This window comes from Pseudooceanicola onchidii, assembly GCF_004959925.1.
In the GTDB taxonomy this organism is placed as follows: domain Bacteria; phylum Pseudomonadota; class Alphaproteobacteria; order Rhodobacterales; family Rhodobacteraceae; genus Pseudooceanicola; species Pseudooceanicola onchidii.
In genome coordinates this window covers 898,272-1,013,614 of the sequence record NZ_SPUW01000002.1, presented here as the reverse complement: position 1 = coordinate 1,013,614, position 115,343 = coordinate 898,272, and the positions used below count along the sequence as shown (strand labels likewise).

General features: G+C 64.9%; 96 protein-coding genes and 1 tRNA gene (2 of these 97 cut by a window edge). 40 read left to right on the top strand and 57 right to left on the bottom strand.

The genetic code is table 11. The features are described 5' to 3' along the window. On the bottom strand, window positions 1–271 hold the 5' end (the start) of the coding sequence (locus E4S58_RS12800) for a M24 family metallopeptidase (RefSeq protein ID WP_136636779.1). It extends 932 nt beyond the left edge of the window; 271 of the gene's 1,203 nt are visible here — the first part of the coding sequence; its start codon is at window positions 269–271; its stop codon lies beyond the left edge, outside the window. A 183-nt stretch (window positions 272–454) separates the two neighbouring features. Continuing rightward, on the bottom strand, window positions 455–1,066 hold the full coding sequence (locus E4S58_RS12795) for a LuxR C-terminal-related transcriptional regulator (RefSeq protein WP_240789545.1): 612 nt from the start codon (window positions 1,064–1,066) through the stop codon (window positions 455–457). Between the two features lie 109 nt (window positions 1,067–1,175). Between E4S58_RS12795 and E4S58_RS12790 the strand changes: the two genes are divergently transcribed. The 10 genes from E4S58_RS12790 (at window position 1,176) to arsB (ending at window position 11,152) form a co-directional block, all read left to right on the top strand. Next, on the top strand, window positions 1,176–2,372 hold the full coding sequence (locus tag E4S58_RS12790; RefSeq protein ID WP_136636777.1) for a substrate-binding domain-containing protein: 1,197 nt from the start codon (window positions 1,176–1,178) through the stop codon (window positions 2,370–2,372). A gap of 169 nt (window positions 2,373–2,541) precedes the next feature. Beyond that, on the top strand, window positions 2,542–3,303 hold the full coding sequence (locus E4S58_RS12785; protein ID WP_136636776.1) for an ABC transporter ATP-binding protein: 762 nt from the start codon (window positions 2,542–2,544) through the stop codon (window positions 3,301–3,303). Beyond that, a complete protein-coding gene (locus E4S58_RS12780; RefSeq protein WP_136636775.1) occupies window positions 3,300–4,004 on the top strand; it encodes an ABC transporter ATP-binding protein in 705 nt (234 codons plus the stop codon). The genes E4S58_RS12785 and E4S58_RS12780 overlap by 4 nt, the downstream gene beginning before the upstream one ends. Before the next feature lie 10 nt (window positions 4,005–4,014). Beyond that, window positions 4,015–5,007 carry a branched-chain amino acid ABC transporter permease gene (locus E4S58_RS12775; RefSeq protein ID WP_136636774.1) on the top strand — a complete coding sequence of 331 codons (993 nt, stop codon included), beginning with the start codon at window positions 4,015–4,017 and terminating at the stop codon, window positions 5,005–5,007. A 7-nt stretch (window positions 5,008–5,014) separates the two neighbouring features. Further along, the gene (locus tag E4S58_RS12770) at window positions 5,015–6,088 is read left to right on the top strand and encodes a branched-chain amino acid ABC transporter permease (RefSeq protein WP_136636773.1); all 1,074 of its coding nucleotides are present in this window, start codon (window positions 5,015–5,017) and stop codon (window positions 6,086–6,088) included. After that, a complete protein-coding gene (locus E4S58_RS12765; protein ID WP_136636772.1) occupies window positions 6,085–6,930 on the top strand; it encodes an alpha/beta fold hydrolase in 846 nt (281 codons plus the stop codon). Before E4S58_RS12770 ends, E4S58_RS12765 begins: the two co-directional genes overlap by 4 nt. Before the next feature lie 67 nt (window positions 6,931–6,997). After that, window positions 6,998–7,828 (top strand): arsenate reductase/protein-tyrosine-phosphatase family protein, encoded by an 831-nt coding sequence (locus E4S58_RS12760; RefSeq protein WP_136636771.1) that lies wholly within the window; start codon window positions 6,998–7,000, stop codon window positions 7,826–7,828. After that, window positions 7,825–8,823: an ArsJ-associated glyceraldehyde-3-phosphate dehydrogenase gene (locus tag E4S58_RS12755; RefSeq protein ID WP_136636770.1), complete on the top strand. Its 999-nt coding sequence runs from the start codon at window positions 7,825–7,827 to the stop codon at window positions 8,821–8,823. Before E4S58_RS12760 ends, E4S58_RS12755 begins: the two co-directional genes overlap by 4 nt. A 59-nt stretch (window positions 8,824–8,882) precedes the next feature. Next, window positions 8,883–10,142: an organoarsenical effux MFS transporter ArsJ gene (gene arsJ, locus E4S58_RS12750; protein ID WP_136636769.1), complete on the top strand. Its 1,260-nt coding sequence runs from the start codon at window positions 8,883–8,885 to the stop codon at window positions 10,140–10,142. Continuing rightward, complete coding sequence (gene arsB / locus E4S58_RS12745; RefSeq protein WP_136636768.1) at window positions 10,139–11,152, top strand: ACR3 family arsenite efflux transporter; 1,014 nt, start codon at window positions 10,139–10,141, stop codon at window positions 11,150–11,152. Before arsJ ends, arsB begins: the two co-directional genes overlap by 4 nt. A 27-nt stretch (window positions 11,153–11,179) precedes the next feature. On the opposite strand, the gene E4S58_RS12740 is transcribed toward arsB, so the two are convergent. Next, on the bottom strand, window positions 11,180–13,027 hold the full coding sequence (locus E4S58_RS12740; RefSeq protein WP_136636767.1) for an FAD-dependent monooxygenase: 1,848 nt from the start codon (window positions 13,025–13,027) through the stop codon (window positions 11,180–11,182). A gap of 120 nt (window positions 13,028–13,147) precedes the next feature. Between E4S58_RS12740 and E4S58_RS12735 the strand changes: the two genes are divergently transcribed. Next, window positions 13,148–13,594 carry a MarR family winged helix-turn-helix transcriptional regulator gene (locus tag E4S58_RS12735; RefSeq protein ID WP_136636766.1) on the top strand — a complete coding sequence of 149 codons (447 nt, stop codon included), beginning with the start codon at window positions 13,148–13,150 and terminating at the stop codon, window positions 13,592–13,594. A 92-nt stretch (window positions 13,595–13,686) separates the two neighbouring features. Here E4S58_RS12735 and E4S58_RS12730 read toward each other — a convergent pair whose 3' ends face one another. After that, on the bottom strand, window positions 13,687–14,838 hold the full coding sequence (locus E4S58_RS12730; protein ID WP_136636765.1) for a WD40/YVTN/BNR-like repeat-containing protein: 1,152 nt from the start codon (window positions 14,836–14,838) through the stop codon (window positions 13,687–13,689). Between the two features lie 111 nt (window positions 14,839–14,949). Next, window positions 14,950–15,756: a methylthioacryloyl-CoA hydratase gene (gene dmdD, locus E4S58_RS12725; protein ID WP_136636764.1), complete on the bottom strand. Its 807-nt coding sequence runs from the start codon at window positions 15,754–15,756 to the stop codon at window positions 14,950–14,952. 141 nt (window positions 15,757–15,897) lie between these two features. Here dmdD and acuI point away from each other — a divergent pair, with 141 nt between their 5' ends. Then, entirely contained in the window at window positions 15,898–16,893 is a 996-nt protein-coding gene (gene acuI / locus E4S58_RS12720) for an acrylyl-CoA reductase (NADPH) (protein ID WP_136636763.1), read from the top strand. A 210-nt stretch (window positions 16,894–17,103) separates the two neighbouring features. Here the strand turns inward: acuI and E4S58_RS12715 are convergent, their stop codons facing one another. The 4 genes from E4S58_RS12715 to E4S58_RS12700 form a co-directional block, all read right to left on the bottom strand. Further along, window positions 17,104–17,526 carry a hypothetical protein gene (locus E4S58_RS12715; protein WP_136636762.1) on the bottom strand — a complete coding sequence of 141 codons (423 nt, stop codon included), beginning with the start codon at window positions 17,524–17,526 and terminating at the stop codon, window positions 17,104–17,106. A gap of 226 nt (window positions 17,527–17,752) precedes the next feature. Next, on the bottom strand, window positions 17,753–18,634 hold the full coding sequence (locus tag E4S58_RS12710; RefSeq protein ID WP_136636761.1) for an amidohydrolase family protein: 882 nt from the start codon (window positions 18,632–18,634) through the stop codon (window positions 17,753–17,755). After that, complete coding sequence (locus tag E4S58_RS12705) at window positions 18,631–19,101, bottom strand: MarR family winged helix-turn-helix transcriptional regulator (RefSeq protein ID WP_136636760.1); 471 nt, start codon at window positions 19,099–19,101, stop codon at window positions 18,631–18,633. Before E4S58_RS12705 ends, E4S58_RS12710 begins: the two co-directional genes overlap by 4 nt. Then, window positions 19,098–19,892 carry a crotonase/enoyl-CoA hydratase family protein gene (locus E4S58_RS12700; protein ID WP_136636759.1) on the bottom strand — a complete coding sequence of 265 codons (795 nt, stop codon included), beginning with the start codon at window positions 19,890–19,892 and terminating at the stop codon, window positions 19,098–19,100. The genes E4S58_RS12705 and E4S58_RS12700 overlap by 4 nt, the downstream gene beginning before the upstream one ends. Before the next feature lie 83 nt (window positions 19,893–19,975). On the opposite strand from E4S58_RS12700, the gene E4S58_RS12695 reads away from it, so the two are divergent. Both E4S58_RS12695 and E4S58_RS12690 read left to right on the top strand, forming a co-directional pair. Beyond that, on the top strand, window positions 19,976–21,811 hold the full coding sequence (locus E4S58_RS12695; protein WP_136636758.1) for a feruloyl-CoA synthase: 1,836 nt from the start codon (window positions 19,976–19,978) through the stop codon (window positions 21,809–21,811). Further along, window positions 21,811–22,569, top strand: a complete 759-nt coding sequence (locus E4S58_RS12690; protein WP_136636757.1) for an SDR family NAD(P)-dependent oxidoreductase — start codon at window positions 21,811–21,813, stop codon at window positions 22,567–22,569. Before E4S58_RS12695 ends, E4S58_RS12690 begins: the two co-directional genes overlap by 1 nt. 156 nt (window positions 22,570–22,725) lie before the next feature. Here the strand turns inward: E4S58_RS12690 and E4S58_RS12685 are convergent, their stop codons facing one another. From E4S58_RS12685 to E4S58_RS12650, 8 genes are all read right to left on the bottom strand, one after another. Then, window positions 22,726–23,871: an iron-containing alcohol dehydrogenase gene (locus E4S58_RS12685; RefSeq protein ID WP_136636756.1), complete on the bottom strand. Its 1,146-nt coding sequence runs from the start codon at window positions 23,869–23,871 to the stop codon at window positions 22,726–22,728. 96 nt (window positions 23,872–23,967) lie between these two features. Beyond that, window positions 23,968–25,353, bottom strand: a complete 1,386-nt coding sequence (locus tag E4S58_RS12680) for an aldehyde dehydrogenase family protein (protein WP_136636755.1) — start codon at window positions 25,351–25,353, stop codon at window positions 23,968–23,970. After that, complete coding sequence (locus E4S58_RS12675; RefSeq protein WP_136636754.1) at window positions 25,346–25,714, bottom strand: VOC family protein; 369 nt, start codon at window positions 25,712–25,714, stop codon at window positions 25,346–25,348. The genes E4S58_RS12680 and E4S58_RS12675 overlap by 8 nt, the downstream gene beginning before the upstream one ends. A 1-nt stretch (window position 25,715) precedes the next feature. Next, window positions 25,716–27,080 carry a glutamine synthetase family protein gene (locus E4S58_RS12670; RefSeq protein ID WP_136636753.1) on the bottom strand — a complete coding sequence of 455 codons (1,365 nt, stop codon included), beginning with the start codon at window positions 27,078–27,080 and terminating at the stop codon, window positions 25,716–25,718. A 73-nt stretch (window positions 27,081–27,153) separates the two neighbouring features. Next, on the bottom strand, window positions 27,154–28,191 hold the full coding sequence (locus E4S58_RS12665; RefSeq protein WP_136636752.1) for a TRAP transporter substrate-binding protein: 1,038 nt from the start codon (window positions 28,189–28,191) through the stop codon (window positions 27,154–27,156). Between the two features lie 55 nt (window positions 28,192–28,246). Then, window positions 28,247–29,575 carry a TRAP transporter large permease gene (locus E4S58_RS12660; protein ID WP_136636751.1) on the bottom strand — a complete coding sequence of 443 codons (1,329 nt, stop codon included), beginning with the start codon at window positions 29,573–29,575 and terminating at the stop codon, window positions 28,247–28,249. Beyond that, the gene (locus E4S58_RS12655; protein ID WP_136636750.1) at window positions 29,565–30,110 is read right to left on the bottom strand and encodes a TRAP transporter small permease subunit; all 546 of its coding nucleotides are present in this window, start codon (window positions 30,108–30,110) and stop codon (window positions 29,565–29,567) included. The genes E4S58_RS12660 and E4S58_RS12655 overlap by 11 nt, the downstream gene beginning before the upstream one ends. Beyond that, the gene (locus tag E4S58_RS12650; protein WP_136636749.1) at window positions 30,107–30,868 is read right to left on the bottom strand and encodes an N-formylglutamate amidohydrolase; all 762 of its coding nucleotides are present in this window, start codon (window positions 30,866–30,868) and stop codon (window positions 30,107–30,109) included. Before E4S58_RS12650 ends, E4S58_RS12655 begins: the two co-directional genes overlap by 4 nt. Window positions 30,869–30,986: 118 nt before the next feature. Between E4S58_RS12650 and E4S58_RS12645 the strand changes: the two genes are divergently transcribed. Both E4S58_RS12645 and E4S58_RS12640 read left to right on the top strand, forming a co-directional pair. Then, the gene (locus E4S58_RS12645) at window positions 30,987–31,850 is read left to right on the top strand and encodes a MurR/RpiR family transcriptional regulator (protein WP_136636748.1); all 864 of its coding nucleotides are present in this window, start codon (window positions 30,987–30,989) and stop codon (window positions 31,848–31,850) included. 127 nt (window positions 31,851–31,977) lie between these two features. Then, window positions 31,978–32,853, top strand: coding sequence for a helix-turn-helix domain-containing protein (locus E4S58_RS12640; RefSeq protein ID WP_169052667.1), 876 nt, complete (start codon window positions 31,978–31,980; stop codon window positions 32,851–32,853). 36 nt (window positions 32,854–32,889) lie between these two features. Here the strand turns inward: E4S58_RS12640 and E4S58_RS12635 are convergent, their stop codons facing one another. Beyond that, on the bottom strand, window positions 32,890–35,031 hold the full coding sequence (locus tag E4S58_RS12635) for a TonB-dependent siderophore receptor (RefSeq protein ID WP_136636746.1): 2,142 nt from the start codon (window positions 35,029–35,031) through the stop codon (window positions 32,890–32,892). A gap of 399 nt (window positions 35,032–35,430) precedes the next feature. Here E4S58_RS12635 and E4S58_RS12630 point away from each other — a divergent pair, with 399 nt between their 5' ends. From E4S58_RS12630 to E4S58_RS12610, 5 genes are read left to right on the top strand one after another with little or no spacing between them, the layout of a single operon-like run. After that, window positions 35,431–36,348: an iron-siderophore ABC transporter substrate-binding protein gene (locus E4S58_RS12630; RefSeq protein ID WP_136636850.1), complete on the top strand. Its 918-nt coding sequence runs from the start codon at window positions 35,431–35,433 to the stop codon at window positions 36,346–36,348. Then, window positions 36,345–37,385, top strand: a complete 1,041-nt coding sequence (locus E4S58_RS12625; protein WP_136636745.1) for a FecCD family ABC transporter permease — start codon at window positions 36,345–36,347, stop codon at window positions 37,383–37,385. Before E4S58_RS12630 ends, E4S58_RS12625 begins: the two co-directional genes overlap by 4 nt. Further along, window positions 37,382–38,428, top strand: coding sequence for a FecCD family ABC transporter permease (locus E4S58_RS12620; protein WP_420821279.1), 1,047 nt, complete (start codon window positions 37,382–37,384; stop codon window positions 38,426–38,428). The genes E4S58_RS12625 and E4S58_RS12620 overlap by 4 nt, the downstream gene beginning before the upstream one ends. Further along, entirely contained in the window at window positions 38,425–39,255 is an 831-nt protein-coding gene (locus tag E4S58_RS12615) for an ABC transporter ATP-binding protein (RefSeq protein ID WP_136636744.1), read from the top strand. The genes E4S58_RS12620 and E4S58_RS12615 overlap by 4 nt, the downstream gene beginning before the upstream one ends. Further along, complete coding sequence (locus E4S58_RS12610) at window positions 39,248–40,309, top strand: siderophore-interacting protein (RefSeq protein WP_136636743.1); 1,062 nt, start codon at window positions 39,248–39,250, stop codon at window positions 40,307–40,309. Before E4S58_RS12615 ends, E4S58_RS12610 begins: the two co-directional genes overlap by 8 nt. A 7-nt stretch (window positions 40,310–40,316) precedes the next feature. Here E4S58_RS12610 and E4S58_RS12605 read toward each other — a convergent pair whose 3' ends face one another. The 3 genes from E4S58_RS12605 to E4S58_RS12595 form a co-directional block, all read right to left on the bottom strand. Further along, window positions 40,317–42,020, bottom strand: a complete 1,704-nt coding sequence (locus E4S58_RS12605) for an ABC transporter ATP-binding protein (RefSeq protein WP_136636742.1) — start codon at window positions 42,018–42,020, stop codon at window positions 40,317–40,319. 147 nt (window positions 42,021–42,167) lie between these two features. After that, window positions 42,168–42,755, bottom strand: coding sequence for a VPLPA-CTERM sorting domain-containing protein (locus tag E4S58_RS12600; protein WP_136636741.1), 588 nt, complete (start codon window positions 42,753–42,755; stop codon window positions 42,168–42,170). A 45-nt stretch (window positions 42,756–42,800) separates the two neighbouring features. Next, window positions 42,801–50,228, bottom strand: a complete 7,428-nt coding sequence (locus E4S58_RS12595; RefSeq protein ID WP_136636740.1) for an ExeM/NucH family extracellular endonuclease — start codon at window positions 50,226–50,228, stop codon at window positions 42,801–42,803. Window positions 50,229–50,982: 754 nt separating this feature from the next. Between E4S58_RS12595 and E4S58_RS12590 the strand changes: the two genes are divergently transcribed. The 7 genes from E4S58_RS12590 to E4S58_RS12560 all read left to right on the top strand — a co-directional run bounded on the left by E4S58_RS12590 (window position 50,983) and on the right by E4S58_RS12560 (window position 58,289). After that, window positions 50,983–51,318 carry a hypothetical protein gene (locus tag E4S58_RS12590; RefSeq protein ID WP_136636739.1) on the top strand — a complete coding sequence of 112 codons (336 nt, stop codon included), beginning with the start codon at window positions 50,983–50,985 and terminating at the stop codon, window positions 51,316–51,318. A gap of 459 nt (window positions 51,319–51,777) precedes the next feature. After that, window positions 51,778–52,758, top strand: coding sequence for a TRAP transporter substrate-binding protein (locus E4S58_RS12585; RefSeq protein WP_136636738.1), 981 nt, complete (start codon window positions 51,778–51,780; stop codon window positions 52,756–52,758). A gap of 55 nt (window positions 52,759–52,813) precedes the next feature. Then, window positions 52,814–53,311, top strand: coding sequence for a TRAP transporter small permease (locus tag E4S58_RS12580; protein ID WP_136636737.1), 498 nt, complete (start codon window positions 52,814–52,816; stop codon window positions 53,309–53,311). After that, window positions 53,308–54,582: a TRAP transporter large permease gene (locus E4S58_RS12575; RefSeq protein ID WP_136636736.1), complete on the top strand. Its 1,275-nt coding sequence runs from the start codon at window positions 53,308–53,310 to the stop codon at window positions 54,580–54,582. The genes E4S58_RS12580 and E4S58_RS12575 overlap by 4 nt, the downstream gene beginning before the upstream one ends. 4 nt (window positions 54,583–54,586) lie before the next feature. After that, complete coding sequence (locus tag E4S58_RS12570) at window positions 54,587–55,459, top strand: isocitrate lyase/PEP mutase family protein (RefSeq protein ID WP_136636735.1); 873 nt, start codon at window positions 54,587–54,589, stop codon at window positions 55,457–55,459. A 38-nt stretch (window positions 55,460–55,497) separates the two neighbouring features. Further along, on the top strand, window positions 55,498–56,448 hold the full coding sequence (locus tag E4S58_RS12565) for a TAXI family TRAP transporter solute-binding subunit (RefSeq protein WP_136636734.1): 951 nt from the start codon (window positions 55,498–55,500) through the stop codon (window positions 56,446–56,448). A gap of 62 nt (window positions 56,449–56,510) precedes the next feature. After that, complete coding sequence (locus E4S58_RS12560) at window positions 56,511–58,289, top strand: TRAP transporter permease (protein ID WP_136636733.1); 1,779 nt, start codon at window positions 56,511–56,513, stop codon at window positions 58,287–58,289. A gap of 20 nt (window positions 58,290–58,309) precedes the next feature. On the opposite strand, the gene E4S58_RS12555 is transcribed toward E4S58_RS12560, so the two are convergent. Beyond that, on the bottom strand, window positions 58,310–58,879 hold the full coding sequence (locus tag E4S58_RS12555) for a glutathione peroxidase (protein ID WP_240789544.1): 570 nt from the start codon (window positions 58,877–58,879) through the stop codon (window positions 58,310–58,312). 321 nt (window positions 58,880–59,200) lie between these two features. Here E4S58_RS12555 and E4S58_RS12550 point away from each other — a divergent pair, with 321 nt between their 5' ends. Both E4S58_RS12550 and E4S58_RS12545 read left to right on the top strand, forming a co-directional pair. Next, on the top strand, window positions 59,201–64,147 hold the full coding sequence (locus tag E4S58_RS12550) for an ExeM/NucH family extracellular endonuclease (RefSeq protein WP_136636732.1): 4,947 nt from the start codon (window positions 59,201–59,203) through the stop codon (window positions 64,145–64,147). Window positions 64,148–64,188: 41 nt separating this feature from the next. Further along, window positions 64,189–64,716: a VPLPA-CTERM sorting domain-containing protein gene (locus E4S58_RS12545; protein ID WP_169052666.1), complete on the top strand. Its 528-nt coding sequence runs from the start codon at window positions 64,189–64,191 to the stop codon at window positions 64,714–64,716. 78 nt (window positions 64,717–64,794) lie between these two features. Here the strand turns inward: E4S58_RS12545 and E4S58_RS12540 are convergent. From E4S58_RS12540 to gmd, 3 genes are all read right to left on the bottom strand, one after another. After that, a tRNA-Ser gene (locus tag E4S58_RS12540) sits at window positions 64,795–64,884 on the bottom strand. A 327-nt stretch (window positions 64,885–65,211) separates the two neighbouring features. After that, complete coding sequence (locus tag E4S58_RS12535) at window positions 65,212–66,156, bottom strand: GDP-L-fucose synthase family protein (protein WP_136636730.1); 945 nt, start codon at window positions 66,154–66,156, stop codon at window positions 65,212–65,214. A gap of 28 nt (window positions 66,157–66,184) precedes the next feature. Continuing rightward, entirely contained in the window at window positions 66,185–67,306 is a 1,122-nt protein-coding gene (gene gmd, locus E4S58_RS12530) for a GDP-mannose 4,6-dehydratase (RefSeq protein ID WP_136636729.1), read from the bottom strand. 216 nt (window positions 67,307–67,522) lie between these two features. On the opposite strand from gmd, the gene E4S58_RS12525 reads away from it, so the two are divergent. Continuing rightward, on the top strand, window positions 67,523–68,251 hold the full coding sequence (locus E4S58_RS12525) for a hypothetical protein (protein ID WP_136636728.1): 729 nt from the start codon (window positions 67,523–67,525) through the stop codon (window positions 68,249–68,251). On the opposite strand, the gene ychF is transcribed toward E4S58_RS12525, so the two are convergent. From ychF to E4S58_RS12490, 7 genes are all read right to left on the bottom strand, one after another. Next, window positions 68,248–69,345 (bottom strand): redox-regulated ATPase YchF, encoded by a 1,098-nt coding sequence (gene ychF, locus E4S58_RS12520; protein ID WP_136636727.1) that lies wholly within the window; start codon window positions 69,343–69,345, stop codon window positions 68,248–68,250. The genes E4S58_RS12525 and ychF overlap by 4 nt on opposite strands. Window positions 69,346–69,416: 71 nt before the next feature. After that, window positions 69,417–69,764, bottom strand: a complete 348-nt coding sequence (locus E4S58_RS12515; protein WP_136636726.1) for an H-type lectin domain-containing protein — start codon at window positions 69,762–69,764, stop codon at window positions 69,417–69,419. 180 nt (window positions 69,765–69,944) lie between these two features. After that, window positions 69,945–70,364, bottom strand: a complete 420-nt coding sequence (locus E4S58_RS12510) for a F0F1 ATP synthase subunit epsilon (RefSeq protein ID WP_136636725.1) — start codon at window positions 70,362–70,364, stop codon at window positions 69,945–69,947. Between the two features lie 11 nt (window positions 70,365–70,375). Beyond that, complete coding sequence (gene atpD, locus E4S58_RS12505) at window positions 70,376–71,800, bottom strand: F0F1 ATP synthase subunit beta (RefSeq protein ID WP_136636724.1); 1,425 nt, start codon at window positions 71,798–71,800, stop codon at window positions 70,376–70,378. Between the two features lie 18 nt (window positions 71,801–71,818). Beyond that, window positions 71,819–72,697 carry a F0F1 ATP synthase subunit gamma gene (locus E4S58_RS12500; protein WP_136636723.1) on the bottom strand — a complete coding sequence of 293 codons (879 nt, stop codon included), beginning with the start codon at window positions 72,695–72,697 and terminating at the stop codon, window positions 71,819–71,821. A 12-nt stretch (window positions 72,698–72,709) separates the two neighbouring features. Next, on the bottom strand, window positions 72,710–74,248 hold the full coding sequence (atpA, locus tag E4S58_RS12495) for a F0F1 ATP synthase subunit alpha (protein WP_136636722.1): 1,539 nt from the start codon (window positions 74,246–74,248) through the stop codon (window positions 72,710–72,712). Then, a complete protein-coding gene (locus E4S58_RS12490; RefSeq protein WP_136636721.1) occupies window positions 74,248–74,808 on the bottom strand; it encodes a F0F1 ATP synthase subunit delta in 561 nt (186 codons plus the stop codon). Before E4S58_RS12490 ends, atpA begins: the two co-directional genes overlap by 1 nt. Window positions 74,809–75,338: 530 nt before the next feature. Between E4S58_RS12490 and E4S58_RS12485 the strand changes: the two genes are divergently transcribed. Then, entirely contained in the window at window positions 75,339–76,862 is a 1,524-nt protein-coding gene (locus E4S58_RS12485; RefSeq protein WP_136636720.1) for a hypothetical protein, read from the top strand. Window positions 76,863–76,864: 2 nt separating this feature from the next. On the opposite strand, the gene E4S58_RS12480 is transcribed toward E4S58_RS12485, so the two are convergent. Next, window positions 76,865–77,629, bottom strand: a complete 765-nt coding sequence (locus E4S58_RS12480) for a class I SAM-dependent methyltransferase (protein ID WP_136636719.1) — start codon at window positions 77,627–77,629, stop codon at window positions 76,865–76,867. 60 nt (window positions 77,630–77,689) lie between these two features. Between E4S58_RS12480 and gloB the strand changes: the two genes are divergently transcribed. The 3 genes from gloB to E4S58_RS12465 all read left to right on the top strand — a co-directional run bounded on the left by gloB (window position 77,690) and on the right by E4S58_RS12465 (window position 82,007). After that, a complete protein-coding gene (gloB, locus tag E4S58_RS12475; protein WP_136636718.1) occupies window positions 77,690–78,451 on the top strand; it encodes a hydroxyacylglutathione hydrolase in 762 nt (253 codons plus the stop codon). Window positions 78,452–78,619: 168 nt separating this feature from the next. Then, window positions 78,620–80,950, top strand: a complete 2,331-nt coding sequence (gene clpA / locus E4S58_RS12470) for an ATP-dependent Clp protease ATP-binding subunit ClpA (RefSeq protein ID WP_136636717.1) — start codon at window positions 78,620–78,622, stop codon at window positions 80,948–80,950. 100 nt (window positions 80,951–81,050) lie between these two features. Then, entirely contained in the window at window positions 81,051–82,007 is a 957-nt protein-coding gene (locus E4S58_RS12465) for a M23 family metallopeptidase (RefSeq protein WP_136636716.1), read from the top strand. Window positions 82,008–82,011: 4 nt separating this feature from the next. Here E4S58_RS12465 and E4S58_RS12460 read toward each other — a convergent pair whose 3' ends face one another. From E4S58_RS12460 to E4S58_RS12450, 3 genes are read right to left on the bottom strand one after another with little or no spacing between them, the layout of a single operon-like run. Next, window positions 82,012–84,201, bottom strand: a complete 2,190-nt coding sequence (locus E4S58_RS12460; RefSeq protein ID WP_136636715.1) for a peptidoglycan -binding protein — start codon at window positions 84,199–84,201, stop codon at window positions 82,012–82,014. Window positions 84,202–84,204: 3 nt separating this feature from the next. Beyond that, entirely contained in the window at window positions 84,205–85,422 is a 1,218-nt protein-coding gene (locus E4S58_RS12455) for a globin family protein (protein ID WP_240789543.1), read from the bottom strand. 52 nt (window positions 85,423–85,474) lie between these two features. After that, window positions 85,475–86,017 (bottom strand): gamma-glutamylcyclotransferase, encoded by a 543-nt coding sequence (locus E4S58_RS12450; protein WP_136636714.1) that lies wholly within the window; start codon window positions 86,015–86,017, stop codon window positions 85,475–85,477. 64 nt (window positions 86,018–86,081) lie between these two features. Here E4S58_RS12450 and E4S58_RS12445 point away from each other — a divergent pair, with 64 nt between their 5' ends. Beyond that, the gene (locus tag E4S58_RS12445) at window positions 86,082–87,074 is read left to right on the top strand and encodes a DUF2125 domain-containing protein (protein ID WP_169052665.1); all 993 of its coding nucleotides are present in this window, start codon (window positions 86,082–86,084) and stop codon (window positions 87,072–87,074) included. On the opposite strand, the gene E4S58_RS12440 is transcribed toward E4S58_RS12445, so the two are convergent. The 4 genes from E4S58_RS12440 to E4S58_RS12425 form a co-directional block, all read right to left on the bottom strand. Beyond that, window positions 87,071–87,847: an extensin-like domain-containing protein gene (locus E4S58_RS12440; protein WP_136636712.1), complete on the bottom strand. Its 777-nt coding sequence runs from the start codon at window positions 87,845–87,847 to the stop codon at window positions 87,071–87,073. The genes E4S58_RS12445 and E4S58_RS12440 overlap by 4 nt on opposite strands. 32 nt (window positions 87,848–87,879) lie before the next feature. Continuing rightward, window positions 87,880–88,800, bottom strand: a complete 921-nt coding sequence (locus E4S58_RS12435) for a prephenate/arogenate dehydrogenase family protein (protein ID WP_136636711.1) — start codon at window positions 88,798–88,800, stop codon at window positions 87,880–87,882. Beyond that, a complete protein-coding gene (gene hisC / locus E4S58_RS12430) occupies window positions 88,797–89,885 on the bottom strand; it encodes a histidinol-phosphate transaminase (RefSeq protein ID WP_136636710.1) in 1,089 nt (362 codons plus the stop codon). Before hisC ends, E4S58_RS12435 begins: the two co-directional genes overlap by 4 nt. A gap of 78 nt (window positions 89,886–89,963) precedes the next feature. After that, complete coding sequence (locus E4S58_RS12425; RefSeq protein ID WP_136636709.1) at window positions 89,964–91,385, bottom strand: homospermidine synthase; 1,422 nt, start codon at window positions 91,383–91,385, stop codon at window positions 89,964–89,966. 198 nt (window positions 91,386–91,583) lie between these two features. On the opposite strand from E4S58_RS12425, the gene E4S58_RS12420 reads away from it, so the two are divergent. Continuing rightward, window positions 91,584–92,813, top strand: a complete 1,230-nt coding sequence (locus E4S58_RS12420; RefSeq protein ID WP_136636708.1) for a putative DNA modification/repair radical SAM protein — start codon at window positions 91,584–91,586, stop codon at window positions 92,811–92,813. Between the two features lie 40 nt (window positions 92,814–92,853). Further along, complete coding sequence (locus E4S58_RS12415) at window positions 92,854–94,284, top strand: UdgX family uracil-DNA binding protein (RefSeq protein ID WP_136636707.1); 1,431 nt, start codon at window positions 92,854–92,856, stop codon at window positions 94,282–94,284. A 184-nt stretch (window positions 94,285–94,468) separates the two neighbouring features. Here the strand turns inward: E4S58_RS12415 and rpsD are convergent, their stop codons facing one another. The 4 genes from rpsD to speB form a co-directional block, all read right to left on the bottom strand. Next, complete coding sequence (rpsD, locus tag E4S58_RS12410) at window positions 94,469–95,089, bottom strand: 30S ribosomal protein S4 (protein ID WP_136636706.1); 621 nt, start codon at window positions 95,087–95,089, stop codon at window positions 94,469–94,471. 364 nt (window positions 95,090–95,453) lie between these two features. Further along, window positions 95,454–96,515, bottom strand: coding sequence for a Hint domain-containing protein (locus tag E4S58_RS12405; protein ID WP_136636705.1), 1,062 nt, complete (start codon window positions 96,513–96,515; stop codon window positions 95,454–95,456). A 133-nt stretch (window positions 96,516–96,648) separates the two neighbouring features. After that, window positions 96,649–97,557, bottom strand: coding sequence for a lipid A-modifier LpxR family protein (locus E4S58_RS12400; protein WP_136636704.1), 909 nt, complete (start codon window positions 97,555–97,557; stop codon window positions 96,649–96,651). A gap of 108 nt (window positions 97,558–97,665) precedes the next feature. Beyond that, window positions 97,666–98,622 carry an agmatinase gene (gene speB / locus E4S58_RS12395; protein WP_136636703.1) on the bottom strand — a complete coding sequence of 319 codons (957 nt, stop codon included), beginning with the start codon at window positions 98,620–98,622 and terminating at the stop codon, window positions 97,666–97,668. A gap of 134 nt (window positions 98,623–98,756) precedes the next feature. Between speB and E4S58_RS12390 the strand changes: the two genes are divergently transcribed. Then, a complete protein-coding gene (locus E4S58_RS12390; protein ID WP_136636702.1) occupies window positions 98,757–99,722 on the top strand; it encodes a DUF808 domain-containing protein in 966 nt (321 codons plus the stop codon). A gap of 206 nt (window positions 99,723–99,928) precedes the next feature. Here E4S58_RS12390 and E4S58_RS12385 read toward each other — a convergent pair whose 3' ends face one another. The 10 genes from E4S58_RS12385 to E4S58_RS12340 form a co-directional block, all read right to left on the bottom strand. Next, window positions 99,929–100,555, bottom strand: a complete 627-nt coding sequence (locus E4S58_RS12385; protein ID WP_136636701.1) for a nucleoside/nucleotide kinase family protein — start codon at window positions 100,553–100,555, stop codon at window positions 99,929–99,931. Then, window positions 100,552–102,003 (bottom strand): xylulokinase, encoded by a 1,452-nt coding sequence (gene xylB, locus E4S58_RS12380; protein ID WP_136636700.1) that lies wholly within the window; start codon window positions 102,001–102,003, stop codon window positions 100,552–100,554. The genes E4S58_RS12385 and xylB overlap by 4 nt, the downstream gene beginning before the upstream one ends. 1 nt (window position 102,004) lies before the next feature. Continuing rightward, the gene (locus E4S58_RS12375; protein ID WP_240789542.1) at window positions 102,005–103,489 is read right to left on the bottom strand and encodes a mannitol dehydrogenase family protein; all 1,485 of its coding nucleotides are present in this window, start codon (window positions 103,487–103,489) and stop codon (window positions 102,005–102,007) included. Window positions 103,490–103,499: 10 nt separating this feature from the next. Continuing rightward, window positions 103,500–104,273 carry an L-iditol 2-dehydrogenase gene (locus E4S58_RS12370; RefSeq protein WP_136636699.1) on the bottom strand — a complete coding sequence of 258 codons (774 nt, stop codon included), beginning with the start codon at window positions 104,271–104,273 and terminating at the stop codon, window positions 103,500–103,502. Further along, window positions 104,270–105,274, bottom strand: coding sequence for an ABC transporter ATP-binding protein (locus tag E4S58_RS12365; protein WP_136636698.1), 1,005 nt, complete (start codon window positions 105,272–105,274; stop codon window positions 104,270–104,272). The genes E4S58_RS12370 and E4S58_RS12365 overlap by 4 nt, the downstream gene beginning before the upstream one ends. A 24-nt stretch (window positions 105,275–105,298) precedes the next feature. Continuing rightward, window positions 105,299–106,129 carry a carbohydrate ABC transporter permease gene (locus E4S58_RS12360; RefSeq protein WP_136636697.1) on the bottom strand — a complete coding sequence of 277 codons (831 nt, stop codon included), beginning with the start codon at window positions 106,127–106,129 and terminating at the stop codon, window positions 105,299–105,301. A 12-nt stretch (window positions 106,130–106,141) separates the two neighbouring features. Then, window positions 106,142–107,008 carry a carbohydrate ABC transporter permease gene (locus tag E4S58_RS12355; protein ID WP_136636696.1) on the bottom strand — a complete coding sequence of 289 codons (867 nt, stop codon included), beginning with the start codon at window positions 107,006–107,008 and terminating at the stop codon, window positions 106,142–106,144. 114 nt (window positions 107,009–107,122) lie between these two features. After that, a complete protein-coding gene (locus E4S58_RS12350; protein ID WP_136636695.1) occupies window positions 107,123–108,427 on the bottom strand; it encodes an ABC transporter substrate-binding protein in 1,305 nt (434 codons plus the stop codon). Window positions 108,428–108,544: 117 nt separating this feature from the next. Then, window positions 108,545–109,576: a LacI family DNA-binding transcriptional regulator gene (locus E4S58_RS12345; RefSeq protein WP_136636694.1), complete on the bottom strand. Its 1,032-nt coding sequence runs from the start codon at window positions 109,574–109,576 to the stop codon at window positions 108,545–108,547. Window positions 109,577–109,732: 156 nt separating this feature from the next. Continuing rightward, on the bottom strand, window positions 109,733–112,003 hold the full coding sequence (locus E4S58_RS12340; protein ID WP_136636693.1) for an adenosylcobalamin-dependent ribonucleoside-diphosphate reductase: 2,271 nt from the start codon (window positions 112,001–112,003) through the stop codon (window positions 109,733–109,735). A 191-nt stretch (window positions 112,004–112,194) separates the two neighbouring features. Here E4S58_RS12340 and E4S58_RS12335 point away from each other — a divergent pair, with 191 nt between their 5' ends. Then, on the top strand, window positions 112,195–112,623 hold the full coding sequence (locus E4S58_RS12335) for a DUF1489 family protein (protein ID WP_136636692.1): 429 nt from the start codon (window positions 112,195–112,197) through the stop codon (window positions 112,621–112,623). A 15-nt stretch (window positions 112,624–112,638) separates the two neighbouring features. Here E4S58_RS12335 and hisG read toward each other — a convergent pair whose 3' ends face one another. The 3 genes in view from hisG to hisS are tightly spaced (each overlapping or abutting the next) and all read right to left on the bottom strand, a layout consistent with a single transcriptional unit that may run on beyond the window. Then, entirely contained in the window at window positions 112,639–113,334 is a 696-nt protein-coding gene (gene hisG / locus E4S58_RS12330; RefSeq protein ID WP_136636691.1) for an ATP phosphoribosyltransferase, read from the bottom strand. Further along, on the bottom strand, window positions 113,331–114,452 hold the full coding sequence (locus tag E4S58_RS12325; RefSeq protein ID WP_136636690.1) for an ATP phosphoribosyltransferase regulatory subunit: 1,122 nt from the start codon (window positions 114,450–114,452) through the stop codon (window positions 113,331–113,333). Before E4S58_RS12325 ends, hisG begins: the two co-directional genes overlap by 4 nt. After that, window positions 114,452–115,343, bottom strand: partial view of a histidine--tRNA ligase gene (gene hisS / locus E4S58_RS12320; RefSeq protein ID WP_136636689.1) — the 3' portion only. The gene runs 593 nt beyond the window's last position; only the last 892 of its 1,485 coding nucleotides appear in the window; its start codon lies beyond the right edge, outside the window; the stop codon is at window positions 114,452–114,454. Before hisS ends, E4S58_RS12325 begins: the two co-directional genes overlap by 1 nt.

Sequence of the window (115,343 nt, the reverse complement as noted above, 5' to 3'; positions counted from 1 at the left end):
GACTGCGCCGCCAGGGCTGCGCCGCATCGATGCCTGCGCTGATCGTCACGCTGTCGGTGTCGGTCACGACAAGCCCGTAGGGCCGCCCGAACGAACAATACAGAAAGCCCGAGTAATAGGCGATATTGTGCATCGAGGTGAAGACGCAGGCGACGACGCCCTTGGCCTGCATGATCGCGCGCAGCCTGGCCAGCCGCGCGTCATATTCCGACGCCTCGAAGGGCAGAACGCGGTCGCCCTGGTGAAAGCGGTAGAAATCGGGACGGTCCATTCGCAAAATCCTCTCTCGGTCGCGGCGGGGCCACGACACGGGTGAATCCCGGCGTTCAGGATGGAAGATGGGGCGCGTCAGCGACGCCGGCGACGCCATCGCCTGCCCTGCCGCCATATGGCCCCGGTGCCTCAGCACAGGCAACGGAAATCTGCACCGATCACCGGTCCGGCAACAGTACCCCTAGCGCGACACGATCCGGCTGTCGTCGTCAAGGCTCGCCATCGACTGAAAGAGCGCCGAGGTATTGGCCACGCCGAACTTCTTCAGCAGCTTGGCGCGATAGACCTCGACCGTGCGGTAGGACAGCTCAAGCTTGATCGCGATCTCCTTGCTGGTCAGCCCGTCGGCCAGCAGCGACACGATTTCGCGCTCGCGCCGGGTCAGTTCGCGATAGGGGCGGATTTCCGACAGGTCGGCAAAGCTCCAGACCGCGCGCATCAGCGGCTCGTCGGGCGTGAACGAATGCCCGCGCACCCGGCACCAGAAGAGGCTCCCGTCCTTGCGCGCCATGATCCGTTCGTCCCAATAGCGGTTCGTCTCGCGCAGCTGGTCGACGCCCCGGTCGCGGATGTTCACGAACTCCTCGTTGCTGGGATAGAGGATCGCGAAATACTGGTCGCGCAGCTCGCCCACCTCGTATCCGAACATCTCCGCGAAGGCCCGGTTGCAGTCGCGGATCAGCCGGTTTTCCGTCAGCACCAGCCCTACAGGCGCGAAATCAAAGGCAATTCCGGCGAAATCCCCGCTGTCGTAGGCCGCATCGACCCGCGCATCCTGCTTACGTGTTTCCACAATATTGTGCCGTTCCATCCGCGGGAGGATACTTCCCTCACCGAAAGGATTAGAGGACCCACCCCGCCCACGCAACGGGTCAGGGACGGTCCGCAAATGGGAGGACATCATGAAAACCATTTTCCGCGCGCTCACCGGCGCGGCCATGGGGCTTGCCATGGCCACGAGCGCCATTGCCCAGGATCCGATCAAGATCGCCCTGATCCACGGCCTGTCGGGCTCTGCCTTCGAAGCCTTTTCCAAACAGGCCCAGACCGGGTTCGAGATGGGGATCGAATACGGCACCGACGGCACCAATGAAATCAACGGCCGCCCGATCGAACTGATCATCAAGGACACGCAGTTCAAACCCGACGTCGCCCGCGCCGTCCTCGCCGAAGCCTATGGCGACGACGAGGTGCTGCTGGCCGTTGGCGCAACGTCGTCGGGCGTCACCGTCGGCATGCTTCCGATCGCCGAGGAATACGAAAAGATCCTGATCGTCGAACCGGCCGTCGCCGACAGCCTTACCGGCCCGGACAGCAACCGCTACGTCTTCAAGACCTCGCGCAACTCCTCGATGGACATGCAGGCCCAGGCGCTGGCGCTGAAACCCGACGAAAACCTCTTCGTCGCCACCCTGGCCGAGGATTACGCCTTCGGTCGTGACGGCATCACCGCCTTCAAATCCGCGCTCGACGGGTCCGGCGCGACCGTGGTGACCGAAGAATACGTGCCGCAGGGCACCACCGACTTCACCGCCTATGCCGAACGCATGTTCAACGCGCTCAAGGACAAGGAAGGCCGCAAGGTCATCCTGATCTACATCGCCGGCGGCGGTGACGCGCCCGGCAAGATCCAGGCGATGGACCCGGCCCGCTTCGACATCGAGATCTCCATGGGCGGCCACATCCTGCCCGTCCTGCCGACCTACAAGCGGTTCCCCGGTCTCGAAGGCGCGGTCTACTATTACTACGAAGGCTTCGACAACGAGATCAACGATTGGCTCGTGAAGGAACACATGGCGCGCTTTGACGGCCCGCCCGACTTCTTCACCGCCGGTGGCATGTCGGCCGCGCTCGCCGTGGTCAAGGCGCTGAAGGAAGCCCCGGATTACGAGACCGACACGCTGATCGAGACGATGGAAGGCATGTCCTGGGAAACGCCCAAGGGCACCATGACCTTCCGTCCCGAAGATCACCAGGCACTGCAGGACATGCTGCACTTCAAGATCAAGGTCGACGATGCGGTCGACTGGGCGATCCCCGAAAAGGTCCGGATCATCCCCGCGGACGAAATGGACATTCCCATCGGTCGCGAGAACTGACCCCTCCGCCCTCCCCTCCGCCCTCCCCTCCCGGGGGGAGGGCACCGCCTCAGCAACAGGCGTCGCACCCGCGCTTTCTTTTTGCCGAAAATATCCCGGGGGCTGCCCGCATGGGCAGCGGGGCAGAGCCCCTCCCCGGCCCGATCTCACATCCCGATCCGAGCATCCCATGACACCTTCCCTGCGCACCGAGGACCTGACGATCCGCTTCGGCGGTCACGTCGCGGTCAATGCGGTCAGCTGTGATTTCCGCCCCGGCGAACTGACCGTGATCGTCGGCCCGAACGGGGCCGGGAAAACCACCTATTTCAACCTGATCTCCGGCCAGTTGCCCGCCACCTCGGGCCGGGTCATCAAGGATGGCACCGACATCACCTCGCTCGCCCCCTCGGCGCGGGCGCGCCACGGGATCGGTCGTGCGTTTCAGCTGACCAACCTCTTTCCGCAGCTCTCGGTGCTGGAAAACATCCGCCTCGCCGTGCAGGCCCAGTCGGGCGACGGCTGGCGCGTCTTCACCGCCGCGCGCACCCTGACCGGGCTGACCGCCAAGGCCGAACGGTACCTTGAGGCCGCCAAGCTGACCCGCGTCGCCCATCAGCCCGCCGCCGCCCTGCCCCATGGCGACCAGCGCAAGCTCGAGGTCGCGCTGCTGATGGCGATGGAGCCCGACATCTACATGTTCGACGAACCGACCGCCGGCATGTCGCTGGACCACACGCCCGACGTGCTGGACCTGATCGCGGACCTGAAAAAGGACCAGAGCAAGACGATCCTGCTGGTCGAACACAAGATGGACGTGGTGCGTGCGCTGGCCGACCGGATAATCGTGCTGCACAACGGCGAACTGCTGGCCGATGGCGCGCCGTCCGAGGTGATGTCGAGCCAGATCGTCCGCGACGTCTACCTCGGCAAGTCGGAGGAACCGGCATGAGCCTTCTGTCGATCACCAGGATGCAGACCAACATCGGCCAGTACGCCGTGCTGCATGACGTCACGCTAGAGGTGCCCGAGGGCGGCGTCTTTGTCCTGCTGGGCCGCAACGGCGCGGGCAAGACCACGACGCTGCGGTCTATCATGGGCATGTGGCGCCCCTCGCCCGGGTCGGTCATCCTCCGCGGGCAGGACATCACCGCCCTGCATACCGCTGATATCGCCCAGCTTGGCATCGCCTTCGTGCCCGAGGACATGGGCATCTTCGGCAGCCTCACGGTCGAGGAAAACCTGATCCTCGCGACCAAGTCCGGCCAGTTCGATCAGACCCGGCTGCAACGGATCTACACGCTGTTCCCCGCGATCGAGAAATTCTGGACCAAGCAGGCCTGGAGCCTGTCGGGCGGGCAGAAACAGATGCTGTCGGTGGCCCGTGCGATCATCGAACCGCGCGACCTGATCCTGATCGACGAACCGACCAAGGGCCTTGCCCCGTCCATCGTCGACGCCATGGCCGACGCCTTTGCCGAAATCGCCGAAACCACCACGATCTTGCTGGTCGAACAGAATTTCCAGTTCGCCAAGCGCCTGGGCCGCGACATGGCCGTCATCGACGACGGCCGCATCGTGCACGCCGGGACCATGGCCGATTTCGTGGCCGACCAAGACCTGCAGGACCGCCTGCTCAGCCTGTCCGCCTGAGGAGACCGTGATGGACCAACTTTCCCAAACCCTCGGGCGCTTCGGCGGGGTCAACCTGCTGCCAGTTGCCGTCGCCCTCATCGCCTTCGTGCTGATCGGCGCGCCCTCGTCCTGGGTCACGCTGACCGTCGCGGGGCTGGCCATGGGCATGATGATCTTTCTCATGGCCTCGGGGCTCAGCCTCGTCTTCGGCCTGATGGATGTGCTGAACTTCGGCCATTCGGCCTTTGTTAGCTTCGGCGCTTTCGTCGCGGCCTCGACCCTCGCCTATTTCGGCGGCTGGCTGGGCAGCGGCAGCGTGGCGCTCGCCTCGCTCGCCCTGATCTTCGCCATCGCCGCCGCCGTGATGTTCGGCATGATCGGCGGCTGGTTCTTCGAGACGGTGATCATCAAACCCGTCTACAAGGACCACCTGCGCCAGATCCTGATCACCATGGGCGCGCTGATCGTGGCCGAACAGATCATTCTCGCCATCTGGGGCGGTACCCCCATGACCGTCCCACGCCCCGCCTTCCTGGAAGGCTCGTGGATCATCGGCGACGTCTCGATCGAGATCTACCGCGTCTTCGCCCTGGTCCTCGGCGTGGCGGTCTATGCCCTGCTGTACCTCGTGCTGAACCGCACCCGCATCGGCCTGCTGATCCGCGCCGGCGTCGAAAACCGCGAGATGGTCGAGGCGCTCGGCTTTCGCATCGACCGGCTGTTCATCGGCGTCTTCATGGGCGGATCCGCCCTTGCCGCCATGGGCGGGGCCACTTGGGCCGGCTATCAGACCCTGATCGACCCGACGCTTGGCGCGGAGATGATGATCATCGTCTTCATCGTCGTCATCATCGGCGGGCTGGGATCGATCGAGGGCACTCTTCTGGGCGCGCTGATGGTGGGGCTGGTGTCGAACTACATCGGCTTCCTTGCCCCCAAGATGGCGCTGGCCTCGAACATGATCCTGATGGTCGCCATCCTGCTCTGGCGTCCCGCCGGTCTGAAACCAGCGATCAAGTGAGGCCCCGATGACCCAAGACAAAACCACAGGCGCCCTGATCGTGAAGGCCATCGTGCTGGTGATCGCTGCCGCGCTTCTCTTCGCCCCCTTCCTTTTCCAGGACGTCCGCTCGGTCGAGGTCGCGGCCCGGATCTGCATCTTCGTGGTGCTGGTCGCCAGCTATGACCTTCTGATCGGCTACACCGGGATCGTCAGCTTCGCCCACACCATGTTCTTCGGCTTCGGCGCTTACGGGGCCGCCATCGCGCTGAAGCAGCTTGGCAATACATGGGCCTCCATCGGCATTGGCGCCGTCGCAGGCATTGCCCTGTCACTGGTCCTTGCCGTGGCCATCGGCCTGCTGTCGCTGCGGGTGAAGGCGATCTTCTTTGCCATGATCACCCTCGCCGCCGCCTCGGTCGCGCTGGTGCTGGCCTCGCAGCTGTCGCAGCTGACGGGGGGCGAGGATGGCATCACCTATCGCACGCCCGACTTCTTCAAGACCGCGACCAAGCTGATGACCGACGAGGACGGCAAGGTGCTGCGCATCGCGGGTGTCCGGATGAACGGCAAGCTCGCAGCCTATTACTTCGTCTTCTTCACCTCGCTCGCGCTTTTCATCGTCATGCTGCGCATCACCGCCTCGCCGCTTGGCACGGTGCTCAAGGCGATCCGCGAGAACGAGGCCCGGGCCGAGGCGATCGGATACCGCGTCGTCAGCTACCGCACCTTCGTCTTCTGCATCACCGCCGTCATCGCGTCGCTGGCGGGCACGATCTATGCCATCTGGCTGAAATACACCGGCCCCGACACCGCGCTGTCCTTCGCCATCATGATCGACATCCTGCTGATGGTGGTGATCGGCGGCATGGGCACGCTCTGGGGGGCGGTCATCGGGGCCGTTCTGCTGGTCATGGCGCAATACTACCTGCGCGACCTGATGGAGGTCGCGTCCGAAGCCACCGCCAACATCCCCGTCCTGCCCCACCTGCTAGAGCCCGACCGCTGGCTTCTCTGGCTCGGCCTGATCTTCATCCTGCTCGTCTATTTCTTCCCCAAGGGGATCGCGGGCACGATCATGGACAAGGGGGCCCGGACATGACCCAGCCCAGCCACGCCTTCATCCCGGTGATGGACCATGAAATCCACGTGACCACATGGGGCGATCCGTCGAACCCCGCGCTGGTCATGTGGCACGGATTGGCCCGCACCGGGCGCGATTTCGACGACCTCGCCGCCGACCTGTCTGAGCAGTACTTCGTCCTCTGCCCCGACACGATCGGGCGCGGGTTATCGTCCTGGTCCGCTGATCCAGAGCGGGAATATTCCCTTGAATACTATTCCGGCATCGCCGCCGATCTGCTGGACGCCTACGGGATCGACAGGACCGGCTGGATCGGCACCTCCATGGGCGGGCTGATCGGGATGCACATGGCCTCCGGCCCCCTTGCCGCGCGGCTGGACTGGCTGGTGATCAACGACATCGGCCCCGAGGTCCCGCAGGACGCCATAGACCGGATCCTCGCCTATGCCGACCAGTCCCCGGAATTTCGCACGCTGACCGAGGTCGAGGCCTGGCTTCGCGCCGCCTATGCCCCCTTCGGGAGCCCGCCCGATCCCTTCTGGACGCGCATGGCCCGCACCTCGGTCCGGCGCAAGGCGAACGGGATGTTCACCACCCATTACGACCCGAAGATCACGGTGCAGTTCACCGCCTCGCCGCAGGAATTCCGAAGCTGGGACCGGTTCACCAAGATCACTCTGCCAATGCACCTGATCGGCGGCGCGGACTCGGACCTGCTCACCCAGCCCATTATCGCCAAGATGCAGGCGCTTCAGCCGCAGATGGGCACCACGATCAAACCCGGCATGGGCCATGCGCCCAGCCTGTCGGAACCCGGTGACACGGACCTGATCCGTGGGATCATCGCCACCCTGACCTGACCTGTCGCAAAAGCGTCACCAAAGCTTCACTTGCGACGGGCGCCTATATTTCATAATTCCATGAACTATGGAAATAGAGATCACGCATCAGCTGACCACCTTGGGTCATCCGCACAGGATCGCGGTCTTTCGCCTGCTGATGCGGCGGTATCCTGACCGCGTGTCGGCCGGCGAACTGGCCGCCGCGCTCGCGATCAAGCCAAGCACCATGTCCACCTACCTCTCGGCCCTTCAGGGCGCGGGGCTGGTGACACAGGACCGCCACGGCACCTCTCTACTCTACGCCATCGACATGACGCGCGTGCGACAGATGTTCGACGATCTGTACGTCGACGTCGCCCGCGCCCGCCCGGACCTCTCCTCTCTCCGTTCACAAGGGATGACCACCATGACGGATCGGAAATACAACGTCCTCTTCATCTGCACCGGCAACTCGGCTCGGTCGATTTTCGCCGAAAGCCTGCTGCGTGCCACGGCGAACGACCGGTTCAACGTCTACTCGGCCGGCACCAAACCGCAGTCCGAGCTCAACCCGTTTGCCCTGCAGGTGCTGCAGGACAAAGGGCACGACACCGACGTGCTGCGCGCCAAGAACGTGTCGGAATTCAGCGGCCCCGACGCGCCCGTCCTCGACTTTGTCTTCACCGTCTGCAACCAGGCCGCGAACGAGGAATGCCCGGCCTGGGAAGGCCAGCCGATCTCGGGCCACTGGGGCATGCCCGACCCGGTCAAGGCGACCGGCACCGACGCCGAAAAAAGCCTCGCCTTTCAACAGGCCTACGGCGCGCTCAAGCACCGGATCGAGGCCTTTGCGGCCCTGCCGATCGACACGCTCGACCGCATCGCCCTGCAATCCGCCGTAGACGAGATCGGCCGAACCAAGGAACCCAGCCAATGACCACCTACGCCATCAACGGCCTTGGCCGCATGGGCAAGCTCGCCCTCCGCCCGCTGCTTGAACGCGGCGCGAAGATCGCCTGGATCAACGATGCGGTCGGCGATCCGGAAATGCACGCCCACCTGCTGGAATTCGACACGGTCCACGGCCGCTGGCCCGCCACCTTCGCGCATGACGCGGACAGCGTGACCATCGACGGCACCCGCCTGCCCTTCATCGGCACCACGGACCTGACCCAGCTGCCGCTTGATGGTGTCGACGTGGTGATCGACTGCACCGGCGTCTTCAAGACCCACGCCAAGCTCGCCCCCTATTTCGACGCCGGCGTGAAAAAGGTTGTCGTCTCGGCCCCGGTCAAGGACGGCCCGACCGCCAACATCGTCATCGGCGTGAACGACGACACCTATGATCCGGCACAGCACAGCATCGTCACCGCCGCCTCCTGCACCACCAATTGCCTCGCCCCGGTGGTCAAGGTCATCCATGAAAATCTGCGCATCAAGCACGGGTCGATGACCACGATCCACGACGTGACCAACACCCAGACCATCGTCGACCGTCCCGCCAAGGACCTGCGTCGCGCGCGCTCTGCGCTCAACTCGCTGATCCCCACCACAACCGGCTCGGCCACCGCGATCACGCTGATCTACCCCGAGCTCAAGGGCCGCCTCAACGGCCACGCCGTGCGCGTTCCGCTTCTAAACGCTTCGCTCACCGATTGCGTGTTCGAGGTCGAAACCCCCACCACCGCAGACGAGGTCAACGCCCTCTTCAAGACCGCCGCCGAAGGCCCGCTCAAGGACATCCTCGGCTACGAAGCCCGCCCCCTCGTCTCGACCGACTACACCAACGACACGCGCTCCTCGATCATCGACGCACCCTCGACCATGGTCGTGAACGGCACGCAGGTGAAGATCTACGCCTGGTACGACAACGAAATGGGCTATGCGCATCGCCTCGTCGATGTCGCGCTGATGGTGGGCGCCTCTCTCTGAGGCCCCGCTTCATCTTGCCATAAATACTCATCCGACCCATCCGCACGCGGGACGCCAGCATGACCGAAAAACCCCAGGGCCTGTCCGCCTATATCGCCGTCACGGCCGCCTACTGGGCCTTCATGCTGACAGACGGCGCGCTCAGGATGCTGATCCTGCTGCACTTCCACACGCTTGGCTTCACTCCGGTGCAGTTGGCCTATCTGTTCGTCCTTTACGAAATCGCGGGCATGATCACCAACCTCGCCGCCGGATGGATCGCCGCGCGCTTTGGCCTGGCTTCGACCCTCTACGCCGGGCTCGGCCTTCAGGTCCTGGCGCTGCTGGCCCTGACGCAGCTTGACCCGGGCTGGACCATCGCGGCCTCGGTCACCTTCGTGATGCTGGTCCAAGGCGCGTCCGGAGTAGCCAAGGACCTGGCCAAGATGTCGTCGAAATCCGCCGTCAAACTGCTGGCCCCCGCGGGACAGGGCGGGCTTTTCAGATGGGTCGCGGTGCTGACCGGATCGAAGAACGCGGTCAAGGGCGTGGGCTTCCTGCTGGGTGCTGCGCTTCTGGCCACGCTCGGGTTCACCGGGTCGGTGCTGTCGATGGCCGCGATCCTCGCCGTGATCCTTGCCGCCGTCGCGACGCTGATGCCCTCGGGCCTGCCGACGGGCCGCAAGGGCGCCAAGTTTTCAGAGGTCTTTTCGAAATCCGCCAACGTCAACTGGCTGTCGGCCGCGCGCGTCTTCCTGTTCGGCGCGCGGGATGTCTGGTTCGTCGTGGGCATCCCGATCTACTTCTACGCGGTCCTGTCGGACGGGACCGAGGCCGGCAACCGCGCCGCCTTCTTCATGATCGGGACGTTCATGGCGCTCTGGATCATCCTCTACGGCGCGGTGCAGGCCGCCGCCCCCCGGATCCTACGCGCCGCCACCCGGCCCGAGGCTGCGCTGATCCGCGCGGCCCGCAGCTGGGCCACCGGCCTGACGCTGATCCCCGCCGTGCTCACCGCCGCGACGCTTGCCAGCTCCGGCCCGGCCCCCTGGCTGACGGCCACTCTGGTCGCGGGCCTTCTGGCTTTCGGCGCAGTCTTTGCGGTGAACTCCTCGCTGCACTCCTACCTGATCCTCGCCTTCACGCGGTCCGAGCGTGTGACCATGGACGTCGGCTTCTACTACATGGCCAACGCCGGCGGACGGCTGATCGGCACGCTTCTGTCCGGGCTGACCTACCAGATCGGCGGCTTGCCGATGGTCCTTGGCACCGCAGCCATCATGGTGGCCTTCGCCGCCCTCACCTCGGGCCGCCTGAGCGCAGAGGGATCCGCCGCATGAGCACGTTTGAACGCCTTCTCACCCTCTGGGTCGCACTTGCGATGATCACCGGACTCGCCATCGGCACGCTCGCCCCGGGCCTTGTCCAGTTGGTCGCCGGGGCCGAGGTCGCCTCGATCAACCTCGTCGTGGCCGTGCTGATCTGGGCCATGGTCTATCCGATGATGGTGAACGTCGATTTCGCCGCCGTCGCCGGGGTCGCGAAAGAACCCCGGGGCCTGCTGGTGACGCTGACCGTCAACTGGCTGATCAAGCCCTTCAGCATGGCCCTTCTGGCCGTGCTCTTCTTCGACCACGTCTTCGCGCCCTGGATCGACCCCGAGGATGCGGCGCAATACACCGCAGGGCTGATCCTGCTGGGCGCTGCGCCCTGTACCGCCATGGTCTTCGTCTGGTCCCAGCTGACGCGGGGCGATGCGACCTACACGCTGGTGCAGGTGTCGGTCAACGACCTGATCATGGTGGTGGCCTTCGCGCCGATCGTGGCCCTTCTGCTGGGGGTCACCGACATCACTGTCCCGTGGGAAACGCTGGTGCTGGCCACGGTTCTCTATGTCGTGCTGCCGCTGGTTGCGGGCCTGCTGACCCGCCGCGCGCTGGCCTCGCCCGCCGCGATCGACGCCTTCACCGCCCGGATCAAGCCCCTGTCGATGATCGGCCTGATCGCCACGGTCGCGATCCTCTTTGGCCTGCAAGGAGAGGTCATCCTGTCGCGCCCCACGGTCATCGCCCTGATTGCCGTGCCGATCCTCATCCAAAGCTACGGGATCTTCGCCCTCGCGTATGGCGCCGCCTATGCGTTGAAGGTCCCGCATCGCATCGCGGCCCCCTGCGCGCTGATCGGCACATCGAACTTCTTCGAACTCGCCGTGGCGGTGGCGATCAGCCTCTTTGGACTGAACTCTGGTGCCGCACTGGCGACAGTGGTGGGCGTTCTGGTCGAAGTGCCTGTCATGCTGTCGCTTGTCGGCTTTGCAAACCGCACGCGGGCGAAGTTTGCAAAGCCCTGAGGCCACGACAGAGCCAGCCCCGCCGCGTCACACCGCCCGGAACACGCCGGCAAAGAACGCCGCCAGGCCCTGCGTATCCTCCAGCGGCAGGATGGTGGCGACATACTGGTCCGGCCGCACCACGACCAGCGCGCCACGCGTACGATCGATCTCACGCAGATCGTAGATATCCGCCCCCTCCCCACGCGCAAAAACCTTTTCATAATCCATCAGGCCGAGGGGGCCCTTCCTGGGCTTCAGCACCTCCGGCATGACCTCGTAAGCCAGGTCCCTGTGGCCTTCGGGCAGGACCGCGCGCAGGTCGATGACCGCATCCGCATCGGCCCCCTCTGGCGTGATGCCGGCGGCGACGCGGGCGACACCCTCGCAGGCCCGTGCCAGCGCGCCCCCCGCCTGCCCGCCGTCGCCCTCGGGCGCAAAGGCAAAGACCGTCCAGCGGGCCGACACCCCAATGACATGCCCCAGCTCCATCGCCTTGGAATCGGCCAGCCGCACGACCGGCGCCGAATGGAACCGCGCGCCGACCGGATACCCCGTGGCCAGCGCCTGATGCGCTCCGTCGCCGGTCAGGGCCGAGGGGGCATAGACCACCGACATCCCAGCCGTGTAGCGCCCGTTCTTGATGAAAGCCTCCTGGAACTTCGGCGTCTCCCCGCCCCCGGCATCCCGCGCCGAGATCACCCGCGACCATTCGCGGTCAAAGTCGATCAGGTCCTGCGCCACGGCCTGCCGTTCCTCGGAATAGCTTGCCAGCAACGCCGGATCGGACCGCCCCGTCAGCACCTGCACCAGCTTCCAGCCCAGATTGAACGCATCGCCCATTGACACGTTCATCCCCTGCCCCGCCTTGGGGCTGTGGGTGTGGCAGGCGTCCCCGGCGATGAAGACATGCGGCAGCGCGCCATCTTCGGCGTCGTCGAACCGGTCGGTCAGCCGCTGCCCGATCTCGTAGACCGACCACCAGACCACGTCGCGCACGTCCAGCGTGTAGGGCCGCAGGATGCGCCCGGCGGCGGCGATCAGATCCTCGACCCGGATGTTGCGCGACCGGACGCGCTCCCCCTCGGCCAGCTTGTCGACCTCGATGTAGAACCGCGCCAGGTAGCCGCCCTCGCGCGGGATGATCAGCACGGTGCCTTCCGCCTCGGACTGGATCAGCGACTTCACCCGCACGTCCGGGAAATCGGTATTCACCAAGACGTCCATCACCCCCCAGGCATGGTTGGCGCTGTCGCCCTTCAGCTCGCGGCCAATGGCACGGCGCACCTCGGACCGGGCGCCGTCACAGCCGACGACATAGCGCGCGCGGACCACTTTCTGCGTGCCGTCCGGCTGTTCCAGCGTGACCGTCACCGGATGATCACCCGTGCCCGTCGCGTCCAGGTCGACCAGCTTCAGCCCATAGTCCGGCACCAGCCGCGAGGGCGATTTGCGCATGACCTCAAGGTACATGTCATGCACCCGCGCCTGGTTGAGGATCATGTGGGGCATTTCCGACAGCCCCTCTTCAACATCGCGGATCCGGCCGTTGCGGGTGATGCGCGACGGATCAGCGGGGTCGGGCTTCCAGAAGGTGACCTCGTTCACCCAATAGCCCTGCCGCATCACCGTGTCGGCAAAGCCGAAGGCCTGGAACATCTCCATCGAGCGGCAGGAAATCCCGTCGGCCTGCCCCTTTTCCAGCGGCCCGTCCTTGCGTTCGACGATGCGCGTTTCGATCCCCGGGAAACCCGCCAGATAGGCCGCCAGCGTCAGCCCGGCCGGCCCGCAGCCGACGATCAGCACGTCGAGCGTTTCGGGCAGCGGGCCCTGCGTCCGAGCGGCGGGATGAAGCTCCGGATCGCCGGGACGAAACCCGGTCAGGTGATATTGCATGGCATCCTCCCGAAATTGATAAGTCAACATATCAATTACAGCGATTCCAGCCGAGCGCAAAGAAAAAAGTATGCCGACATATCTTTTTCCGATAAGCATCTGTCAGGACGAGAGGTTTCCATGCCAGACCAGATCAAGACCCGCAGCGCCGCCCTGCCCGGCCACCTGATCCGCAGGCTGCACCAGCTGTCGACAAAGGTGTTCACCGAGGGCGTGAAGGCCGCGGGCCATGACGTGACGCCGATCCAGTTCGTCGCGCTGGATGCCATCGGCCAGAACGAGGGTGTCGATCAGGCGGGCCTGGCCGAGGCCATCGCCAAGGACCGCGCCACCACCGGCGCCGTGGTCGACCGGCTGGAACAGAAGGGCCTGCTGACCCGCGACGTCAGCCCGCGCGACAAACGCGCCCGCGTGCTGGCGCTGACGCCCCAGGGCCGCGCCCTGCTGGCCGAACTGACCCCCGTGGTCGAAGCGCTGCAGGCCGACATCCTTCCCGGCCTCACCCCGCAGGAATACGCCCAGTTCATCGCGCTGGCCCAGAAGGCCACCGCGACGTCAGGGGACTGACGCCCACGACAGGCGCCGGGATCCCCTCTTCCCTCGGGGGAGAGGGTTAGGGTGAGGGGGCCAGCCCCTCTCCCCCGAAACCGCGACGCCCCTCACCCGCGCTGCAACACCTCGACCGAAAGCACCGTCGGCAGGTGGCGCGCGATTTCCGACCAGCTTTCGCCTTCGTCCACGCTGGCAAAGACCGAACCGGAGTTCGTGCCGAAGTAGACCCCCGCCGGATCCGCGCGATCCCCCGCCATCGCCTGCCGCAACACGGTAAAGAAACACGATACCTGCGGCAGGCCATCCCGTTTGGCCGCCCAGCTGTCGCCGCCGTCGGTGCTTTTCCAGACCGCCGCAGCCGCATCGGGCGGAAAGCGCCCCGCCATGTCGCCGTTCAGCGGCAGGGTCCAGACGACAGCAGGATCCCGCGGATGCACCTGGATCGGAAACCCGAAGGTCGACGGCAGCCCCGCTGTCACGTCATCCCAGTTGCGCCCGCCATCGCGCGACCGCCAGACGCCGTGGTGGTTCTGCTGGTACATCAGGTCACCGCCCCCCGGCGCCCGCACCATGTTGTGCACGCAATGCCCGATCTCTCCACCTTCGGGCCCCGCCGGGTGGTGATGATCGGCACAGGCCCCCGCATTGCCCAGACGGTTGCGCCGCTCCCAGGTCGCGCCGCCGTCTTCTGTGGCAAAGACCCCGGCGGCGGAAATCCCGATCCACATCTTCCCCGGCGCCTGCGGGTCCGACACGATCGTGTGCAGCACCAGCCCCGCCCCGCCGGGGTTCCAGCTGTCGCGCGTGGGATGCTGCGCCAGCCCCTGCAGTTCTTCGAAACGCGCGCCGCCGTCTTCGCTGACAAGCAGGCTTGCGGGCTTCATCCCGGCATAAAGCTTGCCGTCCGCCCGATGCAGCGACCAGACTTGGCTGAACCCCTCGAACGGCAGGGGCGCCTCCGTCCAGCCGATCATCTTGGCGAAGCTTTCGTCGTTGGCCGCCCAGTCATCCATCTGACCCTTGGTCAGCCGGGTCAGGTGCCAGCTGTCGCCATGGTCCTCGGACCGCCAGACGCCCGCACCCGACCAGTCGCCGCCGCCGCCCGCCCAGATCACGCCGGTCTCGGGGTCGCCGATGACGTGGTTGATGCCCCAGCCGTCACAGAACGGGCCGCGCACGGCCCATCCCGACCGCCCCGACCTGCCATCGATCAGGAAGGCCCCCTTGGTGGTGCCGACCAGTACCGTGATCTCGCCCATGCTGATTCCCCCATGCCGCGCGGGGCCAGCCTATGCCAGCCCCACAGCTTGACCTAAGGTTATTTCGCGATCACGTTAAATAGGCGGAGTTGCGCGATTGTCAGCCAGGGATCACGAATTCGGCCGGATCCGCGCCGCGCTCTTGTCGGCAAAGGCGGCCAGCCGTTCGCGGGCGGCGGGCTGGGTGTTCACGATCCCCGCGACGCAGCTTTCCGCATAGGCCGCGTCCAACGCCGACATGTTCTGCATGTGGCTGATCGCGGAACAGATGGCAAAGTTGGTCAGCGGCAGGTTTTCGGCTGCGCGCCGGGCCAGCTCCATCGCCTTGTCAAACGACGACCCCTCGACCCGGTACTGCGCCAGTCCCAGGTCCACCGCCTCCTGCCCCTGGTGCACGCGCCCCAGCAGGATCATGTCCAGCATCCGCGCCTTGCCGATCAGGTCCGACACCCGGATCGTCGCGCCACCGCCGGTAAAGATGCCCCGCTGCCCCTCGGGCAGGGCGAAATAGGTCGTCTCGTCCATCACCCGCACATGGGCCGAGGCCGCAAGTTCAAGCCCGCCGCCGACGACCGCCCCGGTCAGCGCCGCGATGACGGGGACACCGCCGTATTCCATCTTGTTGAAGGCCTCGTGCCAGCGCAGGCAGACATGCATGAAATCCGCCGGGCTGCGGTCGGCGTCATGGTGTTCGATCAGGTCCAGACCGGCACAGAAATGATCGCCCGCGCCGCGCAGCACCACGGCCCGCACCCCGGCACGCGGGGCGGTCGAGAAGAAGTCGACCAGTTCTTCGACCGTGGCCAGATCCAGCGCATTGCGCTTGTGCGGGCGGTTCAGGGTCACCACCCAGACGCCGTCGTCCTGCGGATCGAGCGCGAGGTTGGCAAAACGGGTGATATCAAGATCGAGCGGCATGTCAGGTCCTTTGCTTAACCGGCCCTCCTCCCGGGCCGTCGCGCCAGAATTGGCCGGCCTTGCGCCGGGTGCAACCCCGACCGGACTCGACGGCGCCAGACCGACCCGCTAACCAAAGGGCAAGAGAGAGAGGAGACCCCCATGGCCGAGACATTCGAAGCCTTTGTCATCACGCGCGACGAAGAGACCAAGCAGCAGTCAGGCGGCTGGACCACGGTCAGCACCGACGATCTGCCCGAGGGTGACGTGACCATCCGCGTGCGTCACACCACGATGAATTACAAGGATGCGCTGGCCATCACCGGCAAAAGCCCCGTGGTCCGCCGCTTTCCGATGGTGCCCGGCATCGACATCGCCGGAGAGGTCACGGCCTCGGACAGTCCCGATTTCGCGGTCGGGGACGAGGTCATCATGAACGGCTGGGGCGTGGGCGAAGTGCACTGGGGCGGCTATGCGCAATACGCCCGGATGAAATCCGACTGGCTGCTGAAGAAACCGGCCGGGCTTTCGGGTGCAGACTGCATGGCCATCGGCACCGCCGGCTATACCGCCGCGCTCTGCGTGCAGCGCCTGCTTGACGCGGGCCTGACGCCCGAGGCCGGCCCCGTGCTGGTGACCGGCGCGAACGGCGGCGTCGGATCGTTTTCGGTCGCCCTGCTGGCGGCCATGGGGTTCACCGTCGCGGCCTCGACCGGGCGGCCCGAGGAAGCGGACTATCTGAAATCCCTCGGCGCGACCGAGATCGTTGACCGCAACACCCTGTCCGACAAGGGCCGTCCGCTCGACAAGGAGCTTTATGCCGGCGCCGTCGATTCCGTCGGCTCGACCACGCTGGCCAATGTCCTGTCCAAGATGAAGTACGACGGCACCGTCGCGGCTTGTGGTCTGGCGCAGGGCTTCGACCTGCCCGCCACCGTGATGCCCTTCATCCTGCGCGGCGTGACCCTTGCCGGCGTCGACAGCGTGATGGCCCCGAAGGCACGTCGCGAAGCCGCCTGGGCGCTGCTGGATCAGCACCTTGACCGGGCCAAACTGGCCGAGATCACGCAGGAAGCTGACCTGAAGGACGTGGCCGACATCGCGCCCAAGCTGATCGACGGCAAAATCCGCGGCCGTCTGCTGTTCAAGGTCGACTGATCACCCCGATAGGGCGCACCCCCGCCAGCCCAGTACAACGCAATCCCCTCCTCCCCCCGGGGGGAGGGTCAGGGAGGGGGGCCGCCCCACCCCCCAATCAAGAACTCCTGACATCAGGCCCCAGAGTCGGACCGCACGGTGCCGGAACCTTGTCCGCGACAAGGGCACAGACGCTCCGCCAATTCGGCAAGCCCCGCCGTCACCACGGCGTCAGGCGTAGAAATCCACGATCGGCTTCGTGGTATCCAGCCCGGCTTCCTCTAGCTTCTGAAGAAGCTGGGTTGTGAAATCCTCTTCCGGCGGAATGTCATCGGTGTTCGCCAGCAGCTCCTGCACGATGGTGGCAAGGGTAAGGACCCTTGGGCTGTCCGGCCACCCCGGGCTGTTGCGGGCGATCTTGGGCTTGTCCCGCGCCGCAGCCGCGACTTCTCCCGCTCGGGTCGCTTCGCGAACGGGCTGGACGCCGATGTCATCGATGTCATTCATCAACGCGACGGCTTCGCCCCGCGACAATCCGGTCGTGTCGTACCTGGACAGCATCCTGTCCACGATCTGCTTCTGGGTCGCCGACAGCTGTGTCTCACTGACCCGGGCCACTTCGGCAAATGGCAAACCACCTTGCGATTGCATCATTGTGCTATCCCGAATGCTCACCGGGCCGTTTCCCGGCAACCAAAAATTAAGACACAAGGCCTTTCCAGCACCTTAACGCACGACAAACCCGGGCCAACGCGGAACCCCTGCCGCATTTCTGCCGCAGGGGTTTGAAATTGCACTCAATTTCGAAAGGAAGATTGACGCTTCGTGACCAAGGTCTGAAGTTTATCTTCCCGACTGGTTATCGAGAAGTTTAACGATCTCAGGCCGCGCCCAGCAGCCGCATCGCGTTTTCCTTCAGGATCAGCGGCCGGACCTCGTCCTTGATCGCGATTTCCTCGAAGTCCTTGAGCCAGCGGTCGGGCGTGATCGCGGGCCAGTCCGACCCGAAGAGCATCTTCTTCTTCAGGATCGTGTTGGCATACTTGATGAAGATCTCGGGGAAGTACTTGGGCGACCAGCCGGACATGTCGATATAGACGTTCGGCTTGTGCGTCGCGACCATCAGCCCCTCTTCGGTCCATGGGAAGGAAGGGTGCGCGAGGATGATCTTCATGTCCGGAAAGTCCACGGCCACGTCATCGACATGCACCGGGTTGGAGTACTTCAGCCGCATCCCCATGCCGCCCCGCATTCCCGACCCCACGCCGGTCTGCCCGGTGTGGAACAGCGCGATCGCGCCTTCTTCTTCGATGGCCTGGTACATCTCGTAGGCGATCTTGTGATCGTTCGGCCAGAAACCCTGCATCGTCGGATGGAACTTGAAGCCCCGCACGCCGAAGTCCCGCACCAGCCGCCGCACCTCGCGCACGCCCGCCTTGCCCTTGTGGGGATCGATCGAGGCGAAGGGGATCAGGATGTCGTCATTCTCGGCACAAAGCTGCGCGACCTCTTCGTTCGAGTACCGCTTGAACCCCGTCTCGCGTTCGGCATCCACCGGAAAGATCACCGCGCCGATCTTGCGTTCGCGGAAATATTCGGCCGTCTGCGGCACCGTGGGCAGCATCCCCTCGGCCCCGGCGGGGTTGCGGAAATACTTGGCCATCCCGGCCTGAAATTCGTTGTAGCCGTCGTCGCGCCCGTGGTTGCAGGGCTCTTCGGCGTGGGTGTGAATGTCGATCGCGACGAGATCGTCGAATTTCATGTCTGTCCTCCCAGTCGGGTGAATTTCTGCAGCAGGTGAATCAACTGCTCCGCCTCCTTGCGGGTCAGCCGGTTTGCCTCACTGCGGGCATAGGTGAAAAATTCCTCGGCATGATCGGCCACGAAGCCCTCGCCCTTGGGCGTCAGGCGCAGCTCGATGCCGCGCCGGTCGGATTCGGGGATATGCCGGTCCAGCAACCCGTCCTCTTCGAAGGCGCGCACCAGCTTGGTCATATGCGCGGGCTTGATCCGCAGCGTCTGCGCCACCGACCCCTGACGCACGCCGGGATTCAGATGCACGACCCAGAGGACCGAAAATTCGCCCGGCTTCAGCCCCAGCTTCCCGAGCGCGTCGTAGAACATGCCGAAGACTTCGATCTGCCCCATGCGGAACAGGAACCCGAGCGAATTGCTCAGCGCACCAAGGTCGATGCCGACCTCCGCATCGGGGGCGCCGTCCTTGCTCATGAGCCCGGATGCGCCAGACGCGCGGCGGTCTTGTTGAGGAAGGCGTTCAGCCGTTCTTCGGCCTCGGGCGAGGTCTGGGTCATCGAGGCGACGAAGCTTTCGACGAACAGCCCGTCGCTGCGGGCCATGTCGTTGATCCGGGGCAGCGCGTGCAGGATGGCATAGTTCGACATCTCGGCATTCTTGGCGGCTTTGTGGGCCAGATCAACGGCAAAGGCGCGGGCGGTCCCGGCCTCGACCACGTACTGGCACAGGTTCCAGTCCTCGCCCTTCTCGGCCGAAACGGTGCGCCCGGTCAGCATCATGTCGGTCATCCGCGCCACACCGCACAGCCGCCCCACCCGGACCGAGGCACCGCCGCCCACGAAGATCCCGCGCGTCCCTTCGGGCAGGGCGAAGAACGTCGTCTCATCCGCGATCCGCACATGCGTGGCCGAGGCAAGCTCCAGCCCGCCACCGACGACCGCGCCGTGCAAGGCGCTGAAAAACGGGATGGTTCCGCCTTCGATCGTCTCGAACACCGCGTGCCACAGGCGCGAATGATGCACCCCTTCGATCGGCGTCCGCTTGACGTGTTCAGCCAGGTCCAGCCCGGCGCAGAAATGCTTGCCCTCGCCACAGATCACGGCCGCCTTGGCCTCGGCCTGCGCCCGCTTGACCGCCTCGGCCAGCGCCGCGATCAGACGGTCACTGACGGCATTGCGCTTTTCGGGACGGTTCAGGGTGATGATCGCCACATCGCCATCCAGCTCGTAAAGGACGATTTCGGGGTCAATTGTCTGGTCGGTCATCGGGGCACCTCATTTTCGTCATTGATTGTTTCCCAGAAAATTGTTTCCTTGTAAACGAATTTATCGCCGGAGGAGGAGACCCCATGGCAGATGCACCCGGATATCGGCCCGCCCGGCTGTGGCAGCCCGACCTGCAATGGGACAAACGCGCCGACGGCTCATGGTTGATCTGGCGCGGCGATGACATCGCCCCCTACCCCGACCGGATGACCGACCGGATCGACCATTGGGCCGAACGCACGCCCGACACCATCTGGATGGCCGAACGGGACGGCGATGACTGGCGCACGGTCACCTATGCGCAGCTCGCGGACACCGTGGCGCGGGTGGGTCAGTGGCTGCTGACGCAGGGGCTGTCGACCGACCGGCCCGTCATGATCCTGTCGGAAAACACGCTGGAACACGCGATGATCGCGCTGGCGGCACAATATGTCGGCATACCGTCAGCCGCGATTTCCCCCGCCTATGCGTTGGTCGCGTCTGACTATCAAAAGCTGCGCGGGATCGCCGACCAGATCACCCCCGGGCTGGTCTTTGCCCAGACCGCCGCACCCTTCGAGGACGCAATCCTCAAGGCCCTGCCCGCGGATGTGACCGTCGTGACCTGCGAAGGGACGGTCGCGGGCCGCCAGACGACCCTGTGGGCCGACGCGCAGGCCGAGCCGACCGAGGCCGTGCGCACCGCGCATCTGGCCACCGGCCCTGACACGGTGGTCAAGTTCCTCTGCACCTCCGGCACGACCGGCACCCCCAAGGCGGTGACCCAGACCAACCGCATGCTGGCCTCGAACCAGGAGATCGTGGCGGATTGCTATGCCTTCCTGCGGGACGAGCCGCCCGTGGTCGTCAACTGGCTGCCGTGGAGCCATACGGCCGCCGGCAACAAGGTCTTCAACATGGTGCTCTACAACGGCGGCACCTACTACATCGACCACGGCAAGCCGACGCCCGGCGGCATGGCCGAAACCATCCTCAACCTGCGCGAGATTTCCCCCAACTGGCACCTGACCGTCCCCGCCGGGTTCGAGGCGCTGGCCAAGGCGATGGAAACGGACGATGAACTGCGCGAGAGTTTCTTTCGTAATCTCAAGCACATGATGTATGCCGGCGCGGGCCTGGCGCAGCACACCTGGACCCGGCTTGAGGAACTGGCCGAACAGACCGTCGGCCACAAGGTGCTGATGTCGACCGGCCTTGGATCGACGGAAACCGCACCGTTCAGTCTGTACTGTACCGACCCGCAGACCGGGCCCGGCAATGTCGGCATCCCCAGCCAGGGGGTGGTGATGAAACTGGTGCCCAACGAAGGCAAGCTTGAGGTCCGCATCAAGGGGCCGAACGTCACGCCCGGCTATTGGCGCAATCCTGAAATGACCGAAAAGGCCTTTGACGACGAAGGCTTCTACATGCTGGGCGACGCCCTGCGCTTTGCCGAAGAGGGCAACCCCTGGAAGGGCTTTTTCTTTGATGGCAGAATTGCCGAAAACTTCAAACTTCAGACCGGCACCTGGGTCGCAGTCGGCGCCCTGCGCGCGAAACTGGTCGACCAGATGGGGGGCCTGGCCTCGGACGCGGTAATTGCGGGGGAAAACCGCGACCGTCTGACCGCGCTTCTGGTGCCCGACCGGGCGCGGCTGGCAGCCCTCGCCCCCGATGCGACCGAAGATGCCCTGCTGGACCACCCCGCCGTGCGCGACGCTGTGGCCGCGCGGCTGGCGGCCCATGGGGCGGCGGACGGCGGATCTTCGACCCGGGTGACCGCCGTGATGCTGATGAAATCGCCGCTGGACCTCGACAAGGGGGAAGTTACGGACAAAGGTTCGGTCAACCAGCGCGCCGTGCTGCGGCACCGCGCCGACCTGGTCGACAGATTGTATGCGGATGATCCGGACGTCATCCGCCCGAAGGGAGGAAACTGATGAAAATTCAAGGAAGTGGCGCGCTTGTCACCGGTGGCGGATCGGGCCTGGGCCTGGCGGTTGCCCAGATGCTGGCGGATGCAGGCGCCGAGGTCACCGTGCTGGACCGCAACGCCGAGGCCGCCGAGGCCGCCGCGAAGGCCATCGGCGGACGGGCCGCAGCGGGTGACGTGACCTCGGAAGAGGACGTCCAGAAGGCCATCGATATCGCCGACAGCGGCGCGCCCTTGCGGATCGTCGTGAACTGCGCGGGCATCGGCCCGCCGGAAAAGATGGTCGGCAAGAACGGCCCGATGCCGCTGGCGAACTTCGAGACGGTCATCAAGGTCAACCTGATCGGCACCTTCAACGTCGCCCGTCTGGCCTCCGCGCGGATGCTGGACCGCGACCCGATCGACGACAATGCGCGGGGCGTGATCGTCAACACCGCCTCGGTCGCAGCCTTCGACGGCCAGATCGGCCAGACCGCCTATTCCGCCTCCAAGGGCGGGATCGTCGGCATGACGCTTCCGATGGCGCGCGAACTGGCCCGGTCGGGGATCCGCGTGAACACCATCGCGCCCGGCATCTTCAAGACGCCGCTGCTGGCGTCGCTGCCCGAGGACGTGCAGGAAAGCCTTGGCCACCAGGTCCCCTACCCCTCGCGGCTGGGCGATCCGGCGGATTTTGCCAACACGGTCAAGTTCATGGTGGAAACGCAGTACATGAACGGTGAGGTCGTGCGCCTGGACGGCGCGATCCGGATGGCCCCGAAGTAATCACCTCAAACAGAAGAAACCCCGCGCGGTCATTCCACGCGGGGTTTCCCATTTCTCAGCTCGCTGTCCCGTCCAGTCACAGACGCGACCCGCCTTCTTCTGGTCCAAAATACCTCGGGGGCGCGCCGCAGGCGCGGGGGCAGAGCCCCCACGGCCTCACATCGCCGCTTCGAACAACGCCTTGAGGTTCTCGGCCGTCAGCTTGACCGGGTTGCCACCGCAGGACGGATCTTCCAGCGCCATAGCGACCAGATCGTCGATCCGGTCGGCCTCGACACCTATCTCGCCCAGACCCTTGGGGATGGCAAAGCTGTCGTTGAAGTCATTCACGAAGCTTCTGAAGCCCTTGTAACCACCTGAAATACCAAGGTATCCGGCCGCCTTGTCGAAGCGATCCGTGATTTCAGGCGCATTGAGGTCCAGCACGGCGGGCATACAGACCGCATTGGTCGTGCCGTGGTGCGTGCCATAGACCGCGCCGATCGGGTGGCTCATCGCGTGGATTGCACCCAGCCCCTTCTGGAAGGCGGTCGCGCCCATGGCGGCGGCGGACATCATGTTCGCCCGCGCCTCGATATCCGACCCGTCCTTGTAGGCGCGCGGCAGGTTCTCGATCACCAGACGCATCCCCTCCAGCGCTATGCCCTGCGACATCGGATGGTAGAAAGGCGAGGAAAACGCCTCGACGCAATGCGCAAAGGCATCAAGGCCGGTGCCTGCGGTGATGTGTTTGGGCATGCCCACGGTCAGTTCCGGGTCGCAGATCACCACCGTGGGCAGGACCTTGGGATGGAAGATGATCTTCTTCACATGCGTTTCAGAGTTCGTGATGACCGAGGCGCGGCCGACCTCGGATCCCGTCCCGGCGGTGGTGGGAACGGCGATGATCGGGGCGATGCCTGCGGGGTCCGCGCGGGTCCACCAGTCACCGATATCCTCGAAATCCCAGACCGGCCGCGACTGGCCGGCCATGAAGGCGACCATCTTGCCCAGATCAAGGCCGGAGCCGCCGCCAAAGGCGATCACGCCGTCATGTTCGCCCTCGCGATAGACCTTCAGCCCGGCCTCAAGGTTGACCTCGGACGGGTTGGGATCGACCTCGGCAAAAAGCCCACGACCCAGACCGGCAGCATCGAGGATATCAAGCGCCTTGGTCGTGATCTCCATGCTTTTCAGACCCTTGTCGGTCACGAGAAGCGGGTTCTTCATGCCTGCGGCGATGCAGGCCTCGGGCAGCTCGGCGATGCGGCCGGCCCCGAAACGGATGGCCGTGGGATAGGACCAGTTGGCAGTCGGGCTCATTTCGTCACCTTCTTCGTTCTAGCGTTTGATAAATCTGATGCATCCCCGATGCCCTGCCGCGCTGCGCGCTCTCGGGCCATCGGCGATCCGTGTTGATCAAGCATTTCCCAAACGCTTGAGATGATAGGATTTTGGACGGGTCAGGTTCTGGTAGCCGATCACCGACAGCCCGCCCCCGCGCCCGGTATCCTTGCAGCCGGTCCAGCAGAGGCCCGGATCAAGGTAATCGGCGCGGTTCATGAAAACGGTCCCGGTTTCGATCCGGTCGCCCACGGCCACGGCCCGGTCAAGGTCCTGCGTCCAGAGCGAGGCTGTCAGCCCGTACTTGCTGTCGTTCATCAGCGCCACGGCCTCGTCATCCGACGACACCTTCATGATGCCGACCACGGGGCCAAAACTTTCCTCGCGCATGACCTCCATGTCGTGGGTCACGCCGGTCAGGACCTGCGGCGTCAGGTAGGCGCCTCCGTCATCCGCCGGATCGACCGGAAGGTGCGCCGTAGCCCCCGCCGCGACCGCCGCGTCGATCTGCGCGCGGACCTCACGGGCGAACCGCACGTTGGCCATCGGGCCGATCGTGGTGTCGGGGTCCATCGGGTTGCCCAGCTTCAGCGACTTGGCCCAGGCCACGGCCTTTTCGACAAAGGCGTCATAGAGCGATTCGTGCACGTAGATCCGTTCGATGCCGCAGCAGCACTGACCCGAATTGAACAGCGCGCCGTCCATCAGCGTGTCGACGGCCGCATCCAGATCCGCGTCCTCCATGACATAGCCCGGGTCCTTGCCGCCAAGCTCGGTCGACACCGGCACGAAGGTGCCTGCCGCCGCGCGTTCCATCGCCTGCCCGCCGCCGACGGACCCGGTGAAGTTCACGAAATCGAACGCCCGCGCCTTGAGCAGCGCGTCGGTCGTGTCATGGGACAGGAAGACGTTCTGGAAGACATCCTCGGGCACGCCCGCGGAATGGAAGGCCCGCGCCATGCGTTCGCCCACCAGAAGGGTCTGGGTCGCGTGTTTCAGCACCACCGTATTGCCCGCAATCAGCGCCGGCGCGACCGTGTTGATCGCGGTCATGTAGGGATAGTTCCAGGGCGCGACGACCAGCACGACGCCCCAGGGCAGACGGCGGATATAGCGTTTGAAGCTCGCGTCCTCGCCGACCTCGATATCCTTCAGCGCGTCTTCGGCGATCTCGGCCAAATAGGACGCACGTTCATTGAACCCCTTGAATTCGCCGCCGAACTTGATCGGGCGGCCCATCATCTGCGCCAGTTCCGGCACGATCTCGTCGTTCATCGCGCCCACGGCGGCCACGCCGGCCATCACCAGGTCGATCCGTTGCTGCAGCGGACGGGCGGCCCATGCGGCCTGCGCCTGCCGGGCGCGCGCGGCGGCGGCCCGGGCCTCGTCGAACGACAGGACGGGGCGTTCGGCGAACACCGATCCGTCGATCGGGGAAATACACTTGAGAGTTTCAGTCATAGCGGCTCACTTCGATCAGATTGCCATCGGGGTCATTGAAGTACACCGAGGTGATCGGCCCGAGCGCGCCCGATTTCGCGACCGGTCCTTCCACCACCTCTACATTCTCATCCGCCAGTCGTTTCAGAACGTCCGAAACCGGCCACTGCGTGACAAGGCACAGATCCCCCGACCCGATGCAGGCGTGATTGCGCACCTCCTGCCCCAGGGTCTGGAGGTTGATCTTCTGCGACCCGAAGGCCAGCGCGCGCCGGCCTCCGGCAAAGGCGACAACCTCGACCCCCAGCACGCGGGTGTAGAAGGCGACCGCCGCGTCGATGTCGCGGACGGTCAGCACAACGTGGTCGATGCTGTCGATCATGTCAGGACCTTTCGAACCCACGCTCGATTTCCCAGTCGGTGACCACGCGGTCGTATTCCTCCTGCTCCCACTGGGCGCAGCGGACATAGTGATCGACCACGAAATCGCCGAAGGCTTCGCGCAGCATGGTCGATCCCGCAAGGGTTTCCGTGGCTTCCCGAAGCGAGGTCGGGATCTCTTCGACATCCTTGGCGTCGTAGACATCACCCTTGGTCGGCGCGGCGAGGCTCAGCCCCTCCTCAATGCCCTTGATGCCCGCGGCCAGCAGCGCGGCTTGGGCAAGATAGGGGTTCAGGTCCGACCCGCCGATACGGCATTCCATGCGCACGCCCTTGGTCCCTTCGCCACACAGGCGGAAAGCCGCGGTGCGGTTGTCGACGGACCAGACGGATTTGGTCGGCGCGAAGGTGCCCTTGGCGAACCGCTTGTAACTGTTGATGTAAGGCGCAAGGAAGAAGGTGTAATCGCGGGCGTATTTCAGCAGCCCGGCGGTAAAGCTTTTCATCACGTCGGACATGCCGTGCGTGTCGGTCTTGTCGAAAAACGCGGCCTCGCCATCCTTCCACAGCGACATGTGCACGTGGCTGGAGGACCCCACCTTGTCAGACGCCCACTTCGCAAGGAACGAGGCCGAACGGCCGTTCATCCAGGCGATTTCCTTGGTCGCATGCTTGGCGATCGTATGGTTGTCGGCGCAGTCCATCGCATCGGCATAGCGGATGTTCAGCTCCTGCTGGCCGATCTCGGCCTCGCCCTTGGTGTTCTCGACCGGGATGCCCGCACCGACCAGATGGTTGCGCAGCGGGCGCATGATGCCCTCTTCCTTGGTGGTCTGGAAAAGGTTGTAATCCTCGTTATGGCCGGACAGCGGGACCAGTTCCTGATACCCTTCTTTCTGTAATGTCCGATAATCCTTTTCGAACAGAAAGAATTCCAGCTCGGTCGCCATCATGGCGTCGAAGCCCATGTCTTTCAGACGCTTGACCTGCGCCTTCAGCATCTCGCGCGGGGCGTGCGGCACCGGCGCGTGCGTGTGGTGATCTTCCAGATCGCCAAGGACCAGCGCGGTCCCGTCCAGCCAGGGCACCAGCCGCAGCGTCGAAAGGTCGGGCTTCAGCGTGTAATCGCCATAGCCGGATTCCCACGAGGTCGACTTGTACCCGTCCGGGGTCGACATCACGAGGTCGGTCGCCAGCAGGTAGTTGCAGCAGTGGGTTTCCTCGATCGAGTGATCGATGAAGTTGGACACGTGGAACCGCTTGCCCATGAGGCGGCCCTGCATGTCGACCAGCGCGACGAGGACCGTGTCGATCTCTCCGGTCGCGGCCATTTCCTTGAGCGTCTCAAGCGACAGGTTGCCTGCCATGACGTTTCCTTTCCCGTGTCACGTGACAGGGCGGCCCACGACGGGGCCACCCTGCAAGTCTTTGATAAGGCGATCAGCCGTTGGTGTACGGCGGGCCTGCCTGGTTGATGACGGCGTTGTATTCCTTGAAGATGTTGACGATCTTCTGGTGCACTTCGCCTTCCTGCGCGACTTCGTCCCAGAACACCTTCGCGGCGTTCTCGACCTCGGCCCATTCGTTTGCCGGCACGGTGCGCAGTTCCAGCTTGTCGCCGGTCGCCCGCAGCTTGGCCTCGCCACCCCAGTACCACTGGTTGCGGTAGGTGTGGCCCGCTTCGATCGCCGACATGACCAGCGTCTTCAGGTGGTCCGGCAGATCGGCCCAACGGCCTTCGTTCACGAAGAACGACCCGATCCAGGCGCCCGAGATGTTGTTGGTCAGGAAGTAGTCGGTCACATCCGCCCAGCCGACGGTGTAGTCTTCGGTGATGCCCGACCAGGCCATCCCGTCAAGCTCACCGGTCTGTACGGCAACTTCCGCATCCTCATAGGGGATGTTCATCGGAACGACGCCGAACTGTGCCAGGAAACGGCCCGCGGTCGGGAATGTATAAAGTTTCAGACCATCCAGATCGGCGACGGACGTGATCTCTTTCTTGGTGTTGAAGTTACACGGGTCCTGGCCAGCGGCGGACAGCCACTTGACGCCGACCTTGGCGTATTCCTCTTCCCAGATCTCCTTCAGGCCGTACTGGTTGAACAGCACCGGCACGTCGAGGATGTGCTTGGTCGCAAAGGGGAAATAGCCGCCGAACTGGCGCAGCGGGGTCGGCGACGCCATGGAGTCATCATCCGAATGCACACCATCAATCGTGCCGCGCTGCATGGCCTGGAACAGTTCGCCCGTGGGGACGATCTGGTCGGCATAGAACAGCTCGATCTCAAGCTCGCCGTTGGCGGCGGTGTTGATGTAGTCGATGATCGGTTTCGTCACCTGTTCACCAAGCGCCGAACCCGCGTAGGTCTGGAACCGCCACTTGATGGCATCCTGCGCCTTGACGATGGCGGGGGCCGCCAGCGTCGCGGGGATGGCCGTGGCGGCCCCGCGAATAAAGGAACGTCTTGTTGTCATGTCTTTCTCTCCTGTTGGTTTCGAATTTTGCGAACCGGTTGCCCCGGTCTCTGGTTCATCTTGAATACACAAGCTCCGGCAGCCAGAGCGCGATCTGCGGGAAGACCATCACGATCGCCAGTGCCACCGCCATGACGCCGACGAAGGGCACGATGGACCGGTAGATGTCCTTCAACCCGATCTCCGGCGGCGCCATCGCCCGCATCAGGAACAGGTTATAGCCAAACGGCGGCGTCATATAGGCGATCTGGCAGGTGATCGTGTACAGAACCCCGTACCAGATCAGGTTGAAGCCCAACTCCCCCACCAGCGGCACGTAAAGCGGCGCAACGATCACCAGCATGGCCGTGTCGTCGAGGAAGGTGCCCATGACCAGGAACGACAGCTGCATCAGGATCAGGATCACCCAGGGGCTGAGGCCCAGCTGTTCGGTGAACAGGTTCTCGATCGCCTTGACCGCGCCCAGCCCGTCGAAGACCGCGCCGAAGGCCAGCGCCGCCAGGATGATCCACATGAACATGCACGTGATCCCAAGGGTTTGACGCAGGCAGGTTTCGAACACGGTCCAGGTCATCCGCCCCTTCAACACCGCGGCGAGGAAGGCCGACATCGCGCCGATGGCCGAGCTTTCGACAAGCGAGGTCCAGCCGTTCACGAAGGGCACCATCATGATGAAGAAGATCGCCAGCGGCAGCAGACCCGCGCGCAACAGGCGCAGCTTTTCTCCAAGCGGCACCGCTTCGCGTTCTTCCTTCGGCAGGATCGGGCCAAGCGCCGGGTTCAAGCGGCAGCGCACCGCGATGTAGATCACGAAGAGCGCCGCCATCATCAGCCCCGGCAGCACCCCGGCCAGCCAAAGCTGCCCCACCGGCTGCCGCGCGATCATCGCGTAAAGGACAAGCACGACCGAGGGCGGGACAAGGATGCCAAGCGACGATCCGGCCTGAATGACCCCCGTCACCATGATCTTGTCATAGCCCCGCTTGAGCAGTTCGGGCAGCGCGATGGTCGCCCCGATGGCCATGCCCGCGACGGAAAGTCCGTTCATCGCGGATATCAGAACCATCAGGAAAATCGTACCGATCGCCAGGCCACCGTGCAGCCCGCCCATCCAGACGTGGAACATCTTATAGAGGTCATCCGCGATCCGGCTTTCCGACATCACGTACCCCATGAAGACGAACATCGGCAGCGTCAGCAGCGGATACCAGCGCATCACCTTGATCGCGGCCGAAAATCCGATGTCGTACCCGCCGCGGTCCCCCCAAAGAAGCACCGCCGCGATCACGGCGACAAAGCCGATGGCGCCAAAGACCCGCTGCCCGGTAAAGAGCATCACCATCATGGACGAGAACATGAGGATCGCGATCAGTTCATACGGCATCGGAGGCCTCCTTGTCGGCACGGCCCTGCGGACGCTCTCCGGTCTTGAGAAAGATGATGTCCTTGGCCAGCTCGGACAGGGCCTGCAGCAACATCAGGGTGATGCCGATGCACATGACCACCTTGATCGGCCACATGTAGGGCCGCCAGGCCGAGGCGCTGCGCTCTCCTCCGTACTGGAAGGCGTACTGGGTGGACTCGATTCCGCCCCACAGAAGGATGCCAAGGTAGACGACCAGGAACAGCACGGTGAAGCTGTCGAACCACGCTTTCTTGCGGGGACTGAAATCTCCGTAGAACAGGTCCATCCGCACGTTCGACCCCATCTGGATCGAATAGGGCCCGCCCAGCATGAAGTAGCCGACCATGACGAACTGCGCCATTTCCAGGGTCCAGAGCGACGGCGTGAAGACGGCCTTCGAGACCGTGGACCAGGCCAGAACCGCCATGAGGGCGAAGATGCCGAACATGATCACCCGGCCCAGACCATAGTTCACCGTGTCCACGATCGCGACATATCGACGAAGGGCGTTCATGCTGACTTTTCCTTCGGTTGCGCGATGCTCTTCAGGCTTTGCCTCAACACCTCGGCCAGATGTGTCGCCATTTCGCGAGCAGTATCAGGCGTGTCGATCAGGTCGTTGCGAACCTCGATCATCAGGGTGGGAAGCCCGCGGGCCTCGCCGTGCAGGCGCAGGGTATGCGTCACCCCGTCCGAGGCCGCGTAGGGTTCGTTCAACGCCGCGCGATAGCGACCCGCAGCCTGCTCGGCCTCGAGCGCAGCGCGGGCCAGCGCATCGCCCTGGTCGTGCAGATAGCCGATTTCGACGTCGCGCCGGACACCGTTGTAGACGGGCGTGAAGCTGTGGATCGTCACGAAGGCCGGGGCGTCGTCGCGCGCGTCGAGCACATCGGAAATCGCTGAATGGAACGGCGCGTGGCAGCTGTCGAACCGGGCCTGACGATCCGCGTCAGACAAACCGTGGTTCCCCGGCACGTCGAAGATTTCGCTCTTTTCGGGAATGGCCGTAGGTGACTCGAGCGGGCGGTTCACGTCGTAGACAAGTCGCGACACACGGCTGGCAACAAGCGGCGCATCGAAGGCATCGGACAGCGCCAGCGCCAGATCCCGCGCGCCGATATCCCAGGCGGCATGCGACCGCCGGGCGTCTTCAGACAGGCCAAGGCCATCATAGCCCGCCGGTATCGCGCAAGAGGCGTGGTCGCAGGCGAACACGATCGGCCCTGCCCCGTCTGCGCGGATGATCTCGGCGCTATGTGCGTCGCTGTGCACGGAAAATGGTCCCCTCGGCTGCTGGTGTCATGATCACTACAGGAAACTCTGGCCTGTCAAGAATATACCTGTAATATTTTCTTCAACGACACAAAGTTTGTCTAGAAAGGCTACAGAGTTGGAGAGACGCCCCCTGATCCGCGACCTGCTGAAGGAACGGCAGGCCGAGCTGACCGCATCGGAACGCAAGCTCAGCGCGGTGCTCGAGGCGGACGGGTTGGTCACGGGGCTGCAGTCCATCACCCGGTTGGCCGAAATCGCCGAGGTGTCGACCCCCACGGTCATCCGGCTGGCGCGCAAGCTGGGCTTCGAAGGCTTTCCCGACCTGCAGAATGCCATGCGCGAAGAAGTCGCCGCCCGTATCAAGCAGCCGCTGGCCAAGTTCCAGGCGGCGCGGCAGGACGCCCGCGACCACATCGTGTCCCGCTTTGCCGAGGCGGTTTCGGACAACATCAACCGCACGCTCGACCGGCTGGACCTGGCCGAGTTCGACCGCATCGCCGCGCTTCTGTCGGACCCAAACAGACGACTGCACCTGCTGGGCGGGCGGATCACCCGGTCGAACGCACACTACTTTTTCAACCATCTTCAGATCATCCGGTCGCAGGTCACGCTGCTGGACAGTTCGCCCAGTGCCTGGCCACAGGCCCTGCTGGACATGGACGCGCAGTCGACCCTAGTGATCTTCGACATCCGCCGGTACGAGCGCGAGCTTGAGAAACTGTCGACGTTGGCCGTGCAGCAGGGCGCCAACATCGTGCTGTTCACCGATGCCTGGGGATCGCCGATCGAACGCTGCGCCACCCACACCCTGCGCGCCATGGTCGAGGTCCCCTCGGCCTGGGACAGCACGCTCGCGATCAGCTTCCTGGTCGAGGCACTGGTGGCCGAGGTGCAGACGCGGTGTTCGGCCTCAAGCGCCGAACGGATCGCCACGCTGGAAGAGATGATCGGGGAATCGCGCATCTTCCGCGGCGCCTGACGGCGGGGGCGATCTTGCCTCCCTCCGGGTGCGGGCCTAGACTGCGCGCTCACGCGAGTCCGGACCGGCGCAGGTGCGCCCGATGCTTTCGGCAGCCATCCGAAGATCCCATCTCCCGGAGTCCGCCTTGGGCTACAAGCACGATTTCACCGGCGAAACGCAGAAGGTCCATTGCCTGAGGCCTGTGCAATGGCGGCTGACCGACAACATCCTTGCCGCCTATTGGGAGGCCCGGGGCGATGCCGGCGCCAAGGGGCATTACCTGTCGGCCAATCCGCGCATCAGCCTGTTCTTCGATAATGTCCGGTCGATCCAGGTCGTCGACGCCATGGGCTCGCGCCCACTGGCACAGGCGATCTACGTGCCCGCGGGCGCCCTGATGGATACGACCTTCACGCGGGATCTGAACTTTGCCCATCTCGACATCCACCTTGATCTGGGGTGGGCGGCGCAGGTGCTCTCTCCGCTCCTGCCCCGGCCCGACGCGCTGCGGCTTCTGGCCGATCCGGCGGCGTGCGACATCATCACCGATCTCGAACCGATCGGACGGGTGATTGTCGGCGAAGTGCAAGGAAACCGTCGGCCGGATCTGTTTCTTGAGACATTGGCAGCCAGCCTGCTGGCCGGCGTCCTGGACCTGGCAGAGCCAGCCAGCGATCCGGTCAACGCACGGCTGACCACGGCGCAGATGCGGCGGGTCACTGCCCGGCTCGAGGCTGCGAACGGGCAACGGCTCAGCATTGCGCAGATGGCCGAAGCCGTGAACCTGTCGGAAAGCTGGTTCTCGCAGGTTTTCAAGAACACGACCGGCCAGACCCCGCACCAGTGGCAACTGGCCCGCCGGGTCGAACAATCGCAGGACCTTCTGATCGACACCGACCTGAGCGTCGCCGACATCGCCGACCGCCTTGGCTTTTCCGATCAGGCCCATATGACCCGCATCTTTCGGCAGATCATCGGCGAAACCCCCGCCGCATGGCGACGGGGGCATCGGCCGGTCTAAGCGCGCATGGCGCCGCCCGACAGGGCGGCCCCGGCCTCACCAGCTGTGGCGCAGCGCCGCCGTGATGGTGCGGCCATTGTTGTAGTAATCCGCGGTTCCGCTGCCCACGACGTACTGTTTGTCAAAGAGGTTCGACACATTGACCGTCAATTGCGTGTTCTCGGCGACGTCGTACCCGAAGGACGCATCGATGAAGGTTTGCTCGGGGCTTCTGCCGCTGTTGTTGTAGACGTTGTAGTAGTACGGCCCGATATACCGCGCACCGATCCCGACGGACATCTTGCCCAGGGCGCCCGCCCCCGGCAGGTCGTAGTTCAGCCAGACCGAGGCCATGTGGTTCGGCACGGTGGCAAATTCATTGCCGTCCACGGTCGTGCCACGCACGTTGCCGCGCACATAGGTCGACTTCTGGTAGGTATAGCCGCCGCTCAGGCTCAGCCCATCCGCCAGTTCGGCCTTGGCCTCAAGTTCGAACCCCTGCACGCGGGATTCCCCGACCGTCTGACGCACGATCATGCCGCCCGGCAGAACCACCGGCACCACGACGTTCTTCTTGGTCAGGTCATAGGCCGAGGCGGTGAAGATCGCGTTGTAGGCCTCGGGCTGATACTTCACCCCGACCTCGTACTGATCGCCCCGCTCGGGTTCGATCCCGATGGACGGCGGCGCGACCGATTGCACATAGCTGGTATAGGCCGACACTTCGCTGGTGACCTTGTAGGTCAGTGCCGCGCGGTACGATGTTTCCGAAAAGGTGCCGCTGGTCGTCGCGGGTGTGCCAGAAGAGCTGTCGACGTTTGTGATATCCATCCAGTCGTGGCGCACGCCCACTGTCGCAACCAGCCGGTCGGCGAAAGACAGGTTCTGCTGCACGAAGATCGACTTGGTCGTATAGTCGTTGGCCTGCACGCTATAGGGCGCGGGCGTGGCGGGCGGCCCGGCATAGGTCGGGTTCGCCACGTCGGTCTGGTCGTAGTTGAAGGTGTAGAAGTTCGACGAGCTGTTCGAGGCGTCGCGGAATTCCACCCCCGCCAGCGTACTGCTGTCGACGCCGCCGATGGTCGTGTCGTATTGCAGGATCGCGTTGCCGATCAGCTCTTTCGCGGTGCTGTCACCGCCGAAGATGTCGCGCTGTACCAGCGTGCCCACCCGGCCCGCGCTGTCATTGAGGTACAGGTAGCCGAAGCTGTCCGTCAGATCGCTGTACCGCAGGTTCGCGGTCAGGCGCAGGCCATTTTCAAACTCGTGCTGCAAGGCGGTCGACACGGTCAGCCGGTCCACATCGTGATAGTTGAAGCCCGGCTCTCCGAAGAAAAGGCTGCGATCATACAGCTGATCAAGGGGATAGCCGCCACTGTTCGGTGAACCGTCACGCTTCAGGTAATCGACCGTGAAGGTCAGTTTCGTGTAATCTGTCGGCGCCCAGGCGAGGCTGCCTAGGAAGAACTGTTCGTCATCGCGCGAATTGGCATACTCAAGCCCCGCCTTCTGGACCTTGCCGACAACCCGGTAGGCCAGCGTCTGGTCATCGTTCAGCACGTCACCGAAATCGAACCCCAACTCCTTGTGGTCGTAAGACCCATAGCTGCCATAGACTTCTCCGAAGCGTTCGAACCTGGGCGACTTGGTCACGAAGTTGATCGTGCCGCCCGGATCGGACGTGCCAAAGAGGGTCGAGTTCCCGCCCTTCATCACCTCGAGCCGTTCGAAGGCATAGGGCTCCTCGCGGACGCCGCGCATGGTGCCAAGCGTAAGCCCGTCGCGGTAGGTCGAAGCCTGGTATCCCCGCACGAGGTAATAATCGTTCCGGTCATCGGTGCCGTAGTAGTCGGTGATGACGCCCGGCGTGTATTCCAGCACGTCCTCGACCTTGTCGGCATTGCGCTGTTCAATGTCCTTTTGCGTCACGACCGACACGGTGGCGGGCGTGTCCAGAACGCTGGTGGCGACCTTGCCGCCCGTCCAAAGCTCGGTCGCGACGATGGAATTGGCGTCGTCGTCGGCCTCGAAACTCAGGTCCACCGTGATCGGCGACAGGCGATAGGTGCCGGCCTCGCCGCCCTCCTGCGCCGCGACGGCCAGCGGGCTGGCGACCAGCGCCGTGCATCCCAGAAGAAGTGAGCCAAGCCGCGCGGGCCCGGACAGGAAATGGTGACGAGTGTTGGTCGAGGACCCCATGGCGACGTTCCGCAAATTCGAGTGAGTGGCGATTCTGGCTGGCGGTCCGCGAGGGTCGGGCGCGTGCTGAAATCAACTGGCATGTCCGCAGCCCCCACGATCCGTCACCCCGAAACAGGGAAGACCGCACGCTGCGCCGTGGCTGGTAATACAGTCTGCCGGGAAGGTGTATTGTATAAACCTACTTTTTTTGTCAGAAACCCCGGAAAGATGCATATCGCATGCAATAACCGCCACTCTGGCAGGCCATTCGCCTTGACGGCCATGGGGCAAGATGGAAATCCGACTGAAAGACTTGCCTATTCGGCAACACCCTAACGGAGGCATGAGTCCTTGGCCCATTTCCCCAGATCGCTGCGTCTGATCCTTGCCGCGCTGGTATGTGCCTGCAGTGGCGCGATGGCGCAGGATTTTCCGGTCACACTCGATCATGCCTTCGGCAGCACCACCGTGACGGCCAAACCTGTTCGCATCGCCACCGTCGCCTGGGCCAATCACGAGGTGCCGCTGGCCCTTGGCATCGTGCCCGTCGGCTTTGCCCGTGCGAATTTCGGCGATGATGATGGCGACGGCCTTCTGCCCTGGGTCGCCGACCGGCTTGAGGAGCTGGGCGCCGAGGCCCCGCCGCTGTTCGACGAAGGGGACGGCATCGATTTCGAAGCCGTTGCCGCCAGCCAGCCCGATATCATCCTGGCCGCCTATTCCGGGCTAAGCCGGTCAGACTACGACACGCTCAGCAAGATCGCCCCGGTCATCCCCTTTCGCGACGGCCCCTGGTCCACCGACTGGCGCGAGATGATCCGCCTGAACGCCGCGGGCCTCGGCATGGCCCAAGAGGGCGAGGATCTGATCGCGCGGATCGAAGGTCAGATCACTGATGTCACTGCAGAACATCCCGAAATCGCGGGGAAGTCCGCGATGTTCGTCACCCATCTGGATGTCCGTGACCTCAGCGTGATCCGCTTCTATTCCGCCAATGACACGCGGGTGAAGTTCCTCGCCGATCTTGGCCTGACCTCACCGCGAAGCGTGCAGGAGGCGACGCGCCCCGGCCAATATTCCGGCGAGATGAGCGCCGAGCGCATCGACGCCTTCGCGGACGTCGACATCGTCATCACCTACGGCGGCCGCATGCTGCTGGACACGGTGAAGCAGAACCTGCTGACCTCGCGCATGAAGACGGTGGAAAACGGAGCCGTCGTCCTGCTGGGCAATGATCCCGTGGGCACCGCCGCGAACCCGACGCCGCTGTCGATCCCCTGGGTGCTGGACGACTATGTCACCCTGCTGGCCGAGGCCGCCCGCAAGGCGCAATGACAACCGTTTCCGCGACAGACCTGCCCCTCGCCGCCCTGCGCCGCAGCCGAAGCCTTCGGTTGGGCTGGCTTGTCGCGGTGCTGGCCCTGCTGGTCGGCGCCTGCATCCTGTCGGTCAGCTTCGGCACCCGCGACGTCGCCCTGGCCGACATCCTGGCCGGGGTCCGGGGCCAGTCCGACACCATCGCACAGGCGGTGGTCGCGGTGCGCGTGCCCCGCACGGTGCTGGCGGTTCTGGCCGGCGCGGCACTTGGGCTGGCGGGCGCGGTGCTTCAGGGCGTCACGCGCAATCCGCTGGCCGATCCCGGTATCCTCGGCATCAACTCGGGCGCGGCGATGGCCATCGTGATCGGCATGGCCTGGTTCGGCATCCAAAGCCTGAGCGCCTATCTCTGGACCGCCGTTCTGGGCGCGGGAATCGCGGCGGTGGCCGTCTATGCCATCGCCTCGCTCGGCCGGGGCGGCGCGACACCGCTCAAGCTTGCCCTGGCCGGTGCCGCAACGACCATCGCCGCGACGTCCTTTACCGTGGCGATCATCCTGCCGCGCAACGACATCGCGGGCGGCGTGCGGTCCTGGCAGATCGGCGGCGTGGGCGGCGCGAGCTTTGACGCGATCCTGCCGGTGCTGCCCCTGCTGATCGCCGGGCTGGCGCTGGCGCTTCTGTCGGCGCGCAGCCTGAACCTTCTGGCGCTTGGCGACGACGCCGCCGCGGGCCTTGGGGCGCAGGTGGTCTGGGCGCGGGCCGCAGCAGCGCTTGGCGCGGTGCTTCTGTGCGGGGCGACTACGGCGATCTGTGGCCCGATCGGCTTTGTCGGGCTGGTGGTGCCGCACCTCTGCCGCCTGCTGGTCGGGGTGGATCACCGCTGGCTTCTGCCCTTCTCGGCCCTGACCGGGGCCATCCTGCTGATCGCGGCCGACGTGCTGGGCCGACTGATCGCCCGCCCGTCCGAGATGGACGTGGGCATCGTCACCGCCTTCCTGGGCGCGCCCGTCTTCATCTGGATCGTGCGGAAACGCCGGGTGCGTGACCTGTGAGCCTGCCCGCCGACGCCCCCCTGATCGCCCGGATCGCCGCCACCCGCCGCAGCCGCGGCCGCGCCCGGCTTCGCCTCATCACGATCATCGCGGGCGTGCTGATCGCAGGCATCGCCCTCACGCTCAGCCTGGGTCAGTCGCTGACCCCGCCGATGGATGTGCTGCGGGTTCTCATGGGCGCGGATGTCCCCGGCGTCAGCTTTACCGTGCGCGACCTGCGCCTGCCCCGTGCCGTCCTGTCGGTGCTGGCGGGGATGAGCTTTGGCCTGGGCGGCGTGATCTTCCAGACGCTGCTGCGCAATCCGCTGGCCAGCCCGGACATCATCGGCATCAGTTCCGGCGCCAGCGCGGCGGCGGTCTTCGCCATCGTCATCCTCGGCTGGAGCGGGCCTGCGGTCTCAGTCCTCGCGGTCCTTGCAGGGTTGGGGGTGGCGCTGGCGATCTACCTTCTGGCCTGGCAGGACGGGGTGGCGGGCGCGCGGCTGATCCTGATCGGCATCGGCCTGTCGGCCATGCTGGACAGCGTGATCGCCTTCGTCCTGTCGCGCGCGCCCGCCTGGACCCTGCAGGACGCCCTGCGCTGGCTGACCGGAAGCGTCAACGGCGCGACGCTGGATCAGGCCCTGCCGGTGGCGCTGTCGCTGCTGGTGTTCGGCGGCCTTCTGATGCGGCTGCGTTCGAGCCTCGAGGTCATGCGCCTTGGTGACGACACCGCCGCCGCCCTTGGCGTGGCGCTGGCGCGGGACAAGGCGCTGGTGGTGCTGTCGGCGGTCGGGCTGATCGCAGTGGCCACCGCCGTGGCAGGCCCCATTGCCTTCGTCGCCTTCCTGTCGGGCCCGATCGCCCTGCGCCTGACCGGACCGGGCCGGTCGCCGCTGATCCCGGCGGCATTGGTCGGCGCGGCGCTGGTGCTGCTGGGCGATTACGCGGGCCAGCACCTTCTGGCCGCGCGCTATCCCGTGGGCATCGTCACGGGCGCCCTGGGCGCGCCCTACCTCATCTACCTGATCATCCGGTCCAACCGCGCAGGAGGCACCACATGACAGCCCCCATCCTCAAGGCCGAGGGCATCGAGGCCGGCTATGGCCAACGCGCGATCCTCAGCCAGCTTGACCTCACCATCCCGCCCGGAGAGATCACCGCCATCGTCGGGGCCAACGCCTGTGGCAAGTCCACGCTGCTGCGCTGCCTGTCGCGGCTGCTGCGTCCCGACGCGGGGCAGGTCGTGCTGGATGGCCGGTCCGTCCGGCAGATCCCGGCCCGCGATCTGGCCCGCCAACTGGGGCTTCTGCCCCAATCCCCGATCGCCCCGGATGGCATCACCGTCGCCGACCTGGTCAGCCACGGCCGCCACCCTCACCAAGGCCTGCTGTCGCGGTGGAGCCATGACGACGACCTTGCGGTCGCCCGCGCGCTTGAGGCGACGCAGACCGCCGATCTGGCCGACCGCGACGTCGACGCCCTGTCGGGCGGACAGCGGCAGCGGGTCTGGATCGCCATGGCCCTGGCGCAGGACACCGACATCCTGCTGCTGGACGAACCGACCACATTTCTCGACATTGCGCACCAGGTCGAGGTGCTGGATCTGCTGGTCGATCTGAACCAAAGCCGCGGCACCACGATCGCGATGGTCCTGCATGACCTGAACCTTGCCGCGCGCTATGCCGACCACCTCGTCGCCCTGCGCGACGGACGCGTCCATGCGGCGGGCCGCCCGACCGAGATTCTGACCGAAACCCTGGTGGCCGAGGTCTTCGGCCTGCGCTGCGCCATCATGGAAGACCCGACCTCGGGCAAGCCGATGATGCTGCCCATGGGCCGACACGGAAAGATCACCCCGCAACACCCGCCGGAGATGCGCAATGCCTGACGGAGCCCCCATGCCCACGACCACGACGAAGGCCACCGCCCAAGTCCGCTTTGACGGTGCCATGCCCGACGACCTGTTCCCGCATATCGCCGCCCATGTGCGCGAAGCCGATCTGCTGGCCGAGGAAACGGAAGACCGCCTGATCGTGCGCACCCCCGATGCCCGGGTCGATCTGCACCGCGCGGGCCCGGTCCTGACCATCGGGATAACGGCCCAAGACGCCGTGATCCTGCAGAACATCCGGGAATACCTGATCTATATCCTCGACCAAGCGGCCCCGGGCCTGACCGACAGCGGCACCTGGCAGGGCGACATCGCCCGCGACAATCGCCCGCCGAATTTCGCGCTGGCCCGGTTCTGCCGCAGCTGGCGTGTCGCGCCGAACTTCATCCGGGTGGAATTGGCCTGCGACGACACCCGGCGGCTGGCCGAGGGCAAGGGCATGCACTTTTCGCTTCTCCTGCCGCCCGCGGGGCGCGATCCGGTCTGGCTGACGCTGGATGACCGGGGCCGCACGCTCTGGCCCTCGGGGGCGGATGCGCTGCACCGCGCGCCCTACACCTTCGTCGACCTCGACGTCGCGACGGGCCGCTTCACCTTCGACGTCTTCGAACACGAGGGCGGGCGGGTAACCACCTGGGCCACGACCGCCACCCCCGGCACGGAGGTCGGCATCACCGGCCCCGGCAGCGGCACCTTCCCGACGGGAACCGCGATGCTGATGGCCGGGGACGAAACCGCCCTGCCCGCGATGCGCCGGATCCTTGCGGCCTCTCCGGCGGATCGTCATGGATCGGTCTTCATCGAGGTCGGCAGCGCGGCGGATATCTGCGACCTGCCCCGCCCCGACGGCATGGCGCTGACCTGGGTCCTGCGCAGCACGGGCGACACGCTCTGGGATCACCTGTCGCGCATCGACGCGCCCGAAGGCCCGGACCGTCACGTCTGGATCGCCGCCGAAAAGGATCTTGTCCGCCGTGCCAAGACCCGGTTCCGCGGCGATCTGGGCGTCGGTATCGACGAAAGCTACATGGCCTACTACTGGTCGGCCTGAGCCGCGATCACGCGTCGCTCAGGCTGGCGTAACGCCCGGCAGCGGCGCGCAATTCGGCGTCCGTCCCCATCTCCACGATGCTGCCCTGATCCATGACCGCGATGCGGTCGGCGTCGCGGATCGTGCCAAGCCGGTGCGCGATGACCAGCGTCGTGCGGTCGCGGGACAGGTCGGTCAGCGCCGACTGGATCAAACGTTCGGTTTCGGTATCCAGGGCCGAGGTCGCCTCGTCCAGGATCAGCACCGGCGGGTTTTTTAGAAACGCGCGCGCGATGGCCACCCGCTGTTTCTGCCCGCCCGACAGCATCACGCCGCGTTCGCCGACGATGGTGTCGAGCCCTTCGGGCAGGCCCTCGATCATCTCGCTCAGCTGGGCACGGGCGGCGGCCTGCAGGATGTCCTCCTCGGTCGCATCAAGCCGTCCGTAGGCGATGTTCTCACGCAGCGTCCCGCCAAACAGGAAGACATCCTGGCTGACGATGCCGATCTGACGGCGCAGCGATTTCAGCGTCATGTCCCGGATGTCCATGCCGTCGATCAGGATGCGGCCCTGCGCGGGTTCGTAGAACCGGGGCACCAGAGACAGAAGCGTCGTCTTGCCTGCACCCGAGGGCCCGACAAAGGCCATGGTTTCCCCGGCCCGCACGGTGAGAGAGATGTCGCGCACCACGGGCCGGTCGTCGCCATAGTCGAAATTCACGCCGTCGAAGGTCACCTCGCCCCGGAAGGCGGCCGCAGGCCGGGCATCGGCGCGATCCGACACGTCGGGTTCGGTCTGCATCAGATCCAGATATCGGCGAAAGCCCGCGATGCCGCGGGGATAGACCTCGATCACCGCCGCGATCTTGTCGAGCGGGCGGAAGAACACCCCGACCAGCAGCAGGAAGGCCACGAACCCCCCGGTGGTCAGCGACCCGTTCAGCACAAAGATCGCGCCCGCGACCATCACGATCACCTGGATCAGGCGCATGCCCATGTAGTTGAGAGACGAGGACGCCGCCATGACCTTGTAGGCCTGCAACTTGGTCGTGCGATAGGCGGCGTTGTCCTTTGCAAACAACGCCTTCTCGTGATCCTCGTTGGCAAAGGCCTGGACCACCCGCATCCCGCCGACGTTTTCCTCGAGCCGGACGTTGAACGATGCGACCCGCGCATAGATCTCGCGCCAGGTGCGGGTCATGCGGCCGCCGAAAACGACGACGATGGCCACGCAGGCGGGCACGATCGCGGCGGTGATCAACGCCAGTTCGACATCGATCGTCAGCATCAGCAGAAAGGCCCCCACAAAGGTCATCACCGCGATGAACAGATCTTCGGGCCCGTGGTGCGCGACCTCTCCGATCTCTTCAAGGTCTCGGGTCACCCGCGCCACCAGCTTGCCGGTGCGGACGCGGTCGAAATAGCTGAACGACAGGCGTTGCAGGTGATCGAAGGCGCGGCGGCGCATCTCGGTCTCGATGTTGATGCCCAGCATGTGGCCCCAGTAGATCACCACCGCCATCAGCCCGGCATTCACCAGGTAGATCACCAGCAGCCCCACGGCCGCGAGGATGGTGATCGGCAGATCCCCTGCAGGCAGCAGCCGGTCGATGAAGGCCTGCACGGCCAGCGGGAAGGCAAGCTCCAGCAGGCCCGACAGGACGGCACAGCCGAAATCCAGCCAGAAAAGGGCTTTCCAGGGGCGATAATAGTCGAAGAACTGGCGCAGCATCGGATCCTGTCCGTAAGGTCTGCGCCGCCTTAACACCTTGCTGGTGCAGCCGCGAGGGCGCCAGGCGACAAGGCGGACTTGCGAAGGACGTGTACCGTCGTCCGCACGGGAACGGGGGGGCGACAGCCAGCCGTCGCCCCCGGGATTTCAGGACGTTTTGCGTCGTGCGCGCAGGCCGATCAGCAGGGCAAAACCACCCGCCATCAGCGGCAGACCCGCAGGCAGCGGCACCGGCGCGACGGACGAAACCACGCCATAGACTGCGTAGGTTTCACCATCTTCCAGCATCGCCAGCGGATCGTTCAGATAGGGATCCTCGAAGAACAGTTCAACCAGCGCGAAATCACCGAAGAGCGATGCGGCAGAGCCGGTCAGGTTGCCGAAGACCAGTTCGACGACATACGTGTCGAAGCCGACATTCACCAGGTCGCCATCAAGGAAACCGTCGGCACCGTCCGTGGTGAAAAGCGCGCCGGTCAGCGTACCGTAGGGATCGCTGACGTCGAAGCCCAGCTGGACATCGACACCGACCTCAAGCACCGGGCCGGCCCCAACGACGGAGCCGAGCGCCACGGTGTCGAACCACAGGTCCGCGTATCCGCCAAAGACGGAGGCCGTCGCATCGACGAAAAAGTCGATGGTCGGTTCGGGCTGGGTCGGCAGGTTCAGCGGTGCCGCGACGGCGGCCCAGGCTGAGGTAGCCAGAACGGCAGCCGAGTAAAGAGCTGTTTTCATAAGGTGTTTCATGTCGCTTCCTTTCAGGGACCGGAGGCCGGGCGCTTACGCGCCCGCCATCCAGTAGTCCTCGATGATGGTGATGTTGGAGGCCGTCAGACCTTCGCCGCGGATATGGATCGCGTCGTCGAAGCCCGAAGGATCTTCCAGGTAGATGATGACGTTCGGCCCGGCTTCGCGGATCTCGGCGACGGTGACGCCGGACATCAGCCCGATGGCATCCACGCCAACCTCGAAGTCGGTGATGGTGTCGCGTTCGCGCATCCCGTTCAGCGCCTCGGCGCCGAAGACGAAGACATCCGCGCCACCCAGACCTGTCATCGTCTCGTACCGGCCTTCGCCGGAGACGATGATGTCCGCCCCTTCCGTGCCGACCAGACGGTCCCGGTCGCCCTCGCCCACGATGATCGTGGCCTCGGGGGTGTCGATGACCGTGTCCTCGCGGTAGTTGAGGTTCTGGATCCGCTCGTCGCCCTCGGGCCCGGTGTCCTCCTGGTTGAAGGCCATGGTGTCCTGCCCGAAGAAGTCGTCCAGGTATTCGGCCAGCGCATCCTGTTCCGTGCCGTTGTCGGCAAAGGTCGCATCGCCGGTCCGCACACCGTCTTCGGTCAGAACCACCTTGTTGATCCGGTCCAGCGTCGCCTGGTCCGCCACCTCGCCGACCGTCGGGTCGGTGTTGGTGTTCGGGAAGGGATAGCCATCGCCCGCACCGATGAAGTTGCCCGCATCGTCGAACCGCGGCTGCGACAGGAAGTCGAGCGTCACAACCCGGAATTCCTGAAGCGCATCGCCAAAGACCTCTCCGTCGCGGACAAGCACGGCGATGTCGTTGCCATCGGCATCCGTGATCGCTGCATTGACCACCCGCGCCCCCGACGGCAGGTCGGGATCGAAGGAGAACTGCAGACCCGAGATCTGCGGGAAGCGGCCCGACACACCTGGAAGCGCGCTGACACCATGTTCAAGGATGTCGACCAGTTCCTGCTTGGTCAGGGTCAGGATGGCGAGGCCGTTGTTGAACGCCAGCGCCGTGGCGATGTCGTTCTGGCTGATGCCACCTTCGGCCTTGACCACGTTGCCGTCGCTGTCGCGGACTTCCTGGTTGGCCACCCGTTCGAACCCGGTCCCACCCGGAGGCACGACCGTTTCGCCGATCGACGCCCGGATGCCACCGCCGTTCTTGATCGACACGACGACCGTGTTATCGATGATCTGCGCGGCCGCCAGGTTGGCGTCGGCGGTCAGGTTGCCAAGGTTGGTTTCCTGCGTCCGCACCCCGTCCGGATCCCCGTCCGAGAAGTCGCCCGCCCGGTTTCCGTTCAGGAAGACATCCGAGTACCCGAAGACATTGCCTTCGGTCGCGACGATCTGGTTTTCGATCGCGTCGACGATCGCCTTCACCTCGGTGTCGACCAGCCCTTCGGCACCCAGATCCGCCACGCCCTGCGCGTCGGTGGCATAGGCACCGGACACGGCAGCATCATAGCTGTCGGGGATGATGTTGCCGTCGCTGTCGAAGTCGATGACCAGGCGACCAACGTACTTGTAGCTGCCGTCGGTGTTGACGATAGCGGTGTGGGTGCCGCCCGCGTTGTCGACGATGATCGGATAGGTGCCCTGATCGGTGTCGCCGTCGCGGACCCGGTCGTCTTCGTCGAAGAGCCGGGTGTTCGACCCGCCCGCCACAATCACGTCGACATCGACCAGCCGCGCGGCCAGCTCCTGCTCGATCGAGATCTGCTGCATGTGGGCCAGAAGGATCACCTTGTTCATCGACGGGTTCGCCGCCAGCAGGGCATCGACCTCGGCCTGGATCTGGGCGGCGAGCGCATCAAGCTGCTCGGGCGTCGGATCCGTGTCGAAGGGCGCGGGCGAGATCCCGATGCCGCCGGGGCTCGAGATCGAGCCAAGCGTGGGGGTCGTTGCACCGACGATGCCCAGCAGCTCTCCGCCCTTTTCGATCACGGTCGAGGAGGTCACGACATTGCCCTGCGGCGCCTGCCCCCCGGCCACCTCGAGCGGCGCCATGTTGGCATCGGTCGAGAAATCGAGGTTGGACGACAGGTAGGGCATGTTGGTGCCGGTAAAGTCCTGGCCATCCAGCGCCGTGCCGGAAAGGGCCGAGAAATCACCGGGGGCCGAGCCGTCGATCAGCGCCGCCAGATCAGCGGTGCCCTTGTCGAACTCGTGGTTGCCAAGCGCGATGGCCTCGAAGCCCATCTCGTTCTGCAGCTGGATGTCCGCGATACCGGCCGACCCGAAGACCGCGGCCGAGGCATCGTAGAACAGACCCGGGATCACCGCATCGCCCGACGACAGGCGCAGCGTGTTGTCCGCCACACCGTCATTTCCGATATCCTGCGCCTCAAGCGCGTTCAGCACGGCCGAGGTGTTGATGATGTCGGTGAAGGTGCCCAGCAGGTTCAGCGGCTCCTGGTCGGTGACGTGCAGGATTTCCAGCGTATAGACGACCGGTTCGTCCACCGGCAGGGCACCGGGGGTGCCGACGGCCGCCTGACCTTCGTCGTTCAAGGTGTCGGTCGCATAGGCCCCGAACACACCGGCGTAGGAGAACATGCCAAGGACCGGATCATAGGACTGGCCACCGGTCAGTTCCGCGTCCGGGTAGGCTTCGAAGTCCAGCACCGCGCGCACCTCGGCATCCCCGAAAAGGATCGTCGCGGCATCGCCGCCCTGCCCCAGACCCGCGCCATCGGACCAGCCGATCTGCACGTCATCCCCGATGTGATTGCCCCAGACCGCTTCGAACCCGGCGATCCCGCCTTCGTCGTCGATCACCACCACGACCGATTCACCCGGCGCGATCGAGGTGATGCCGAAGATCATGTCCGCATCCACCGCCGAGGCGCTTTCGTCATCGTAGTATAGGTCGGGGTCGATGCCCGCGACCCAGGCGACGTCCCCGAAGTTCGTTATCTCGATCCAGTCAGAGGTCAGGTTGCCGCCCGGTTCATTGCCTGGCCAGATTTCGGTGATCTGCAGATCGAAGCCATAGTCGGCGGGGTCCAGCGGGTCGGGGTTGGTGCCGCCCTCGCCGAAGTCACCCGGATCGCTCGGTTCTTCGAAGGTCAGCTCGAACACCGAGGTGGTGCCGCTCTCCTCGTAGGACACGGCGATCTCGGTCCGACCGGTCGCGCTTTGCTCGGGCGGGATGACGGTGATCACCTCGGGGCGATAGTCGGCGTTCGCGACGCCGTTGACATAGCTCAGGAAACGCGGATGTGCGGGGTTCGACACCTCGAAGAGGAACAGGCCGCTGTCGCGCTCCATCCCGACGATCGCGACCATCCGGCCTTCGACCTCGGCAATCGCGATCGCTTCGGGTTCAGGACCCTTGGCGTCCGACCGGCCGTCGTCGCCGACCGGGTTGTCCTGCGTCGCGTCATGCGAGTTGAACCGTTCCGGGAAGTTGGCGGCGATGTACTGTTCGAAGAAATCACCGCTGTCGAAGACCACGTTGCCCGCATCGTCGAAGATGGTGAAGCTGCGCGTGCCGTAGCTGTAGAGTTCGTCGTAGTCGCCATCCCCGTCGATGTCGCCGTCGATGCTCGAGACCTCGAGCCGACCAAGGTTCTGTTCCTGCTGCAGCTCGGCCGCATCGGGGAAGGCCGTGGGGTCAAGCGTCAGATCCTCGACCCGTGCATCGGCGTCACGGGCGTCGCCTTCGTTCGCTGTGGCATAATAGGTCTTGCCGTCCACCACGAAGGTCGCGATCGCATCGGGCATCCGAAGGCCCTGCACATTCCAGGTCTGGATGTTGATCCCGCCGTCCTTGTCCGACGCATCAAGCCCGTTGCCTTCAATCGAATGATCGACGGTGCCAAGCGGCCGGATTTCCGTCACGGTTTCGGTCACCGGGTCGATGATCGCGACGGCGTTGGCTTCCTGCAGCGTCACGATCAGCTCTCCGGTCTGCGGATCGATCGCGATGTATTCCGCTTCGAAATCGGTCGAAGGCAGCTTGCCCGGGAAGATCCGGACGCCTGCCTCGCGCAGCGCGTCGACCTGGGCATCAAAAGCATCGAAGCCCACCATGGAAACGGTCGAATTGGCCAGCACATCCGCCAGCGTGACGATCGCCACGCCGCCCTTGGGATCGATGACCTCGCCCGGTTCGCCTTCGATGGCGACATAGACCTGCGCCCCGTCACCCGAGAAGGTGACCATGTCCGGCCCGATACCGATGTCCAGCGCGGTCATGTTGGTCAGGTCGTCCGCCGGGATCAGCGCCAGCTTGCCGGCACCTTCACCGTTGCCCAGCACCACGGCGACAAGACCGTTCTTGACCGCGACCGAGGTGATGCCACCCAGACCGGCCAGGTCGATTTCATCCACCTTGCCCTCGGCCAGCGTGAAGACGTCGATCCGGTTGGCTTCGCCGTTGGTGACATAGAAGCGGCCGTCCTCGAAGGCGACGACCTCGGACCCGGCAGAGCCGACGAGCGAGTCGAACTGCGCCAGCTGGGTCACGTTCAACCCGGCCAGATCCAGCCCCACGACGATGGGGTCGTGATCGGACGACCGGTAGGCGTCGTCAGAGTAGATGTCGCCCGGGCGCCCGAAATCCAGGTTGTAGTCGATGGCGTCCGGCTCGTCCGCATTGATGTTCCACACGGTCGCGCCGGTCACCTTGCCCGCCAGCCCGCTTGAGGCCAGCGCATGATCCAGCGACCCGGTCTGCCCGTCGAAGACGTAGGAATAGGCGCCGGGGGCGTATTTGCCGACGAGGTTGGTGTAATCGTCCGCCGTGCCCGCGATGCCGTCCGCACCCGCTTCGATGGCGCGGATCGGGTCTTCCTTGGCATAGGCGTTCAGGTCGCCAAGGATGATGTAGCCATCGTCACCCGCACCCGTCGGATCGGTTTCCAGCCAGTCGACCAGCGCTTCGGCCGCATCGGTCCGCGTCTGGTTGTTGTTGCCCTGTCCGTCGCCGATCGCATCTTCGCCCGGCAGGACAGACCCCTTGGACTTCAGGTGGTTGACCACGGCGGTGAAGCTTTCGCCGCTGGCGATTTCGGTAAAGCTCTGCGCCAGCGCCGGACGCTGGACGCCTTCGGTCTGGAAGCGCGCATCGACGGTTTCGTCAAGGATGGCAAAGTCGCCGTTCAGCGTGACCGTGGTGTAGTCATAAAGGAAGCCGACCTTGATCGCGTCGCCTTCCAGCGCGCCGCCCATGGCGCCTTCGATCGGACCCGCGTCGACGTAGGCATAGGTGCCGCCCGCCGCGTTCAACGCATTGGTCAGCGCCATCAGCGACACCGACCCAAGCGGGTCATTCTCGATTTCAATCAGGCCGACGACATCCGCGGCCACCGCGTTGATCGCGGCGACGATCTTGGCTTCCTGGCGTTCGAATTCGGTCATGCCCGCATAGCTGAGGTTGTCGGCCCCGCGCGGATCCTGGTTCTGCGCCGGGCCGGTGTTGCCGTCCAGGCCGTCGATCGAGGTGAAATAGTTCAGCACGTTGAAGGCCGTGACCTTCAGCGTTCCGCCCACGTCCGCCGGGGCGGCATCACGGGTGTTGACCTGCGACAGCGTGCCTCCGGTCGGCTGGTGGATGCGGTATTCGCTTTCCTCGGACGAGCTCTGTTCGTCCTTCGAATAGCTCAGCACACCTGTCAGGCCGGAATAGACATCGCCCATCCGGACCACGTCGCCCTGATCCAGCGTCTCGTCGGTGCCAAGGCGGGGCACGGTGATCGGATCGGGGTTCTGCACGTTGGATCCGTCGTCCAGCACCAGCGACCGCGCCGCGACGTCCTTCAGGTGCTGTTGGTACCCTTCGACGCTTGGCAGGTTCGACTGGGTGAACTGCTCAAGCTGACCTTCCGAGCTGAGGCGCAGGGTGCCGAAACGATCCAGCTGGAACATCTCGGTGATGCTCATGTCTTCGGGAACGTTGACCAGCATGCCCTCGTAGGCCTCGAGGTTGGCAACGTAGTCGCCATCCGTGTCGACCAGGACCGTTGCCGTAGGGAATTCGATCGCGGTGGCCGTCGGTAGGGAGCCGGTGCCGTCGACGCTGACCGCGTCGGCGGTGATGCGCGTCTCGCCCTCGATCTCGCCAACGATGCCTTCAACCGTCACAACATCGCCGACCGAAACCGAGGCGTTGGAGGCCACGAAGACCCCTTCGGACGAAAACGCGTCGTCATCCGCGTCGGCGTCTTCCTCCTGGATGTAGAAGCCGCCCAGGCCGGGCATGACCTGGGTCACGACCGCCTGCACGCGGACCGCCGCGCCCAGAAGCGGGCTTTCGTCGGCCGCGCCCGAGGTGCCGACCAGCGTCCCGTCGGCCAGGTTCGTGCTGCCCTGGACGTCGTGGATGAAGTGATCGGCATAGGTGGTGCCGGATGTGAACGTGCCCGCGGTCGGCGTATTGACGGCCGGGTCGTTGTTGTAATCCGAAATGCCCCAGTCCTCGGGCGTGTCGGTGTCCGGGCCGGTCGAGACGCGATAGACGCCAGCGGGCAGATAGCTGCCGTCCGGCCCGACGACCGGCGCGTCCAGCGCAAAGCTGTCGCCTTCGCCGCCGTCGCTGACCCCGACGCTGTCGATGACAACCTCGGTTCCGGCGATGGAGCCGCCGATGATCGAGGCGGTTTCGACCAGCAGCAGGGTATAGCTGGAATTCTCGATTGAATTCTCGGGGATCACGATGTTCGGCGTCACGCCATAGGTCGTCGCGACCGAGGCGTTGCCCAGCAGCAGGAAGCCGTTTTCGCCCAGCACGTCACCCGCACCAAAGTCATACTGGAAATCGATGGTGCCGTTTGCCGCGCCCGCGTCGCTTTCCACGACGATCAGGCTCAGCCCGTCCAGCGATGCCGACGGCGCGCCGCGCAGTTCGATGAACTCGACGTCCGTGCTGGTGGTGCTGCCCACGACCTCGTTGATCAGGATCGGCTGTTCAACGCCGTACTGGGCCGTCGGGAAAGCTGTCGCTGCAGTTGCGTTGGTCGTCTCGCCGTCCAGGGCATCGGGGCCCGAAAACACCCAGTCAGCCGCATCGAACAGCGCCGACGGGCCGGTGCCCGGCTTGCGCGCCGCCCAGCCATCGACGTGGTCCCAGGCCTGCCCGGTGCCGTCGACGTCGATCTGGCCGAACAGGTCGACCACGACGTCGTTCATGAACAGCTCGATCGCGTCATCCCCGTTGATCGACGCCATGCCGCTGACGTAGGTCGGCGCAAAGCCGAAATAGGCCGTGAATCCATCGGTTTCGCTGGCGACGTAAATGTAGGTGCCCGCCGCTGCGGCCACGGCGGGGAAGGTAAATTCCTCTCCGTCGGTGCCCTGACCATTGTTGGCCGACCCCAGCCCATAGATCGACAGGTCCGCGACATCAGCGGCCACGTAGATTTCGATCGCCTTGGGTACACCGCCGGACAGCGGGCCGTCGATCACCCCCGTAATGACGAGATCGGACTTTGAGATGGCAGCAGAGGTCATGGAAATCTCCCGGGAATGTGATCACAAAACGTGACATTGGCGTAACGCCACGAAATGCGGCGAAATTTGGGCCGTCGTAGCAGCGCCGTGTGACAGTTTTCCTTCAAGTCCACGAAGGTTTTCCGACGGTCGCAGGATCGGCGCCTACGGTCTGCATCACCGGGCGATCTGGCATGAGATCGCGGTCGCGCGCTCCTGTTCCACTATTGACTTCAATGACATACAGGTATGGACATGCGCATTGTGTGCTGACGGCGCTTCGGACAAAGTCTTGCCGGATCCCTCGACAGACCTCGCAGGACAAAGGTGCCCACCAACCAGAATGCGTCCGATTTGTGGCGACGGTGACGCGACAGAGTCCCCTGCCGGGCGGCATGAAGTTCCCCGGGTTGTCCACCCACCCGACGCAGGAAAAACCCACCCACACGCCACTGCTTGACGCTAGGTGATTCGAATTCCTGCAAGGCCAAACCTGCAGAAATGTCGGCCGGACACGTCCACGGGTTTTCAACGCCAGACCAAGCTGGCCCCAAAGTTCCGCGCCAGGCGCAGCATTCTTGCCACAGAAATGGAACCGCACGAACAAAGCGAACGAAAAAAATGAAGCCAATTACATTAAGTTAGTCGCCACTTGGTTAATGGGCTTTGCGTCGCGGAACTATGTCGGACCATTTTTGTGTCAGCCCCCTGTCAAGCCCCCATGAATTCGTCTATCTACGCCGAAAGACGTCGATTGTATTTCGGAGCAATGGAAATGAAAGCCGCGATCACTTGCCAAGTTGATCTGATGGTGACGGCGAATTCGGGTCAGGTCGCACAAAGCCGACTGGCTGACGGTCTGAGGAAACTGGCCGCCCAGATCGAGAACGACCAATGCGATATCGGCGCCCAGCCCTGGTCCGACGACCAGAAGCTGTGCCTGGGTCGTTTGAACCTGCGCTACTTGGAACTTGACCGCGAGGATGAGACATCGGCCGAGCATCTCATCCCCTCGGGCACGAACTTGTCGAGCATGAAAAAGGCGCACAGAACGCCTGATCGGAAAATGACCCTTGTCAGCTCTCATCGGCCGATTGCACCGGCGGACTGACAGCGGGCTGTTGGACAGTGACACCCCGGCGACCTGACCACTGATGACGACAATGGCGCGACCTGACCACAGGTGGCGCCATTTTCAATTCGGGCCAAGACCGGTGTCACAACTATGCGTCATGCATTTAATTATTTCACCTCCCTATCCTAGCGAATAAAAAAATTTCAAAACGAAAAGGACTGAAGACACATTCTGACGCAAGGATCAGTCTTCCCGACCGATCTTGTCGCGCTGCCTATGGTCGTCAGAAAGCATAAAGATCCCGCCCCGGACTCCCGCCAAATGCCGGGCGCACAGGTATCGAATAGGCCCTAGACCACTCAGAATTTTCCGCCTGAACGACCGAAAGGGCGCGGCCTGCCCTGCTGACCCCGTCCAGATCATCAAAATTGATGCAGGCTTGCGTCACTTAATCAGCTGGCTAAGGTATCCCGATAAAGTAAGGGAGGAGACTTTATGCTCAAGCAAGTCATTGGGGCCGCGATCGGCCTTGCCGTCATGTCAGGTGCAGCCCAGGCCACCGAAAAGATGCGGATTTCGCTTCAGCTGCCGCTGACCAGCCACCTCGGCCAGAACCTGAGCCTTTTCGAAAAGGAAGTGGAAGAGCGCACCGGCGGCGCCATCGATGTCGAGATCTACGACAGCGCCACGCTTTACAAGGACAAGGAAGTGCCCGCCGCCGTCGGCTCGGGCGCGATCGAGGCCGGCGTGGCCTCGCTGACCCGTTACGTGGGTGACGCGCCGGTGGTGGATGTCTTCTACATGCCGTTCCTGCTGAATTCCGAAGACAAGGTGCGCGCGGCCGTGGCCAAGGGCAGCCCTGTCCGGACCACCATCGAAGACGAGGTCGCCAAGACCGGCGGCCAGATCCTGTACTGGCAGGCCTACGGTGGCGCGGTCATGCTGTCGAACGGCGGCCCGATCAAGACGCCCGAGGATCTGAAGGGCAAGAAGGTCCGGGTCTTCGGCAAGACCCTTGGGGATTTCGTCACCGCCGCGGGTGGCGCGCCGACGCTGATCTCGGGCTCGGAGCAGTATCTCGCCTACCAGCGTGGCACCGTCGATGTCGGCATGACCGGCGTGTCCGGCGTCAAGTCCCGCAAGCTGTGGGAAGTCATGGACACCATCACCGTCACCAACCACGCCGATATCGAGTTTGTCGTCGTCGTGAACACCGACTGGTGGAACGGCCTGTCCGAGGAACTGCAGGGCCAGGTCTCTGAGGCGGCCGAAGTGGCGCAGGCCGATGTCCGCGATCGCATGTCGCAGATCGAGGCCGACGCCTATGCGGCCGCCAAGGAAAACGGCATGACCGTGGTTGAACTGTCCGACGAAGACCTGGCCGCGTGGAAAGCCGTGGCCCAGCCGGTCTACGACGAATACCTCGCCGCTGCCGGTGACGCGGGCCAGACCGTGCTCGACGCCGCAGGCAAGTGACCTGACCCCAACCCGGAACGGGCGGCCCCCGGGGGTCGCCCGACAGGATGCCCCCATGACCTTCGTGACCACCCTATCCCACTTGGCCGGGCTTCTGGGCGCCTGCCTTCTGGCGGCGACCGGGGCGATGCTGACCTACGAGGTCATCGCGCGCTATTTCTTCATCAAGCCGACCATCTGGGCGGCCGAACTGAGCCAGCTGAGCCTGATCTGGGGCTGCCTGCTGGCCATGGCCTGGGTGCTGTCGACCTATCGCCACATCACCGTCAACGCGGTCACCAACATGCTGCCCCGTCCCATCCAACAGGTCTGCGTCGCCTTTTCGCTGATCGCAATCATCGTCTTTTCGGTGATCGTCACCTACTGGGGCTGGGACATCTTCCATGACAGCTATGTCCGGGGCCGCCTGACCGGGTCGATGCTGAACATGCCGATCTGGATCAGCGAACTGTCGGTGCCCGTGGGCTTTGGCCTGCTGACCCTTCAGGCGGTCGTCGAACTGATCGGCCTACGCCGCACCGGCCTCACCACCCTGGGGAGCAGCCACGAATGACCATCATCCTCATCCTGGTCTGTCTCTTCATCCTGCTGCTGGTCGGCGTTCCCGTGGCCTTTTCCCTTGGCGGCATGGGGCTTGGCATGCTGATGCTGGGCGGCTTTTCCCCGCTGATGGCTCCGCAGGCGATCCTGTCGACGCTCGACGGGTTCATCCTGCTCGCCGTGCCGCTGTTCCTGCTGATGTCGAACGTGCTGCTGAAGGGCGGCGTCGGGCGGGATCTGTTTGCCGCCGTGCAAGCCTGGGTCGGGCACTGGCCCGGCGGGCTGGCAGTGGCGACGATCCTCAGCTGCGGGCTCTTCGCGGCGATCTCGGGGTCGTCGGTCGCGACCGCCGCCACCATCGGCACCGTCGCCATTCCCGAAATGGTCAGCCGGGGCTATGACCGCCGGTTCGTCTACGGTCTGCTCGCCGCAGGCGGCACCCTTGGGATCCTGATCCCACCGTCGATCCCGATGATCGTCTTCGGATTTGTCGCCGAGGAATCCGTGATCGCGCTGTTCCTGGCCGGGATCGGGCCGGGCATCGTGCTGGTCTGTCTGTTCATTGCCTTCGCCATGGTCCACGCGCGGTTTTCCGACAGCTATACTCCCATGCCGAAATCAACCTGGGCGGAACGGCGCGCCGCCACGATGCGCGCCCTGCCCTCGCTGGCGCTGGCGCTCTTGATCATCGCGGGGCTCTATTCCGGGGCCTTCACCCCGACCGAAGCCGCCGCCGTCGGCTTTGCCGCCGCGCTCGTTATCACCGCCTTCATCCTGCGCACGCTCAGCTGGGCGGGCCTGTGGGACGCGATCCGTGACAGCGCGGCGACGACCACGGCGATCCTGCTGATCATCGCGGGCGCCAAGATCTTCGGCAAGGCCATCGCGCTCTATCGCATTCCGCAGGACATCTCGGCCTTCATCGCGGCCAATATCGACGGGGCGGTGATGTTCATCCTGCTGGTCTCGGCGGTGCTGCTGCTGATGGGGCTGGTGTTCGAGGCGCTGTCGATGATCCTGATCATGACGCCGGTGCTGCTGCCCGCCGCCATGGCGCTTGGCTTCGATCCGGTGTGGTTCGGGATCTTCATGGTGATCATGGTCGAATGCGCGCTGATCACGCCGCCCGTGGGCTTGAACCTCTATGTCATCCAGTCGGTGGCGCGGGCCTCCATGGGCGATGTGGCACGTGGGGTCCTGCCCTTCCTGGGGCTGCTTTTGTTAACGGCGGCAATCCTTTATGTCTGGCCCGACCTCGCCCTCTACATCCCGTTCAAATGGTGATCCGATGACCCAAACCGCCAAGCTGCGCAGCCTTCTGCAACAGGACAAATGCCATATCATGCCCTGCTGCTTCGACGCGCTATCCGCCCGGCTGATCGCGCAGGAAGGGTATGAGCTGACCTTCATGTCCGGCTTCGCGGCCTCGGCGTCACGCATCGGCGCGCCGGACCTTGGCCTGATGAGCTATGGCGAGGTTGTCGATCAGGCGCGCAACATCACCGAAACCCTGCCGATCCCGCTGATTGGGGACGGCGACACCGGCTATGGCAACGCGATGAACGTGCGCCGAACGGTGACGGGATTTGCCCGCGCGGGCTGTGCCTCGGTGATGATCGAGGATCAGCTGGCCCCGAAACGCTGCGGCCACACGCCGGGCAAGGCGGTGGTCGGGCGGGACGAGGCCTTTGACCGGATCCGCGCCGCCGTCGATGCCCGCGAGGCGCTGCGGGCCGAGGGCGGCGACATCCTGATCCTTGCCCGCACCGACGCCCGGCACGAACATGGTCTGGCCGAGGCCATCAAGCGTGCGGAAACCTTCGCCGAACTGGGTGCCGACATCCTGTTCGTCGAAGCCCCCCGGACCGAGGCCGAGATGCGCGAGGTCTGCAATTCGCTGCCCGGCCCCAAGATGGCGAACATCGTCGAGGGCGGAGAGACCCCCGACCTGTCGAACGCCGCCCTGCACGACATCGGCTTTTCCATCGCCGCCTACCCGCTGACACTGATGGCGGCCGCGATGCAGGCGATGGTCGACACGTTGCGCGGCATGAAGGGGGATACCCGGCCCGGGCTGATGGATTTTGCCGACCTGCGCGACCGCATCGGCTTCAACGATTACTACGCCACGTCCGAACGGTACGATACCTCGCGGCGCTGACAAACGGGCGGTCCCCGCCCCACCACAGGAGAGCATCCATGAAACATTTCACCCTGCTGACCGGCGCCGTCGCGGCGCTTGCCGTCACGGCCACGGCGGCCTTCGCGGAAACCCGCGTGACTTACAAATCGGCCAAGACCGGGTCGTCCTATTATCAGATGGGCGTGCAGATCGCCGAGGCGATGAAGGCGAATTCCGACATCATCGTCACGGTCGAGGAAAGCCAGGGCTCGGTCCAGAACGTGATGGAGGTCCGCGCGCGCGGCGGTGACTATGTCTTCACCACGCCGCCCGCGCTGGTCGGTCTGGCCCAGGGTGGCAAGGCGATGTTCGAAGGCAAGGGCGATCCGTCCTTCGCCGAGATCCGTGCGCTCTTTCCCATCCCGTCGCTGACCATGCACTTCGTGGCCCGCGCCGATGCAGGGATCGAAACCCTGGCCGATCTGGAAGGCAAGCGGCTTCTGCTGGGCAAGGGATCCTTCGGCGCGACCGAGGGCGAGAAGTACCTCAAGCTCTTTGGCCTTGAAGGCAAGGTCGAACTGGCAGAGGTCGAACTGTCGAACGCCGTGCCCGCGCTCAAGAACGGCCAGATCGACGCCTTCGTGACCGCCGGCTCCTACCCCGCGCCGAACGTGATCGAGGCCGCTGCCTCGACCGGCGTGACGGTCTTGTCGCTGGACGACAGCCAGATCGAAGCCTCCAAGCGGTCGCGCCTTGTCATCCCGGCGGGCACCTACGCGGGCCAGGACGCCGACATCGTCACGACCTCTCTGCCGGTGGTGGCCTTCACCACGACCAAGATGGACGACGAAACCGCCTATCAGCTGACCAAGACCTTCTGGGAAGGCAAGGCGGCCATGGCTGGAAGCGCGCCCTGGTGGAACGGCGTGGACGAGGCCCTGATGGCCAACATCAGCGGCAAGATCCACCCGGGCGCCGTGCGCTATTACCAGGAAGCCGGAATGGCCTTGTCCGACGATCAGATGTAAGGCAGGTCACAGACGCGATTGGCCGGGCCCTGCGCCCGGCCTTTTTTGTAAGGACAGACAAGATGTTGCAGGATGACACCCCGATCCGGTTCCGCGGGCTTTGGCTGGGACTGGCGGCGCTGCTTGTCGCCTTCCACATCGGGCTGATCTTCTGGGGCCTCGCCCCCAACCTCGTGTCGCGGCCCCTGCACATGGCGCTGGTTCTGCCGTGGATATTCATTTTCGGCGCCCGCACCCGCCTGCACCTGATCACGGGCATCCCGCTGGCCGCGCTTGGGATCGCCGCATCCATCTGGATCGCCCTGAACCACGAGATGCTGGGCGACCAGTACGGGTTCCTTGAAACCCCCTTCCAGATCGCCATCGCCGTCGCCCTTCTGGTCTGCGTGATCGAGGCCGCGCGCCGTGCCATCGGCTGGCCCCTGCCGCTGGTCGCGGTCCTGTCGCTGGCCTACGCGATGCTGGGACAGCACATCCCCGGCGAATTCGGCCATTCCGGCACCCCGGTCAAAAGCTTCCTCGGCACGATGACCATCGCCGAGGGCGGCATTTGGGGCACGTTGACTGCCGTATCGGTCGGGGTCGTGTCGATCTTCGTCATCTTCGGGGCCGTGCTGAACGCGAGCGAGGCCGGACAGGGCTTCATGAACGTGGCTGCCGCTGCGGCCGGGCGGCTCAAGGGCGGCGCGGCGAAGGTGTCGGTGATCTCTTCGGCGCTGTTCGGGTCGATCTCGGGGTCGGCCTCGGCCAACGTCGCCTCGACCGGCGCGATCACCCTGCCGGCGATGACCGGCCTTGGCTATCCCCGCCGCCTTGCCGGCGCGGTCGAGGCCGTGGCCTCCTCGGGCGGGCAGATCATGCCGCCGCTGATGGGGGCCGGCGCCTTCGTGATGGTCGAACTGACCGGCATCCCCTACACCGGCATCATGGCCGCCGCCGCCCTGCCCGCGCTGCTGTATTTCCTGGCCGTCTGGTTCGGCATCAACGCCTATGCCAGCCACACCGACCTGCGCGGGATCGACGCCGCCGACCAGCCCAGCCTGCGCGATGTGGTCGTGACCTCGGCCTTCTTCCTCGTGCCGTTCACCGTCCTGCTCTGGGGGATGTTCGGCATGGGGGTCACACCGCAATACGCCGCCTGCCTTGCGATCGGTGCGGGGGCGCTGTTGCTGCCGTTCAACCGTCACCTGACGGTGAACTGGGGCGAATTCCGGATCCGTGTCGAACAGGCGCTGCTGACCTCGGCCCGGCAGGTCGCCATGATCGCCGCGATCATCCTGTGCGCCTCTATCGTGATCGGGGTGCTGTCGGTCACCGGCCTTGGCGTCAAGATCACCTCTCTGATCCTGTCGGGGGCCAGCGGCATGCTCTGGTCGGCACTGCTGCTGACGGCGCTCGCCTGCCTGATCCTGGGGATGGAGGTGCCGACGACCGCCGCCTATGTCATCTGCGTCTCGGTCGCCGGGCCTGCGCTGATCGAACTGGGGCTGGAGCCGCTGCAGGCGCATCTGTTCGTCTTCTGGTACGCGCTGCTGTCGACGATCACCCCGCCGGTCTGCGGCGCGGTCTTTATTGCCGCCGGCATGGTCGAGGAAAACTGGCTGCGTGTCGCCAAGACTGCGATGGCACTTGGCGTGGGGCTTTACATCATCCCGCTTGGCATGATCGCGAACCCCGGGCTTCTGGCCCTGACGGACGCGCCGGTCGCCGCCCTGATCGCTTTCCTACGCGTGGCCGTCGGCCTTGGCCTGATCTCCTACGGGCTGATCGCGATGCGCCGACCGCTGGCCAAGATCGGCCTGACGGCGGCGGGTCTTGCGGTGATCTTCGCGCCGATCTGATCAGATCCAGCTTGCGCGGCTCAGGCCGCCGGCGCCGCCAGCGCGGCCTCTATCGCGTCGCGCATCTGGGCCGAGGTCGGTTCGGTCCGGCTGGACATCCAGCTGATCACCTGGCCATCGCGACCGATCAGGTACTTGTTGAAATTCCACCGCACGCGATGCCCGGTTTCCGCGGCCGCCCATTTGAAGAACGGGTCCGCCTCGCGCCCGATGACATGCACAGGCGCCGTCAGCGGAAAATCGACCCCATAGGTGAATTCGCAGAAATCCTTGATCTCGCTGGCTTCGTCGTACTCCTGCCGGAAATCCGTCGACGGCGCGCCGATCACGATCAGGCCCCGGTCCCGATAGTCTTGCCACAGGGACACCAGCCCTTCGTACTGTGGCGTGAATCCGCAGAACGACGCCGTGTTGACCACCAGCAGCACCTTGCCCTGCCATTGCGACAGGGGCATCGGCATCCCGTCAAGAGAGGTGAAGGTGAAATCCCAGGCCCGACGCGCGTTATTCGCCGCGGCCACGGGTCCTGACAGAACGGCCGCAGCGCCAAAGGCCGCCCCACCCAACATCGCGTCTCTCCGGTTCATCATGCGCCCTCTCTTGCGGCTGTCTGTCGGCCTGCGTTTCACGCCCTTGCAGAGACCGGCAGCGGCGTGGACCACGCCTGAGGCCAAGATAGCACGCTTCTTCCACAGGTCCCGTGTCACACAAAAAATGTGATCGCCGCCCGAACCGGCAGCGACTGTCCTCTCCCCCGGTACATTCGATACGTCGGGGCGCCATTACGATCCGCAGCAATGGCGTGATCCCGCCTTCACGTCGATGCGCGCTTCGAAATTGTTGCCAGAATCAAGGTAAAGTGCATTAATTTTATAGATTGTTTGTAATTATTGTTAAATTCGGAGCGTGTGATGAGTGTTCGCATCAACGAGATTTCCGTGTCCACCACCAGCGTGGATGTTGAATTCATAGAATTTTTCGGCGAACCGGGGGAAAGCCTGGATGGGCTGACCCTGATCAGGCTGTCTGGCACGGGGACCGTCATGGCGGCCTTCGACCTGGCGGGTCGCATCGGTGCGAACGGGTATCATCTGATTGCCAATTCGGAAACCGAAGCCGATTTCGGGGTCACCGCAAACCAGTCCATTGCGTTGAACGCGCTTTCCAACAGTTCGGCCAGTTTCCTGCTGGTGAGGGACTTCACGGGCAGCATCGGGGACGATCTGGACCCGAATGACGACGGGGTGATCGATTTCATCCGCTGGTCCGAACTGGCAGATGGCGTCGCGGTGATCGATGACGACGCACCGCGGGTCTACACCCCGAACGTCATCGGCCCCGACGGGTCTTTCCTCGCGCCGGGCGGCTATCGCCCCACCCCGGCGTCGGACAGCTTCGTGATGCACGATTTCGCGGATTTCTCGCAATACACACCCACCGCCGGCACCGAAGTCATGATCAACGAAATCTCGATCTCGACCACCGGAACTGACCGCGAATTCGTCGAATTCCTTGCCCTGCCGGGCACGGACCTGACTTCGTATTCGCTGATCGCGGTGGACGGCAACGGGGAAATCCGGACTGTTCTTGACCTGGAAGGCAGCGCCGGCACCGGCAATGGCAAGTACCTCGTGGCCAACGGTGTCACGCAGGGCAATTTCAATGTGCAGGCCGACCAGACGATCCCCGACAACTTCTTCACGAATGCCTCGCGCAGTTACCTTCTGGTCCAGAATTTCAGCGGCGCCGTGGGCGACGACATCGATGCGAACGACGACGGAACGATCGACGCCATGCCCTGGACCAAGGTCTCCGACAGCGTTGCCGTCGTCAGCGGTGACACGCCGCTTGTCTATTCGCCGAATGTCGTGGGCCCCGACGGGCCGTTTCTGGCGGCTGGCGGATACCGCAACCACGCGGGCGACGGCAGTTTCCAGATGCACGCCTTTTCGGACTTCTCGAATTACACGCCCGAGGCCGGATCACCCGTCTACATCAGCGAAATCTCGGTCTCGACCACCGGCACGGATGCAGAGTTCATCGAATTGCGTGGCGCGGCGGATCTGGACCTGTCGACTGCATCGCTGATCGTGCTTGCCTCGGGCGGCCAGGTCGCACGGCAGATCGACCTTTCGGGGACCATCGGCAGTAACGGCTACTTCTTGCTGGCATCGCCGCAGACCGAAGGTCTGTTTGGTGTCACGGCCGATCAGGGCATGGCGAACAACACGCTGACCAATGCGTCCCGCACCTATCTGCTGGTCGACGGGTTCACGGGCAGCTCCGGTGACGACCTTGATACGACAGACGACGGCATACTGGATGTCGGCGCCTGGTCGCGGCTGTATGACTCCGTCGCGGTGGTCGATGACGATGCGCCCGTGACCTATTCGCCGAACATCGTCGGCCCCGACGGGGCCTTCCTGGCCGCCGGGGGCTATCGGACCCTGAACGGTCTGGGCAGTTTCGAGATGCACGATTTCTCGGATTTCAGCCTGTACACCCCGACCTCTGGACAGGTGACCACGCAGCTGGTCATCAACGAGATCTCGGTATCGACCACCGGGACGGACCGCGAGTTCATCGAATTTGCCGGAGATGCCGGGCTGGACCTGTCGAATTACACGCTGCTCAGGCTGGACGGGACCGGGCTGATCCGCAGCGCGATCGACCTGACCGGACGGGTCGGCGACAACGGCTATTACCTGGTGTCGAGCCCCCAGGCGATCTCGACCCTCGGGGTCATCGGCAACCAGTTGATCCCGGACAATTCCTTCGCGAACTTTTCCGCGACCTACCTGCTTGTCGAAGGGTTCACCGGCGCCGTGGACGACGACGTCGACACGGACGACGACGGCATCATCGACGCGGCGGTCTGGACCGACATCCAGGACAGCGTCGCGGTGATCGACGACGACAGTCCCTTGGTCTACAGCAGCAACGTCGTCGGACCTGACGGAAACTTTCTGGCGGCAGGCGGCTATCGCTCGCCCGATATCGTCGGCGGCTTTGTCATGCATGCCTTCGGCGACTTTTCAGACTACACGCCGACCGCCGGAACCTATGCCGCGCCCGTGGTGATAAACGAGCTCGTGGTGTCGACCACAGGAACGGATGCCGAGTTCATCGAACTGCTGGGCGATGCAAACGTCAATATCTCGGACCTGTCGATCCTGACGATCGATGGCACGGGCGAGATCCGGACAGTCCTCGACCTTGAAGGGCAGACGGGTGACAACGGGTACTACATCCTGGCAAGCCCCGAAGCCGAAGCCCAGTTCGGCGTGACCCCCAATGCCGCCATTGCCAACAACACCTTTTCGAATGGCTCGCGAACCTACCTGCTGGTCGAGGATTTCACCGGCACCGTCGGCGACGATATCGACGTGAACGACGACGGGGTCGCCGACGCCTGTCCCTGGGCCAGCATCTGGGACGGGGTCGCGGTGATCGACGATGATCTTCCCGGCATCTACACCAACAACGTCATCGGGCCGGACGGGACCTTCCTGGCGGCCGGGGGATACCGCAACCCGGAACGTACCGGTGATTTCGTCATGCACCACTTCGGGTCCTTCGTGGCCTACACGCCGGTGTCGGGAACCGGCGATACCATCGGGGACGGTGGTGTCGGCGAAACACCGGCCGAGCTGTTGATTTCCGACGTCCAGGGGGCCGGCACCGCATCGACGCTGGTTGGCGATCTGGTCGCGATCGAAGCCATTGTCGTCGGGGACTTCCAGGACGGCGATGCCGATACCCTGCGCGACCTCGGGGGCTTCTTCCTGCAGGAAGAGGCCGTGGATCACGACGGAAATGCGCTGACTTCGGAAGGGATCTTCGTCTTCGACCGCACGATTTTCGGGCCGGACGTGCAGCTTGGCGACCGGGTTCGCGTGGTCGGGACGGTCGAGGAATTCTTCGGCGAAACGCAGATCCGGGCAAGCACGGTCCAGGTGCTGGACGCGGGCGCCGTGGCCGACGTCAACACCATGGCCGTGTCGCTGTCGCTGGACACCATCGACGGCGTGATCGTCGACGGCGCCGGAAACTACGCCCCGGACATGGAAGCCTGGGAAGGCATGCTGGCCACGTTCAGCGACACGCTGACCGTGAACGAGATGTTCCAGCTGGACCGGTTCAACGAGATCCGCCTGTCGGCCAACGGTCGCCCCGAACACTTCACCCAGTTCGCCGATCCTGATCCCGCCGCCTTCGATGCCTACCAGCGCACCACAGCCTCCGACCAGATCATCTTCGACGACGGCCTTGATGTGCAGAATGCGCCGATCCTGCCCGAAGCCGACCTGAACGGCGACGGGGTTTTCGACACCTCGGACGGGTTCACCATGGGTGACACGATCACCGGCCTGACCGGGGTCGTCACCTATTCATCGGCCGGCAACAGCGCCTCGGCCGAAAGCTGGCGGGTGCGCAGCGTGGATGACGGGAACGTCTTCGAAGACACCGCCCCGCGCCAACCCACGCCCCCGGACATCGGCGGCAGCCTGACGATCGCAAGCTTCAACGTGCTGAATTTCTTCACCACGCTGGACGTGTCGGGAAATCCCGGGTCCGGGCCTTCGTCGCTTGATCCCAGGGGGGCTGACACGGCGGCGGAATTCGACCGCCAGATCGACAAGCTTCTGACCACGCTGGTCGATATGCAGGCCGATGTCTTCGGGCTCGTCGAGCTTGAAAATGAATTCGGCTATGACCAGAACGGTGACGGGTTCGTCGCCCTCAGCTTCCTTGTCGACGAACTCAACGCGCGCCTCGGCAGCGTCACCTACGCCGCCGTGGACCCGGGCCGGGGTTTCGTGGACACCGGCGACGCGATCTCGGTCGGCATGATCTACAACGTCAACACGGTGGCCCTTGTCGCCGACAGCGTGCACATCCTGGATGACAGCGTCGTGGCCACCCTGTCGGGCAGCTATCCCGCATCCCTGTTCGACGGCACCGACACGAACCGCGCGCCCCTGGCCGCGACCTTCGTGGATCTCGCCTCGTCCGAGGACTTCACCGTCTCGGTCGTCCACATGAAATCCAAGGGCGGATCGGGCCTCGGGGACGATGCCGATCAGGGCGACGGCGCCGGAGCGTTCAACGCAACCCGGACCGCCGGGGTCGAGGCGACACAAGAGTGGCTGTCGACTTTCGCCGACGAGGATCTGATCGTCATCGGCGATTTCAACGCCTACGCGCAGGAAGATCCCATCGACGCCATGGCGGCCGGCGGCTTCACCAACCTGGGCGAAACCTATTCGCCCGGGGAAACCAGCTATGTCTTCGACGGCAAGACCGGAACGCTGGACTATGCCTTCGGCTCGGCCGGGGTGCTCGACAACGTCACTGGCGCGGCCACCTGGTCGATCAATGCCTCCGAACCCGATGCGATCGACTACAACCTCGATTTCGGGCGGGACCCGGCGATCTTCGATGGCCTAACTCCTTATCGCACCTCGGACCACGATCCCATTCTGGTCGGGCTTGAGTTCGCCCCGACCTTCAACCTGGTCGCGGGAACCGACCGAGGCGGTCTGACCTACGGCACGGACGGTCGCGACTGGATCGACGTCGGCGGCGGTCTGGGCGATATCATCTTCGGCCTGGCCGGAGACGACGTCTTCGACTTTACCGCCAACATGTCGAACGGGCTGCGAGACACCACCACCATCCGCGATTTCGCCGCCGCCGATGCGATCTTCGGTTTCGAATATGCCGATATCGATCTGGCCACCCTGACCAACGATGGCAGCCTCATCCGCTTTGCCTACGGACCGGACGGCGACGTCCTGAACCTGCTGGGCGAGCTGCCCGCAGACGAAACGGCCCTGTTCTGGCACCTGGCATGATGTCCCGCCCACGATATTTCCCCTCTCTCAAGGAGCCTCAGATGTTTTCCCGATCCATCATGTCACGCATTTTCAGTCTGCTTCTGGCGCTTTGCGCGCTGTCGCATCCCGCAGGCGCAACGCCGGCCTATTCGGTCGCCACCGATCCCCTCATGACGGCAAGCGGCACGTTGACGGCGGATGAGTTGGGACTGTTGGGAATGGACGACCTGACCACGTCGCCCTTGATCACGTTCGACGCCCTTCCAGGCCTAACGGCGGGATCTCTCAACGGATCCGACGGAACGACGACGATCTATTCCAACAATTTGCTTGGCATCGACATCTCCGGCGACAGCCTCTGGGCGCTGTTCGTGACCGATGGCTTGTCCTATTTCGCATTCAATTTCATGGGTCCCTTGGCCGGAATCGATGCCGCCTTGAACGACACGGCGGACGCCATAAATCCGGCCGGAACCCTCAAGATCTACGAGGCGACGCTGAACGCCGTGCCCCTGCCTGCACCAGCGCTGCTGCTGGTCGCCGGGCTCGGCGCCCTGGCCGCGCTGCGCAGACGCAAGAGGTCATGATCAAAGGCTTTCCAATAGGCTGGAAAGACGTTGGCTGAACCTTGATGGATCGGAAAAGTGACATAAGCCACTGAATAATGGCGGAGACGAAGGGATTCGAACCCTCGAGACGGTTACCCGCCTACTCCCTTAGCAGGGGAGCGCCTTCGACCACTCGGCCACGTCTCCGTCGACGGGTATAGCCGCGCAGGTCCAAGGGATACAAGGCGAAATTGGAGGCTTTACGTTCGGGCGGTGCGGCCGTGTCTCACCACCTGATCCGGGCCGCATCGATTGGCTTGGATACACACCGCAACGCGGTGCCGGCAATGGCACCCGGACGTTGCAGGGCCGCGTCTTGCCGCAACCGTTCATCCTTCCGCCGACCAGGCGCCGTGGCACAACCCGTCCGACATCCCGACGGCACCGCTGGCCACATCGACGGTCGCGCCATTCTGACACTACACCGCCCCTTGCCCAGCATCCCTTCCGTCTCTGCAGCGCCCCGCAGGCCCGCTAGCCGGTCGGGCGGGTCAGGAACCAGTCGTAGGTTCGGCGGATGCCGTCCTCGAGCATGACCTTGGATTCCCAGCCCAACCGATCCAGCCGGGAACTGTCCAGCAGTTTGCGCTGCACCCCGTCCGGCTTGGTCGTGTCCAGCGTCAGCCGCCCCGAAAAGCCGGTGACCTTGGCGATGACCTTGCACAGGTCCCGGATCGACACATCGCGCCCGGTGCCGATGTTCAGGTGCCCGAGCGTCGGATCGACCGCGCGGACGTAATCGGATGCCGCCATGTCCAGCACGAAAAGCACCGCGTCCGCCAGGTCGTCCACGTACAGGAAATCGCGCAGCGGCTTGCCCGTGCCCCAGATCGCCAGCCGGTCGTCCCCGGCCTGCACGGCGTCATGGAAGCGGCGCAGAAGTCCCGGCACAACATGGCCCCTGTCGGCATCGAAATCGTCGCCCGGACCGTAAAGATTGGTCGGCGTGACACAGCGATAGTCGCGACCATGTTCTGCGCGATACGCATCGCAAAGCGCGATCCCGGCCAGTTTCGCCATGCCGAAGGGCGCGTTGGTGGCGTCCAGCCGGCCCGTCATCAGCATCGGTTCCTTCATCGGCTGTCCGGCCGCCTTGGGATAGACCTCGGACGCGCCGATGTAGATCAGGCGGTCAACACCCGCGCGGTGCGCCTGATGCACGACATTCGCGGCCATGATCATGTTCTGGTACATGAAATCCGCCGGGTGCGCGGCGCGATCCGCGATCCCCCCGGTGCGCCCTGCTGCCATGATCACCACGTCCGGCGCCTGGCTTTGCATGAACTGGCGGACGGCCAGCTGGTTGGTGAGGTCCACCTCGGCATCGGTTCGGGTCAGGATCCTCTCCCCCCGATCCACCAGTCGCTGCAGGATTGCACTGCCGACCATACCGGTGTGGCCAGCAAGAAAAACCTTCATGAAGGACCTTACCTCTCCTCAGCCCACCCTAGTTTTCGATCGACACCGGCCCGTCCAGCCCGTGCTCTTTCAACAGCGCGTGACGGCGGGCGGACATCAGGTCCTGCGCCACCATCTCGGCGCACATCTCCTGCGTGGTGATCTCGGGCACCCAGCCCAGCTTCTGCTTGGCCTTCGAGGGATCGCCCAGCAACGTCTCGACCTCGGCCGGACGGAAGTAGCGCGGGTCGATCTTCATCACCACGTCCCCGACCTTCAGCGCGGGGGCCATGTCGCCCTCGATCGCCGTGACCGTCGCGATCTCGTCCACGCCCTGACCCGAGAATTCCAGCGTCAGGCCCAGCTCGGCGGCGGTCCAGCTGATGAACTCGCGGACCGAATACTGCACACCCGTCGCGATCACGAAGTCGTCCGGTGCGTCCTGCTGCAGCATCATCCACTGCATCCGCACGTAATCCTTGGCATGGCCCCAGTCGCGCAGCGCGTCGATGTTGCCCATGTGCAGGCATTGCTCAAGACCCTGCGCGATGTTCGCCAGTCCGCGGGTGATCTTGCGGGTGACGAAGGTTTCGCCACGGCGCGGGCTCTCGTGATTGAAGAGGATCCCGTTGCAGGCATACATGCCATAGGCCTCGCGGTAGTTCACCGTGATCCAGTAGGCGTACATCTTGGCCACCGCATAGGGGCTGCGCGGATGGAAGGGGGTCGTTTCGCGCTGCGGCACCTCCTGCACCAGCCCGTAAAGTTCGGACGTCGAGGCCTGGTAGAACCGCGTCTTCTTTTCAAGCCCCAGGAACCGGATGCCCTCAAGCAGGCGCAGCGTGCCCATGGCGTCGACGTCGGCGGTGTATTCCGGGCTTTCGAAACTGACGGCGACATGACTTTGCGCACCAAGGTTATAGACCTCGTCCGGTTCGATATCCCGCAGCAGACGGGTCAGGTTCGAACTGTCGGTCAGGTCGCCGTAGTGCAGGTGCAGGCGCGGGTTCGGCTCGTGCGGGTCCTGGAAGATGTGGTCGATCCGTGCGGTGTTGAAAGACGACGCGCGACGCTTGATGCCATGAACCTCATAGCCCTTCTGCAGCAGAAACTCGGCCAGGTAGGACCCGTCCTGCCCGGTGATGCCGGTGATCAGTGCGCGTTTGGTCATGATCGTCTTCCCTTCGCAATACCCTGCCCCTTCACCTACTAGGCCACCCCGGGGATGGGAAGCGTCAAGCCGCCCCGGGTCGGCGACTCGGGACGCAGAGGATCACAGGATGCCGCCCAAATGCGGCAGTTTTTGGTTAATCTGTCTTAACCTCTTCTCACCCTTCGTCCGGGCGGGCAAACTGGTGCCATAACGACGGATGGGGGTGTCAGGCTCATGATCATTGCGGAATCCATCGGCTTCGCCGCGACGCACAGCATCACCGAGATCCTGAGCGCGGTCGATGAGGTGGATGTCAGCCACGGCAGTCAGCACTTTGCCGACAAGTCCCCGATTGGCCAGGGGTCACAATCGCCCGAGGACTTCGTCACCTCGATGGCGCAGGCCAGGGACGATGGCCGCCACCCGGTCGCCCTGCACACCCTGTTCCATCCGCAGCAGCTGAAACCGGCCATCGAGGCAGCAGGGGGCAGCTATTGGCTTCTGGTGCGCGATCCGCTGGCACAGATCGAAAGCTGTTATGCATGGATCGCGCGGCAGACCCTGACGGGCAGTGCGCCGCATTTCCTGCAGGTCCTGAACACCTCGATCGCGGCCCTGCCACCTGCGGGCGTTCAGGCGTCCCTGCCGAACGCGCTGTACTACTACGCCATGAACCACGTGCTCAGCTTCAATTTCCTCGCCGTGGGCCTCGGCGCGCCGACCCGCAAGATGGAAGACCTGCTGTCGGATGAGGCGGCATTCCGAGAAGCTTTCGAGCTGGCGGATGATACGCCCCTGCCCCACTTTGACGGCAACAGCGTGCACCGCGCCTCGCATCGCGCCCGCAAGGAGGTCGACGCCCTGGCCGAACCCGAGCGCGAGGTGATCCAAGATCGCTATACCCTGAATTTCGGCGGGCGGGATTACCGCCTTGCCGACATGCAGATGCTGCTGGGGTATTAGGCGTTGAAGAGGAAGTGCAGGACGTCGCCGTCCTTCACGATGTATCCCTTGCCTTCCGCCCGCAGCTTGCCCGCGTCCCGCGCGCCCGTTTCGCCTTTGCAGGCGATGTAGTCGTCGTAGGCCACGGTTTCCGCGCGGATGAAGCCCTTTTCGAAGTCACCGTGGATCACACCAGCCGCCTGCGGTGCGGCCGTGCCCTGACGGATCGTCCAGGCGCGGGCCTCTTTCGGGCCAACGGTGAAGTAGGTCTCAAGGTGCAGCAGGTCATAGCCCGCGCGGATCAGACGATCCAGGCCCGGCTCTTCCAGACCCATTTCGCCCAGGAACATCTCGGCCTCGTCGGCCTCGAGTTGCGAAATCTCTTCCTCGATCCGGGCCGAGATCACGACATGGCTGTTGCCCTGCGCCTCGGCCATCTTGGCGACGGCGGCGGAATGGTCGTTGCCGGTGGCGCTTTCATCCTCGGCCACGTTGCAGACGTACAGCACCGGCTTCGTCGTCAGCAGCTGCAGCATCTTCCAGGCCTTGGCGTCCTCGGCATCGACTTCGACCACGCGGGCGGGCTTGCCGTCTTCCAGCGCCGCCTGTGCGGCCGCCAGCAGGCGATCCTGTTGCGCCGCATCCTTGTCGTTGCCCTTGAGCTTGCGGACCAGGTTGGCGCGGCGCTTTTCGATCGACTCGAGATCAGACAGCATCAGCTCGGTCTCGATCGTCTCGGCATCGGCCACGGGGTCCACCCGTCCCTCGACATGGGTCACGTCACCGTCTTCAAAGCAGCGCAGCACGTGGGCGATGGCATCCACTTCGCGGATGTTGGCCAGGAACTGGTTGCCCAGCCCCTCCCCCTTGGACGCGCCTTTCACAAGGCCCGCGATGTCGACAAAGGTCATCCGGGTCGGAATGATCTCTTTCGACTTGGCGATCTCGGCCAGCTTGTCGAGCCGCGCATCGGGCACGGCGACTTCACCGACGTTCGGTTCGATCGTGCAGAACGGAAAATTCGCGGCCTGCGCGGCGGCAGTCCGGGTCAGAGCGTTGAACAGGGTGGATTTGCCCACGTTCGGCAAGCCCACGATCCCCATCTTGAAACCCATCTGATCCCCCTAAAGCTGGTGTCCGGCGCCTCATACGCCGCGGCGGGGGGCGGTGCAAGGGAAGGCAGACGTCAGACGTCCCAGTCGTCGGCGTCCTTGACCTCTCCGATGGCCATCCAGCCGATCCGGGCACGGGCCACGCGGCTGTCACCCCAGGTCCGGAAGACGATATCGAAGCCCGTGTCGTCGATCTTGTCGGCAAAGACATCCGCGCGCACGTTGGCCGTGCTGTCGATATCCCACAGGGACAGCGAACAATGCACAATGGGACGCTTGCGGAAGGTTTCCGAGAAGCAGACGCGCTGACGTCGTTCCCGCTCTCCCTCACCGGTCCACATCTTTCCGCCGTGCTGGAAATCCGAAAAAAGCACGGATTCCCCCTGGTCGACACCGATCATGTTCTGGCCAAGCTTCTGCATTGATACATTCCGACTGGTTACCGGACGATGAATGCCGTCCGATTCCGGCAACAATGCGGCCTGAACCAAGGAAATATCCGGGCAGGCCGGATAATGGCGCGGCGTCTGGCAACGCCTTCTGCCCAAGCGAAAAAGGCCCCGGATCTCTCCGGGGCCTTCTTCAAATCGATGATCGAAAGATCAGAGGTTCGCCTGGTTCGGGTCCAGCCCGATATGGCCACCCACGGCGACCATGTCGGCCAGCAGCTTTGCCGCGCTGTCCGCCGCATCGCCCTGGGCGTTGGCGTGCGCCTCTTTCGCTTCCTTGACCCAGTCGGTGTAGATCTCCTGGGTCATCTCTTTCTGGTGCAGCGCGCGCTCGGCCAGGACCGTGACGCCTTCGGCGGAAATCTCCGCGAAGCCGCCGGTGACGACGTAATCGTCTTCACCGTCCGGGCCCGACACGTGCAGCACGCCGGGACGCAGGGTGGTGATCAGCGGGGCATGACCTGCCATCGCTGTCAGGTCACCATCGGCGCCCGGGATCTGCACCTGTGCCGCCGTCCCGGAGGCAAGGCTCCGTTCCGGGGACACAAGGCTGAAGGTGAGGGTATCTGCCATCTGTCAGACCCTTACGCTGCTTCCGCCGCGAGCTTCTCGGCCTTGGCTTTCACTTCCTCGATGCCGCCAACCATGTAGAAGGCCGCTTCGGGCAGGTGGTCGTATTCGCCGGCCACAACCGCCTTGAAGGACGAGATCGTGTCGTCCAGCGGAACCTGGACACCGTCGGAACCGGTGAAGACCTTCGCAACGTCGAACGGCTGGGACAGGAAACGCTGGATCTTACGCGCACGCGCAACGGTCAGCTTGTCCTCTTCCGACAGTTCGTCCATCCCGAGGATCGCGATGATGTCCTGCAGCGACTTGTAGCGCTGAAGGATACCCTGCACGTCACGGGCCACCTGGTAGTGATCTTCGCCCACGATCTGGGGATCCAGAATACGCGAGGAGGAGTCGAGCGGGTCAACGGCCGGGTAGATACCCAGTTCCGAAATCGCACGGTTGAGAACGGTCGTTGCGTCGAGGTGCGCAAAGGTCGTTGCCGGTGCGGGGTCGGTAAGGTCGTCCGCGGGAACGTAGACGGCCTGGATCGAGGTGATCGAGCCTGCCTTGGTCGAGGTAATGCGTTCCTGCATCGCACCCATGTCGGTGGCCAGCGTCGGCTGGTAACCCACGGCCGAGGGGATACGACCCAGAAGTGCGGACACCTCGGACCCTGCCTGCGTGAAGCGGAAGATGTTGTCGACGAAGAACAGAACGTCGGTCCCGGACTGGTCGCGGAACTGTTCGGCCAGCGTCAGACCGGTCAGGGCGACGCGCGCACGTGCTCCCGGAGGTTCGTTCATCTGACCGTAGACCAGGGCCACCTGGGACTCTTCCAGGTTGTCCGGCTTGATCACGTTGGATTCGATCATCTCGTGATACAGGTCGTTGCCCTCACGGGTCCGTTCGCCAACACCCGCGAACACCGAGAAGCCCGAGTGCACTTTTGCGATGTTGTTGATCAGTTCCATGATGAGAACGGTCTTGCCCACGCCGGCACCGCCGAACAGACCGATCTTACCACCCTTGGAGTAGGGAGCGAGAAGGTCGATCACCTTGATGCCGGTGACGAGGATTTCCGTTTCCGTGGACTGTTCCGAGAATTCCGGCGCTTCCGCGTGGATTGGACGGGTCTCGGTTGCGTTGACGGGGCCCTTTTCGTCGACCGGCTCGCCGATCACGTTCAGGATGCGGCCCAGGGTCGCGTTGCCGACCGGCACCGAGATCGGCGCGCCCGAGTCGGTCACGATCTGACCGCGAACCAGACCTTCGGTCGCGTCCATCGCGATGGTGCGAACGGTGTTCTCACCAAGGTGCTGCGCAACTTCCAGAACCAGTTTGTTGCCGTTGTTGTCGGTGGTCAGTGCGTTGAGGATCTCCGGCAGGTGATCGTCGAACTGCACGTCCACAACGGCGCCGATGACCTGGGTCACTTTGCCTTTTGCGTTTGCCATGTTTCGTCTCCGGTTCCGTTAGAGCGCTTCCGCGCCCGAGATGATTTCGATCAGTTCGTTGGTGATGACGGCCTGACGCGAACGGTTGTATTCGATGGTCAGTCGATCGATCATGTCGCCCGCGTTGCGGGTCGCATTGTCCATCGCCGACATCCGCGCACCCTGTTCGGATGCACCATTTTCCAGAAGCGCCGCGAAGATCTGGGTCGCCACGCCGCGGGGCAGCAGGTCGGCCAGGATGGTTTCTTCGTCGGGCTCGTAATCATAAAGCGTCGCTTCGGCTTCGCCCTCTTCGGGCGCGTCGAAGGATGCCGGGATGATCTGCTGTGCGGTCGGGATCTGGCTCACGACGTTTTCGAACTTCGAATAGAAGATCGTGGCGACGTCAAAGTCGCCCGCGTCGAAGCGGCCCAGCAGGTCCTTGGCGATGTCCTGCGCGTTGGCATAGCCGATGCGCTTGACTTCACTCAGGTCCACGTGACCGACGAACAGGTCCGCATTGTCACGCTTAAGCTGTTCCCGACCCTTCTTGCCCACGGTCAGGACCTTGACGGTCTTGCCCTGGGCCTTCAGGGCCGCGATCCGCTGGCGCGCCAGCTTCACGATGTTGGTGTTGAACCCGCCGCAAAGACCACGCTCTGCGGACATGACGACCAGCAGATGCACGTCATCCTTGCCCGTGCCGCGCAGCAGCATGGGCGCAGAGTCAGACCCGCCAACCGAGGCCGCCAGCTGACCCAGAACGGCGTTGAACCGTTCTGCGTAGGGGCGTGCCGCCTCGGCCGCATCCTGTGCCCGCCGCAGTTTCGCGGCGGCCACCATCTGCATGGCCTTGGTGATCTTGCGGGTCGATTTGATCGACTCGATCCGCAGTTTTAGGTCCTTCAGAGAAGGCATAAGCTCTCTCCCTTAGGCGAAGTCTTTGGCGAATTCTTCGATTGCTGCCTTCAGCTTGTCCGCGTTGTCGCCCTTCATCTTCGGATCTTCGTTGGTGATCCAATCCAGGACGTCGGACTTCTGGTTGCGCATGAACTTCAGCAGGTCGGCTTCGAACCGGCCCACGTCCTTCACGGCGACTTTGTCGAGGAAGCCATTGGTACCTGCGAAGATGATCACGACGATCTCTGCGTTGGTCAGCGGCGAATACTGCGGCTGCTTCATCAGCTCGGTCAGACGCGCACCACGGTTCAGCAGACGCTGAGTTGCGGCATCAAGGTCGGACCCGAACTGCGCGAAGGCAGCCATTTCGCGGTACTGAGCCAGCGACAGCTTGACCGGGCCAGCCACCGACGACATCGCCGAAGTCTGAGCGGACGAACCCACGCGGGACACCGACAGACCGGTGTTCACGGCCGGGCGGATACCCTGGTAGAACAGTTCGGTTTCCAGGAAGATCTGGCCGTCGGTGATCGAGATCACGTTGGTCGGAATGAACGCCGAAACGTCGCCACCCTGGGTTTCGATGACCGGCAGAGCCGTCAGCGAACCTGCACCGTTGTCTTCGTTCAGCTTCGCCGAACGCTCCAGCAGGCGCGAGTGAAGGTAGAAAACGTCGCCCGGGTAGGCTTCGCGGCCCGGCGGGCGGCGCAGCAGCAGGGACATCTGACGATAGGACACGGCCTGCTTGGACAGGTCATCATAGATGATGAGCGCGTGCTTGCCGTTGTCGCGGAAATATTCCGCCATCGCGGTCGCGGTGTAGGGCGCGAGGTACTGCATCGGAGCCGGGTCGGACGCGGTTGCGGCCACGACGATCGAATATTCGATCGCGCCGGTCTCTTCCAGTTTCTTCACCAGCTGCGCAACGGTCGACCGCTTCTGGCCGATGGCGACGTAGACGCAGTACAGCTTCTTGGAGTCGTCGGAACCTGCAGCGTCGTTGTAGGACTTCTGGTTCAGGATCGTGTCGAGCGCCACGGCGGTCTTGCCGGTCTGACGGTCGCCAATGATCAGTTCCCGCTGGCCACGGCCGATCGGGATCATCGCGTCGATGGCCTTCAGGCCGGTCGCCATCGGTTCATGCACGGATTTCCGCGGGATGATGCCCGGCGCCTTCACGTCGGCGATGCGACGCTCGGAGGCCGCGATCGGGCCCTTACCGTCCAGCGGGTTGCCCAGGCCGTCGACAACGCGACCCAGCAGGGCTTCACCGGCGGGAACGTCCACGATGGAGTTCGTGCGCTTGACGGTGTCGCCTTCTTTGATGTCGCGGTCCGAGCCGAAGATCACGATACCGACGTTGTCGGCTTCGAGGTTCAGCGCCATACCCCGGATACCACCGGGGAATTCGACCATTTCACCAGCCTGGACACTGTCCAGACCGTGGACACGGGCAATCCCGTCACCGACGGAGAGCACACGGCCCACTTCTGCAACTTCGGCGTCCTTGCCGAAGTTCGAAATCTGCTCCTTGAGGATCGCAGAGATTTCGGCTGCTTGGATTCCCATTATCCGACCTCTTTCATGACATTCTGAAGGGAGGAGAGCTTCGACTTGACCGACGTGTCGATCATCTTCGAGCCCACCTTGACGATAAGACCACCGATGAGGCTTTCATCGACGGACGAATTGAGTTTGACGTCCTTGCCGACCTGGGCCGACAGGACCTTGGACAGCTTGGTTTCCTGGGTCTTGGTCAGGGCTTTCGCGCTGACGACCTCTGCGGTCACTTCGCCCTTGTGCTCTGCAATCAGCGCCTCGAGCTGGGAAATCAGCTGCGGCAGCACGAACAGGCGGCGTTTCTCGGCCATGAGGCCAAGCGTGTTTTTCAGGACGACCGGCAGGCCCATCTTGTCGGCGATGGCCGCGACGGCCTTGCCCTGCGCGTCCCGCGAATAGACCGGCGACGCGATCAGTTCGCGCAGGTCTTCACTGTCAGCAAGGGCTGCGCCCAGGTCCGCGACACCCGTCTCGAGCTTGTCGAGGTCATTGTTGTCGCGGGCAATTTCGAAAATCGCGGTGGCATAGCGCTGCGCGATGCCGGAGGAGATCGAAGCTGGTTCGGACACGTCCACCCTTCCGATGTTCTTGGCCCCTTTCCGCGCATCGTGGCGCACAGGCAGGGGGCGTTATGCCTCGGCCATGACCAAAGCGGTAAAATCGGCGTGGGTGTAGCAGAGCGTTCCCACCCTATCAACCCGGTTACGCGCGCCCGTGTGACACCCTTTTTTACTGGGGTTTGGCGGGCTCTTCAGAACCGTTTGCGCGAACATGACAGGGCCATGACAACCGCCCGCCCCCGCAATGGTTGCGATTCCCTTACCTTTGCCGAACCTTTTCCCGGCGCGGCCGGTGGCGGCCTGCTGCCCGGCAACCACGATCGGGCGGAGGCTGCGGCATTTTGGCCCGCCCTGCCCTTCCGTCCGACCGCCGCCGCGTTCTGCGACTGTCGGGGCATTGGTCCCTGCCCCAGAAACAATCGGTTTCCACCATTGCCCCCACTAGCGGGACGCCCGGCAACCGGATTAAAGATGGGTTAACGCGATTTTTTCAGTCGTGGCCATATTTTAGATAAACTGGATCAAGCCGGGGGGCTGCTATGTCGATCTTGTTTCTTTTCCTGTTGGGGTCTCTCATCGGGCTGACCGGGTTCGGGTCAGACGATGACCCCGTCACGACCACGTCCGGCGATGACTCCATCCCCGATGTCGATCCCGTCTTCTGGGACGGCACAGAGGGGCCCGACACCTATGTGCACGACGGCCGCGGCGTGATCCGGGGCCTAGGCGGCGACGACACGATCGAGGTCGGCGGCTATTCACAGGCCGAAGGCGGCGAAGGCAACGACTTTCTGGAAGTCTACGATGTCTCCAAGGGGCTGGGCGGTCCGGGCAACGACACGCTGATCATCCACAATGAAAGCGTCGGGGTCGGCGGATCCGGCGACGACACCATCCGGTCCTACGACGCCAGCACATCCTACGGCGGCGCCGGCAATGACGAGATGTTCGGCAACCGCTTTGCCGAGATCACCGGCGGATCGGGCGACGACAACATGATCGTCACCAACAAGGCCAAGGCGGGCGGATCCCTGGGCGACGACACGATCCTGGCGCGCAACGAAGCCCGCGCCTGGGGCGGACAGGGCGATGACACCATCACGGCCTTCAACTTCGCCACCGTCGTCGGAAACTCGGGCGATGACGTGCTGACGCTGTTCGATCAGTCCGAAGGCTCCGGGCGGCAGGGTGCGGATGTCTTCGACGTCAATGACCAGGCCGTGGCCTACGGCGGATCCGGCAACGACACCTTCTCGCTCGACGATCAGGCGCTGGCCTTCGGCGGCGCAGGGGACGATCTGTTCCGCGATGACGGGAGCTTTGCGGACGGCGGCATTTCGACAGGGGTCGGCGGCGCGGGCGAGGACCGTTTCGAGGGCTTCGGACATGCGGACTATTACGGCGGGTCGGGCGATGACCTCTACATCGCGCAGGATGCCGTGGCCTTCGACATCTTCTTCGGCGGCAGCGGCGCGGACGTGGCCGAGATGGGCCAGACCGGCATCGCGCTTGGCGGGTCGGGTGACGACACGATCACCGGCAACACCTATGGCGTGATCGCAGGCAATTCCGGCGACGACACGCTGATCCTCACCCGTACGCTGAAGGTCGACGCCACCGACGGTGTCGTCGAGGTGCCGGAAGACTTTCAGGCGATGTATGCCGTCGGCGGCACCGGGGCCGACACCTTCGTGATGGACAAGACGATCTTCATGGCCGACGCCGATTTCGTCGACGGCATCGCGCCCGCAACCGGATCGACGGCCGAGGCCAGCTATCTGGCGGCGGTCATGCCCTCGGCCCTGACCGTCGGGACGATCACCGACTACGACGCCGCCGAAGATCAGATCGTGCTGGAACTGCCGGCCGCCGCCACCGGCTATCAGCTGTCGTCCATCACCACCGCGCCCGTCACCGGTCAGACCGCGCTGGATGTCTCGGTCACGATGTCCCACAGCGACGCAGGCCAGCCCGATCTGGTGCGCACCTTCCGGCTTGAGGGGGTGACCACCTTCGACACCGACAGCATCGTGGTCGTCCAGCCTCCCGCGCCGGTGATCTGAGCCTAGACCTTCCGCACCGGTTCGGCCCTTGGCGGGGCCGGTGCGGTCAGCCCGCCCAGCACCTTCAGCCCGGCGGGCTTCTTGTCCCGCACGCCCGGCCCGCTTGGCATGTGCACGCGCTTGGTCGCCTCGACCATCAGCACGCCGCCGGTCAGCACCATGCTGAACCGCGCCCCCAGCTTTTCCCAGAACGGCGCCGTCTTGCGCCAGAACCGCTTGGTCGACGGCGGCTGGAACAGCGTCTGAACGTGGCGCTCGGGCATGAAGGAATGCCTGCGCAACTGCGCCTCGAGCTGCCCGAGGCTGTAGGGACGCCCGAACCCGAACGGCGTGCGGTCCGACCGCGACCAAAGACCCGACCGGTGCGGCACGACAAAGACCACCCGCCCCCCGGGGCCCAGCACGCGAAAGCATTCCTCCAGAAGGTCGAACGGCCGTTCGGACGTCTCAAGCCCGTGCATCACCACCAGCTTGTCGACATGCCCCGTCTCGATCGGCCAGGCGGTTTCCTCGCACAGGACCGAGATATTGGGCATCCCCTGCGGCCAGGGCATCACCCCCTGCGGCCCCGGCATCAGCCCGATCACCCGCCGCGCGTCGGCCAGGTAGGGGCGCAGCAGCGGCACCGCGAAACCAAAGCCCGCAACCGTCTGCCCCTTGGCCTCGGGCCAGAGCCGCTGAAGCTCTCCGCGCACCCGCGCCTGGGCGGCCCGGCCAAGCGTCGACCGGTAATAGAAGTTTCGCAGGTCCTGCACGTCCTGGTGCATTGCATCTCCAGATTGTCTGCGGTTCCATATGGCAAGATAACAACGAGGAGGCAATTTGCCATGACTTTGGACATCGTCACCGTCCCCTGCCGGTCCGACAACTATGCCTACCTTGTGAAAGGCCCCGACGGGGTCTGCATCATCGACGCCCCCGAGGCCGCCCCCCTGATCGCCGCCGCCGAGGCGCGCGGCTGGGAACCGGGCGTGCTGATGATCACCCATCACCATCCCGACCACGTCGAGGGCACGGCCGAGCTGAAGGATCGTTTCGGCCTCAAGGTCATGGGCCCGAAGGCCGAGGAAGCCAAGCTGCCCCCGCTCGACATGGCGCTGAGCGAAGGCATGAACGGCGGCAATGGCGATGCCTATACCGTTCCGCTCGATGTGCCGGGCCACACGCTTGGCCACATGGCCTTCCATTTCCCGAACGCGGGCGTGATCTTCACCGCCGACAGCCTGATGGCCTGGGGGTGTGGCCGCGTCTTTGAGGGCACGATGGAGATGATGCATGCCACGATGCAGAAGCTTGCTGCGCTGCCACCCGAGACGATGATCTATTCGGGGCACGAGTACACGCTTGGCAACATGAAGTTCGCGCTGTCGATCGAACCCGACAATCCCGACCTTCTGGCCCGCGCCGACAAGGTGAAGGCGCTGCGCGACCGGGGCGAACCGACCGTACCGGTATCTTTGGCCGAAGAACTGGCAACCAACCCGTTCCTGCGCTGCCACACCCCGGAGGTCCAGAAGGCCGTCGGCATGGAAGGCGCCACCCCGGAGGCCGTTTTCGCAGAGGTCCGCGCCCGCAAGGACCGCTTCTGAAACGCCGCAAACAGTGACCCAAAAAGTGTCAAGTCGATAAATGTGAAGCTATCTTTCAAGAAAACCCTTGAAGAGCGGCCACAATCGACCAAAATTTAAGACTATGAGGCCATGGTTGACGCCGGGGCCCGCCCCCGCGCTCCAACCCAGATCAAAAGGAGCATGCGAGTGCCCTCATTCTCGAATACGCTCGAACAGGCAATCCACGCTGCCCTGGCCCTGGCCAATGCGCGGCGCCATGAATTCGCAACGCTGGAACATCTGCTTCTGGCCTTGATCGACGAACCCGATGCCGCCCGCGTCATGCAGGCCTGCACCGTCGACATCGAAGACCTCCGCAAGACATTGCTGGAGTTCGTCGAAGACGACCTGTCCAACCTCGTCACCGATGTCGAGGGATCCGAAGCCGTGCCGACCGCTGCTTTCCAGCGGGTGATCCAGCGCGCCGCGATCCATGTCCAGTCCTCGGGCCGGACCGAAGTGACCGGCGCCAACGTGCTGGTCGCGATCTTTGCCGAACGCGAAAGCAACGCCGCCTACTTCCTCCAGGAACAGGACATGACCCGCTATGACGCGGTCAACTTCATCGCGCACGGCGTGGCCAAGGATCCGGCCTTTGGCGAAAGCCGCCCGGTCACCGGGTCCGACAACGAAGACCACACCGAACAGGCCGCCGCAGCCGCGCCCGAAGGCGACGGCAAGGAAAGCGCGCTGGCCAAGTATTGCGTCGATCTGAACGCGAAATCCCGTGTCGGCGACGTCGATCCGCTGATCGGCCGCGCACACGAAGTCGAACGCTGCATTCAGGTTCTGTGCCGCCGCCGCAAGAACAACCCCCTGCTTGTGGGCGACCCGGGCGTCGGCAAGACCGCCATCGCCGAAGGTCTTGCACGCAAGATCGTCTCGGGCGAAACGCCTGCCGTTCTGGCCAACACCACGATCTATTCGCTCGACATGGGCGCACTGCTGGCCGGCACCCGCTATCGCGGCGATTTCGAGGAACGGCTGAAGGCCGTGGTGACCGAGCTTGAGGCGCATGACGACGCGGTCCTCTTCATCGACGAGATCCACACCGTGATCGGCGCCGGCGCGACCTCGGGCGGGGCGATGGACGCCTCGAACCTGCTGAAACCCGCGCTGCAGGGCGGCAAGCTGCGCTGCATGGGCTCGACCACCTACAAGGAGTTCCGCCAGCACTTCGAAAAGGACCGCGCCCTGTCGCGCCGGTTCCAGAAGATCGACGTGAACGAGCCTTCGGTCGAAGACACGATCAAGATCCTGCAGGGCCTCAAGCCCTATTTCGAGGATCACCACAACATCCGCTACACCGCCGACGCCATCAAGACGGCGGTGGAACTGTCGGCGCGCTACATCAACGACCGCAAGCTGCCCGACAAGGCCATCGACGTCATCGACGAGGCCGGTGCCGCGCAGCATCTGGTCGCGGAATCCAAGCGCCGCAAGACCATCGGCACCAAGGAGATCGAGGCCGTGGTGGCCAAGATCGCCCGCATCCCGCCGAAGAACGTCACCAAGGACGATGCCGAAGTGCTCAAGGATCTGGAAAAGACCCTCAAGCGCGTGGTCTTCGGCCAGAACGACGCGATCGAAGCCCTGTCCTCGGCAATCAAGCTGTCCCGCGCGGGCCTGCGTGAACCGGAAAAGCCGATCGGGAACTACCTGTTTGCCGGACCTACGGGCGTCGGCAAGACCGAGGTCGCCAAGCAGTTGGCAGACAGCCTCGGCGTGGAACTGCTGCGTTTCGACATGTCCGAGTACATGGAGAAACACGCGGTCTCCCGGCTCATCGGCGCGCCTCCGGGCTATGTCGGCTTTGACCAGGGCGGCCTGCTGACCGACGGCGTCGACCAGCATCCGCATTGCGTGCTGCTGCTGGACGAAATCGAAAAGGCCCACCCGGATGTCTACAACATCCTGCTGCAGGTAATGGACAACGGCCAGCTGACCGACCACAATGGCCGGACGGTGAACTTCCGCAACGTGATCCTGATCATGACGTCGAACGCGGGCGCATCGGACATGGCAAAGGCCGCCATCGGCTTTGGCCGCGACCGTCGCGAAGGCGAAGATACGGCTGCCATCGAACGGACTTTCACACCGGAATTCCGCAACCGTCTGGACGCCGTGATCTCCTTCGCGCCGCTCGGCAAGGACGTGATCCTGCAGGTGGTCGAGAAGTTCGTGCTGCAGCTGGAAGCCCAGCTGATGGACCGCAACGTCACGATCGAACTGACCAAGCCTGCCGCCGAATGGCTGGCCGACAAGGGGTACGACGACAAGATGGGCGCCCGCCCGCTTGGCCGCGTGATCCAGGAAAACATCAAGAAGCCGCTGGCCGAGGAACTGCTGTTCGGCAAGCTGTCGAAGGGTGGCGTGGTCAAGGTCGGCGTCAAGGACGGCAAGATCGATCTGCGGATCGACGGGCCGGACGCGCCGCGCCTGTCGACCAAGAAGCCGCCGCTTCTCACCGCGGATTGATCCCGATACGATCGGAAAGGCCCGGGCGTTCCACCGCCCGGGCCTTTTCCTTTGCACCGATCCCGGACAAGCTGTGCCGGACCCCAGCACAGGTGCCCGCATGTTCCGCGCCCTTCTAGCCCTGCCCCTTATGGCCCTGCCCGCCACGGCCCAGCCCCGCCTTGAGCTGCCGATCGACTGCATCCCCGGCGAAAGCTGCTTTATACAGAACTACGTCGACCGCGACACCGGCCCCGGCGCACGCGACTACACCTGTCTGGGGCTCAGCTACGACGGCCACAAGGGCACCGACTTCGGCCTGCCCTCACTTGCCCGGATGCTTGAAGGGGTCGAGGTCCGCGCGGCCGCGCCCGGCACGGTCAAGGGCGTACGCAACGACATGATCGACAAGCTTTATACCGAGGCCGAGGATGCCCGGATCGACGGGCGCGACTGCGGCAACGGCGTGGTGATCGACCACGGCGAGGGTTGGGAAACCCAGTATTGCCACATGCGCCAGCATTCCGTCCGCGTCCGGTCCGGCGATCAGGTCAAGGTCGGCGCGCCCCTTGGCCTTGTCGGTCTGTCGGGACGCAGCCAGTTCCCGCACCTGCACATCTCGGTCCGCCACAATGGCGAACCGGTCGACCCCTTCACCCCTGACGCGCGGATCGGCACCTGCGGCGGCACCGGGCCGACGCTCTGGGCCGATGACCTGGCCTATGCCCCCGGCGGGGTGATGTCGGTCGGTTTCGCGGACCACGTGCCCAGCTATGCCGATATCAAGGCCGGGACCGCCGCCGTGCCGGTCCTGCACCAAGACGCGGGCGCCATCGTTCTTTGGGGGTTCGCCTTCGGCGGTCGCGAAGGCGACGAGATCGAGATCGAGATCACCGGCCCCGACGGCCCGGTCGTGCAGGGGCGCCAGGTGCTCGACAAACCGCAGGCCCAGTTCTTCCGCGCCAACGGCAAACGCCTGCGCGCGCCCCTGGCCAAGGGCAAATATCAGGGCACGGTGACCTTCTGGCGCGGCGACGACAGGATCGACAGCCGAACGATCACGCTGCGGGTCGACTGACCCCCTAGCGTTCGGTGAACTTCAATTCGATCCGCCGGTTCGCCGCGCGGGCCTCGGGCGAGGTGCCGGTGGCAATCGGCTGGTACTGGCCAAACCCGTTGGCCGCCAGACGGTTGGGCGGAAAGCCCAGCCCGTCCGTCATGAACCGCACCACAGAAAGCGCGCGGGCCTGCGACAGTTCCCAGTTGTCGGCGAATGCGCCCTGGCCTGACAGGGGCACGTCGTCCGTGTGGCCATCGACCCGCAGGACCCAGTCGATGGCATCGGGAATTTCATCCGCCAAGGCCTGCAGGGTGGCCGTGATCGAACTGATCTGCCCCCGCCCGGCCTGCGACAGATCGGCCGAACCCGGATCGAACAGCACCTCGGAGGAGAAGACGAAACGGTCGCCGACGATCTGCACGCCCTCCTGCCCGGCAAAGACGTCGCGCAGCTGGCCGAAGAACTCGGACTTGTATTTCTCCAGCTGGTCCCGCTCGGCCTCAAGCCGCTTCCGCTCGGCCTCTTCCAGCTGACGGCGGCGGCGTTCCTCGGCCGCCTTCTGCGCCAGCGCCTGGTTGAGATCGGACCCAAGCGACTGGATCTGCACCTGGTTCGCCTCGTCCCGCGCCTTGTAGTCATCAAGCAGCGCCTGCAACCGCGACAGCTGCGACCGCATCTGCGCAACCTGCTGGTTCAGGACGGCGGTCTGGCGCTGCGCCTCGGCCGATACGGCCTGTTCGTCCGCCAGCCGCTTGTTCGCCTCGGCCAACAGCGCCGCACGCCGGTCCGCGTCCGACATCTGCGTGTCCAGCGACCGCTCGGCCGCAAGCTTGGCCGCCAGGGCCGCGGCCAGCTGACGCTTGAGCTCGTCCCGGTCCACGGCCTCTGCATCGCGGTTCGACAGCGCCGCCGCCAGCCTGTCACGAAGCGAGGCCAGCTCTTCCTCTGCCGCCGCGCGTTCGTCTGCACGTTCGTCCCGGGCCTGCGCCATCTGTGCCTCAAGCGCGGCGATGCGCTGCTCCAGGTCGGTGATCCTGGCGGTCGCGTCTGACGCCTCGGCGCGGCTGGCTTCAAGCTGGCTTTGCAGGGCGGCGCGATCCGTCCGGATTTCCTCGGCCTCGGCATCATCGGCCAGCGCGCTGGCCAGCTGATCCTGCAGCGCCATCCGGTCCGATTGCTCGGCGGCCAGGCTGTCCTCCAGCGCGGCGACCCGGGCCATGGCGTCGGCCAGTTCACCTTGCCGCCCCTCGAGGTCAGACAAAAGCGCCGCGATCTGGTCGCGCAATTCCGTCTCGAGCGCGGATCCTTCGTCTCGCCGGGCCAGCGCGGCGGCAAGCTGCAGGTCCAGATCCTCGCCCGCCTGTTCCGCTGCGGCCAGCAAGGTCAATGTCTCTTCGGCCTCGCGCCGCTGCTCTTCCAGCGCCAGCGTCATGGCCGTCAGCTCCGCATCCGCATTTTCCAGCCGGGCGCGCAGGGCCTCGGCCGCCGCCGCTTCGGCCAGGCGGGCCTGTTCTTCCTCGCTCAGCGCGGTTTCCAGATCGTCCACCCGCGCGGCCAGGGTGGCGCGGTCTTCGGCGTTCGCCGCCGCGTCACGCTCAAGATCCGCCACCAGCGCCTCAAGCGCCTCGCGACGGGCCGCGGCCAGTCGGGCGGCCTCGGCCCCCTCGTCGATCTCCTCGCGCGCCTGCGCCAGGGCGATGTTGAGAGCATCGCGTTCCGAGGTCAGCGTATCCCGTTCGGCGGTCAACGCATCGCGTTCCTCGCCAAGCGCCGCGATCGTGCCCTCGGCCGCGCGTTGCTGCGCCAGCAGGGCCGTGACCTGCGCTTCGAAATCCGTGATCCGGGTCTGCGCATCCTCCAGCGCCGCTTCCTGTTCGGCCCGCGCCTGCGTCAGCGTGTCGATCAACGAAGCCTGGGCGACGATTTCGGCTTGCGCGGCTTCAAGCGAGGTCTGGGTATCCCCCAGCTGCCCCTGCAACCGATCCGCCCGGTCGCGCGCCAGGCCAAGCGCCTGGCTCAGCTGCGCCATCTCTCCGGTCAGCTGATCAAGCTGGTTTTCCTGGCCTGAAATCGTCTCACGCAGGATGAACTGGATGACCATGAAGATCGTCAGAACGAAGGTCAGCACCATCAGAAGACCGGTGACCGCGTCCACGTACCCCGGCCAGATCGCGCCTTCGAAACGGTTCCCCTTGCGGCGGGACAGGGCCATGGATCAGCCCTCCTTCTCCGGCGGCATCCCCCGCATCCGGTGCACCATCGCCTGCCCGCCGGACAGCTGGCTGCCCTGCAGCGACCGTCCCAAGGCGGCCAGATCGGCCCGAAGTTCCGCCATGGTTTCCTGCCGCCCGGCGGAAACTTCCTCAAGCAGGCGCAGCAGTTGCACGTCGATCGACCGCAGCCTCATCCGGCTTTCGGCATCCACGGTTTCTTCCTTGTCGAGATCACGCTGCATGTGCTGGATCAGCGTTTCCTGCCCCTGCGCGACCCGCATCATCGTTTCGTTCAGCGGCCCGTGATCCCCCATCCGGTGCGACAGCCGTTCCATGCTGTCGAGCACGTTGGACAGTTTTTCATCCACCACCGCACGGTTCATTTCCGACTGGGTGAAGATCGTCTGCAGCGTCTCGATCTGGTCGCTCATCGTGTCGATGATCCCGGACAGAACCTGCGTATCCGCGCCGCCCTCGCCCTCCGCGCTCGACATGCCGAGGCGGGTGATCGACGACAGCCACTCTTCCAGCTCGCGGTAGAACCGGTTCTGACCGTGACCCGCGAAAAGCTCAAGCAGGCCGACGACCAGCGATCCCGACAGGCCCAGAAGCGACGACCCGAAGGCCACGCCCATGCCGCCCAGCTGGCTTTCCAGCCCGGTCATCAGCCGGTTGAAGACATCCAGCGCCTCCTCGCCTTCTTGCGGGGACAGGCTTCGGATGGTGTCGACCACGGCCGGAACGGTCGTGGCAAGGCCATAAAAAGTGCCAAGAAGACCAAGGAAAATCAGCAGGCTGACCAGATAGCGGGTGATTTCCCGCGCCTCTTCGATCCGGGTCGCGACCGATTCAAGGATCGACGACGTGGATTGCGACGACAGCTGCATCCGCTTGGACCGCGACCGCAGAAGCGTCGCCAGCGGGGCCAGCAGCTGCGGCGCTCGGCGGCCTTCGGCATCGACCGTCCCGGCCGCGAAACTCTCGATCCAGCGGACCGAGGACACAAGCTGCGCCACCTGCCAGAAACACCCCATCAGACCGGCCAGGAAGACCACCCCGATCAGCCCGTTCAGATAGGGGTTCGCCTCGAAGATGGGCAGCACGCTCGGCGCGACGAAAAAGCCCGCCGTGACCGCCAGCCCAAGGGCGATCAGCATCAGGATAACCTGACGTACTGGTTGCGAAAATTGCGGCTCGGCCTCGCGGTCCGGCTGGTCCATTCGGACGGCTCCCGACACTGGATTATGGGGTCACGCTAAGGGGTTTGGCCGCTCAAGCCAAGCGATTATCCACAAGATCCCGGACCATGCCCGACAGGTCGTCAAGCTCGCTATCCCGCAAGCCAAGCTGCGACAGGTGATCCGCCGTCTGCCACAGGTAATCGCGGTTCGGCCCCTTGCCACCGATCGCGCGTGCGATGATTTCCGCCTGCGTTTCCAGCGACATGCCACCGCAGTACTGGCGATGTGCCCGGTCGACGACATAGGCCAGCGCCTCGACCTCGCGCCCGTCCTCCAACGCAAGCGGCAGGACCTCTTCGCGATAGGCCGACGACACCAGTTCACGCTCGCGCAGGTTGGCCAGGATCTTGGCCTCGTCCGACTTGGGGATGGCCAGCGCCATGCCCCGGCATTCCGCCCCGGCCGAGGCGTCCAGCGCCAGCACCAGTCCCGGCTCGGCCTCGCTGCCCCGGTGGTGGATCGACGACATGCAGAACGACCGGCGAAAGCCCGTCAACGTCGCGCGCACCCGTTCGACCGGGGTAAACTCGGGGTTCCAGACAAGTGATCCGTATGCGAAGACCCAGGTGGTCATGGCTCTGGTCCTTTCCTTTCCTTGGCCTATAAACAAGGCCGACGGGCAGCAAAAGGGGCGGCGCTTGAAACGTCTGTTTTTCGTGGTGATCGCGGCGGCGCTGCTGTGGTCCGGCTATTGGGTCTACGGCGCGCAAAGCGTCCGCAGCGGGGTCGAGGACTGGTTCGACCTGCGCCGCGACGAAGGCTGGGTGGCCGATTACGACGACTTTGCCGTGCGCGGGTTTCCCAACCGCTTCGATGCCACCTGGCAGGGCCTGACCCTGGCGGATCCCGACACCGGCGTCGCCTGGACCATGCCGCAGTTTCAACTTCTGGCCCTGTCCTATCGCCCCCGTCACATGATCGCCGCCTGGCCGCAGCGGATGCAGCTGGCCACCCCGACCGACAAGCTCGAGATCACCAGCGACCGGTTGCGCGCGTCATTGCGCATCGGCTCGGGCCCGACCGGAGAGCTGGAGCGTGCCGTGCTGGAAGGTCAGACCATCGCCTTCACCGGCGCCGAAAGCGGCACCCTGGCCGAGCTGCACCTCGCGGCAGAGCGGACGGCCGAAACCACCTATCGGCTGGGGCTCGAGGCGCGCGACCTGTCGCCCCCCGCCCCCATGCTGCGCCGGACCTTCGGCGATCAGGCGCTGCCCGACACGGTGCAACTGGCCCGGCTGGACGCCACCGCGACCTTCGATCGGCCCTGGGATGTCACAGCCCTGGAGGTCAGCCGCCCGCAGCCGACCCGGATCGACATCGCCACGCTGCGTGCGGAATGGGGCGTGATGGCCTTCCAGGCGCGCGGGACGCTGGACATCGACACGGCCACCGGCCGCGCCTCGGGCACCCTGGCCCTGCAGGCCGAGGAATGGCAGCAGATGCTTGAGATCGCCCAGGCCTCGGGCGCCATCACCGACACGATGGCGCAGGCGGCGCGCGGCGTATTGCAGATGGCGGCCAATGCCTCGGGCAACCCGGCCTCGATCGACGTCGAGGTCACGCTGAAGGACGGCATCGCCTACCTCGGCTTCCTGCCGATCGGTCCCTTCCCCCGCATCTTCCTGCGTTAACGGCAGTAGCTGCCCGACCGGTAGCGCGCCGTATCGAAATGGAAGTGATCGCGGTGAAACCGGTTCGCATCCGGCCCCAGGACCGTGCCGAAGGGGCCGCAGGCTGCGCCATGCATCCGCCGCAACGCCTTTGAATAGGACGACCCGCCCCAGTCCGACAGCACGCTGACCTTCGCCCCGTTCCGCAGGGTGAAGCCCGCGATGTCGATCGCCCGCCCCTTCCCGTGTTCTGAGATCTTGGCGCCGCTCTGGTTGTTGCGCGGGCGGCAGGCATAATGTGCCGCGACCCTGATCTGCGCCACGCCACCGCCCGCCTTGAGCGCCGGTTTCATCCCGCGTTCCACCCATGTATTCAACGCCTTGGCCGTCGTGCAGTCCATCACCGCGTGGGTCGACAGCGCAACGCCCGACACCGAACTGACCCGGACCGCCTGGTCGATGCCGCAGCCCCCGATCCGCCCCGGCACCGGCCCGATCGACACGCCCTGGATGGCCACGTTGCCACAGACCGCACCCTTGGCGCGGGCGGCGGCCCGCGCCTCGGCCTGACGCTCGATCTCGCGGTCGCGGGCCTTGGGGCGGAAGACGCCCAGCAGGCGACGCTTGGGCGGGGTATCGACCTGGGGCGTCACGCCATAGCTTTGCGGGCGCTGCGGCACCTCGGGCGGACGGACGATGTCGGACACGATACCCTGGGCCGCGGCCTCGGCCGCGCCGCGTGTGACCGGCCGAAGCGAAGACTTCGGCGGCTCTGCCGCAACCGTTCCGGCCATCAAAAGACCGAAGACGAATGCGGCAAGCCCCCTCACCGCGTCGCGGGCCCGCGGCCGAAGTTGGGCTTGTCGGTGTCCTGCCCGGCCTGGATGATCCCCCGCCGGATCGCGCGGGTGCGGGTGAAATAATCGAAAAGCTGGTCCCCGTCCCCGGTCCGGATCGCCCGTTGCAGCGCAAACAGCTCCTCGGTGAAGCGGCCAAGGATTTCCAGCGTCGCTTCCTTGTTGGTCAGGAACACGTCGCGCCACATCGTCGGGTCCGACGCGGCGATGCGGGTGAAGTCCCGGAAACCGGCGGCGGAATACTTGATGACCTCGCTGTCGGTCACGCGCCGCAGGTCATCCGCCACCCCCACCATCGTGTAGGCGATCAGGTGCGGGGTATGCGAGGTCACCGCCAGCACGAGGTCATGGTGATCGGGATCCATCACCTCGACGTTCGCGCCCATGCCTTCCCAAAGCGCCCGCAGGTTATCGACCGCCGCCTGATCCGGGTCACCATGCGGCACGATCAGGGACCAGCGGTTGTCGAAAAGTTCGGCAAAGCCCGACTCCGGCCCGGAATGTTCCGTGCCCGCCAGCGGATGCGCCGGGATGAAGTGGACGCCTTCCGGGATGTGCGGCGCCACCGCGTCGATCACCGCCCGCTTGACCGACCCCACGTCCGACACCGTTGCGCCCGGCTTCAGATGCGGCGCCATTTCGGCCGCGACCGGGCCCATGGCCCCGACCGGCACGCACAAAACGACCAGATCGGCGCCCGCGACGGCCTCGGCCACGCTGTCGCAGACCCGGTCGCAAAGCCCGATCCTGCGCGCGGTGTCGCGGGTCGCTTCGGACCGGGCATAGCCCGTCACCTCGCCCACCAGCCCGGCGCGCTTGATCGCCCAGAACATCGACGACGCGATCAGGCCCAGCCCGATCAACGCCACACGGTCGTAGACCTGGCTCATGCCGCGCCCTCCTTGAACCGCCCGATGGCATGGGCGACCTGTCGGCAGGCGCTTTCGTCGCCAACCGTGATCCGCAGGCAATGCGCCAGCCCGTAGCCCGCCGTCTGCCGCACGATCAGCCCCTGGGTCTTGAGGTAGGCGTCGCAGGCTTTCGCCTCCTCGGCATCGGCAAAGCGCGCCAGGATGAAGTTCGCGCAGGAGGTGTCGGACGGCACGCCATGTTCCGCCAGCGCCTCGGCCAGCCAGGCACGCAGTCGGGTGTTCGCCTCGCGCGTGCGGGTGACATGCGCCTGGTCCTTCATCGCGGCCTCGGCCACCGAAAGCTGCGTGTTCGACAGGTTGAACGGCTGGCGCAGCCGGTTGAGGACATCGATCATGTCCTGCTGCGCATAGCCCCAGCCGATCCGCAGGCCGCCAAGCCCGTAGATCTTGGAAAAGGTCCGCGTCATCAGGACGTTGTTGCGCTTGTCGACCAGCTTGGCCCCGCCGTCATAGCCTTCCACGAACTCGGCATAGGCGCCATCGAGGACGAGGATGCACTGATCGGGAAGCCCGTCGGCCAGCTTGGCGACCGCGTTGTTGCCGATCATCGTGCCGGTCGGATTGGCGGGGTTCGCCAGGTAGACCAGTCGCGTCCGGTCGGTGCAGGCGTCGAGGATCGCATCGACATCGACGACCCGTTCGCGTTCCGCCACCTTGATCGGCGTCGCGCCCACCATGTTGGCAAAGATCGGGTACATCGAGAATCCGTGTTCGGTATAGATCACCTCGTCACCGGGCCCGGCATAGGCCTGGGCGACCAGCGACAGGATCTCGTCCGAACCGACGCCGCAGATGATCCGCGCCGGGTCCAGCCCGTGCTGGGCGCCGATGGCCTCGCGCAGCGGGGTATGGTCGATGGACGGATACCGATGCAGATCATAGGCCGCGCGGGCATAGGCCTCGCGCGCGGCCTCTCCGGCGCCGTACGGGTTTTCATTGGACGAGAGTTTCACAACCTCGCCCACGCCGTCGATCTTGGACGCCCCACCAACGTAGAGCTCGATCTCCATGATCCCGGGCTGCGGCTTGATCTGATCCGTCATGTCGGTCCCACCTATCTGTCGGGCCGTCATAACGTGGCCCGGGACCAAAAGACCAGATGTCGCGTGCGCGCAGCCTGTTCAGGCAAGCCGTTCCAGCACATTGCGGAAGGCCCAGGGGTTGTCTTCGTCCAGATCCTCGGCGAACTGGGTCTGCCGGTCGGTCAGCGGGGTCCAGTCGGTATAGTGCCCTTCGACCGGGCCGAGGTACGGACGCTGAACTTCGAGGCACCGCTTGTGATCCATCTCGTCGGTCTCGACGATCCCGGCCTGCGGATTTTCCAGCGCCCAGACCATCCCCGCCAGCACGGCCGAGGTCACCTGCAGCCCGGTTGCGTTCTGATCCGGCGCCAGCCCCTTGGTTTCGTCGTTGGACAGCCGTGATCCGTACCACAACGCGTTCTTCTCGTGCCCGTACAGCAGCACGCCCAACTCGTCGATGCCGCCCGGCTCGATCTCGTTCACGTCGAGGATGTAGTGCACATCCTGGATCTGGTTCGACCCGAACATCTCGTGCAGCGACAGCACCGCGTCGTCGCAGGGATGATAGGCATAGTGGCAGGTCGGCCGGAAATCGGGCGCATGGGCCGCGCCGACGGTATAGTAGTCGGCGATCGAGATCGCCTCGTTGTGGGTGACCAGGAAGCCGAACTGCGGCCCCGGCGTCGGGCACCAGGTGCGCACGCGGGTAGCCGCGCCGGGCTGTTCCAGCCAGATCGCCGCCTGGCAGCCGGTATCGTAGGAATGGGCGTTGGCGGGCATCCAGCCTTCGGCGGTGCCCCAGCCCAGTTCGGCCGGCTGGAAGCCTTCGGCGATGAAGCCTTCGACCGACCAGGTGTTGACGAAATGGCCGGGCTGGCGCGGTTCGGTCCGCACCTGGGTGTCCCGCTCGGCGATGTGCACGCCCTTGACGCCAAGCTTCTGCATCAGCTGCGCCCAGCCCACGCGATCCGTCGGGTCGGCCGTCACACCGGTGTCGGACGCCAGCATCAACAGAGCCTCTTTCACGAACCACGACACCATTCCGGGGTTGGCGCCGCTGCAGCTGACCGCCGTGGTCCCGCCCGGGTTCGCCGCTTTTTCGTCGCGCACCTTCTGACGCAGCGCATAGTTCGTGCGATCGGCATTGTCGTCGGTCCCGAAGTAATACCCCGCCCAGGGTTCGACCACGGTATCGATATAGAGCACGCCGTTTTCCCGGCAGAACCGCATCAGGTCCAGGGACGAGGTGTCGACCGACAGGTTCACGACAAACCCCTTGCCCGCCTCGAACAACCCGCCCAGCACGTCGCGATAGTTGGCCGGGGTCAGTGCCTCGGCCACGTGGCGATAGCCTGTCTTCGCGATATCGTCGGACAGCGCGGTGTTGGGTTCGATGATCACCAGCTTGGAGCGGTCGAAGTCGAAATGGCGTTCGATCAGCGGCAGCGTACCGCGCCCGATCGAGCCGAAGCCGATCAGGATCACGGGGCCGTCGATGCGGGCGTAAACGGGATGGGTCATGGTGGCTCTCCTGTCTGCGGTCCTTGGCGGGACGCCGGGCTGTATCGCGCGCGTTCCTGCAACGACGCGCCCCTTCAAACAAGGGGCAACACGCCGCACGTAGCGCTTTTGCAGACAGGACCAATGAAATCACCTCCGGATAAACTGGTGCAATTGGGGGATCTTGATAGACCCAAATCAAGAACATATCATGAACACATGACACTGACCCTGACTGAAAAACTGGCCATCCTGTCTGACGCCGCGCGCTACGATGCCTCTTGCGCGTCGTCGGGCACGACGCGACGCGACAGCACCAAGGGCGGCCTTGGATCGACGGAGGGGTCGGGCATCTGCCACGCCTATGCCCCTGACGGCAGGTGCATTTCCCTGCTGAAGATCCTGATGACGAACTTCTGCATCTATGACTGCGCCTATTGCGTGAACCGCGTGTCGTCGAACACGAAACGCGCGCGGTTCACCCCGGATGAAGTCGTGACGCTGACGCTGGAATTCTATCGGCGGAACTATATCGAGGGGCTGTTCCTGTCCTCGGGCATCATCCGGTCGCCCGATGCAACGATGGAGGACATGGTCCAGATCGCGCGCAGCCTGCGGCAGGACCATGGCTTCAAGGGCTACATCCACCTCAAGACCATCCCCGACGCCACGCAAGAGCTGATCGACGAGGCCGGGCTCTATGCCGATCGCCTGTCGATCAACGTCGAACTGCCGACCGAACACGCCGTCCAGACCTATGCGCCGGAAAAATCCCCCGCGACCATCCGCGGGGCCATGGCGCGGGTGAAGACGCGACGCACCCTGTCGAAGGACAAGACGCACACCGGAAAGCGGCCGCCGAAATTCGCGCCGGCCGGTCAATCGACCCAGATGATCGTCGGCGCGGACGGATCCAACGACCAGACGATTCTCGGACAATCGACCCGCCTTTACGGCGATTATGGCCTGCGGCGCGTGTACTATTCCGCCTTTTCGCCGATCCCCGACAGCAGCGCCAAACTGCCGTTGATCCAGCCTCCGTTGATCCGCGAACACCGGCTATACCAGGCCGATTGGCTGATGCGGTTCTACGGGTTCTCGGCGACCGAGATCACGGCCGCACGGCCCGATGGCAATCTTGACCTGCAGCTCGACCCCAAGCTCGCCTGGGCGCTTGAAAACCGTCACCTGTTTCCGGTCCCGGTCCAGACGGCTGAAAAGCAACTGCTTCTTCGCGTGCCCGGGTTCGGAACCCGCACCGTGCAGCGCATCCTGACCGCGCGCAGGCATCGCACGCTGGCCTACGAGGACCTGACCCGGATCGGGGCCAACCTGAAGAACGCCCGGCCCTTCATCACCCTGCGCCACTGGTCACCCGGAGCGCTGACCGACAGCGCGGACCTGCGCGCCCGCTTTGCCCCGCCGCCCGAACAGCTGTCCCTTTTCTGACCTTCCCACCGCTCGATGATTGTCAAACTGCCGGTATCCCATGCAGACCGTCCACCTTCCCATGATCGGCACCGATATCGCCTGGCGCGACGCCGCGCGCGCGCATCTGGCCCAGGGCACGCCGCCCGAGGCGCTGTTGTGGACGCATGGCGATGCCCCGCAGACCGACCTGTTCGGCGCAACGGCTGCGCCGAACCCGGCGATGGTGACCCCGCTGACGGTGCCGAAACCCTTCGTCGATCTGTCGCGCCGGGTGGTCTGGCACAGCGATCCTGAACGCTTTGCCCGGCTCTATGCCTTTCTCTGGCGGCTGCGGGACCGGCCCGCCCTGATGCGCGACACGGCCGATCCGGATCTGATCCGACTGAACGGCATGGAAAAAAACGTGCGTCGCTGCGCGCACAAGATGAAAGCGTTTGTCCGGTTCCGCGACATCGCCCAGGGCACGACAGGGCGCCGCCGCTTTGCCGCCTGGTTCGAACCGACGCATTTCACGCTGGAACCCACATCGCCCTTTTTCGCGCGCCGTTTCGCCGACATGGACTGGGTGATCGCCACGCCGCACGTCACCGCCCGCCACGAAAACGGCCGCGTCACCTTCGCCCCGGGCCAGGCAAAGCCCGACCTGCCCGAAGACGGCGCCGAACAGCTGTGGGAGACGTATTTCTGCAACATCTTCAACCCGGCGCGCGTCAAGATCAGCGCCATGCAGTCCGAGATGCCCCGGAAATACTGGAAGAACATGCCCGAGGCGAAGCACATCCCCGCGCTCATCGCGGGGGCCGAGGCCCGCGTGCGCGAAATGGCCGAAACCGCGCCGACCCTGCCGCCGTTGCGGGCGGCCCGGGTGCTGGATCGCCTGCACCAGCCCAGGGACCTGCCCGAGCTCAGCTTTGACGCCATGCGCGCCCGCGCCGAAGAGGCGAGCCGCGATCTGCCCGAAGGCTACGGCCGCATCATCCTGGGCGAAGGGCCGCAGACGGCCCAGGTCATGATCGTCGGCGAACAGCCGGGCGATCATGAGGATCAGGCCGGTCGGCCCTTTGTCGGCCCTGCCGGGCAGCTGTTTGACCGGATCGCCGCCGAGGCGGGGCTTGATCGGACAGGGGCTTACGTCACGAACGCGGTGAAGCAGTTCAAGTTCAGGCGGCAGGGCAAACGGCGCATCCACATGCCGCCAAACCGGACCGAGATCGAACACGGCCGCTGGTGGCTGGATCTTGAGTTGCAGCTGGTTCACCCGAAGATGATCCTTTCCATGGGGGCCACGGCGCTGCAGGCGCTGACGGGATCACGGGACGGATTGCTGAAACGCCGGGGGCAGATCGAAGCCACGCCCTACGGCCCGGTGCTGGTCACGGTACATCCGTCCTATCTGCTGCGCCTGCCCGACAGAGTGCGCCAGGAGGATGAGACGGCGCTTTATCGCAACGATCTGGCCGTGTTTGCCGGGATGGCTGCGGCGGCCTGAGGGACGTTTATCCGCAGACACGGGGCGAAGGCCGGAAACGGGCGATCCTGACGGGAAAGGCCAACGGCGCTTGCACGAACACGATCCACCGTCCCCGCCATCATCCGAAAAAGGAAAAGGCCGCATCCCATCGGATGCGGCCTCCCTCGTCCCTTGAGCCGACCTTGTACGGCCGGTTCTCGACTTAGTTCTGTGCGTAGTATTCGATCACGAGGTTCGGTTCCATGATGACCGGGTACGGCACGTCCGACAGGCCCGGGGTGCGCACGAAGGTCGCAACCATCTTGGAGTGGTCGACGTCCAGGTAATCGGGAACGTCACGCTCGGGCAGCTGGGCCGCTTCGAGGACCAGAGCCATCTGCTTGGACTTCTCGCGAACCTCGATCTTGTCGCCTTCCTTCACGCGGTAGGAGGGGATGTTCACGCGCTTGCCATTCACCAGGACGTGGCCGTGGTTGACGAACTGACGGGCGGCGAAGACGGTCGGCACGAATTTGGCGCGGTAGACGATGGCGTCCAGGCGGCGCTCGAGCAGGCCGATCAGGTTCTCGCCGGTGTCACCCTTGGTCCGGGCGGCGTCGCCGTAGATGCGCTTGAACTGCTTTTCGGTCAGGTCGCCGTAGTAGCCTTTCAGCTTCTGCTTGGCGCGCAGCTGAAGGCCGAAGTCGGACATCTTGCCCTTGCGGCGCTGACCGTGCTGGCCGGGGCCGTATTCACGACGGTTGACCGGGGATTTCGGACGACCCCAGATGTTTTCGCCCATCCGGCGGTCGATTTTGTACTTGGCAGACGTGCGTTTGGTCACGGTCTGATCTCCTTCGTTTTATGGCTCCGCAACTTGGTCCGAAAACCGGTTCCCACTTTTCGGGTTGCGGACGCGGGCGACCTCAACCGATCTGTCGGACCCGAGCCCGGTCAGGCTGCGGATATGAAGGGCGTTGTCCTTTGGTCTTTGGCCGGGATCATGTCCCAGGCTTCATCCCGACAGGCATCCCCTTGCGGGGGCCACCAACACCAATGAAGACCCCGCCGGTAAAGGCGGGGATGGGCGGCTTATACAGATGAAAGAAAGGGAGTCAACAGCCCGCACCGCGCGGGGGCTCTGCCCCCTTGGCCTGCGGCCAATTCCCCCGGGATATGGAACCAGAGGAAGGGCGGACCGTATCGCGTCAGGCGGCGTCGTGGCGCAGGATGGCGGCTTCGGACCGGGTCAGGTTGCGGCGGGCATGGCGGCCATAGGCCATCGGGTCGGCCACCAGATCGGGCATGCCCGCGACCAGACGCGCACGATCGGCGTCGGTCAATGCAGACAGGGCGGCGTTGGCGGGATGGAAGCTTTCCGTTTCGACGCAATTGGCCCAGATCACCTGGTGGCTTTCCAGCAGCAGGTGAATATAGGTGATCTCTTTCAGCCCGGTTTTCTGCCGGATGGTCGTGCCGTTGATCAGGTCGCGGGCGGCCACCAGCACCTCGTCGGTATTGAAAAGGGCCTGCGCCGCACGGCCGCGGACCAGCATCCTGTGTTCGGGCGACACCAGCAACGTATCGTCGGGCCGGTCGATGCCGAAGGCGCCGGGGCTGATCCGCACCGGCCGCAGGTGCGGCATGGTATAGAGCCGCGCGCCGGACATCCGCCGCGCGCCAGACCAGAGGATTTCCTGCGGGCCGTTGTCCTTGGTCAGAACCCGGTCGCCTTCCCGCAGCTCTTCGACCGGGACGGCACCATAGGGGGTGGCGATCCGGGTGCCCGGAGTGAAGCAGATCACACCGCCTGCCACCGGTTCGCCGGGCGCCAGGGCCTGCGCGACGTTGTTGTGCTGGACGATCCAGAATTCGCGATCCGAGGGGGGCAGTTCATCGACGAACATGATCAGCGGGAGAGAACCTTCGACGCCGATCAGCGTGGCGGTGTAGGAAAGCCGCCCATCGGTCACGACAAAACCGCCGTCCATCAGCGGGTCGTCCCCGATCATGTCCTGAAGGTCGGTCTGCGGATCCATCGCCGCCCCGACAAGGCGACGCACCACCCGTGCCGCCCGGCGTCTGATGTTCCGGTCTTCGTCTGCCTGTTCCAGCCGCAAGACCTCGGTCGGGCCGTCCACGCGGACCGCCTGCCCCGTCCAGGACCAGGTGGCCCCGATGCGAAGCGCCGATAGCCTGGGGGCGCGAAGCCCGTCCAGCTCTGCCTGCGACCAGGACATGACATACGTGCCCTTGAAGCCCGCGCTCATGCCTGTTCTCTGCCTTCCCCGATAACCGGGACTGTTCGTTTTTTGTATCATGCCGGTCTTTTTAGACCGGTCGTATTAAGATCAGTTTATCAGACTATTGCGGCTTCTGTAACCCCGGCGAGGTATCCGCGCGTCAGAACCGTATCTGAATCCGCAGCGCCCCGATCAGCTGGCTTTCGCGCTGACCCACGAATTCCTTGCCCAGCCAGGTCAGGCCATAGAAGCCCGCCCATGTGTCGCGCTGCACGTGCACCCCCGCCCGCAGCCTGTAACGCGCGTCGGTCAGCGTGTTGGTCGCGGACGGAAGGTGCAGGCTTTCCCAGACCTTGGCGACATCGGCACCGGCAACAAAGGCGACGCCCGGCGTGGGCCGGGTGACCGCGCGATAGCGATGGCCGGTGACCGGATCGCGCACCAGAAGCTCCCCCTGCCCGAACGGGCCGATCGTCAGGTCAAGGCCGACACGGGCCATGTCCTCGACCCCGGCACGCAGTTCGGCGAAGGGGCGCAGGGTCGCACCGCCCAGGGAAAGATCCCGGCCGACCTCGACCACACCCGACCCATGCACGCCGTTCGGGGTCTGCGCCGCCGCGACCGCCGGGTGGATCATGTGATCGAACCCCGTCGCGCGGTGCAGGAACATCTGGAAATCGGACAGGCCGGTCTGCGGCCCGGTGATCACCGCATCCGCCCCCATGGCCACCTGCCAGCCGCCCCGGTCGAAATGAGTGTGCAGACCAAGCGACAGCGCCTGGCTGTAGGGCCGGTCCATCATCCAGGGAAGATCCAGACGCGCGGGCGCGATGACCTCGCCCAGGATGCGGAATTCCAGCACCTGGCCCGGCACGTCCGGCAGACGTCCCGTCCAGGCCGGCCCGAAGACATAGCTGGCCGCGACGGACCCGGTGCGCCAGCGATCGATACGGTCTCCGAACAGGTCGTTGACCGACAGCCGCCCGTGGCCGATCCGCGACCATGACCGGTCATCGGCCGAGGCGACGGAGGCCGCGAGGATCAGCAGAAGGGAGAGGAGGATGCGCATCAGGAACCCCGGCTTTTCCCTTGGCATATCGCGCGGTGGCCCCTGCGCCAAGATGCCCGCAATCGGCCGCCCGCCGCCTGTCGCAAATCCGCCGCGCCCGGGTGCGCGTCACATGTCGCGATGATGCAGGATCCGGCCGATCACGTTCATCAGAAGCTGCGCCGCGAGGATCGAGGTCACCCCGCCCGGATCATGATCCGGCGCGACCTCGACCAGGTCGAGCCCCACGATCTCTCCGTGCTGGGCGAGCGCATCGATCAGCTCGAGCACCTCGTAATACAGGAACCCGCCGTGACTGGGCGTGCCAGTCCCCGGGGCGATCGACGGGTCGAAGGCGTCGATGTCGATGGTCAGGTAATAGCGCTCGGCGGCCGGGATGCGCGCCAGCATCCCCGCGACGCCCAGCCCGCGGGCCTGCCGGACCGACAGGATGTCGGAGCCCATGCCGCGCGCGGCCTCATAGCCGTCCTTGGCGGTCGACGACACGTTGCGGATGCCGATCTGGGTCAGCCCGGTGACCCAGGGCTTTTCCGCCGCGCGCCGCATCGGGTTGCCATGGCCATACCGCACACCGTGGCGTTCATCGACAAAATCCAGATGCGCGTCGATCTGGATCAGGTGCACGGGTTCTTCCCCGTCAAAGGCGTTGATGCAGGGAATATTGACCGAATGATCGCCGCCGATGACCACCGGCAGCGCCCCGGCCGCCAGCATCTTGCGCACCCCGTGTTCGATGTTCCGGTGGCTGGCCTCGGTATCGGTATGCACGATGTCGGCGTCGCCGATATCGACGATGGTGACGCGGTGCGGTTCCAGATAGGTGACATCGTCCTCGTGGTCGTAGGCGCCGGCATGGCCGAAGGAAAACAGGGTCGAGGCCTCGCGGATCGCGCGCGGCCCCATGCGCGCGCCCGACCGCCACTGCGTCCCCATGTCAAAGGGCGCACCCATCACGGCGACGTCCGCATCGATGCTGTCCCAGTCTTCGACATACGGGTATTTCCCGAAGGTGCAGATCCCCACGAAGGGCAGGTTCAGCCGTCCGCCGTCATAGCCATGTTTCATGTCACGTCCCTGTTTTTCCGTCACTAAGGCACAGTTTGCCCCGTTTGTCGCGCCCGTCGGCCCGACCCGTCGCCCCCGGCCCTTCCCAAGCGCGCCGAAACCCCTAAGTTGTTCCCGGTGTAACAGGAGATGACATGAGCGGACTTCTCGCCCTGCTGGATGACGTGGCAGCCATCGCAAAGATCGCGGCCACCTCGATCGACGACGTCATGGGTCAGGCGGTCAAGGCCTCGACCAAGGCGGCGGGGGCGGTGATCGACGACGCGGCGGTCACGCCGAAATACGTCCACGGGTTCAGTGCCGACCGCGAACTGCCGATCGTCTGGAAGATCGCCCGAGGGTCGCTGTTCAACAAGATCGTCATCCTGCTGCCGATCGCCCTGCTGCTGTCGACCTTCCTGCCGATGCTGATCTATCCGCTGCTGATGCTGGGCGGGGCGTACCTGTGTTTCGAAGGGGCGGAAAAGGTCTGGCACGTCCTGAGCCCCGCCCACCACGACCAGGCCGAGGCCGTCGCCAAGAAGAAGGTCGACGGCGCGCATCTTGAGGAACAGAAGGTCAAGGGCGCGATCAAGACCGACTTCATCCTCTCGGCCGAGATCATGACGATCGTGCTTTCGGCCCTGCCCGAAAGCCAGCCCCTCTGGCTTGAGGCAATGGCCCTTGGCGTCGCCGGGATCATCATCACGCTCGCCGTCTATGGCGCGGTGGCGCTCATCGTGAAAGCCGATGACCTGGGGCTTGCCATGGCCGACCACGGCCGCTTTGCCCTGACCCGCAGCCTTGGCATGGGGATCGTGCGCGGCATGCCCTATTTCATGCAGCTTCTCATCATCGTCGGCACCGCCGCGATGATCTGGGTCGGCGGATCGATCCTGGTGCACGGGTTGCACGAACTGGGCTGGCACCTGCCCTACGAGACCATCCACCACATCGCCGTCGACCTCGCCGAAGGCACCGGAGAGCTGGCCGGTGCCGTCGAATGGACCGTGACCGCCTTCCTCGACGGCGTGATCGGGCTCGCGGTCGGCGCCCTGCTGATCCCGCTGGTGAGCGTCGGGATGGGCCTTTTCGGCGGAAAGAAACAGGGCGCGCACTGAAGCCCCCAAAACCAGAAAGAGCCGCAGGCGGTGATGCGCTGCGGCTCTTTCTGTTGGATAGCTGGCTGGCGCGTGGCTTGCTGGCTGTCTGTAAGATGTGTTTAGCCCGCTCCATGGTCGGGCGCAAGATATAACCCAATAAAATCATATAGTTGACAGATTTAATCGGGTATCGAACCGACCTTCCCCGAACGCGCTGAAATCAATCACTTGCCGACAGCAGTGTCCCGCAGCACCACATCCGCAGGGGCCGCACCGGCGATGACCCGGTCCGCGTTGACCAGATCGTTGCCCTGCGCCCGGGCGCGGGCGGCCTGCTCGCTCAATCCGTGATCCAGCCAGCGCGCGATCAGGCGGCGTTCCAGTTCGGCGCGCGGCACGTCGAGGCGGACGGTCATGTCGAACTGCTCTGCCAGCCCGGACCACGGCGGTTCGTTCAGCAAAAGATAGTTGCCCTCGGCCAACAGGATGCGGGTGTCGGCCGTGACCCGGCCTCCGCCTGGAACGGTGCGGTCGGCGGCACGGTCGAAGGTCGGATAGGCGACGTCCCCGCCTGCCCGCACCTGCCGCAGCAGCGCAGCATAGCCCGCCGCGTCGAAGGTTTCGGGCGCGCCCTTGCGCTCGAACAGGCCCATGTCGCGCAGTTGGTCGTTGTCGAGATGGTAGCCATCCATCGGCAGCACCGCCGCGCCGTCGCCGAGCAAGGCCGCCAGCTGATCCGCCAGCGTCGATTTCCCAGACCCCGGCGCCCCGGCAATCCCGACGATGAACCGCGCACGCCCGGCGGAGCGGGTGCGGATCTCTTCGGCCAGATCGGTCAGTGCGGGGGTCATTGCACCGCCCGGATCGCGGGATAGGCGGCGCGGAACCTTCGGTAGGCCGCGTCAAACGCCGGGACCAGCGCGGGATCGGGGTCGATCACTTCTCCGCCCTCGGGGGGCAGGATCACGTCTTCGGGCCGTTCGCCGGTTGCGGCGATCCGGGCCAGACGGGCCGCGCCAAGTGCTGCGCCGAACTCTCCGCCCTCGGGCAGGGACAGCGGCGTGTTCAGGACCGTCGCGATCAGCCGCACCCAATAGCGCGACCGCGCGCCGCCGCCGATGGCCTGCAGCACACCGATCCGCGCCCCGGCGGTCTTCATCGCCTCGGCCGTGTCGCGCAACCCGAAGGCCACGCCTTCCAGCACCGCGCGGGTCATGTCGTCCAGCGTGGTCTGCGTGCCAAGCCCGGTAAAGGCCCCGCGCACATCGGCGTCGTTGTGGGGCGTCCTTTCGCCCGACAGGTAGGGCAGGAACTGCACGCCACCCGGCGCCAAGAGCCTGTCACCCAAGCCCGCCGTCAGATCCGCCGGGCGGCGCCCGCTGATCCGCGACAGCCAGTTGAGGCAATCGGTTGCCGACAGCATCACCCCCATCTGGTACCAGCGCCCCGGCACCGCGTGACAGAAGGTGTGCAGCGCGGTCTCGGGCGCCGGGTGATAGCCGTCGCGCGCGATCAGCAGCACGCCCGAGGTGCCAAGCGACACGAACCCCTGCCCCTCGGCCAGCGCGCCGATCCCGCAGGCGGCGGCGGCATTGTCGCCCGCCCCGCCGGCCACCACCACCGGACCATCGACGCCCCAATCGCGCGCAAGATCAGCCCGAAGGTGACCACCTGGCTCGCACCCTTCGACCAGGCGCGGCATCTGATCGCGCCGCATGTGACCGGCGTCCAGAAGCCGCTCGGACCAGTCCCGCGCGCCCACGTCGAGCCAGGATGTCCCGGCGCTGTCGCTCATGTCGGCGACATGTTCGCCGGTCATGTGGAACGACAGGTAGGCGGCGGGCAGAAGCACCTTGGCCACCCGGGCATGGGCCTCGGGGTCGTGCCTGCGAAGCCATTCCAGCTTGGGGGCGGTGAAGCCCGGGAAGACGATGTTGCCGGACAGGCCGCGCACCTCGGGCGTGGCGTCCAGCGTGGCGGCTTCGGCATGGCTGCGGGTATCGTTCCACAAGATGCAGGGCCGGATCACCCGGTCGTCGGCATCCAGCAGCACCGCCCCGTGCATGTGCCCCGACACCGCCACGCCGCGCAGCCCGGCGAAGGCCGGACAGGCCCCGCGCAATTCGGCCACCGCCCTGTGCAGGGCATCGACCCAGACCTGCGGATCCTGTTCGGACCAGCCGGGCGCAGGGTGTTGCGTGTCATAGGCAACCTCGGCCGACCCGATCGGCCGACCGCCGCCGTCCACCAGCAGCGCCCGCAGGCCCGAGGTGCCAAGGTCGATGCCAAGGAAGGCCATGTCAGCCCTCCAGGTAGGCGGCAATGGCGGCCTCGACGCCCTGATCCCAGATCATCCGCAGCCAGTGATCGAAGGCATCGGCGAAATCTGCAACGCCCCCCAGATCACCGTACAGGTGCCCCCGCGCCAGCCAGGCCGCCGGATCGCTCCGCGCCAGGCGCGCGGCCGATTGCAGGTCACCCCAGAAGGGATCGTTCGGTACGATCTCGGTGCCGTCCTCGCGGGTGCCGTCGCACATCCGCGCCCAGATCGCCTCGACCAGCGCCAATCCTCGGACGGGCCGGCCCGACGCCAGCCCGTCCCGGATCGACGGGATCACGAACCCGGTGTGGCGGGAGGAGCCGTCAAAGGCCACGCGCCGGGTCGTGTCGACGATACGGGGGTTTCCAAACCGCTGCGCGATCAGCGCAACGTAACTCTCGGGCGTCATGCCCGGCACAGGTTTGACATGCGGCACGATTTCATCCCGCGCGACCTTGTCGAACAGCGCCGAGATCCGGGGATGCGCCATGCAGCCCGCGATGCTGTCGACCGACAGAACCTCGCCCGCGCCCGCGATGACCTGATGCCCGCCGTTGAGGATGCGGATCTTCATCGTCTCGTAATCGTGCACGTGATCCGAGAAGGTCGCCCCCGCGCGGTCCCAGTCGGGCCGCCCGGCGCAGAAGTCGTCCTCGATCACCCACTGGCGGAAATTCTCGTGTGTCACCGGCGCGGCGTCGTCGATGCCAAGCGACCGGACCAGCTCAAGCTCTTTCGGGCCAGTGGCGGGCACGATGCAGTCGACCATCGAATTGGGGAAGCTGCACTGCGTCTCGATCCAGTCGGCCAGGTCGGGATCGGAAAGCCGCGCCAGCGACACGACCGTCTGGCGCAGGATCGCGCCGTTGCCCTGCAGGTTGTCGCAGCTGAGCCCGGTGAACGGGCCGATCCCGCGATCCCGCCGCAGCCGCAGCGCCGCCACCATCGCGCCAAAGGCCGTGCGCGGCGTGGCCGGATTGGCCGCGTCGTGGCGGATGTCGTCATGGCCCGCGTCGAACCCCTTGGTCACCGGGTCGATGTAATACCCGCCTTCCGTCACGGTCAGCGCGACGATGCGGATGTCCGGCTGGGCCATGCGGTCGATCAGCGGCGCATTGTCCGCCGCGACCGGGACGTAGTCGATCATCGATCCGACGACCTCGACCGCCGTTCCGGCCGGGTCAAGCTCGATCAGCGTCGTCAGGTAATCCTGCGCCGCCAGCTTCTTGCGCTGGTCTTCGTCATAGGCGCGCACCCCGGCCCCGACGATCCCCCAGTCCAGCGCATCGCCCTGCTGCATCAGCCGGTGTAGGTACCAGGCCTGATGCGCCCGGTGAAAGTTGCCCACGCCGATGTGCACGATGCCCGCCGTCACGGCAGACCGGTCATAGCGCGGGCGCAGCACGCCGTCGGGCAGATCGGCCAGCGTGGCGTCGCGCGGGGGTGTCAGGTCGGGGTTCTGCACGATTGCTCCCTCAGCTCATCCAGTTGCCGCCATCGACCCCGAAGGTCTGGGCGACGATGTAATCGGCCTCGTCCGTGGCCAGGAAGATCGCCATGCCGGTCAGATCCGAGGCGCGGCCCATCCGGCCATGCGGCACGGCTGCGCCGACCTCGGCCTTCTTCTGGCCCGGCGCCTTGCCTTCGTGTTTCGCAAAGAACGCATCGACGCCGTCCCAGTGTTCGCCGTCGACGACACCGGGCGCGATGGCGTTGACGTTGATCCCGTGGCGGATCAGGTCGAGCCCGGCGGACTGCGTCAGGCTGATGACCGCCGCCTTGGACGCACAGTAGACCGCGACCAGCGGTTCACCCCGGCGGCCTGCCTGGCTGGCCATGTTGATGATCCGACCGCCCCGGCCCTGCGCGATCATCTGGCGCGCGGCCGCCTGCAGGGTGAAAAGCGTGCCGGACACGTTGATCGCAAAGACCCGGTCATAGTCGGCCCGCGTGATTTCAACCGTCGGAGAGGCGGTGAAGATCGCCGCGTTGTTGATCAGGATGTCGAGCCCATCGAAGGCCTCGACCACCTGTGCGACGGCGCTGTCGATGCTGTCCTGGCGGGTCACGTCCATCTCGACCGCGATGGCCGCGTCGCCGATGTCGGCGGCGGCGTCCCGGGCCCGGGCGATGTCGATATCCCCAAGCGCCACGCGCGCGCCCTCGGCGGCATAGGCGCGGGCGAATTCCAGCCCGATGCCCCGCGCGGCCCCGGTGATCAGGGCCGTCTTTCCGGCCAGTCGGGTCATTCGACCCGCAGCCCCTGGGCGTCAAAGCGATGCAGATGCGCCGGGTCCGGCGTCAGGAACACCCTGGACTTGTACTTCAGGTCCATCTCGCCACTGGCGCGCACGGTCAGGGGGTCGGCAAAGCCCGGGCAGTTGACGTGGAAGAAGGTGTCGGACCCAAGGTGTTCGGACACGCCGACCGTGCCTTCCCATTCGCCGCTTTCGGTCGAGATCAGCAGATGCTCGGGCCGGATGCCGATGGTATGCGCGCCATGCTTTTCGGCCTGCGCCCCGCTCAGCAGGTTCATCTTGGGGCTGCCGATGAAGCCCGCGACAAAGGTGTTGCGCGGCGTCCGGTACAACTCCAGCGGGCTGCCGACCTGTTCGATCCGGCCTGCCTGAAGCACCACGATCTTGTCGGCCATGGTCATCGCCTCGACCTGGTCGTGGGTCACGTAGATCATCGTGGTCGCCAGGCGCTTGTGCAGTTCCGAAATCTCAAGCCGCATCCCGACCCGCAGCGCCGCATCAAGGTTCGACAGCGGTTCGTCGAACAGGAACGCCTGCGGTTCACGCACGATGGCCCGGCCGATCGCCACACGCTGACGCTGACCGCCCGACAGCTGCCCCGGCCGCCGTTCCAGGTAATCGGTCAGGTTCAGCACCTCGGCCGCCTGGGTCACGCGGCGGTCCTGTTCGGCCTGGTCCATCTTGGCCATCCGCAGCGGGAAGGCGATGTTCTTGCGCACCGACATGTGCGGATAAAGCGCGTAGGACTGGAACACCATCGCCAGCCCCCGCCGCGCGGGCGGCACCATCGTCGCGTCCTGTCCGTCGATCAGCACCTGACCGCCCGACACGTCCTCGAGCCCCGCGATCAGGCGCAGCAGCGTGGACTTGCCGCAGCCCGACGGGCCGACGAAGACCACGAACTCGCCATCTTCGATCTGCAGGTCAAGCGGCGGAATGACCGTGAGGTCTCCGAACTTCTTGGTCACCTTGCTAAGCTGGATCTGTCCCATCTGTGTCTTCCCTGTTTCCCGGTCCTATTTGACGGCGCCGAAGGTGAGGCCGCGGACAAGTTGTTTCTGGCTGAACCAGCCCATGATGAGGATCGGCGCGATGGCCATGACCGACGCCGCGCTGAGCTTGGCGTAGAACAGCCCCTCGGGGCTTGAGTAGCTGGCGATGAAGGCCGTCAGCGGGGCCGCCTTGGCCGCGGTAAGGTTCAGCGTCCAGAAGGCTTCGTTCCAGGCGAGGATCACGTTGAGCAGCACGGTCGAGGCGATCCCCGGCACCGCCATGGGTGTCAGGACGTACATCACCTCTTCGCGCAGGCTGGCCCCGTCCATCCGCGCTGCTTCCAGGATCTCGCCCGGGATTTCGCGGAAATAGGTGTAAAGCATCCAGACGATGATCGGCAGGTTGATCAGCATCAGCACCATCACCAGCCCGATCCGTGTGTCGAGGATGCCAAGCTGGATGAACAGCAGGTAGATCGGATAGAGCACACCGACCGCCGGAAGCATCTTGGTCGACAGCATCCACATCAGGATCCCCCGCGTCCGGTCCGACGGCACGAAGGCCATGGACCAGGCCGCCGGCACCGCCACGATCACCCCAAGGAGGGTCGATCCCACGGCAAGGATCACCGAGTTGGAGAAATGCTTGAAGTAGTCCGACCGCTCTTGCACCACGGCATAGCTGTCCAGCGTCCAGGCCGAGGTCAGAACCTTGATCGGGGTGCGGATCGCGTCGCCTTCGGATTTGAACGACAGCACGATGATCCAGAGGATCGGGAAGAAGATCAGCAGACCGATCGCCCAGGCGACGAGGGTGTTGATCAGCTTGCGGCGGGGTGTGACGGCACGGGCCATGATCTCAACTCCTCACGCGTCCAGGTTCTTGCCGACGATGCGCATCAGGAAGACCGCAATGATGTTGGCAAGGATGATGGCATAGACACCGCCCGCCGACCCAAGGCCCACGTTCTGGCTTTCCAGCACGCGCTGGAAGATCAGGTAGGTCAGCGTCTTGGTGCCGAAGGCGCCGCCGGTGGTCACGAAGATCTCGGCGAAGATGCCCAGCAGGAAGATGGTCTGGATCAGCACGACCACGGTGATCGCCCGCGCCAGGTGCGGCAGAACGATAAAGCGGAACCGGCTGAACTTGCGCGCACCGTCCATTTCGGCGGCTTCGATCTGTTCGCTGTCCAACGACTGGATGGCGGTCAACAGGATCAGCGTGGCAAAGGGCAGCCATTGCCAGCTGACAATCATGACGATCGACGGCAGCGACGCCTGGCTGAGCCATTGAACAGGTTCCGCGCCGAACGCGCGCCAGAGATGGGCGAGGAAGCCGTTGTTGGCATCCATGAACATGTTCTTCCAGACCAGGCCCGACACGGTCGGCATGACGAAGAAGGGGGCGATCACCAGGATCCGGACAATGCCCTGCCCCCACATCGGCTGATCCAGAAGGATCGCCAGCAGGATGCCCAGGACCACGGTGATCGCGAGGACCCCGCCGACAATGATCAGCGTGGTCCAGATGGCCGGCCAGAACGAACTGGACGACACGAAACGGACATAGTTTTCGAACCCGACCCAGCCCAGGTCGCCACCGCGCAGCGGCAGGTATTTCTTGAACGAGAAATACAGCGTCATGGTCAGCGGGACGAGCATCCAGCCAAGCAGCAGGATCACGGCCGGGGCCATCATCACACGTGCGGCGGATCGGGAATGCTGGGTCGCCATGGGCATGCCTCCTCTGTTGACGGATATACCGTCACTCATGCCTGAGCAGTTGGATAGGATCGTCGGGGTATGGTCCGGGGGCCGCGTCAGGGCAGCCCCCGGAAAGGTGGACGCTTAGCGGTAGCCTGCGGCTTCCATCGCGTCGTTGGTCAGCGCCTGAGCCTTTTCAAGGGCTTCGTCGACAGTTTGCTGACCGGCATAGACGGCCGAGAACTCCTGGCTGACTTCGGTCGCGATGCCCGCGAATTCCGGGATCGCCGCGAACTGAACGCCGACATAGGGGCTTTCTTCCACCGTCGAATTGTTCGGATCCGCCGTCAGGATCGATTCAAGGGTCATCTTCGCGAAGGGGATGTCCTTGTAGTTCTCGTTTTCATAAAGCGAGGTCCGCGCGCCCGGGGGAACGTTGGCCCAGCCTTCGTTTTCCGCAACCAGTTCGATGTACCCGGTCGAGGTCGCCCATTCGATGAACTCCTTCGCCGCGTCGACCTTCTGCGACCCGGCCGGGATGCCAAGCGCCCAGGCCCAGAGCCAGTTGGACCGCTTGCCCAGGCCGTTGTCCGGCGCCAGCGCGAAACCGACGCTGTCCGCAACGGTGGAGTCGTCGGGGTTGGTCACGAAGGATGCCGCAACGGTGGCGTCGATCCACATGCCGCACTTGCCCTGCTGGAACAGCGACAGGTTTTCGTTGAACCCGTTGGTCGCATAGCCCGCCGGGCCGCTTTCGTTCATCATGCCGACGAAGAATTCCAGCGTGTCTTTCCAGGGCTGAGTGTCGAACTGGGCGTTCCAGTCCATGTCGAACCAGCGCGCGCCGAACGAATTGGACATCGCGGTGATGAAGGCACCGCCCTCGCCCCAGCCGGCCTTGCCGCGCAGGCAGATGCCGTTGATGTCGGCGTCGCGGTCGGTCATCGCCGCGGCCGCTTCGCGGATGAACTCCCAGGTCGGGGCATCCGGCATTTCCAGACCGGCCTTCTCCATCAGGTCGGTGCGGTACATGATCATCGAGCTTTCGCCATAGAACGGTGCCGCGTACAGCGTGCCGTCGTGGCTCAGACCGCCGCGCATCGCGGGCAGGATGTCATCGACGTTGTAGTCCGCCGACAGGTCATCCAGCGCCACCAGCCAGCCGTTCGCGCCCCAGATCGGGGTCTCGTACATGCCGATGGTCATGATGTCGAAGGCACCACCCTTGGTGGTGATGTCCGTGGTCACGCGCTGACGCAGCACGTTTTCTTCCAGCGTCACCCACTCGACGGTGTGCCCGGTCTTTTCGGTGAAATCTTCGGTCAGCCCCTGCATGCGGATCATGTCGCCGTTGTTCACGGTCGCGATCACGAGGTTCTCTGCCTGCGCCGCACCGGCAGCAATCAGAGACATCGCAGTGGCCGCACGAAGTGCGTTTCTCAGTAACATTGGTGTCCTCCCATGGGTTTGATCCCTGGCGAAACCTTAGCGGCGATAATTGGCCTCGGTCAACAAATTACTTTACGCGCGTAAATTTATGAATTTTCGCCTTTGGTTGACAGGATGTTAAGCCGAGGCCCGCATGATCAGCTCGCCGTCGAACTGGGTGATCTGGCGCTCGGCCAGCCGCTCTCCCGATTCGATCATGTGCATGACTGTCTCGACGCTCTTGGCGGCGATCGCCGAATAGTTGTGCGAAATCGTGGTCAGCATCGGGCAGGTGAACCGCGAAAACGGGTGGTTGTCGTGCCCGGCCACGCGCAGCTCGCACCCCTCGGCATGGCCGACCTTCATCTCAAGCTCATAGGCCGCGGCCAGGAATCCGATCGCCAGGCGATCGTTCGAACAGAACACGGTATTCGTCGCCAGGCGCCGGTCCTGCAGGGCGCGGCGGCCCCCGCGATAGCCGATCTCTTCCAGCTCCCACCCCTCGCCTTCCGCCTGGATCACCTGCGGCTCAAGTCCCAGCCTTTCCATCGTCGCGACATAGGCGATCCGGCGTTTGTTGGCGTTCGGGTTGGGCGGCGTGCGCATCTCGAAGAACACCGGCGGCTCACCGCTGCGGACCAGATAATCCACCATGACTGTCGTGGCTTGCGCGTTGTTGTGGCCGACGAAGACATCGCCGACCCCTTCGATGTTGCTGTCAAAATTCACGGTCGGCACATCGGCGCAGAACCGTTCGATCGCCGCATGATCCGAGGCCCGCCCAAGCGGCGCCAGAAGCACCCCCGCCGGCTTGATCGCCCGCAGGCTTTCAAGGTTCTCGACCTCCAGCGCCGGATCCCCATGCGACGACAGCAAGATCGGCCGGAACCCTTCCGCGATCACCAGCGTCTCGACCCGGCGGGCAAGTTCGGCGAAGAACGGGTCGGCCAGGTAGGGCACTACGATCCCGACGTTCTTGGTCAGCTTCCGGTTCTGGTTCACCGCGAAGATGTTGGGACGGTAGTCGCACTGCTCCAACGTCCTCTCGATCTTCTCGCGGGTCGATGGCCGGACGCTTTCGGGATCGTTGAAATATTTCGACACCGTCGGCCGAGAGATCCCGCTCAGAGCTGCAAACTCCTCCATGTTCCGGATCTTCGGAGTGCTCATCCCACGGCGCCTCGTTAAAAACTTTCCTGAAACTTACAGTTTCTTATCGCGCGGAAAAAATCAACTGAGGAGAGGTCTGCAGGCGCTGGAAGCGACGCGGCGCCCGCCGCTGACAGGGGCGCCGGTCTGTCGAAGGTCAAATCGGACGGTCTGCCGTCAGCCGCACTTTGAATGGCCGCAGGACGAACAGGTCATGCAGCCTTCGACCATCATCATCGAATACTGGCCGCAGGACGGGCAGGCCTTGCCCCGGTTGCCGGACTCCAGCCCGACGACCTTGGCGGTCGGGTCGGTCTTGAGCCCCGTGCCCTCGCCTTCGATGAACCCGATCGCGATCAGGTGGGTTTCGATCACGCCGCCGATCGCCGCCAGGATTGAAGGGATGTACTTGCCCTTGATCCACGCCCCGCCGCGCGGGTCGAAGACGGCCTTCAATTCCTCGACCACGAAGGACACGTCGCCCCCGCGCCGGAACACGGCCGAGATCATGCGGGTCAGCGCCACGGTCCAGGCGAAGTGCTCCATGTTCTTCGAATTGATGAAGACCTCGAAGGGCCGCCGCCGTCCGCCGACGATAATGTCGTTGATCGTCAGATAGATGGCATGCTCACTGTCGGGCCACTTGAGCTTGTAGGTATTGCCTTCCAGCGTCTGCGGCCGGTCCAGCGGATCCTGCAGGTGGATGACGTCGCCCCCTTCCACCGGCATCGGCGCGGGTGCGTCTTCCTTGTTGGATTCGACCGACAACACCGACCCCGTCACATCGTTCGGACGGTAGGTGGTGCAGCCCTTGCAGCCCGTCTCGTAGGCTTCCATGTAGACGTCCTTGAACGCCTCGAAGCTGATGTCCTCGGGGCAGTTGATCGTCTTGGAGATCGACGAATCCACCCATTTCTGCGCCGCCGCCTGCATCTTGACGTGCTCAAGCGGGGCCAGCGTCTGGGCGTTGACGAAATGGTCGGGAAGCGGCGCGTCGCCCTTCAGTTCCTTCCACATCTGCACGGCGTAATCGACGACCTTCTCTTCGGTCCGGCTGCCGTTCTTCTGCAGCACCTTGCGGGTGTATTCATAGGCAAAGACCGGCTCGATCCCCGAGGACACGTTGCCCGCGTAAAGCGAAATCGTGCCCGTCGGCGCAATCGAGGTCAGCAGCGCATTGCGGATGCCATGGTCTGCCACGGCGGCGCGCACGTCCTCGTCCATCATCTGCATGGTGCCCGACGCCAGATAGGCGTCGCGGTCAAAGAGCGGAAAGGCCCCCTTTTCCTTCGCCAGATCGACCGACGCCAGATAGGCCGCCCGCGCAATCGCCCGCATCCACTCCTCGGTCTGCGCAGCGGCCTCGTCCGATCCATAGCGCAGCCCCAGCATCAACAGCGCATCGGCCAGCCCGGTGACACCCAGACCGATCCGGCGCTTGGCCTCGGCCTCGCGCGCCTGCGCCTCGAGCGGGAATTTCGACGCATCGACCGTGTTGTCCATCATCCGGATGGCCACGCGCACCAGCTGGTCCAGCGCCTCGGGGTCCAGTTCCGCCGCGTCCGTGAACGGCGCGGTCACCAGCCGGGCGAGGTTCACCGAGCCGAGCAGGCAGGCGCCATAGGGCGGCAGGGGCTGTTCGCCACAAGGGTTCGTCGCGGCGATGGTTTCGCAGTAGTTCAGGTTGTTGGCCTTGTTGATCCGATCGATGAAGATCACGCCCGGTTCGGCATAGTCATAGGTCGCCTGCATGATCCGGTTCCACAGATCACGCGCCTGAAGCGTGTGATAGACCTTGCCGTCGAAGACCAGATCCCAGGGCCCGTCGGCCTTCACCGCCTCCATGAACGGGTCGGTCACCAGGACCGACATGTTGAACATGCGCAGGCGGGCGGGGTCGGATTTCGCGCCGATGAAGGATTCGATATCCGGGTGATCGCAGCGCATCGTCGCCATCATCGCGCCCCGGCGCGATCCAGCCGACATGATCGTGCGGCACATCGCGTCCCAGACGTCCATGAACGACAGCGGGCCCGAGGCATCCGCCGCCACGCCCGCCACCGCCGCGCCCTTGGGCCGGATGGTCGAGAAATCGTACCCGATCCCCCCGCCCTGCTGCATGGTCAGCGCGGCTTCTTTCAACATGTCGAAGATGCCGCCCATGTCGTCCGGCACCGTTCCCATGACGAAACAGTTGAACAGCGTCACCTTGCGCCCCGTGCCGGCCCCGGCGGTGATGCGCCCGGCGGGCAGGAACTTGAAATCCTCAAGCGCGGCATAGAAGGTGTCTTCCCACTTGGCCGTGTCGTCCTCGACCTCGGCCAGGGCCCGCGCGATGCGGCGCCAGCTGTCTTCGATGGACCGATCGACGGGGGTGCCGTCGGCCTCTTTCAGCCGGTACTTCATATCCCAAACCTGTTCGGCAATGGGGGCGGCAAAGCGGGTCATGGCATGATCCTCGGGCAAATGGGACTCACAGGTTAGCATTGCGGGCGGGCAGTCTCTACCGGCCTTCACCGGCGGCATCCATATCGCCTGTGGGCCAAAGGTAAATGACACGTCTTGTTGACTTGCTGGACGCGCCGGGATCGCAGATATAAGGTAACCGAACCGGGATTACCACAAGATATAGGGTAAGCATGGCGAAAGTACACCTTATCAAGCTGTCTGTCGGTACGGAATCGGTGGACCAGCTGGCCGCCTGGCAGGCCACCCGTCGCGCCCAGGCCAGCGACGGCAACCCGCGCCATGTCACCCGCATGTGGCCCAAGCGCGAGGCCGAGCTGCTGGACGGCGGGTCGATCTACTGGGTGATCAAGGGGTTCATCCAGGCCCGCCAGCGCGTCCTGCGCCTGGACGAGGTCATCGGATCGGACGGCACCCGTCACTGCGCGCTGCTGCTCGACCCCGAGCTGCACACGACCGCCGCCACACCGCGCCGCCCGTTCCAGGGATGGCGCTATCTGGCCGAGGGCGACGCCCCGCCGGACCTGTCGAAATCACGCCAAAGCGAAGACACCCTGCCCCCCGACCTGTCCAAGGCACTGGCGGATATCGGGGTGCTTTGAGGGGCCGACGGCCGGTCAGTCCAGCCCCAGCCGGTCCAGCAACAGCGCCAGCACCTGCCGATCCTCGGCCGACATCTCGGCCCGGCGGGACCGGAACAGCGTGGCCTGCGACCTCAGGATCGGCTCTTCGCCCAGGATCTTGAGATGGTTGGCCCGCAAGGTTTCCCCGGTCGAGGTGATGTCGGCGATCGCCTCGGCGGTTTCGTTCTTCACGGTGCCTTCGGTCGCGCCCTGGCTGTCGACAAGCTGATAGTCCGCAACCCCATGATCGCGCAGGTAATCCCGCACCAGCCGGTGGTACTTGGTCGCGATCCGAAGCCGGAACCCGTGCGCCGCCCGGAAGGCCGAGGCCACCGCATCGAGGTCATCCAGCAGATCGACGTCGACCCAGGCCTGCGGCACGGCGAGGATCAGGTCGGCGTGACCGAAGCCCAGCTCGGCCAGTTCCTCGACCCGCTGATCCCACCCGGCCAGCTTTTCGCGCACCAGATCCGTGCCGGTGACGCCCAGGTGGATCCGTCCGGCGGCCAGTTCGCGCGGGATCTCTCCGGCGGACAGCATGATCAATTCGACCCCGTCGATCCCGTCGACCTTGCCGGCATATTCACGTTCCGACCCGGCGCGCCCCAGCACGATGCCGTGCTGCCCGAACCAGTCGAAGGTCTTCTCCATCAGCCGCCCCTTGGAGGGCACGCCCAGCTTCACGCTCATGCCTCGGCCTCCAGTTCGACGACCAGCCCGGGACGCACCACCGCGCCGACCGCCGGAATGCCATCCGGACGCCCGGCCCGCTGGCCAAGGATCCGCGTCAGCGCATCATACCGCCCGCCGGTCGCCACGGGGGGCAGATCGGGGCGGCTGCCGGCATAAAGGCCAAAGACGAAGCCGTCGTAATATTCCATGTGGGTGCGGCCATAGGCGGCTTCGAAATCCAGCGCCTCGATGTCCACGCCGCGGGCGTCCAGCGCGGCGGCGCGGGCGGCAACCCCTTCCACAGCCGGGGAAATCGCGGGCATGTCGATGGCGATGTCGCGCAACCGGGTCAGCGCGTAGGGCAGCGTTTCGCGCACCTCGAGGATGGCGTCGATCAACCCGACCTGCTTGTCCGACAGGGGCGCGGTATCCGCATCCGCCTTCAGCGCGGCGATCCGCGCCTCGACCTCGGCACGACCGCGCAGACCAATCTGCGGCCCGGCCGCGTCCAGCGGATTGTCGGCTGACAACAGGGCAAGGCGCGACGGCGGCACCGGGGTCCGGCCCGAGAACCGGTCAAGCAGCGCCTTGAACCGGCGCGGCCGCCAGATGTGCCGCATCAGCGCCGCCTTGCGGGTCGCGCTGGTCTCAAGCCCCGCCACCGCGGCCAGCAAGATGCCGATGTCGCCGGTTGCCGCCCGCAGGTTCAACCCCTCGGTCGCGGCCCGCACAAGCGCGAACACCTCGGCATCCGCCGCCGCCGGATCGGATCCGTCAAAGACCTCGACCCCGACCTGCAGGTATTCGTTGGCCCGGGATTCGTCCTCTTCCTGGCGGCGAAAGACCTCTCCGGAATAGGTGTAGCGTGCGGGTTCGGCGCCGCCGTTCATGTGCATCTCGACCACCGGGACGGTGAAGTCGGGGCGCATCATCTGTTCGCCGCGCAGCGCGTCCGAAGTGACGTAGGCCCGCGCCCGGATGTCTTCGCCGTACAGGTCCAGAAGCGTGTCGGCCGGCAACAGGATCGGGCATTCCACCGGGGCCGCACCTGCGGCTTCGAACCCGGCGCGCAGACGGGCGGCGCAGGTCTTCACCTCGGCCCGCGTTTCGGGCGAATGCCCCTGCCACAAAGGCATCAGCCCTGCCCTTTCAGAAGCTTCTGAATGTGCGGAACCAACTGATCGCGCGGAATTTCGGCTTGGGACGGACGTTCCTTCCATTCCTCAAGCGTCGCGTTTTCGGCAATGATCTTGCCCAGGATCAGGTCTTTCACCTGCACGACGCCCCGCGCCTTTTCCTCGCCCCCCTCGATCACGGCCGCCGGAGAGTTCCGCTTGTCCGCATACTTCAGCTGGTTGCCGAAGTTCTTGGGGTTGCCCAGATAGACCTCGGCCCGGATGCCTGCCGCCCGCAGCTCGGCCACCATCGCCTGGTAATCCGCCATCCGGTCGCGATCCATCACCGTGACCACCACCGGCCCCTGGTCCTGCGTCCCGATGCGGCCCTTTTCGCGCAGCGCCGCCAACAGACGATCCACCCCGATCGAGACACCGACGGCCGGCACCTGCTGCCCGGTGAACCGCGCCACGAGGTCATCGTAACGCCCCCCGCCCGCGACCGCCCCGAACTGCCGCTTGCGACCCTTTTCATCAAGAATTTCAAAGGTCAGCTCGGCTTCGAACACCGGCCCTGTGTAATAGCCAAGGCCCCGCACGACCGACGGATCAATCTCGATCCGGTCGGGGCCATAGCCGCCGGCCGCCAGCAGGTCGGCGATCTGTTCCAGCTCGGACACGCCGTCGGCGCCCACGGGGCTGTCCCCGATCGCAGCGCGCAGGTTCGCCAGCGTTTCGGCGACGGTCGCGCCCTTGGACGTCAGGAAGGCGATGACCGGTTCGGCCTGCGCCGCGTCCAGCCCGACCCCGTCGATATAGGCGCCCGAGGCGTCCAGCCGCCCCTTGCCAAGCAGTTCTCGCACCCCGGCCTCGCCCACCTTGTCGAACTTGTCGATGGTGCGCAGGACGTCA

What these genes read in the sequence shown, in the direction of transcription:
- E4S58_RS12790 (WP_136636777.1), top strand. Translation starts at nt 1,176, where the DNA reads ATGAAAACCATTTTCCGCGCGCTCACCGGCGCGGCCATGGGGCTTGCC.
- E4S58_RS12785 (WP_136636776.1), top strand. Translation starts at nt 2,542, where the DNA reads ATGACACCTTCCCTGCGCACCGAGGACCTGACGATCCGCTTCGGCGGT.
- E4S58_RS12780 (WP_136636775.1), top strand. Translation starts at nt 3,300, where the DNA reads ATGAGCCTTCTGTCGATCACCAGGATGCAGACCAACATCGGCCAGTAC.
- E4S58_RS12775 (WP_136636774.1), top strand. Translation starts at nt 4,015, where the DNA reads ATGGACCAACTTTCCCAAACCCTCGGGCGCTTCGGCGGGGTCAACCTG.
- E4S58_RS12770 (WP_136636773.1), top strand. Translation starts at nt 5,015, where the DNA reads ATGACCCAAGACAAAACCACAGGCGCCCTGATCGTGAAGGCCATCGTG.
- E4S58_RS12765 (WP_136636772.1), top strand. Translation starts at nt 6,085, where the DNA reads ATGACCCAGCCCAGCCACGCCTTCATCCCGGTGATGGACCATGAAATC.
- E4S58_RS12760 (WP_136636771.1), top strand. Translation starts at nt 6,998, where the DNA reads ATGGAAATAGAGATCACGCATCAGCTGACCACCTTGGGTCATCCGCAC.
- E4S58_RS12755 (WP_136636770.1), top strand. Translation starts at nt 7,825, where the DNA reads ATGACCACCTACGCCATCAACGGCCTTGGCCGCATGGGCAAGCTCGCC.
- arsJ (WP_136636769.1), top strand. Translation starts at nt 8,883, where the DNA reads ATGACCGAAAAACCCCAGGGCCTGTCCGCCTATATCGCCGTCACGGCC.
- arsB (WP_136636768.1), top strand. Translation starts at nt 10,139, where the DNA reads ATGAGCACGTTTGAACGCCTTCTCACCCTCTGGGTCGCACTTGCGATG.
- E4S58_RS12740 (WP_136636767.1), bottom strand. Translation starts at nt 13,027, where the DNA reads ATGCAATATCACCTGACCGGGTTTCGTCCCGGCGATCCGGAGCTTCAT.
- E4S58_RS12735 (WP_136636766.1), top strand. Translation starts at nt 13,148, where the DNA reads ATGCCAGACCAGATCAAGACCCGCAGCGCCGCCCTGCCCGGCCACCTG.
- E4S58_RS12730 (WP_136636765.1), bottom strand. Translation starts at nt 14,838, where the DNA reads ATGGGCGAGATCACGGTACTGGTCGGCACCACCAAGGGGGCCTTCCTG.
- dmdD (WP_136636764.1), bottom strand. Translation starts at nt 15,756, where the DNA reads ATGCCGCTCGATCTTGATATCACCCGTTTTGCCAACCTCGCGCTCGAT.
- acuI (WP_136636763.1), top strand. Translation starts at nt 15,898, where the DNA reads ATGGCCGAGACATTCGAAGCCTTTGTCATCACGCGCGACGAAGAGACC.
- E4S58_RS12715 (WP_136636762.1), bottom strand. Translation starts at nt 17,526, where the DNA reads ATGATGCAATCGCAAGGTGGTTTGCCATTTGCCGAAGTGGCCCGGGTC.
- E4S58_RS12710 (WP_136636761.1), bottom strand. Translation starts at nt 18,634, where the DNA reads ATGAAATTCGACGATCTCGTCGCGATCGACATTCACACCCACGCCGAA.
- E4S58_RS12705 (WP_136636760.1), bottom strand. Translation starts at nt 19,101, where the DNA reads ATGAGCAAGGACGGCGCCCCCGATGCGGAGGTCGGCATCGACCTTGGT.
- E4S58_RS12700 (WP_136636759.1), bottom strand. Translation starts at nt 19,892, where the DNA reads ATGACCGACCAGACAATTGACCCCGAAATCGTCCTTTACGAGCTGGAT.
- E4S58_RS12695 (WP_136636758.1), top strand. Translation starts at nt 19,976, where the DNA reads ATGGCAGATGCACCCGGATATCGGCCCGCCCGGCTGTGGCAGCCCGAC.
- E4S58_RS12690 (WP_136636757.1), top strand. Translation starts at nt 21,811, where the DNA reads ATGAAAATTCAAGGAAGTGGCGCGCTTGTCACCGGTGGCGGATCGGGC.
- E4S58_RS12685 (WP_136636756.1), bottom strand. Translation starts at nt 23,871, where the DNA reads ATGAGCCCGACTGCCAACTGGTCCTATCCCACGGCCATCCGTTTCGGG.
- E4S58_RS12680 (WP_136636755.1), bottom strand. Translation starts at nt 25,353, where the DNA reads ATGACTGAAACTCTCAAGTGTATTTCCCCGATCGACGGATCGGTGTTC.
- E4S58_RS12675 (WP_136636754.1), bottom strand. Translation starts at nt 25,714, where the DNA reads ATGATCGACAGCATCGACCACGTTGTGCTGACCGTCCGCGACATCGAC.
- E4S58_RS12670 (WP_136636753.1), bottom strand. Translation starts at nt 27,080, where the DNA reads ATGGCAGGCAACCTGTCGCTTGAGACGCTCAAGGAAATGGCCGCGACC.
- E4S58_RS12665 (WP_136636752.1), bottom strand. Translation starts at nt 28,191, where the DNA reads ATGACAACAAGACGTTCCTTTATTCGCGGGGCCGCCACGGCCATCCCC.
- E4S58_RS12660 (WP_136636751.1), bottom strand. Translation starts at nt 29,575, where the DNA reads ATGCCGTATGAACTGATCGCGATCCTCATGTTCTCGTCCATGATGGTG.
- E4S58_RS12655 (WP_136636750.1), bottom strand. Translation starts at nt 30,110, where the DNA reads ATGAACGCCCTTCGTCGATATGTCGCGATCGTGGACACGGTGAACTAT.
- E4S58_RS12635 (WP_136636746.1), bottom strand. Translation starts at nt 35,031, where the DNA reads ATGGGGTCCTCGACCAACACTCGTCACCATTTCCTGTCCGGGCCCGCG.
- E4S58_RS12630 (WP_136636850.1), top strand. Translation starts at nt 35,431, where the DNA reads ATGGCGCAGGATTTTCCGGTCACACTCGATCATGCCTTCGGCAGCACC.
- E4S58_RS12625 (WP_136636745.1), top strand. Translation starts at nt 36,345, where the DNA reads ATGACAACCGTTTCCGCGACAGACCTGCCCCTCGCCGCCCTGCGCCGC.
- E4S58_RS12615 (WP_136636744.1), top strand. Translation starts at nt 38,425, where the DNA reads ATGACAGCCCCCATCCTCAAGGCCGAGGGCATCGAGGCCGGCTATGGC.
- E4S58_RS12610 (WP_136636743.1), top strand. Translation starts at nt 39,248, where the DNA reads ATGCCTGACGGAGCCCCCATGCCCACGACCACGACGAAGGCCACCGCC.
- E4S58_RS12605 (WP_136636742.1), bottom strand. Translation starts at nt 42,020, where the DNA reads ATGCTGCGCCAGTTCTTCGACTATTATCGCCCCTGGAAAGCCCTTTTC.
- E4S58_RS12600 (WP_136636741.1), bottom strand. Translation starts at nt 42,755, where the DNA reads ATGAAAACAGCTCTTTACTCGGCTGCCGTTCTGGCTACCTCAGCCTGG.
- E4S58_RS12595 (WP_136636740.1), bottom strand. Translation starts at nt 50,228, where the DNA reads ATGACCTCTGCTGCCATCTCAAAGTCCGATCTCGTCATTACGGGGGTG.
- E4S58_RS12590 (WP_136636739.1), top strand. Translation starts at nt 50,983, where the DNA reads ATGAAAGCCGCGATCACTTGCCAAGTTGATCTGATGGTGACGGCGAAT.
- E4S58_RS12585 (WP_136636738.1), top strand. Translation starts at nt 51,778, where the DNA reads ATGCTCAAGCAAGTCATTGGGGCCGCGATCGGCCTTGCCGTCATGTCA.
- E4S58_RS12580 (WP_136636737.1), top strand. Translation starts at nt 52,814, where the DNA reads ATGACCTTCGTGACCACCCTATCCCACTTGGCCGGGCTTCTGGGCGCC.
- E4S58_RS12575 (WP_136636736.1), top strand. Translation starts at nt 53,308, where the DNA reads ATGACCATCATCCTCATCCTGGTCTGTCTCTTCATCCTGCTGCTGGTC.
- E4S58_RS12570 (WP_136636735.1), top strand. Translation starts at nt 54,587, where the DNA reads ATGACCCAAACCGCCAAGCTGCGCAGCCTTCTGCAACAGGACAAATGC.
- E4S58_RS12565 (WP_136636734.1), top strand. Translation starts at nt 55,498, where the DNA reads ATGAAACATTTCACCCTGCTGACCGGCGCCGTCGCGGCGCTTGCCGTC.
- E4S58_RS12560 (WP_136636733.1), top strand. Translation starts at nt 56,511, where the DNA reads ATGTTGCAGGATGACACCCCGATCCGGTTCCGCGGGCTTTGGCTGGGA.
- E4S58_RS12555 (WP_240789544.1), bottom strand. Translation starts at nt 58,879, where the DNA reads ATGATGAACCGGAGAGACGCGATGTTGGGTGGGGCGGCCTTTGGCGCT.
- E4S58_RS12550 (WP_136636732.1), top strand. Translation starts at nt 59,201, where the DNA reads ATGAGTGTTCGCATCAACGAGATTTCCGTGTCCACCACCAGCGTGGAT.
- E4S58_RS12545 (WP_169052666.1), top strand. Translation starts at nt 64,189, where the DNA reads ATGTTTTCCCGATCCATCATGTCACGCATTTTCAGTCTGCTTCTGGCG.
- E4S58_RS12535 (WP_136636730.1), bottom strand. Translation starts at nt 66,156, where the DNA reads ATGAAGGTTTTTCTTGCTGGCCACACCGGTATGGTCGGCAGTGCAATC.
- gmd (WP_136636729.1), bottom strand. Translation starts at nt 67,306, where the DNA reads ATGACCAAACGCGCACTGATCACCGGCATCACCGGGCAGGACGGGTCC.
- E4S58_RS12525 (WP_136636728.1), top strand. Translation starts at nt 67,523, where the DNA reads ATGATCATTGCGGAATCCATCGGCTTCGCCGCGACGCACAGCATCACC.
- ychF (WP_136636727.1), bottom strand. Translation starts at nt 69,345, where the DNA reads ATGGGTTTCAAGATGGGGATCGTGGGCTTGCCGAACGTGGGCAAATCC.
- E4S58_RS12515 (WP_136636726.1), bottom strand. Translation starts at nt 69,764, where the DNA reads ATGCAGAAGCTTGGCCAGAACATGATCGGTGTCGACCAGGGGGAATCC.
- E4S58_RS12510 (WP_136636725.1), bottom strand. Translation starts at nt 70,364, where the DNA reads ATGGCAGATACCCTCACCTTCAGCCTTGTGTCCCCGGAACGGAGCCTT.
- atpD (WP_136636724.1), bottom strand. Translation starts at nt 71,800, where the DNA reads ATGGCAAACGCAAAAGGCAAAGTGACCCAGGTCATCGGCGCCGTTGTG.
- E4S58_RS12500 (WP_136636723.1), bottom strand. Translation starts at nt 72,697, where the DNA reads ATGCCTTCTCTGAAGGACCTAAAACTGCGGATCGAGTCGATCAAATCG.
- atpA (WP_136636722.1), bottom strand. Translation starts at nt 74,248, where the DNA reads ATGGGAATCCAAGCAGCCGAAATCTCTGCGATCCTCAAGGAGCAGATT.
- E4S58_RS12485 (WP_136636720.1), top strand. Translation starts at nt 75,339, where the DNA reads ATGTCGATCTTGTTTCTTTTCCTGTTGGGGTCTCTCATCGGGCTGACC.
- E4S58_RS12480 (WP_136636719.1), bottom strand. Translation starts at nt 77,629, where the DNA reads ATGCACCAGGACGTGCAGGACCTGCGAAACTTCTATTACCGGTCGACG.
- gloB (WP_136636718.1), top strand. Translation starts at nt 77,690, where the DNA reads ATGACTTTGGACATCGTCACCGTCCCCTGCCGGTCCGACAACTATGCC.
- E4S58_RS12465 (WP_136636716.1), top strand. Translation starts at nt 81,051, where the DNA reads ATGTTCCGCGCCCTTCTAGCCCTGCCCCTTATGGCCCTGCCCGCCACG.
- E4S58_RS12460 (WP_136636715.1), bottom strand. Translation starts at nt 84,201, where the DNA reads ATGGCCCTGTCCCGCCGCAAGGGGAACCGTTTCGAAGGCGCGATCTGG.
- E4S58_RS12455 (WP_240789543.1), bottom strand. Translation starts at nt 85,422, where the DNA reads ATGGACCAGCCGGACCGCGAGGCCGAGCCGCAATTTTCGCAACCAGTA.
- E4S58_RS12450 (WP_136636714.1), bottom strand. Translation starts at nt 86,017, where the DNA reads ATGACCACCTGGGTCTTCGCATACGGATCACTTGTCTGGAACCCCGAG.
- E4S58_RS12440 (WP_136636712.1), bottom strand. Translation starts at nt 87,847, where the DNA reads ATGGCCGGAACGGTTGCGGCAGAGCCGCCGAAGTCTTCGCTTCGGCCG.
- E4S58_RS12435 (WP_136636711.1), bottom strand. Translation starts at nt 88,800, where the DNA reads ATGAGCCAGGTCTACGACCGTGTGGCGTTGATCGGGCTGGGCCTGATC.
- hisC (WP_136636710.1), bottom strand. Translation starts at nt 89,885, where the DNA reads ATGACGGATCAGATCAAGCCGCAGCCCGGGATCATGGAGATCGAGCTC.
- E4S58_RS12425 (WP_136636709.1), bottom strand. Translation starts at nt 91,385, where the DNA reads ATGACCCATCCCGTTTACGCCCGCATCGACGGCCCCGTGATCCTGATC.
- E4S58_RS12420 (WP_136636708.1), top strand. Translation starts at nt 91,584, where the DNA reads ATGACACTGACCCTGACTGAAAAACTGGCCATCCTGTCTGACGCCGCG.
- E4S58_RS12415 (WP_136636707.1), top strand. Translation starts at nt 92,854, where the DNA reads ATGCAGACCGTCCACCTTCCCATGATCGGCACCGATATCGCCTGGCGC.
- E4S58_RS12405 (WP_136636705.1), bottom strand. Translation starts at nt 96,515, where the DNA reads ATGAGCGCGGGCTTCAAGGGCACGTATGTCATGTCCTGGTCGCAGGCA.
- E4S58_RS12400 (WP_136636704.1), bottom strand. Translation starts at nt 97,557, where the DNA reads ATGCGCATCCTCCTCTCCCTTCTGCTGATCCTCGCGGCCTCCGTCGCC.
- speB (WP_136636703.1), bottom strand. Translation starts at nt 98,622, where the DNA reads ATGAAACATGGCTATGACGGCGGACGGCTGAACCTGCCCTTCGTGGGG.
- E4S58_RS12390 (WP_136636702.1), top strand. Translation starts at nt 98,757, where the DNA reads ATGAGCGGACTTCTCGCCCTGCTGGATGACGTGGCAGCCATCGCAAAG.
- E4S58_RS12385 (WP_136636701.1), bottom strand. Translation starts at nt 100,555, where the DNA reads ATGACCCCCGCACTGACCGATCTGGCCGAAGAGATCCGCACCCGCTCC.
- xylB (WP_136636700.1), bottom strand. Translation starts at nt 102,003, where the DNA reads ATGGCCTTCCTTGGCATCGACCTTGGCACCTCGGGCCTGCGGGCGCTG.
- E4S58_RS12370 (WP_136636699.1), bottom strand. Translation starts at nt 104,273, where the DNA reads ATGACCCGACTGGCCGGAAAGACGGCCCTGATCACCGGGGCCGCGCGG.
- E4S58_RS12365 (WP_136636698.1), bottom strand. Translation starts at nt 105,274, where the DNA reads ATGGGACAGATCCAGCTTAGCAAGGTGACCAAGAAGTTCGGAGACCTC.
- E4S58_RS12360 (WP_136636697.1), bottom strand. Translation starts at nt 106,129, where the DNA reads ATGGCCCGTGCCGTCACACCCCGCCGCAAGCTGATCAACACCCTCGTC.
- E4S58_RS12355 (WP_136636696.1), bottom strand. Translation starts at nt 107,008, where the DNA reads ATGGCGACCCAGCATTCCCGATCCGCCGCACGTGTGATGATGGCCCCG.
- E4S58_RS12350 (WP_136636695.1), bottom strand. Translation starts at nt 108,427, where the DNA reads ATGTTACTGAGAAACGCACTTCGTGCGGCCACTGCGATGTCTCTGATT.
- E4S58_RS12345 (WP_136636694.1), bottom strand. Translation starts at nt 109,576, where the DNA reads ATGAGCACTCCGAAGATCCGGAACATGGAGGAGTTTGCAGCTCTGAGC.
- E4S58_RS12340 (WP_136636693.1), bottom strand. Translation starts at nt 112,003, where the DNA reads ATGACCCGCTTTGCCGCCCCCATTGCCGAACAGGTTTGGGATATGAAG.
- E4S58_RS12335 (WP_136636692.1), top strand. Translation starts at nt 112,195, where the DNA reads ATGGCGAAAGTACACCTTATCAAGCTGTCTGTCGGTACGGAATCGGTG.
- hisG (WP_136636691.1), bottom strand. Translation starts at nt 113,334, where the DNA reads ATGAGCGTGAAGCTGGGCGTGCCCTCCAAGGGGCGGCTGATGGAGAAG.
- E4S58_RS12325 (WP_136636690.1), bottom strand. Translation starts at nt 114,452, where the DNA reads ATGCCTTTGTGGCAGGGGCATTCGCCCGAAACGCGGGCCGAGGTGAAG.